This is a genomic window from Pseudochryseolinea flava (assembly GCF_003286915.1).
Lineage (GTDB): Bacteria > Bacteroidota > Bacteroidia > Cytophagales > Cyclobacteriaceae > Ohtaekwangia > Ohtaekwangia flava.
On the sequence record NZ_QMFY01000001.1, the window covers coordinates 1 to 115,343 of the forward strand.

At 44.0% G+C, this 115,343-nt stretch carries 106 protein-coding genes, 1 tRNA gene and 1 pseudogene (1 of these 108 running past the window's edge); 53 read left to right on the top strand and 55 right to left on the bottom strand.

Annotated features, from left to right (window positions below):
* From DQQ10_RS00005 to DQQ10_RS00015, 3 genes are all read left to right on the top strand, one after another.
* The coding region (locus DQQ10_RS00005) for an integrase core domain-containing protein (protein WP_133259489.1) at positions 1–226 on the top strand (226 nt) is incomplete at its 5' end.
* A gap of 37 nt (positions 227–263) precedes the next feature.
* Positions 264–452 carry a hypothetical protein gene (locus tag DQQ10_RS00010; RefSeq protein WP_112744757.1) on the top strand — a complete coding sequence of 63 codons (189 nt, stop codon included), beginning with the start codon at positions 264–266 and terminating at the stop codon, positions 450–452.
* A 1,009-nt stretch (positions 453–1,461) separates the two neighbouring features.
* Positions 1,462–2,481 carry a hypothetical protein gene (locus tag DQQ10_RS00015; RefSeq protein ID WP_112744758.1) on the top strand — a complete coding sequence of 340 codons (1,020 nt, stop codon included), beginning with the start codon at positions 1,462–1,464 and terminating at the stop codon, positions 2,479–2,481.
* A 75-nt stretch (positions 2,482–2,556) separates the two neighbouring features.
* Here the strand turns inward: DQQ10_RS00015 and DQQ10_RS00020 are convergent, their stop codons facing one another.
* The 3 genes from DQQ10_RS00020 to DQQ10_RS00030 all read right to left on the bottom strand — a co-directional run bounded on the left by DQQ10_RS00020 (position 2,557) and on the right by DQQ10_RS00030 (position 3,894).
* A complete protein-coding gene (locus tag DQQ10_RS00020) occupies positions 2,557–2,874 on the bottom strand; it encodes a hypothetical protein (protein ID WP_112744759.1) in 318 nt (105 codons plus the stop codon).
* A gap of 42 nt (positions 2,875–2,916) precedes the next feature.
* The gene (locus DQQ10_RS00025; RefSeq protein WP_112744760.1) at positions 2,917–3,267 is read right to left on the bottom strand and encodes a hypothetical protein; all 351 of its coding nucleotides are present in this window, start codon (positions 3,265–3,267) and stop codon (positions 2,917–2,919) included.
* Positions 3,268–3,330: 63 nt separating this feature from the next.
* On the bottom strand, positions 3,331–3,894 hold the full coding sequence (locus tag DQQ10_RS00030; protein ID WP_165823753.1) for a dihydrofolate reductase family protein: 564 nt from the start codon (positions 3,892–3,894) through the stop codon (positions 3,331–3,333).
* Between the two features lie 184 nt (positions 3,895–4,078).
* On the opposite strand from DQQ10_RS00030, the gene DQQ10_RS00035 reads away from it, so the two are divergent.
* The 8 genes from DQQ10_RS00035 to DQQ10_RS00070 all read left to right on the top strand — a co-directional run bounded on the left by DQQ10_RS00035 (position 4,079) and on the right by DQQ10_RS00070 (position 13,862).
* Positions 4,079–4,612 carry a helix-turn-helix domain-containing protein gene (locus DQQ10_RS00035; protein ID WP_112744762.1) on the top strand — a complete coding sequence of 178 codons (534 nt, stop codon included), beginning with the start codon at positions 4,079–4,081 and terminating at the stop codon, positions 4,610–4,612.
* Positions 4,613–4,629: 17 nt separating this feature from the next.
* Positions 4,630–6,267, top strand: coding sequence for a serine hydrolase domain-containing protein (locus tag DQQ10_RS00040; RefSeq protein ID WP_112744763.1), 1,638 nt, complete (start codon positions 4,630–4,632; stop codon positions 6,265–6,267).
* 173 nt (positions 6,268–6,440) lie between these two features.
* The gene (locus tag DQQ10_RS00045; RefSeq protein WP_133259490.1) at positions 6,441–6,821 is read left to right on the top strand and encodes a hypothetical protein; all 381 of its coding nucleotides are present in this window, start codon (positions 6,441–6,443) and stop codon (positions 6,819–6,821) included.
* A 79-nt stretch (positions 6,822–6,900) separates the two neighbouring features.
* Complete coding sequence (locus DQQ10_RS00050) at positions 6,901–9,282, top strand: TonB-dependent receptor (RefSeq protein WP_112744765.1); 2,382 nt, start codon at positions 6,901–6,903, stop codon at positions 9,280–9,282.
* Positions 9,279–10,481, top strand: a complete 1,203-nt coding sequence (locus DQQ10_RS00055; protein ID WP_112744766.1) for a sialidase family protein — start codon at positions 9,279–9,281, stop codon at positions 10,479–10,481. The genes DQQ10_RS00050 and DQQ10_RS00055 overlap by 4 nt, the downstream gene beginning before the upstream one ends.
* Positions 10,482–10,578: 97 nt before the next feature.
* Positions 10,579–11,322, top strand: a complete 744-nt coding sequence (ric, locus tag DQQ10_RS00060; RefSeq protein ID WP_112744767.1) for an iron-sulfur cluster repair di-iron protein — start codon at positions 10,579–10,581, stop codon at positions 11,320–11,322.
* 30 nt (positions 11,323–11,352) lie between these two features.
* Positions 11,353–13,203: a glycyl radical enzyme family protein gene (locus DQQ10_RS00065; RefSeq protein WP_112744768.1), complete on the top strand. Its 1,851-nt coding sequence runs from the start codon at positions 11,353–11,355 to the stop codon at positions 13,201–13,203.
* Positions 13,204–13,265: 62 nt separating this feature from the next.
* Positions 13,266–13,862 (top strand): Crp/Fnr family transcriptional regulator, encoded by a 597-nt coding sequence (locus tag DQQ10_RS00070; protein WP_112744769.1) that lies wholly within the window; start codon positions 13,266–13,268, stop codon positions 13,860–13,862.
* Here DQQ10_RS00070 and DQQ10_RS00075 read toward each other — a convergent pair.
* The 13 genes from DQQ10_RS00075 to DQQ10_RS00135 form a co-directional block, all read right to left on the bottom strand.
* Entirely contained in the window at positions 13,859–14,239 is a 381-nt protein-coding gene (locus DQQ10_RS00075; protein WP_112744770.1) for a hypothetical protein, read from the bottom strand. The genes DQQ10_RS00070 and DQQ10_RS00075 overlap by 4 nt on opposite strands.
* A gap of 72 nt (positions 14,240–14,311) precedes the next feature.
* Positions 14,312–16,183, bottom strand: coding sequence for a hypothetical protein (locus DQQ10_RS00080; protein ID WP_245970205.1), 1,872 nt, complete (start codon positions 16,181–16,183; stop codon positions 14,312–14,314).
* 45 nt (positions 16,184–16,228) lie between these two features.
* Complete coding sequence (locus DQQ10_RS00085; protein ID WP_245970206.1) at positions 16,229–16,615, bottom strand: group III truncated hemoglobin; 387 nt, start codon at positions 16,613–16,615, stop codon at positions 16,229–16,231.
* 129 nt (positions 16,616–16,744) lie between these two features.
* Positions 16,745–17,299: a fasciclin domain-containing protein gene (locus DQQ10_RS00090; protein WP_112744771.1), complete on the bottom strand. Its 555-nt coding sequence runs from the start codon at positions 17,297–17,299 to the stop codon at positions 16,745–16,747.
* Positions 17,300–17,372: 73 nt separating this feature from the next.
* Positions 17,373–18,140: an ABC transporter permease subunit gene (locus DQQ10_RS00095; protein WP_112744772.1), complete on the bottom strand. Its 768-nt coding sequence runs from the start codon at positions 18,138–18,140 to the stop codon at positions 17,373–17,375.
* Between the two features lie 3 nt (positions 18,141–18,143).
* Positions 18,144–18,872: an ABC transporter ATP-binding protein gene (locus DQQ10_RS00100; RefSeq protein ID WP_112744773.1), complete on the bottom strand. Its 729-nt coding sequence runs from the start codon at positions 18,870–18,872 to the stop codon at positions 18,144–18,146.
* On the bottom strand, positions 18,847–20,097 hold the full coding sequence (locus DQQ10_RS00105; protein WP_112744774.1) for a nitrous oxide reductase family maturation protein NosD: 1,251 nt from the start codon (positions 20,095–20,097) through the stop codon (positions 18,847–18,849). The genes DQQ10_RS00100 and DQQ10_RS00105 overlap by 26 nt, the downstream gene beginning before the upstream one ends.
* Before the next feature lie 48 nt (positions 20,098–20,145).
* Entirely contained in the window at positions 20,146–21,162 is a 1,017-nt protein-coding gene (locus DQQ10_RS00110; protein ID WP_112744775.1) for a nitrous oxide reductase accessory protein NosL, read from the bottom strand.
* A gap of 72 nt (positions 21,163–21,234) precedes the next feature.
* Complete coding sequence (gene nosZ, locus DQQ10_RS00115; protein WP_112744776.1) at positions 21,235–23,220, bottom strand: Sec-dependent nitrous-oxide reductase; 1,986 nt, start codon at positions 23,218–23,220, stop codon at positions 21,235–21,237.
* A gap of 30 nt (positions 23,221–23,250) precedes the next feature.
* Positions 23,251–23,724, bottom strand: coding sequence for a c-type cytochrome (locus tag DQQ10_RS00120; protein ID WP_112744777.1), 474 nt, complete (start codon positions 23,722–23,724; stop codon positions 23,251–23,253).
* A 277-nt stretch (positions 23,725–24,001) separates the two neighbouring features.
* Positions 24,002–25,207: a hypothetical protein gene (locus DQQ10_RS00125; RefSeq protein ID WP_112744778.1), complete on the bottom strand. Its 1,206-nt coding sequence runs from the start codon at positions 25,205–25,207 to the stop codon at positions 24,002–24,004.
* Positions 25,191–26,252, bottom strand: a complete 1,062-nt coding sequence (locus DQQ10_RS00130; protein WP_112744779.1) for a hypothetical protein — start codon at positions 26,250–26,252, stop codon at positions 25,191–25,193. The genes DQQ10_RS00125 and DQQ10_RS00130 overlap by 17 nt, the downstream gene beginning before the upstream one ends.
* 43 nt (positions 26,253–26,295) lie before the next feature.
* Entirely contained in the window at positions 26,296–27,588 is a 1,293-nt protein-coding gene (locus DQQ10_RS00135) for an acetyl-CoA hydrolase/transferase family protein (protein ID WP_112744780.1), read from the bottom strand.
* 253 nt (positions 27,589–27,841) lie between these two features.
* Here DQQ10_RS00135 and DQQ10_RS00140 point away from each other — a divergent pair, with 253 nt between their 5' ends.
* Both DQQ10_RS00140 and DQQ10_RS00145 read left to right on the top strand, forming a co-directional pair.
* Positions 27,842–28,492 carry a phosphoribosyltransferase family protein gene (locus tag DQQ10_RS00140; protein ID WP_112744781.1) on the top strand — a complete coding sequence of 217 codons (651 nt, stop codon included), beginning with the start codon at positions 27,842–27,844 and terminating at the stop codon, positions 28,490–28,492.
* Positions 28,493–28,506: 14 nt separating this feature from the next.
* Positions 28,507–28,977 carry a pyridoxamine 5'-phosphate oxidase family protein gene (locus DQQ10_RS00145; RefSeq protein WP_112744782.1) on the top strand — a complete coding sequence of 157 codons (471 nt, stop codon included), beginning with the start codon at positions 28,507–28,509 and terminating at the stop codon, positions 28,975–28,977.
* Between the two features lie 198 nt (positions 28,978–29,175).
* Here the strand turns inward: DQQ10_RS00145 and DQQ10_RS00150 are convergent, their stop codons facing one another.
* Both DQQ10_RS00150 and DQQ10_RS00155 read right to left on the bottom strand, forming a co-directional pair.
* Positions 29,176–30,090: a helix-turn-helix domain-containing protein gene (locus DQQ10_RS00150; RefSeq protein WP_112744783.1), complete on the bottom strand. Its 915-nt coding sequence runs from the start codon at positions 30,088–30,090 to the stop codon at positions 29,176–29,178.
* Positions 30,091–30,098: 8 nt separating this feature from the next.
* Complete coding sequence (locus DQQ10_RS00155; protein ID WP_112744784.1) at positions 30,099–30,974, bottom strand: SDR family oxidoreductase; 876 nt, start codon at positions 30,972–30,974, stop codon at positions 30,099–30,101.
* 222 nt (positions 30,975–31,196) lie between these two features.
* Here DQQ10_RS00155 and DQQ10_RS00160 point away from each other — a divergent pair, with 222 nt between their 5' ends.
* The 4 genes from DQQ10_RS00160 to DQQ10_RS00175 all read left to right on the top strand — a co-directional run bounded on the left by DQQ10_RS00160 (position 31,197) and on the right by DQQ10_RS00175 (position 34,358).
* The gene (locus DQQ10_RS00160) at positions 31,197–32,072 is read left to right on the top strand and encodes a radical SAM/SPASM domain-containing protein (RefSeq protein ID WP_112745700.1); all 876 of its coding nucleotides are present in this window, start codon (positions 31,197–31,199) and stop codon (positions 32,070–32,072) included.
* Positions 32,073–32,291: 219 nt separating this feature from the next.
* Positions 32,292–32,858 carry an SRPBCC family protein gene (locus DQQ10_RS00165; RefSeq protein WP_165823754.1) on the top strand — a complete coding sequence of 189 codons (567 nt, stop codon included), beginning with the start codon at positions 32,292–32,294 and terminating at the stop codon, positions 32,856–32,858.
* Between the two features lie 28 nt (positions 32,859–32,886).
* Entirely contained in the window at positions 32,887–33,375 is a 489-nt protein-coding gene (locus tag DQQ10_RS00170) for a hypothetical protein (RefSeq protein WP_112744786.1), read from the top strand.
* A gap of 122 nt (positions 33,376–33,497) precedes the next feature.
* A complete protein-coding gene (locus tag DQQ10_RS00175) occupies positions 33,498–34,358 on the top strand; it encodes a helix-turn-helix domain-containing protein (protein ID WP_165823755.1) in 861 nt (286 codons plus the stop codon).
* A gap of 22 nt (positions 34,359–34,380) precedes the next feature.
* On the opposite strand, the gene DQQ10_RS00180 is transcribed toward DQQ10_RS00175, so the two are convergent.
* On the bottom strand, positions 34,381–34,626 hold the full coding sequence (locus DQQ10_RS00180) for a hypothetical protein (protein ID WP_112744788.1): 246 nt from the start codon (positions 34,624–34,626) through the stop codon (positions 34,381–34,383).
* Between the two features lie 509 nt (positions 34,627–35,135).
* Between DQQ10_RS00180 and DQQ10_RS00185 the strand changes: the two genes are divergently transcribed.
* On the top strand, positions 35,136–36,041 hold the full coding sequence (locus tag DQQ10_RS00185; RefSeq protein WP_112745701.1) for an alpha/beta fold hydrolase: 906 nt from the start codon (positions 35,136–35,138) through the stop codon (positions 36,039–36,041).
* 80 nt (positions 36,042–36,121) lie between these two features.
* Positions 36,122–36,988, top strand: a complete 867-nt coding sequence (locus DQQ10_RS00190) for a helix-turn-helix domain-containing protein (protein ID WP_112744789.1) — start codon at positions 36,122–36,124, stop codon at positions 36,986–36,988.
* A gap of 42 nt (positions 36,989–37,030) precedes the next feature.
* On the opposite strand, the gene DQQ10_RS00195 is transcribed toward DQQ10_RS00190, so the two are convergent.
* Positions 37,031–38,476, bottom strand: a complete 1,446-nt coding sequence (locus DQQ10_RS00195; protein WP_112744790.1) for an SDR family oxidoreductase — start codon at positions 38,474–38,476, stop codon at positions 37,031–37,033.
* A gap of 408 nt (positions 38,477–38,884) precedes the next feature.
* Here DQQ10_RS00195 and DQQ10_RS00200 point away from each other — a divergent pair, with 408 nt between their 5' ends.
* Positions 38,885–42,991 carry a two-component regulator propeller domain-containing protein gene (locus DQQ10_RS00200; RefSeq protein ID WP_112745702.1) on the top strand — a complete coding sequence of 1,369 codons (4,107 nt, stop codon included), beginning with the start codon at positions 38,885–38,887 and terminating at the stop codon, positions 42,989–42,991.
* A gap of 210 nt (positions 42,992–43,201) precedes the next feature.
* Here DQQ10_RS00200 and DQQ10_RS00205 read toward each other — a convergent pair whose 3' ends face one another.
* The 17 genes from DQQ10_RS00205 to DQQ10_RS00285 all read right to left on the bottom strand — a co-directional run bounded on the left by DQQ10_RS00205 (position 43,202) and on the right by DQQ10_RS00285 (position 65,753).
* Positions 43,202–45,346, bottom strand: a complete 2,145-nt coding sequence (locus DQQ10_RS00205; RefSeq protein ID WP_112744791.1) for an endo-1,4-beta-xylanase — start codon at positions 45,344–45,346, stop codon at positions 43,202–43,204.
* 24 nt (positions 45,347–45,370) lie between these two features.
* Entirely contained in the window at positions 45,371–46,480 is a 1,110-nt protein-coding gene (locus DQQ10_RS00210; RefSeq protein ID WP_112744792.1) for a DUF5627 domain-containing protein, read from the bottom strand.
* A gap of 34 nt (positions 46,481–46,514) precedes the next feature.
* Positions 46,515–48,293, bottom strand: a complete 1,779-nt coding sequence (locus tag DQQ10_RS00215; RefSeq protein WP_112744793.1) for a RagB/SusD family nutrient uptake outer membrane protein — start codon at positions 48,291–48,293, stop codon at positions 46,515–46,517.
* A 27-nt stretch (positions 48,294–48,320) separates the two neighbouring features.
* Entirely contained in the window at positions 48,321–51,197 is a 2,877-nt protein-coding gene (locus DQQ10_RS00220; RefSeq protein ID WP_112744794.1) for a SusC/RagA family TonB-linked outer membrane protein, read from the bottom strand.
* A gap of 116 nt (positions 51,198–51,313) precedes the next feature.
* Positions 51,314–53,257, bottom strand: a complete 1,944-nt coding sequence (locus tag DQQ10_RS00225; protein WP_112744795.1) for a RagB/SusD family nutrient uptake outer membrane protein — start codon at positions 53,255–53,257, stop codon at positions 51,314–51,316.
* Positions 53,258–53,266: 9 nt separating this feature from the next.
* Complete coding sequence (locus tag DQQ10_RS00230; protein WP_112744796.1) at positions 53,267–56,464, bottom strand: SusC/RagA family TonB-linked outer membrane protein; 3,198 nt, start codon at positions 56,462–56,464, stop codon at positions 53,267–53,269.
* A 135-nt stretch (positions 56,465–56,599) separates the two neighbouring features.
* Complete coding sequence (locus DQQ10_RS00235) at positions 56,600–58,306, bottom strand: glycoside hydrolase family 43 protein (protein ID WP_112744797.1); 1,707 nt, start codon at positions 58,304–58,306, stop codon at positions 56,600–56,602.
* A 513-nt stretch (positions 58,307–58,819) separates the two neighbouring features.
* A complete protein-coding gene (locus tag DQQ10_RS00240; protein ID WP_112744798.1) occupies positions 58,820–60,457 on the bottom strand; it encodes an alpha-L-fucosidase in 1,638 nt (545 codons plus the stop codon).
* Positions 60,458–60,801: 344 nt separating this feature from the next.
* Entirely contained in the window at positions 60,802–61,302 is a 501-nt protein-coding gene (locus DQQ10_RS00245; RefSeq protein WP_133259491.1) for a hypothetical protein, read from the bottom strand.
* Positions 61,303–61,327: 25 nt separating this feature from the next.
* Positions 61,328–61,810: a hypothetical protein gene (locus DQQ10_RS00250; RefSeq protein ID WP_112744800.1), complete on the bottom strand. Its 483-nt coding sequence runs from the start codon at positions 61,808–61,810 to the stop codon at positions 61,328–61,330.
* Between the two features lie 2 nt (positions 61,811–61,812).
* Positions 61,813–61,980: a hypothetical protein gene (locus tag DQQ10_RS28060; protein ID WP_185147017.1), complete on the bottom strand. Its 168-nt coding sequence runs from the start codon at positions 61,978–61,980 to the stop codon at positions 61,813–61,815.
* Positions 61,981–62,090: 110 nt separating this feature from the next.
* On the bottom strand, positions 62,091–62,576 hold the full coding sequence (locus DQQ10_RS00260) for a hypothetical protein (protein ID WP_112744802.1): 486 nt from the start codon (positions 62,574–62,576) through the stop codon (positions 62,091–62,093).
* Positions 62,577–62,915: 339 nt separating this feature from the next.
* Positions 62,916–63,350 carry a hypothetical protein gene (locus DQQ10_RS00265; protein ID WP_112744803.1) on the bottom strand — a complete coding sequence of 145 codons (435 nt, stop codon included), beginning with the start codon at positions 63,348–63,350 and terminating at the stop codon, positions 62,916–62,918.
* 3 nt (positions 63,351–63,353) lie between these two features.
* Complete coding sequence (locus DQQ10_RS00270) at positions 63,354–63,578, bottom strand: hypothetical protein (RefSeq protein ID WP_133259492.1); 225 nt, start codon at positions 63,576–63,578, stop codon at positions 63,354–63,356.
* Positions 63,579–63,737: 159 nt separating this feature from the next.
* Complete coding sequence (locus DQQ10_RS27820) at positions 63,738–63,884, bottom strand: hypothetical protein (protein WP_165823756.1); 147 nt, start codon at positions 63,882–63,884, stop codon at positions 63,738–63,740.
* A gap of 283 nt (positions 63,885–64,167) precedes the next feature.
* Positions 64,168–64,407, bottom strand: a complete 240-nt coding sequence (locus DQQ10_RS00275) for a hypothetical protein (RefSeq protein ID WP_112744805.1) — start codon at positions 64,405–64,407, stop codon at positions 64,168–64,170.
* 878 nt (positions 64,408–65,285) lie between these two features.
* Complete coding sequence (locus DQQ10_RS00285; protein WP_112744807.1) at positions 65,286–65,753, bottom strand: JAB domain-containing protein; 468 nt, start codon at positions 65,751–65,753, stop codon at positions 65,286–65,288.
* A gap of 239 nt (positions 65,754–65,992) precedes the next feature.
* Between DQQ10_RS00285 and DQQ10_RS00290 the strand changes: the two genes are divergently transcribed.
* Complete coding sequence (locus DQQ10_RS00290) at positions 65,993–66,448, top strand: hypothetical protein (protein WP_112744808.1); 456 nt, start codon at positions 65,993–65,995, stop codon at positions 66,446–66,448.
* 101 nt (positions 66,449–66,549) lie between these two features.
* Complete coding sequence (locus DQQ10_RS00295; RefSeq protein ID WP_133259493.1) at positions 66,550–67,290, top strand: SIR2 family protein; 741 nt, start codon at positions 66,550–66,552, stop codon at positions 67,288–67,290.
* A gap of 79 nt (positions 67,291–67,369) precedes the next feature.
* Here DQQ10_RS00295 and DQQ10_RS00300 read toward each other — a convergent pair whose 3' ends face one another.
* Complete coding sequence (locus DQQ10_RS00300; protein ID WP_112744810.1) at positions 67,370–67,684, bottom strand: helix-turn-helix domain-containing protein; 315 nt, start codon at positions 67,682–67,684, stop codon at positions 67,370–67,372.
* 154 nt (positions 67,685–67,838) lie between these two features.
* On the opposite strand from DQQ10_RS00300, the gene DQQ10_RS00305 reads away from it, so the two are divergent.
* The 6 genes from DQQ10_RS00305 (at position 67,839) to DQQ10_RS00330 (ending at position 72,085) form a co-directional block, all read left to right on the top strand.
* Positions 67,839–68,420 (top strand): hypothetical protein, encoded by a 582-nt coding sequence (locus DQQ10_RS00305; RefSeq protein ID WP_112744811.1) that lies wholly within the window; start codon positions 67,839–67,841, stop codon positions 68,418–68,420.
* 306 nt (positions 68,421–68,726) lie between these two features.
* Complete coding sequence (locus DQQ10_RS28180; RefSeq protein WP_245970282.1) at positions 68,727–68,903, top strand: HipA N-terminal domain-containing protein; 177 nt, start codon at positions 68,727–68,729, stop codon at positions 68,901–68,903.
* Positions 68,904–69,009: 106 nt separating this feature from the next.
* Positions 69,010–69,774, top strand: a complete 765-nt coding sequence (locus tag DQQ10_RS00315; RefSeq protein WP_112744812.1) for a type IV toxin-antitoxin system AbiEi family antitoxin — start codon at positions 69,010–69,012, stop codon at positions 69,772–69,774.
* Entirely contained in the window at positions 69,771–70,691 is a 921-nt protein-coding gene (locus DQQ10_RS00320; protein ID WP_112744813.1) for a nucleotidyl transferase AbiEii/AbiGii toxin family protein, read from the top strand. Before DQQ10_RS00315 ends, DQQ10_RS00320 begins: the two co-directional genes overlap by 4 nt.
* A 135-nt stretch (positions 70,692–70,826) precedes the next feature.
* Positions 70,827–71,606, top strand: a complete 780-nt coding sequence (locus DQQ10_RS00325) for a hypothetical protein (protein ID WP_112744814.1) — start codon at positions 70,827–70,829, stop codon at positions 71,604–71,606.
* 104 nt (positions 71,607–71,710) lie between these two features.
* Complete coding sequence (locus DQQ10_RS00330) at positions 71,711–72,085, top strand: response regulator (RefSeq protein WP_112744815.1); 375 nt, start codon at positions 71,711–71,713, stop codon at positions 72,083–72,085.
* Here DQQ10_RS00330 and DQQ10_RS00335 read toward each other — a convergent pair.
* The 3 genes from DQQ10_RS00335 to DQQ10_RS00345 all read right to left on the bottom strand — a co-directional run bounded on the left by DQQ10_RS00335 (position 72,045) and on the right by DQQ10_RS00345 (position 74,484).
* The gene (locus DQQ10_RS00335) at positions 72,045–73,337 is read right to left on the bottom strand and encodes a cation:proton antiporter (RefSeq protein WP_133259494.1); all 1,293 of its coding nucleotides are present in this window, start codon (positions 73,335–73,337) and stop codon (positions 72,045–72,047) included. The two genes, DQQ10_RS00330 and DQQ10_RS00335, sit on opposite strands and share 41 nt — an antisense overlap.
* Before the next feature lie 36 nt (positions 73,338–73,373).
* Complete coding sequence (locus DQQ10_RS00340; protein ID WP_112744817.1) at positions 73,374–73,865, bottom strand: Hsp20/alpha crystallin family protein; 492 nt, start codon at positions 73,863–73,865, stop codon at positions 73,374–73,376.
* A gap of 163 nt (positions 73,866–74,028) precedes the next feature.
* The gene (locus DQQ10_RS00345; protein WP_112744818.1) at positions 74,029–74,484 is read right to left on the bottom strand and encodes an Hsp20/alpha crystallin family protein; all 456 of its coding nucleotides are present in this window, start codon (positions 74,482–74,484) and stop codon (positions 74,029–74,031) included.
* A gap of 337 nt (positions 74,485–74,821) precedes the next feature.
* On the opposite strand from DQQ10_RS00345, the gene DQQ10_RS00350 reads away from it, so the two are divergent.
* Positions 74,822–75,376 (top strand): hypothetical protein, encoded by a 555-nt coding sequence (locus tag DQQ10_RS00350; RefSeq protein WP_133259495.1) that lies wholly within the window; start codon positions 74,822–74,824, stop codon positions 75,374–75,376.
* 138 nt (positions 75,377–75,514) lie between these two features.
* Here the strand turns inward: DQQ10_RS00350 and DQQ10_RS00355 are convergent, their stop codons facing one another.
* Positions 75,515–76,114: a flavin reductase family protein gene (locus tag DQQ10_RS00355; RefSeq protein ID WP_245970207.1), complete on the bottom strand. Its 600-nt coding sequence runs from the start codon at positions 76,112–76,114 to the stop codon at positions 75,515–75,517.
* 221 nt (positions 76,115–76,335) lie between these two features.
* Between DQQ10_RS00355 and DQQ10_RS00360 the strand changes: the two genes are divergently transcribed.
* Complete coding sequence (locus DQQ10_RS00360; protein WP_112744821.1) at positions 76,336–77,253, top strand: sensor histidine kinase; 918 nt, start codon at positions 76,336–76,338, stop codon at positions 77,251–77,253.
* On the opposite strand, the gene DQQ10_RS00365 is transcribed toward DQQ10_RS00360, so the two are convergent.
* From DQQ10_RS00365 to DQQ10_RS00395, 7 genes and pseudogenes are all read right to left on the bottom strand, one after another.
* Positions 77,228–77,551 carry a hypothetical protein gene (locus tag DQQ10_RS00365; protein ID WP_112744822.1) on the bottom strand — a complete coding sequence of 108 codons (324 nt, stop codon included), beginning with the start codon at positions 77,549–77,551 and terminating at the stop codon, positions 77,228–77,230. The two genes, DQQ10_RS00360 and DQQ10_RS00365, sit on opposite strands and share 26 nt — an antisense overlap.
* A gap of 12 nt (positions 77,552–77,563) precedes the next feature.
* Entirely contained in the window at positions 77,564–77,986 is a 423-nt protein-coding gene (locus DQQ10_RS00370) for a BLUF domain-containing protein (protein ID WP_112744823.1), read from the bottom strand.
* Between the two features lie 43 nt (positions 77,987–78,029).
* Positions 78,030–78,455 carry a hypothetical protein gene (locus DQQ10_RS00375; RefSeq protein WP_112745703.1) on the bottom strand — a complete coding sequence of 142 codons (426 nt, stop codon included), beginning with the start codon at positions 78,453–78,455 and terminating at the stop codon, positions 78,030–78,032.
* A gap of 111 nt (positions 78,456–78,566) precedes the next feature.
* Positions 78,567–79,106: pseudogene (locus tag DQQ10_RS00380) on the bottom strand (class I SAM-dependent methyltransferase); the annotation flags it as partial.
* A 209-nt stretch (positions 79,107–79,315) separates the two neighbouring features.
* Positions 79,316–80,230, bottom strand: a complete 915-nt coding sequence (locus DQQ10_RS00385) for a patatin-like phospholipase family protein (protein WP_245970208.1) — start codon at positions 80,228–80,230, stop codon at positions 79,316–79,318.
* Positions 80,231–80,343: 113 nt separating this feature from the next.
* Positions 80,344–81,978, bottom strand: coding sequence for a chaperonin GroEL (groL, locus tag DQQ10_RS00390; protein WP_112744825.1), 1,635 nt, complete (start codon positions 81,976–81,978; stop codon positions 80,344–80,346).
* A 30-nt stretch (positions 81,979–82,008) separates the two neighbouring features.
* Positions 82,009–82,284: a co-chaperone GroES gene (locus DQQ10_RS00395; RefSeq protein ID WP_112745705.1), complete on the bottom strand. Its 276-nt coding sequence runs from the start codon at positions 82,282–82,284 to the stop codon at positions 82,009–82,011.
* Between the two features lie 275 nt (positions 82,285–82,559).
* On the opposite strand from DQQ10_RS00395, the gene DQQ10_RS00400 reads away from it, so the two are divergent.
* The 7 genes from DQQ10_RS00400 (at position 82,560) to DQQ10_RS00430 (ending at position 88,455) form a co-directional block, all read left to right on the top strand.
* Positions 82,560–83,717 carry a COG1470 family protein gene (locus DQQ10_RS00400; RefSeq protein ID WP_112744826.1) on the top strand — a complete coding sequence of 386 codons (1,158 nt, stop codon included), beginning with the start codon at positions 82,560–82,562 and terminating at the stop codon, positions 83,715–83,717.
* A 2-nt stretch (positions 83,718–83,719) separates the two neighbouring features.
* On the top strand, positions 83,720–84,682 hold the full coding sequence (locus tag DQQ10_RS00405; protein WP_112744827.1) for an ABC transporter ATP-binding protein: 963 nt from the start codon (positions 83,720–83,722) through the stop codon (positions 84,680–84,682).
* Complete coding sequence (locus DQQ10_RS00410) at positions 84,679–85,707, top strand: ABC transporter permease (protein ID WP_112744828.1); 1,029 nt, start codon at positions 84,679–84,681, stop codon at positions 85,705–85,707. Before DQQ10_RS00405 ends, DQQ10_RS00410 begins: the two co-directional genes overlap by 4 nt.
* 117 nt (positions 85,708–85,824) lie before the next feature.
* On the top strand, positions 85,825–86,394 hold the full coding sequence (locus tag DQQ10_RS00415) for a YciE/YciF ferroxidase family protein (protein WP_112744829.1): 570 nt from the start codon (positions 85,825–85,827) through the stop codon (positions 86,392–86,394).
* Positions 86,395–86,462: 68 nt separating this feature from the next.
* Positions 86,463–87,155 carry a DUF421 domain-containing protein gene (locus DQQ10_RS00420; RefSeq protein WP_112744830.1) on the top strand — a complete coding sequence of 231 codons (693 nt, stop codon included), beginning with the start codon at positions 86,463–86,465 and terminating at the stop codon, positions 87,153–87,155.
* 430 nt (positions 87,156–87,585) lie between these two features.
* Entirely contained in the window at positions 87,586–88,005 is a 420-nt protein-coding gene (locus tag DQQ10_RS00425) for a helix-turn-helix domain-containing protein (protein WP_317047912.1), read from the top strand.
* Positions 88,006–88,014: 9 nt separating this feature from the next.
* On the top strand, positions 88,015–88,455 hold the full coding sequence (locus DQQ10_RS00430) for a hypothetical protein (protein WP_133259496.1): 441 nt from the start codon (positions 88,015–88,017) through the stop codon (positions 88,453–88,455).
* A gap of 5 nt (positions 88,456–88,460) precedes the next feature.
* Here DQQ10_RS00430 and DQQ10_RS00435 read toward each other — a convergent pair whose 3' ends face one another.
* Positions 88,461–88,745, bottom strand: a complete 285-nt coding sequence (locus tag DQQ10_RS00435) for a hypothetical protein (protein ID WP_112744832.1) — start codon at positions 88,743–88,745, stop codon at positions 88,461–88,463.
* Positions 88,738–89,052, bottom strand: coding sequence for a helix-turn-helix domain-containing protein (locus DQQ10_RS00440; protein WP_112745707.1), 315 nt, complete (start codon positions 89,050–89,052; stop codon positions 88,738–88,740). Before DQQ10_RS00440 ends, DQQ10_RS00435 begins: the two co-directional genes overlap by 8 nt.
* Before the next feature lie 156 nt (positions 89,053–89,208).
* On the opposite strand from DQQ10_RS00440, the gene DQQ10_RS00445 reads away from it, so the two are divergent.
* Both DQQ10_RS00445 and DQQ10_RS00450 read left to right on the top strand, forming a co-directional pair.
* Positions 89,209–89,970: a metallophosphoesterase gene (locus DQQ10_RS00445; protein ID WP_112744833.1), complete on the top strand. Its 762-nt coding sequence runs from the start codon at positions 89,209–89,211 to the stop codon at positions 89,968–89,970.
* A 43-nt stretch (positions 89,971–90,013) separates the two neighbouring features.
* A complete protein-coding gene (locus DQQ10_RS00450; protein WP_133259497.1) occupies positions 90,014–90,340 on the top strand; it encodes a helix-turn-helix domain-containing protein in 327 nt (108 codons plus the stop codon).
* Positions 90,341–90,376: 36 nt separating this feature from the next.
* On the opposite strand, the gene DQQ10_RS00455 is transcribed toward DQQ10_RS00450, so the two are convergent.
* The 3 genes from DQQ10_RS00455 to DQQ10_RS00465 form a co-directional block, all read right to left on the bottom strand.
* Positions 90,377–91,384 (bottom strand): serine hydrolase domain-containing protein, encoded by a 1,008-nt coding sequence (locus DQQ10_RS00455; RefSeq protein ID WP_245970209.1) that lies wholly within the window; start codon positions 91,382–91,384, stop codon positions 90,377–90,379.
* A gap of 377 nt (positions 91,385–91,761) precedes the next feature.
* A complete protein-coding gene (locus tag DQQ10_RS00460; RefSeq protein WP_112744836.1) occupies positions 91,762–93,015 on the bottom strand; it encodes a site-specific integrase in 1,254 nt (417 codons plus the stop codon).
* A 249-nt stretch (positions 93,016–93,264) separates the two neighbouring features.
* Positions 93,265–93,337 (bottom strand) — tRNA-Lys (locus tag DQQ10_RS00465).
* 169 nt (positions 93,338–93,506) lie between these two features.
* Between DQQ10_RS00465 and DQQ10_RS00470 the strand changes: the two genes are divergently transcribed.
* A complete protein-coding gene (locus DQQ10_RS00470) occupies positions 93,507–94,238 on the top strand; it encodes a tetratricopeptide repeat protein (RefSeq protein WP_112744837.1) in 732 nt (243 codons plus the stop codon).
* A gap of 11 nt (positions 94,239–94,249) precedes the next feature.
* Here DQQ10_RS00470 and DQQ10_RS00475 read toward each other — a convergent pair whose 3' ends face one another.
* Entirely contained in the window at positions 94,250–96,934 is a 2,685-nt protein-coding gene (locus tag DQQ10_RS00475) for a T9SS type B sorting domain-containing protein (RefSeq protein ID WP_112744838.1), read from the bottom strand.
* A gap of 78 nt (positions 96,935–97,012) precedes the next feature.
* On the opposite strand from DQQ10_RS00475, the gene rlmD reads away from it, so the two are divergent.
* From rlmD to DQQ10_RS00540, 13 genes are all read left to right on the top strand, one after another.
* Positions 97,013–98,434, top strand: a complete 1,422-nt coding sequence (rlmD, locus tag DQQ10_RS00480; RefSeq protein ID WP_112744839.1) for a 23S rRNA (uracil(1939)-C(5))-methyltransferase RlmD — start codon at positions 97,013–97,015, stop codon at positions 98,432–98,434.
* A 296-nt stretch (positions 98,435–98,730) separates the two neighbouring features.
* Positions 98,731–100,035 carry a pyridoxal phosphate-dependent aminotransferase gene (locus DQQ10_RS00485; protein WP_112744840.1) on the top strand — a complete coding sequence of 435 codons (1,305 nt, stop codon included), beginning with the start codon at positions 98,731–98,733 and terminating at the stop codon, positions 100,033–100,035.
* Between the two features lie 325 nt (positions 100,036–100,360).
* A complete protein-coding gene (locus DQQ10_RS00490) occupies positions 100,361–102,820 on the top strand; it encodes an ABC transporter permease (protein WP_112744841.1) in 2,460 nt (819 codons plus the stop codon).
* Positions 102,821–103,164: 344 nt separating this feature from the next.
* Positions 103,165–104,124, top strand: coding sequence for a branched-chain amino acid transaminase (locus DQQ10_RS00495; RefSeq protein WP_245970210.1), 960 nt, complete (start codon positions 103,165–103,167; stop codon positions 104,122–104,124).
* 98 nt (positions 104,125–104,222) lie between these two features.
* Positions 104,223–105,908, top strand: coding sequence for a dihydroxy-acid dehydratase (gene ilvD / locus DQQ10_RS00500; RefSeq protein ID WP_185147018.1), 1,686 nt, complete (start codon positions 104,223–104,225; stop codon positions 105,906–105,908).
* Positions 105,883–107,640 carry a biosynthetic-type acetolactate synthase large subunit gene (ilvB, locus tag DQQ10_RS00505; RefSeq protein ID WP_112745709.1) on the top strand — a complete coding sequence of 586 codons (1,758 nt, stop codon included), beginning with the start codon at positions 105,883–105,885 and terminating at the stop codon, positions 107,638–107,640. Before ilvD ends, ilvB begins: the two co-directional genes overlap by 26 nt.
* Before the next feature lie 155 nt (positions 107,641–107,795).
* Positions 107,796–108,089, top strand: a complete 294-nt coding sequence (locus DQQ10_RS00510; protein WP_112744843.1) for an ACT domain-containing protein — start codon at positions 107,796–107,798, stop codon at positions 108,087–108,089.
* 67 nt (positions 108,090–108,156) lie between these two features.
* Positions 108,157–109,227, top strand: a complete 1,071-nt coding sequence (gene ilvC, locus DQQ10_RS00515) for a ketol-acid reductoisomerase (protein ID WP_112744844.1) — start codon at positions 108,157–108,159, stop codon at positions 109,225–109,227.
* 138 nt (positions 109,228–109,365) lie between these two features.
* On the top strand, positions 109,366–110,619 hold the full coding sequence (gene ilvA, locus DQQ10_RS00520; protein WP_112744845.1) for a threonine ammonia-lyase IlvA: 1,254 nt from the start codon (positions 109,366–109,368) through the stop codon (positions 110,617–110,619).
* 340 nt (positions 110,620–110,959) lie between these two features.
* Positions 110,960–112,366 carry a 3-isopropylmalate dehydratase large subunit gene (gene leuC / locus DQQ10_RS00525; RefSeq protein WP_112744846.1) on the top strand — a complete coding sequence of 469 codons (1,407 nt, stop codon included), beginning with the start codon at positions 110,960–110,962 and terminating at the stop codon, positions 112,364–112,366.
* Positions 112,367–112,390: 24 nt separating this feature from the next.
* A complete protein-coding gene (gene leuD / locus DQQ10_RS00530) occupies positions 112,391–112,975 on the top strand; it encodes a 3-isopropylmalate dehydratase small subunit (RefSeq protein WP_112744847.1) in 585 nt (194 codons plus the stop codon).
* Between the two features lie 118 nt (positions 112,976–113,093).
* The gene (gene leuB / locus DQQ10_RS00535) at positions 113,094–114,194 is read left to right on the top strand and encodes a 3-isopropylmalate dehydrogenase (RefSeq protein WP_112744848.1); all 1,101 of its coding nucleotides are present in this window, start codon (positions 113,094–113,096) and stop codon (positions 114,192–114,194) included.
* A 47-nt stretch (positions 114,195–114,241) separates the two neighbouring features.
* Positions 114,242–115,343, top strand: the 5' portion of a protein-coding gene (locus tag DQQ10_RS00540; RefSeq protein ID WP_112744849.1) for a 2-isopropylmalate synthase. It continues 65 nt past the right edge of the window; 1,102 of the gene's 1,167 nt are visible here — the first part of the coding sequence; it begins with the start codon at positions 114,242–114,244; the stop codon falls past the right edge of the window.

Below are 115,343 nucleotides of genomic sequence, written 5' to 3' on the forward strand. Positions count from 1 at the left end.
CCAAAAAAATGGCATTGAATGGAGCGCTATCCCCAAAGCATCACCACAACAGAACGCGATCATTGAACGATTCAATCGCACCTATCGCGAGGATGTTCTAGATGCTAACATTGTTTTTTCAATCGAACACGCGCAGCAACTAACCGATGCGTGGCTGATCGAATACAACACAGTGCGAGAGCATGAAGCGCTCGGATACAAAACACCAGCCTCTTATGCAGCATAAGGTTTTTTTAGGCATATGCCCTCCAGAATATTTGAAAATGAAAAAGGATGTTGACTCAACAACATCCCTTTCAATGATCGACATTCTGTCGGGAGAACCTATCCCTGGCAGGTTGCTCCTCAGCAGAGCCTTGCTTCTGTTTTGGTTCAACAACACAAAATTCAAATCAGCAAACTATATTTACAACCTGTTCAAATTCACAGCCACTTTCACGCTTCACCCCTAGCCCCTAAAGGGGGAAACTATTTCAATTAATATTCATGTGTGATGAGCTATTAGGGATAAAGGGTGCAAAGAAGTAACATCTACTGCGTTCAGAAACGTCATCCTGGCTTCATCCTCTAGAGAAGCTATAGACATCCTTTCATTTTCTCCAGATGTCCTCCATACGCGTCCAGTAGTTCTATCATTGTTCTATAGATGTTGGTTCATCACGCTATAGATGACGTATCATAAATTTCGGTGTTTGGTTCATTTTTCTCTCATCGCGCGTTCATTATTCTCTTATTAATTCGCAGTTTCTCCAGATGTCCTTTCATTGCGCTCTCATAATTCTGCATATCTCCCCTAGGAAGATGCGGTGTTTGTTTCATAGAATGGGTCGTTTATGAAGCAAATAGGGAAGCTACACGGGAAGATCTTTAAAGCTAAAAGCTTAAAGTCGAAGACGGCGCGTTTCGCGACGCAGAAAGTTTAAAGTTGAAAGTGGAAAGTTGAAAGTTGAAGACGGCGCGTCTAACCACAGGAAAGCTTCGAGTTGCGAGAAATGCGGTAGACGTCAGGAAGGCTGCGAGCTCCTTGGCTAGCATGCCTTAAGGTGAACGATTTTTTTACCGCAAAGTCGCGAAAGTGCGGAGGTGCGCGGAGGGACACGGTAAAAAGCATTCAACACCAACACGTCAACACGTTCCTAGAAAGCTGCGAGCTACGAGCTACGAGTTGCGAGAAATGCGCTTGTGAGAAAGCTGCGAACACCATGAACGATGCATTCAACACCAACACGTCAACACACCAACACTTCAACACGTTTCTAGAAAGCTGCGAGCTATGAGCTTCGAGTTGCGTGTAGCTACGTTGCCTCACCTCACTCTTGAACACCTGAACACTTGAACACTCGAACACTTTAACACCTTAAGCCTTGACAATGCTCAGACATTTCCATAAATTATTCTACGTTTCGTTTTCAATCATTGAAGCGAGCGGAACAGTTTTTTTTACCTAAATAAACCACAGAGATGAGAACAGTTACAAAACTCAGGTTACTGATGATCGCCATCGTGTTGGCATCAGGTACAGCATTAGCACAGAAAAAAAAGCAAGACGCAGCGCCACCAACAGACGCCAGCCGGTTCAATTGGGATAAATCTAAAATCATCCCTAAACTCGAACGGCTCGCTATCGTTGAGCTAACCGTCAATTATAAACTCACCACAACAGCAAAAACCATTACGCAAGAAGATCGCTCCGGCGGTAAAATCGCGGGTGCGCGCGTAACTGGATTTCTAGAATTTACCGACAGCGAACCAACTCAGGCCGATTACCAAGCCATCACCGATCACTTCTATCGTTACTTTCAAAAGAAACTTAAAGAAAACGGTATCGACACCGTTGGTTGGGATCAAGTGACAGCTTCCGAATTCTATCAAAAGAGTGGCGGCGAAGAAGGTGAAAAAGAAGATGCGCAGAAAGAAGGCGGTGGAAATAAATGGGTGACCAGCACGGCTAACAAAGGCAAAGTGATTCACAAAGGTCTCACTGGTTTTGCTGGCGGAAAAGGAAAACGCGCGATGGAGTTCGGCAAGGAATTCGGTACCGCTGCGACCTTCAAAGTAAATGTCGACTTCGCTGACGTCATGGTAAACCTGGATATCAAATCAACAGACCGAAGGGATGTCGGTGGTGGATGGTACTATCCTGCAACTACATCGAAGAAATATACGTGGGGCGTTCATGCACAGATGATGGTGGGCGACCAAGAAAATAAAGAGTACACCTACATCTGGGCAGGCAAAGGCTTTCCTGAATTTCTAATGCAATGGAGCGATATTCCCGTTGCTGGTGAATATGCAGAGTCGGTTACAGAAGATGTTTCCAAAGCTAGAAGTGGGCTCGCAAAAGGATTTGCATTCCGAAAAGAACTCGACCCTGTATTGATTCAAACATCTCGTGAAAAATATATTGCCGCGGCGAGAAATGCCGTCGAAAAATGGGTAGACGCTTTTGTTACACGCGCTGTTCAAATGCGAAAATCCTAAAGTCAATCGCCGACGATACATTTAACAAAAAAAGCGCAGTGAGTACCTGCGCTTTTTTTTATTGGTATCATGATGCTAGATCATCCACTCGTTAAACTTATGTCCGGTATAAAACCGGCGCTCAATGGCATCGAGAATCATCTCGCGCTTTGCTTTCAAAGCGTTCCGCTCCTGCGGTGTTCGTAAATTCAGAATATACTTTTCGTCCTTCTCCGGGATCGCAGCATCGGATTTATACAATGGCCAAAAACTATCTTCACGCACATAGTTCATCAGTTGTGTACTTGTGATGCCATTCTGCTTCATCGTCGAAACGAGATGCGCTGTTGATATCGATTCATCCATGATCGCGGTTTTAACAATCCACTCGATCAGTTGTATTCCTTGAAGCATATAGCGTAATGTAAACTTATTGTACTCAAAACGTCTCCATCGCTACTCTCGTCCGGCAAAATGACTTAACATCTCATCGCGCCTATCGGCGTCAATCGATTCAACCACAAACAACACATCGCCATTCACCGTCCACTTTGTGTTTGGCTTTTCATCAAAAGCATTTGCTTCCCCTATCTCGTTCGCATCATCATATGACGCTGCAAATATTACCGTAATCGCAATCATGTTGTCGGTACCCTTAAATTTAAATCCTTGCACAATTGCATCAGACCGCTTCAATTCGTTCGCACCAAACAACACCTGCTCAAGTTTTACATCGACGTTGTTCAGAAAAAATTCAACACGCCGTCGGTTAGGATGATCAAGATCCAAAGCAAAATTATTCTTCATGTGAATAGCAAGTTATGGATTTTGTGGGAATGATCATCAAAGCATAGTCGCTACCATGTTCTGTTATTGATCGCGTTTATATTGGTTTGCTACAACGCCATTAGAAAATGCCATGGACTTGATGAGCGTTAACTTATGCTGGCCATCAAAAATAATCTTGCCGGCGCCAATTGCTACAGGATTCACAAGCAAGTGAAATTCATCTACGAGGTTTTGCTTGATCAACGCCGACGCGAAGCTTGCACCACCATAGACAATGATATCTTTCCCGGGAAGATCTTTCAATTTTGTTACTACCGATGTTAGGTCACCCTGCTCAAGCGTTGTGTTCTCGCCTAGCGGTGAGCGAAACGTTTTACTGAAAATAATTTTGGGCGTCGACACAAACGTTTTTGCATACTCCCACTCCGCATCACCTTTTTTTATTTTTGTTACATGCTCCCAATGGGGAACCGCTTCTTCAGCCATTTTTCGCCCGAGCAGTATAGTATCCATCGACGTGGTGAGGTCTTTTAAATATTGAACTTGCCGTTCATCTGTCTCCGGTGTCATCCAATCAAGTTGCCCCTGCGATCCGGCTACGTATCCGTCAAGTGTAATTTGCATCTGAAGTTTTAGTTTTCTCATCGTAATACCATTAGATTCAACGATCAAATGATAAAATTCTGATGCCTTTGTGTCGACGGTCATCCTAATTACTACAGTACCGAAAGCGTGAATTCAGCTTGTTTCGCCACAATGTCGGGTGAATGTCGGGTATTTGTAGTTGTGTTGGCTTGCGCTCACTGCGGTTATTTGTCAAAAAACTTTTATGAAAACAGGTGAACTAATAAAACAGCTCAGGTTAAAAAAGGGTATCACCCAAGATGAACTTGCAGAACGAACCGACATCAGCGTCCGCACGATTCAGCGCATCGAAAGTTGCGAAGTCGATCCGCGCGCCTACACCCTTCAATCTATCGCCACAGCTTTAGAAGTAGATTTCGAAATGTTGGCCGGAACCGAAGACAAACCCGAAGCAGGCAATCCAAAAAATGAAGAAAGTAAATGGCTCCCATTGATACACTTGAGTGGCTTGCTACTGCTCATCATCCCGCCAATTATTCTCTGGATATGGAAACGCGATAAAGTCGAAGACATACAACGCCACGCATACGATGTCATCAATTTCCAACTCAGCATGACACTCTACCTTCTGCCGTGCGCGCTCTTTCACATCATACCTTTTCTCATCGTGCTTGGCATATATAGTCAAGTAGTCATTATCGTGAACACGATGAAAGTGACAAGCTCCCGTCCGTACAAATATCCGTTGACAATTAAGTTTTTAAAACAACAGGCGTAGCCATAAACATCAATCCCATGAAGCGTTGTATCTATTTCCTTTTTCTGATAGCTTATTGCGCAGCAGGAACAAGTTCATTGCATGCTTGCCAACCTGATTCATTAACGCAGATCATCGATTCGATCCTTTTCAATCACACTGGATCAGATCGGCCAGGTGCAACGATCGGCGTTATCAAAGATGGTGAACTCATTTTTCAAAAGGGATATGGTATGGCGAACATTGAATCGCACACGCCTAACCATCCCCAAGTTACTTACAACATCGCTTCCGGTAGTAAACAGTTCACGGCTGCCATCATCGTATCGCTTGCCAGAGAAAATAAGTTAAAGCTCACCGACGACGTACGAAAGTATATTACCGAACTTCCCGATTACGGTAAAACAATCACCCTAGAAAATCTTCTTTATCATACCAGCGGCTTACGCGATTACCTGGTACTGATGTGGCTCACTGGCAAAAGTTTCGAAGAAAAGTTCACCAATGCAGATGCGCTGAAAATAATTACAACACAAAAAAAGCTAAGTTTCACGCCAGGAGAGCGGTGCACTTACAGTAACACCAACTACCTTCTTTTGGCGGAAGTTGTTCAGCGCGTAACCAAGAAATCGCTGGCACAATATGCTGAACGACATTTATTCAACGTACTGGGTATGCGCAAATCCGGTTTTGGTCGGCAGATGAATGTTGAAGGTAACAGCGTGAGTTATTACAAATCCGAAAAAGGATACGCGCCATTCAAAAACAACAATATAACGGCCGGGGATGGCGGAATGATCACCACGCTGCCGGACTTGTTACAATGGGATCGCTCATTTTACGACAGCTCGTCATTAGCACACCACATCCTTACGCGCGGCAAATTGAATGGGGAAGAACTTCGCTTCGGAATGGGTATCATCGCATCGCGTTACCGCGGTGACGAGGTTCATACACATCCCGGTGCATTTCTGGGGTACCGCTCCGAGATTTTACGCTTCCCGCAAAGTCGCATCACCATTGTTTGTCTTGCAAACGCAACAGACATCAATCCCGAACATATCACACGTGCCATCGCAGACCGTTACATTTTCGGAGCACAAACTGTTGTACGTCATCCCAAAACTAACACGCTGAACGCAGCTCAGATCAGCGCTATGATTGGAACATACCGCGTGAATAATACTATCTGCGTCGACATCAGAAATGAGGATGGCATCCTGACAGGGCAGGGTACAGGACAACCAAAAGAAATTTTACACGCGGCATCACACGACACCCTACTGATTGGCGAAACTAGTGACCGTGTGGTTTTCGAAAGTTTCGAGCATAACAAATTCCAAAAAATAATCATACAACAAAAACATGGTAATACAACGGCCCAACGATTGGTTCCAGCAACTGCTGAAGAGCATTCGCAGTTCACCGGCGAATACTACTGCGAAGATCAAAACACGTCATATCATTTTTACAGTGAAAACGATGCGTTATGGTTTAAAGTTGGTACCAATCCGCCCGTAAGCGTAGAGGCATTTAAAAATCAGATGCGTATTACGTTCTCTTACTTTGATCTGGAACGTGCTTCGATCGATTTCAAGGTCAACATGGACGGTAGCATACGAGGATTCGTTTTAAACACTGGGCGTATACGTGATCTTGAGTTTGTAAAAAGGTAACTCACTCAATCCACAGTGGATACCAAATCACGAAACAAACTGACAAAAGTCTTACTTTCCAACAAGCACCATGGTAATACAATGAACATCAGCATTTAACGCCACGTAATATTTTTTTCACCTGCCTGATCTAAGTCATAACGGGGGCGGCACTTTCGATCTAGATTTGACATGTGAAGAAAGTCATCTCATTTGCGCTTATCGTATTAATGTCTATCCAGAGCATTTACCAGCTTGGCGTAATTGGGTACTTCCAAGTCAACAAGACATACATCGCAGAAGTGCTTTGCATCAACAAGGACAAGCCACTTTTGAGCTGCCACGGAAAATGTTTTCTGAAACGAAATTTAAACGAGCGCGACAAGACCGACACAGCGCGCGCACTAGGTAAAAACAAAGTTGAAATTCCGACTTTTATAGTAACAGAAGCGTGCACGTTGTTATTGCGCTGTGCGACCTCATACGTTACAAATTCAACGTATACAACGATCTACGCGTTCACCTACACACCATTCACTTTTCATCCACCATGCTGCCCGTTGAATAAAGTTTAATCGTCATTCAAACTATTCACGGCCATACGGCAAGTCTTCCGCGTGAAGACATGAACGCCCATGGCCAAAATTCAACACCATGAAAAGTATATTTCCATTCCTTCTGTTTCTTACCATTCTTTATAGCGCTGCACTTTGTCAGAACATCTGCAAAGGAAAAATATTTGACAGCGAGACCAACGAACCGCTCGTCGGTGCCGCTGTTATAATCGCCGGCACACCATTGGGCAACGTCACTGATCTTGATGGGGTGTTTCTAATTGATGCGCCTACGCCTTTCGATTCCATTGTCGTCTCCTACCTTGGCTATGAGCGAAAAACGATTTTCGTATCGGGAAGAGAAATCATAGTTGCCTTACAGTCATCCACCAACAACCTTCAGCAAATCGTTGTTACTGCAAATCGTGAGGCATCGCTGCGAACGGAATCGCCTGTAGCCATTAGCAAAATATCAGCTGCAACGATCAACGACACAAAACCTATTCTCCTTACGGAATTGCTCAACAAAGTTCCTGGCGTTGTGATGCTAAACTATAATAATGAACAGCATGCTATGTCTATTCGACAACCGATGGGCACCTCGTCTTACTTCCTTTATCTTGAAGACGGGCTACCGGTGCGCCCTATGGGCATCTTCAATCATAACGCGTTAATTGAGATGAACATCTTGGGTATTTCAAACATTGAGGTGGTGAAAGGCCCTGCCTCGTCGTTGTATGGTCCTGAGGCTGTGGGTGGCGCCATTAACTTCATTACAAGAAAACCGTCCGCAGTTCCTACTTTCCAAATCGGCGTTGCCGGCGATGCATGGGGATATAAAAGAATTCAATATGGTGCGGGTGGAGTGATTGGTAAAAAATTAGGCGTGCACATTAGTGGATTCGAAGCGAACCAACGCAACGCATGGCAAACTTATTCTGACTACAAAAAATCTTCCGTGAATTTACGCGTTGACTATTCCCTCTCAAAACGCACAAAGCTTAGCGGCGCATTTTCGGGAAACGAGTATTATTCAGATATGGCTGGCAGTGTCGATAGTTTAGCATTCTACAACCGTGAATATTCAAGCACGACTGACTTCACGTATCGCAACGTGCATTCGCAGCGAATACGTTTTTCCATCAACCATCAATGGAACGATGGTCAGGAAACATTGCTTACGGTTGCCTATCGTGATAATTACATAGAACAAAATCCAAACTATGCTATTCGCTGGACAAGTGGAAGTGAAACAGCTTCGGGAGAACGAAATCGGAATTCGTTCTACAGCCGCGTCGCGCTCGTGCAGCACAGTGTAAAGTTTAACTTTCTTGATTCAAAACTATTAGCGGGAGGAAGCTTCGACTACTCACCCACAACATATTGGGCATATAAAATCGATATGGCTGCGCAACTGCGCCCCGATGGAAAATCTGTTGAACGTTATCGCATCCTGCAAGAGCAACCAGACCAGTTCCTATCAAACTATCAAGCCGATCTCAGCAATTACGCCTTGTATTCACAATTCGAAGCAAGCCTTCATAGCAGAATACGTGTTACCCTTGGGGTTCGCTACGATAGGATGGCCTTCGATTATCTTAATCGGCTTGAAGCGAGTACGGGTAAAAAGTCATTTGAACAAGTTACACCCAAGATCGGTGCGACATTCGATTTACTACGCGACAAAGGTTTATACGTAAACTATAGCCAAGGTTTTTCACCACCGGGACTCACCTCTATCTTCAGAAAGAAACCGGGCATGTCTGGTGCGACTTCCGAGTTCTACTACAATCTTGAGCCGGCACGGTTCAACAACATTGAGATAGGCGGATGGGGCGCATTCTTAGATAGCAAAGTGTATGTAGATCTAGCGGTTTATCAAATGATAGGACACAAAGAGTTGCTTAATATTCGACAGACAGATAACACGACCGATTATCAAAGTGCCGGGAAGACATTGCACCGTGGCATTGAATATGGATTTACGTTTAAGCCTACACCGGAATTGTTTATCCGTTTCGGTGGCACCAATGCGATACACCGTTTCGAAGATTTTACGCTCAGTGCCAGAACTTCAGACCAAACAAAAAATGTAGACGGCAACGAAATGCCACAGTCGCCGCGATGGATCGCCAATAGCGAAGTCACCTACAAACCTAATTATGTCGACGGTTTTAGTGTTTCGATTGAATGGCAGCGTATCGGAAGTTGGTTTCAAGATCAAACCAACAACGTGAAATATGATGACAAAGGGCTGCTTGGATTTCGCGGCGTGAGCTATCTAAATCTTCGCATGGGATACGAAGTAAAGGGCTTCGAGTTTTTCACCAATGTGATAAACATTACGGATGAACTTTATGCAAATGCTGCCACAAGAGGAAATGGAGTACACGACAGAACAACTTTTACACCCGCCGCACCGCGAACATTTGTACTCGGACTTCAGTACACGTTTAAAGGGACACAAAAATCCGTACTATGAAAATGATTCGTCTTCTTGCATTGTCTGCTCTTTTTATCGCGATCTTTGTTCGGTGCGACAATACACAGCGTGAGATACAAATTTGTTCCGCAAATGCCGAATCTGTTTATCTGACACACGACAACCTCGACAATCCGGTTGTTGCATGGACGGAAAAAAATAATGGACAACTGCATTTCACTTTTTCTATTTCCCAGGATGATGGTAGTTCGTTCGTTCAAAAAGCATCGATATTGTTAGGTTCATCTGTGGCAACGCATGCAGAAGGAATGCCTAAAGTTGCGTTCAAAAGAGACGGCACCATCCTGGTAGCATATGAAAAGAAAATCCCCACAGCGACGAACAAATATGCCGGGTCAATTCACTACAGAACTTCGGAAGACGACGGCAGGACATGGTCTACAGAAAAGACGATCCATCGCGACACCACTTCAGGCAGAAGTAGATCGTACTTTGACATCGAAGTGCTTCCCGATGGAGAAATTGGTGCAGCATGGCTCGACATCAAACCACGGCACGGAAAAGGCGGGAGAATCGTACTGTTCTCAAAAACAGATGCAACCAATTCTTTTTCAAATGAAATCCTCATTGATTCATCAGCATGTCAATGTTGCAGGATTGATGTTTACACCGACGAGAACAAAAAAATCTACGTTGCTTATCGGGGATTGCGTAGCGGAAAAATGGATAAGCAAATTCGCGATATGATGGTGGCGACATCAGCGACAGATGGCACAAAATTCTCGCAGCCCATCAACATCAGCGCCGATCAATGGAACATCGATGGCTGTCCTCACACCGGACCAAGTTTGTGCAGCAACAAAGCGGGGCTGTTTACTATGTGGTATACTGAAGGTAACGGCAGCGGTTTGTATTATGCACATAAAGCTAGTGACGAAGACAATTTTTTTCCAAGGGAGCTTGTCTCGCGCGCTGGTCACCATCCTCAGGTAAGTTCGAACGGTGATGTGATCGCCATGCTTTGGGAGGAAAACATGACCACAGACGGAAGCACAGCTACAACGATTCATTGTCGATTGATCAAGGATGGAATAGACATCGAAAAGCGTGTATTAACGCCACGAAGTGCAAATTCCATCGCGCCGGTCGTCACCCATACGAAAGATGGTTTTCTCGTCGCTTGCCTGATGGAAAACGAGAATGGCGTAGCCGTGTATGCTATGAACCTTAAGCTGTAGTCCGTCGCGTACTACCTCAAAAAAAATTCTGTGGATATGATCGCGATCATACCACAACTTTCGTTGCGCACATAGCTTTGATAAAAATCAAAAAATTATGGGCACATATTTGAATAACACATTGGAGGGAAACCTACAGACGGTTGCCCAGCTTGCCATTTCACATCCTGGCGCGTTAGCTGTATTCACGAAATACAATATCGACTACTGCTGTGGTGGAAACCGAAGCTTGGAAGACGCTTGCAGAAGGATCGGCTTAGCGCCTGAAAAAATAAAAGCTGAGATCATTCAACAATCACAAGGGGAGATTAACGATGCGGTTCATCCGCAGCATTGGCGATCTTCATTCCTGGCAGACTATATCATTGAAAACCATCATCACTACGTAAAAAGAGCGATACCAGAAATTCAAGCATTCCTCGACAAAGTTTGTGATGCACATGGCAATGACTGCCTGGCGCTGTTACAGATACGCGAACATTTTCTTGATCTATCAGAAGATTTAACGAGCCACATGAAAAAGGAAGAGTTAGTGCTTTTTCCAGCAATCAAGAGACTCGAAGCACAACAGCACTTGGATCATCCGCTTGCAGATTCCATTCAGGCACCGATCGAAGCCATGGAGCATGACCATGTTGCCGCAGGAGAACTGATCAAGCAGATCAGAACATTGTCGAACAACTATACACCTCCTGACTTTGCTTGTCCAACATTTAAAATTACATATCAAAAGCTACATGAATTCGACAACGACTTGATGAAGCACGTGCATCTTGAAAACAATATTTTATTTGCGCGCTACAAAGAAAAGGCTACGCTTGGAGGAAGCTGTTCACTTTAAAATAATCCGACAACACCACTACAAGTCATTATGCAGATCAATCAACGAATTCTTAGTGATCTCATTATTTACATGAAGTATGCACGGTACGTTCCCGCGTATCAGCGTCGTGAATTGTGGCCAGAAATCTGCGAACGATACGCGCGCATGTTGATTGAACGATATCCCTTACTCGAAGCTGAGATTAGGGAGAATCTGCAATTTGTTCTGGACAAGAAGGTATTGCCGTCGATGCGTGCGATGCAATTTGCTGGCATCGCCATAGCGCGGAACAATAGTCGTATTTACAACTGTGCATACATGCCTGTCGATGATATCCGTGCTTTTTCTGAAGCGATGTTTTTATTGTTGGGAGGAACGGGGGTTGGCTTCTCCGTGCAAGTTGATCATGTAGAACTTCTCCCGCCCGTCAAAAGGGCACAGAAAAAAAGAAGGTTTTTAGTTGGTGATAGTTTGGAGGGATGGGCGGATTGCGTGAAGGTTTTGCTGAAGGGGTATTTCGGAAAAAGCGATTATGTTCCGGAATTTGATTACTCGGATATTCGACCGAAGGGAGCGCGATTGGTTACCGCTGGTGGAAAAGCCCCGGGGCCTGAGCCGCTCAAAATTTGCATTGCACACCTAACAGCTATACTCGATAGAAAAACAAATGGAGAAAAACTCAGTACACTTGATTGTCATGATATGATGTGCCATATCGCGAATGCGGTATTGGCGGGCGGGATCAGAAGGTCAGCCATGATCTCGCTCTTTTCCTATCACGATGAAGAAATGTTAACCTGTAAATTCGGCAATTGGTGGGAACTCAATGAACAACGCGGTCGTGCCAATAATTCTGTAGTGTTGCCAAGGAACAGCATAACGAAAGATGAATTTTTCGCGCTGTGGAAAAAAATAGAATTATCGGGATCGGGAGAACCAGGATTCTATTTCACAAACGATTTGAACTGGGGGACTAATCCGTGTTGTGAAATTGCATTGCGACCATTTCAATTTTGCAATCTCTGTGAGGTAAATGTATCGGATGTTCAAAGTCAGGAAGACTTAAATGAACGCGCTGCAGCAGCCTCGTTCTTCGGAACATTACAAGCAGGGTTCACAAATTTCCACTACCTGCGAGAGATATGGAAAATAACCACTGAACGTGAAGCACTAATTGGTGTTGGTATGACCGGTATTGCCAGTGGTAAAGTGGCTGCGCTAGACCTTAAGGAAGTAGCAGAGGTAGTAAAAAAAGTAAATCTCCAACTATCGAGTCGTATCAATATTCAATTTGCTGCGCGATGCACTACCATCAAACCTTCGGGAACTTCATCGATTGTACTCGGCACTTCCTCGGGAATCCATGCGTGGCATAATGATTATTACATTCGGCGCGTGCGTATCGGGAAGAATGAAGCGTTGTATGATTATTTGAAAGCCAATCATCCGGAGCTTTTGGAGGATGACCTACTGAATTCCAAGCAAGGTATTATCAGAATACCACAGTGTGCGCCAGAGGGATCAACACTACGAACTGAAAACGCTAGAGAGCTGCTGGATCGAATAAAAAAGTTCAACCTAGAATGGGTGCGCAACGGATACCGAAACGGAAGCAACGCCAATAACGTCTCAGCAACGGTGAGCATCAAAGACGAAGATTGGCAACACGTTGGCGAATGGATGTGGGAAAACAAGGCATCGTACAATGGTCTCAGTGTGCTGCCCTATGACAACGGTAACTACAAACAAGCGCCGTTCGAAGATATTGACCAAGCCACATTCACTTCCCTGGCCTGCAGCTTAACCGAACTTGACCTATCGAAAGTATTTGAACCCGATGACGAAACTGAACTTCAAACCGAAGCTGCTTGCGCGGGAGGATCTTGTATCATTACATAACCATGACAAAAATCATATTTTATTATCTACCCGCGCGCTAACTTTCTCTGAAAAACGGAGACATGTTTCCTGCAAAGACACTCGAAAAATATCATGCAAAGCTCGTACAGCTAGGCAAAGATCAAGTTCTATTTCATGAAGGAGATAAAGCCATAGACTATTTTCAAGTCGAGGAAGGTTCAGTCAAGATGTTTATATCTAGTAACGATGGACAGGAATTCATTCAAGGAATTTTTACTGCTGGCGAAAGTTTTGGCGAGCCAGCTTTGATTGGAAAATTCCCCTACCCCGGCAGCGTATCGGCTATTGAAAAAACCAAAGTATGGAAACTACCCGGCGATTACTTTCTTCAAATGCTTCGGGAGAATTTTGACCTGCATTTAAAAATGGATCAGGTCTTGTGTCAGCGATTAAAATATAAATCAATGGTGCTTTCGGAAATTTCTTCCTACGAGCCGGAACACCGCATTCGTACGCTACTCAAATACTATAAAAGTAAAAAAGCACTATCAGGCACCGGTGAAAAAATAATCGTTCCTTATACGCGTCAACAACTTGCCGACATGAGCGGGCTTCGGGTAGAGACAGTCATTCGAACAGTAAAGAAGATGGAAAAAGAAGGAAAGCTTTCGCTTGAGGGACACAAAATCATGTTTTAATTGCTGCGATTTAAGATGATGTCTTCTGCGACATCGATCCATTTTTCAGATAAAACGGGAAGCACTTCCGATGTGACATAGTGTTCCTCATCGAAATCCGGATGGTTAACATAAGGGGCCACGTCGAAAAAAATATACTGTTCCTCGTTGATTCCCTGAAGGAGAACGTGAAGACATTTAGACCGGCAGTTATTAATAAAAATCATTCGTCGTTGTGTGCCAGGAGATGTCGCATGCTGGCGTGAAAGATCTTGAAGACTTCCCAATTCCGCGATTCCTAAAGATTCTAATTGTGTCGCGATACGATACGACAGCTTCTTCTCGCCGGCATTCATTGCACCCGAACAAAGAAAAACTAGCACTTTATTTGACTCCATGACGAAACGTTTACACATAGGTAAAAAAACGTCACGTTATGAAACATGACAAAAGACAGGAAGTCTAATTTTTTACGCGCTGAGATTGATTTTGCTTTCCATTGCTTCGCGCAACACCGCCAACTCCCCTTCGCACATAAGAAGTTCTTCCGTAAATGTAGCCGACGAAATGTGATCAGACAATGAATGGTAATAGGCTATGCCGGCAGAAAGTTGAGCGACAAATGTTTGTATTTCCTTCCGCCACTTCGTGTCCTCCATATCATTTGAAAGTATTTGATCGCGGACGTAATCAAGGTTTAACTTCAACTCTTTGATAAACATGTGGGGTCGCGCCGGATCGGTGATATCCGTTCTGCCGTAGATATGATCAGTCATTTCCCGCAAGGAAACCACTTTGTTGAAATACGCGATATTGGGTCCAGGACAGATCGTGACTGCCTTCAGGTTCTTTATCGGCGGAAGATCATACGTTACAATCGCAGCATTGCTAAGTCCGATGCAAAGACATTCCTTACTCACAATTTCCGCATGCTGCTTGTCATAATCCGATGATGACAGGGAAAGGCTTTTTAACGCGGCAATTTTCTTCTGCTGATAAACCGTCGATGCTGTACAGATCGGATCCTTTGTAAATTCCGTATTCGACACAAGGTGTTTCTCGGTACAAGGACTGCCAGGCTTTCCCTTCTTAACTCTCGCCATTTTTTCACGCTCAGAGCTTGTTCCTTTAAGGTAGTTGAAACGAATACCCAGTGGTGAGTTTTTACTAAGTATAATATCGCTTTCGAGCGCACTGGATAATAAATTCAAAGTTTCTTCATCAACAGTTGTCGCTTCCGGACAAAGCAAAAAGGGTGTTCCCCATCCAGTACTTTGCACATCATAGCGCGAGGCGAGAAACATTGCTTCGTGGTAGGTTCCTATGCCACCCTGCACGGTAATGGCAAGAGGATGCGGCTTGTCAAAAACCTCGAGACCTTTTGTTTTTAGTGCAGCAACATACAACGCATGTAATGAGGTGATGAGTTCTTCACGCTTTAATTTGAACTCTTCCAGAATCGGACCAAGTAATGAACCGTCTGTGGCGAATGCGTGTCCTCCACAGTTAAGTCCCGATTCTATCCTGAATTCACTTACCCAGATACCTTTCTTCGCTAAATATTTTCCCTGAATAAAGGCAGAACGATAATCGCTCACTTTGATTACAATCTTCTTGTCGAATGTAGCCCATGATTTTGCATTGAACGCTGGTAATGTTTCGAGATAGTTAAACAAACGGGGATTCAATCCAGCAGAGAAAATTACGGATGAGTCAACGAGATCGCTATTGGCGTAACCCCGAAGTGCTGCAACGGCATCCGATCCATCGGTAAGTTGATGACCTGATCGATCATAATTGTTTTTGTCGACCTTCGTCATGATGTTGACGTCGATGCAACCTGGCTTGATCTGACTTGTCAGGAATTTTACCAGCGTATCGCGTTCGATTTTATCTTTTGCTTGCAACAGGCGTTCATACGAAAGTCTTAGGATGCTATCACCCGGGAGCATCTCAAAATATTTAGTGAGCTCGCTACCGACACAAAATGTCGAGTGTCGTAAGTCTTCGAACTGCTTTTTGACGATGCGATTGAGTAGATTCAAATAGTCGGTAATTCTTTTAGCGCGGTAGTCTTGCTCCTTTGGCGTAATGGGAACATATTGTTCGTCGTACTTCTCGCAGTAATATTTCCGCATCAACTCCACCAACTTATCTTCGATAATCGATACTACTGAATTAATACCATACCGTGCTACTTTAACAGGCGTATCGATGGTGTAAGCTAATCCCATAACAGGGATGTGGAATGTATGAATTGGAGTTGTCGTGTGCATAGTGCTGGGATTCAAAGCACCGGCAATTACGATGTTAATAACATCACCATCTATGATTAAAGTCATACTGGAGAGGATAACTTATAATCTTAACACTACATGATTAAGTATTTAATCACCGAGACGTTGCAACCCCATCTTACGTTGGAATATCTCCGCGATAGCTTGAGCTCGACTTTTTGCTTCATCAGCTCTCTCGCCAAAAAAATTGTCATTCACGGTTTCCTCAAATAATAAAAGCCAGCGATCAAAATGACGCCTGTCGATGGGTAAGTCCAAATGTCGTTGCAGCGGATTACCGCGATAAGTGCGATCGCCCAATAACATAGACGACCAAAAATCATACATCACAGGCAAATGTTTTATCCAATCGACGTGACTAAACGCAGGACCTAGTAGTGGATCTATTTTTACCTTATCATAAAAAAGATCGACCATCAGATGAACATCCTGGTGACAAACAATATCATGCAACAATGCGTCTGATGACATACTCATAAATCACTTTACATTATGTGTGAAAAAATTAACGAAGGGCTCACCAATTTAAGCGAGCCCTTCCTACTAACACATTCTACTCATGAAACTATTGATACTAACGATGCTTTTAGAGCTCATACGGCCCATCTATTCAGGCAACAAGACAGTATCGATTACATATACAATTCCGTTCGACGTCTGTATTGTGGCCAATACATTCGCACCATTTACTTTAAGTTTATCACTTTCTTTCGTAATGGAAACATTCTTACCATTCACTTGATTCAATTTCATTGGTCCTTGTACCATCGATTCACGGATCACGCCCACATAGACGTGATACTCAAGAATGTTCTGAAGTTTGAGTTTGTTTTCAGGCTTTGTTAAATCTTCTACCGTTCCTGCGGGCAACTTTGCAAAGGCTTCATCGGTGGGTGCGAAGACGGTAAACGGTCCCGCATTCGAAAGCGCGTCGACATAGGCGGCGGCCTTCAGTGCTGCGACGAGTGTAGTATGCTGCGGCGAACCGATAGCGGTTTGAACAATGTTCTTCTGCGACTCATCATCTTGCACGGCAGACTGACCTGCAGCTTGTTCAATATTAGATGCGCTAGCATCCACGACATCCTGTGATGGTTGTGAGCAAGAGGAACCGACCCAGGCGATCATCGCTAAGGCGAAAAGAATCCGATTTGTTTTCATAAGCGTTTATTTACTCATCAAAGATTCCACTTATGCGCCAGCCCTCCTATGACTACAATCATACGCGGGCGTCCTACAAATCTTTTTTACTGAATATTCTTAGCGCAATAAAAAACGGAATGATCACCCACAGAAAAAGAATCAACGTAGAGAAGATAATTCCAAATGAGCTTCCGAAAAATTGTCTGTAAAACGCGCCTGTGTATCCCATCAACGCAGATATATCCAGTTGAAGCAACATTATTACCCTTGCCAGATCGACAGGATTGAGCGATATCAAGCCCAACGTAATTTTCTCTAATGGGTAGTCGGCGAAGGCATATACAAACCACAAAAGGAATCCATCATAGATGAGCGAAAAGTAAAACCAGAACAGCAATGCGATTCCAATTGCTTTTGCTTTATCGCGCGTGAGTACAGCGGCTAAAAACGCCAAAGAGACAAACACCAGTGTGAGAATGATTCCGCAAAATAGAAGTGACATGCCCGTTGCGCTTACACCGTATATCCCCAGCGGAATGCCTACACCCACGGCGAATGCCATACAAAGAGACATGGCAACCGCCAAGTACTCTCCGATGAAAATTACTCGTCGATTGATAGGCTGTGCAAGCATGAGTTCGATAAACTCATAAGAATTGTAAAAGTGAATGGTGGTGAAGACAATGCTCACCAAAGGTACAACCATCAGCACCACGTTCAGCAAACTCATCACTACTTTGTTGGGATCGCTATCGAGCTGAAACATGGCGAATGTGCTGACCAGCAACAGCGCAGTATAGAATATGATGAACCGTGTGCGGAGTATATCGTAGAAGACATATTTGATTATCCTATTCATAAGCTATCGATTAACAGAGTCAATTAATTGCTTTTGTCCAATCATGGTGGCTATCGCCTTACCTAACTTCTTCTCTTGTGTTTCTTCCTTTAAGGTTTGAATTGTGTTGTTGTAGTGGACTTGGCCCTCGTAGATGTACACCATGTCGGAGGTAAGTTCGTCGAGATCACTCAGGATGTGGGAAGAAATGATCAACAGTTTACCGCGATGCTTTTCTTCGAGTATTTTTTCTTTCAATATCTCCACCGAAATCGGATCAAGACCTGCTGTAGGTTCATCAAGAATCAACACAGGCGGATTAAAAAGAAATGCAAGTGCGGCGCTCACTTTCTGCCGTGTGCCACCGGAAAGCGCGTGCATTCGCTTGTCAAACATTTTGTAAAGCTTGAAACCTTCAATAATACTATCGTCAAGGACTTCTGCGTTTTTTCGAATATTCTTCATCATATCTATCAATTGACCGATAGTCATGTTCTCGGGGTATCGTCCTATCTGGGGCATGTAGCCGATTTTCTCGCGATACATCCAGTCCTTGGCTATACTCTTACCTTCAAAAACAATTTCACCAGAGGATGGAACAACGAGCCCCAGTATACTTTTGATCAAGGTGGTTTTACCCGAACCATTCGGGCCCACCAATGCATACGATCGCCCCATGCTCAGATCAAGGTCTACTTGCTTAAGAACATGAAGCTTTCCAAAATTCTTATTGACTTTTTGTATTGAGATCATAGGGCTTCATTGCAGGTGATTCGTCTTTTAAATTTTGCGGCGTCATGACAGGAATGGCTTTCTCTGCTTTATCCATTAACAGCACAAGAAAACTTCGCCATAACAAGACCGCTGCAGGCATCTGCTCAACAACCATCGAATACATGCTCACAGGGTGATGAGGAATATCGCCGACGCTATCCTTGTTCAAATCATACCCTTCGTATTTATCCCAGTAGTTTCCGTTAACACTATTGAGCACTAAACTTCCGTTGGTTGCCAGATCAAAGGTATTTGATGAAAAATTATTGCGTTTGAAATTATTATCGTCGCAGCTGGCCTGAAGCTTGATCGCGTAACCATTTTCGGAGAAAGTGTTATTGTCAAATTGTATTCTACTCGAGCCTTCCATCAAAATACCAACAGAATTTTGCAAGAATCGATTTCCTGAAACAAAACTATCGCGAATGTCTTTAAGCAGTAAACCGTAGGCGGAAGATCCCCAATTGTGTTCAAAAGTATTGTTGATCATCTTCACACCAGTTGTGTACATCACCGCTACGCCCGCCCCGTTTTCTACAAAAGTGTTGTTTCGATATTCATTATTATGGGAAAACATAAAATGAAGCCCATAACGCATATTGCCTTTACTATAATTTCCAGTGATCAATGAATTGGTGACGAACTCGAAATAAATACCATCACGATGACCTTTCACGATGTTGTTATCGACTGTGATATGATCGCATTTCCATAGATGTATACCATTTCCAATTTGATGCTCGGCTTTTGCATCGGACTGCAGCTGATTACCTACAATCCAGGAATGCGAGGAGTTCGAAAAATGTATTGCGAAGAAAGTGTTTACGAAGCGGTTGTTTGTGATCCTTAGCCATTTTGAGTCAAGCACTTTTATGGCTGCAAGATCATTGATACTTGCAATACCGGTGTTGATAAATTTCAATCCCGATATCGTTACATAATGCGCATGAATCGTAAAAATCTCCACCTTATGATCACCATCAAGTACTGGAAAATTTTCACCAATAAGTGTAAGACTCTTTTCAATAATAATATTGCCCTCCTTATAAGTGCCAGAGGTGATGTACAGCGTATCTCCTGGTTTGGCCTGGGAGATCGCTTGTTTAATGCTTTTAATTTTCCCCTGTTTACTAACCGTTATCGTACTGCCGTAAGCAGTTATGGCCACGAAACAAGACAGGAAAATAATTTTTAGAGCTTTCATGCATTGATGACCAGACTTCATGTGAGCGATAGAACGCCATTGAAGTTGTCATTTATATTGTGTCTGTAATTCGCCCCAACTCATTTGAATACCTTTCCATTCGGCATTCATCTTTTGGAGCGCATCACTCGATTCAAAGGCGGCAACCTTACTCGCCATCGGACTTTTAATCGCTTCTGCCTTAATGTATAGCGCGTTTTTGGCGTCAATTAGTTTTTCCGGTTTAGCAAAATCGACAATCAATAAATTTTTTACATTTTCAATTGAGACCTCATTACTGTTGTAGAAACTTAGCATGCAATTCACGTCATCGAATTTGTAAATCTTGCCCTTCGTTGTTACCAACTCAGCGCCAAACTTATGATCCATTAAAGTCATCTTACATGTATGACATGCATCCTTTCCATAGACCAGTGGTTCAGGCTCAACGGAGCACGCCATCATGCACCATGCCATCATCACGATCATGGCTACTGTAGTTTTCTTTGTTTCCATTCTTGATTTCATTATTTCTGCAGCAAGGGTAATCATTGTTAGCAGTCCGGCAATCAAAAAAATCCACCCACCAACATCAGGACCAGAGTATGCTGTAAAGTTGAGAAGTTGTTTTGTGCCAATGAGTGGCGGCTGGTACGACATACCTGGCACGACAATAGGTGCTGTCGGATCGAGGTTGTGGCCATAATCATAGCCCCATCTATAAAAATCAACGAGTGCAACGATGCCACAGGCAACAATCAAGGTGGCGAATGCAATAAGCATATATCGGCGATTGACAATAACTGTTAAAATACCCATGGCGATTACACCACCCACAATGTATATCATATATTTAAACTCAGGAAACATGCTGACCTCGATATGCTTCATACCGATATAGTGATTGAGTGCACTAATAATTTTAACATCTCCCGTCAAATTGTCTATCCATATTTTCATATCCAAACCCTCCGGATACTGCGGCGCCCACATGAGAATTTGCCATAGCGGAACGTAGTAAGCCGACACCATTGATAACGCAGCTAACAGAATGACAACACGCGATATTGGTCTGAGCTTTTTCATTGTATTATTTTTTTAGAAGCCCTATCCCATCTCGGGGATAGGGCTATCAACCTGCAAACTATGAATTTGAATCTATTGACCAGCCCCGGTGATCTGATCTTCGATTTTACCGGTTGAGTATTTTATTTCAACATTATTGTTCGGTGCAGACACGCGTGCATATCCTTGCATCTCCTGATGTAGTGCTGAACAGAAGTCGGTACAGTAGAAAGGGAACACACCAACACGATCGGCTTTCCATTTCAATGTTTGTGTTTCTCCAGGCATGATTAAGATCTCGGCATTGTTAGCACCTTTGATAGCAAAGCCGTGCGGAACATCCCAATCTTGTTCTAGGTTCGTAACGTGGAAATATACATCGTCACCTTGCTTAATACCTTCTATGTTGTCGGGTGTTAAGTGCGACCGGATCGCTGTCATATATACGTGTACTTCGTTTCCTTTTCTTTCAACTTTAGTTTTGCCTTCGCCAAGCGCGGCATAAGGGTGCTTGTTGTCTTCGAGTCTGTATATTTTTTGTGACTTTGGCATGAGCAATTCTGCGGGTATTGCTTCAGCATAGTGAGGCTCACCGGTAGTCGGAAAGTCAAGAATCAATTTCATTTTTTCACCGCTGATATCGTACAATTGGGCCGACTGCGTAAGCTCGGGACCTGTAGGCAAGTAGCGATCTTTTGTAATCTTGTTATATGCGATTACATATTTGCCATGCGGCTTCTTTGTTGGTCCACCAGGCACGCAAAGGTGTCCGATGGAGTAATAAGTAGGTGCACGATCAAGTACTTTCAATTCTTTTACATTCCACTTTACGATTTCAGAAGAAACGAACATCGATGTGTATGCATTTCCGTTCGCATCGAATTCCGTATGCAATGGACCGAGCCCAGGTTTTTGAACCTCACCATAGAGGGCTGATTCATACTTTACAACAGGGATACCCGCGAAATCACCTTCGAAAGATTTGTCGGCAATAGCTTTCTGCAATTTTGAGAAGGAGAACACCGGGATAAGCGCTGCAAGCTTGCCACTGCCGACGATGTATTCACCTGACGGATCTACATCACAGCCGTGGGGTGACTTCGGACATGGGATAAAGTAAACGATATCTTTAAGTTCAGCCGGATCGAGTTGCATCACTTCTTCCAAAATCTCAGAAGACGACATATGCGTTGACTCATTTAACACATTGTGTGCATATTTCGACTTCACTGTCTTTCCTTTTCCTTGCTTCAGGTACTCTTCCGCCTTCTTCCAGTTAACAGCCATGATAAAATCTTTGTCTTTTTGTGACGCATTAACTTCGAGCAAAGTGTATGCTTGTTCGGTGTTGTAGGTTGAGAAGAAGAACCATCCATGAGAAGGACCTTTGCCTGCACGTGCAAGGTCGAAGCTTACACCAGGTGTTACAAGTTGGAAGGCGATATTCATATGTCCGGAAGTATCGACCTTTATAAAACTTACTGTTCCTTTGAAATTCTTTTTGAATGAGCTGATTGGAACATCGGTATTGTCGCCAATCGGAACACTGAAGCGTGTACTTGCCACAACGTACTCCGTATTTTCCGTAATGTATGGTGACGAGTGATTGCCTCCGCTATTGGGCAACTCAAGGATTTCGACAGTCTTAAAAGTTTTTAAGTCGATGCGCGCAACACGCGGTGTGTTGTTACCATTGGCAAATGCCCAACGTCCATCATGTTCGCCATTTGTTGTCGACAATGAAATATGGTGCAAGTCATCCCAGGGCACAAAGCCGTTGGCAGTATTTAACATGGGCTTGCTTTCTTCGCTATAGCCGTAACCGTTTTCAGGGAAAGTGGCGAAAACAGGAATGATCTTGAACAACCGCCCTGAAGGAATTCCGTACACGCCGATCTGACCATTAAATCCGCCAGACACAATGTTGTAAAATTCATCATATTTTCCGGGCGCAACATACGCTTTGCTAGCAGCGTCTCCAGTGATAGCTTCACTTGGACCAGATGGCTTACAACTGTATATGGTGAAGGCAGCGAGAATGCCAGCCATGCCCCATACAAATTTATTGAGCGTTTTCATTTTGTTTTTATTAATTGAAGAGATGTAAATCTATTTTTCGCCGTCATTCTGCCTCATGAACTCCAAGATGTCGCGAGAGTCACCGACACTCACATTCTGATTCGGCATCCGAGTCAAACAGAGTTCGAGAAGTTTTTGTGCTTCGGCATCTTGATCAAGCATCACATCGACGTTGGTGATCATATTCATAATCCATTCTGGCTTTCTTCGCTGTGTAACGCCTTTCCATCCGGGTCCTACTACCCGTTGATCATCTAGTTTATGACATGCAGCACATTTCATTTCGTAAATGGCCAGCCCTCTCCCAATTCGATCTTGCTCAAGCGGCGTATTCAACGTAACCTCCTTAATCTCCCCGATACCCTTACCCTCATCTACTTTCTTTGGTGTTTCAGCTACTTCATATTCATCGGAACCATTACTAGAATTTTGATCTTTTGGTTTTTCGTTACCACATGCTGCCAGCATCGCCAACAGCATGACTACAGGAAAAAGCTTTTTCATAGTTTTCAAGTTTTATTTGAATAATCAGATATGTTGTCCCTTTTTATTCAGTGCTAAAGTAGTCCGAGAACAAGCGACGCCTTTATGACTTTAGTCATATCCCGAACATAATTTTAATCAGGTGCAAACACGTGACTTCAAGATATCCAAAGTCAACTAAATAATAAAATGAAATTTCAATGTTAATAATTGTCATTAGATTCAAGCGAGCACACTTGAAGAGTAGTTGCAATCCAATGCGAATACTACGTGAATCGCTGAAAGGACATTATTACGATCACACTAAAAACGCTTTCGCCCGCTTCGAGAAACCCATCATCAACAACAAACAACTGATGGAAAGACCAATGGAAAAAAATAACAGAACGTCTGCGGCACTAATGAAATGAACGCCGAAAATAGCTCGCCACCAGGGTGACAACACCAAACAAATTTCCATCGCTATAAAACATATAAAAAAAAGTTTGATACCATTCCAAAACCAGATACTCACACGCTCTAGTTCACCATACCATGCCATCAAGAAAAAACTAATCACACCCACCAGCGCCAAATGCAAATACGCGATTACAACGGGGCGAAGTTCATAAGCCAATTGTGCTGCGATCGGAAATGCAGAGAGGAGTTGCAAAATCAACTTTATCAACAACGCCATGGTGACTACAATCAACAGCCATTGCACTTCCGGACGAAACTTCGTTCGCATATGTGCAAAAACTTTCCGAAGCAAGCCAAGCATAGCCATGAAAGCAACAAGTTGAATAATAGCAGCAATCGCGCTAACTACATTATAGCTGATACCTGGCTTAGCCCACAATACGCTGAGGAAGTACGCCGGTACGCATGCGAAAGCAAACATCTTACATATACGCTTTGCGCCGAAGACGTCAAACGGAATCTGCCTTCGCTCAAGAAGATTAAAGAATAAGCTAAGCACGCCAAAAAAGAAAAATCCATTGTACTGAAAATGGAGATAAAAATAGATAGAGAAAAAATACCATTGACTTTTGCCCAATCCAGAGGCCATCAAATAGCCAAGTGAAAATGGTCCAATCGATGAAATCATGAAAAACACAAGCGCCACGACCGCGCACCATGCCGAAATTGACGTCATCGATTTAACTTTCTTTATAAACTTCGCGATGAAGAAAAATGCAGCCAGTGTATGCATCGTCGAAAGTAAGATACTGAAGAAGCCGTAGCCCTGAATGGGAAACGACACAAGCATACCCAGCAATAGAAACTGTAATATGATAAAGAGTAGGCGAACACCGCGTTGGTCATCTTCACGAATGTGGTTCAACGTAAAACCAATCAGCAACACGTTAAATACCCATCCAAGGAACATCACGTGGGAGTGTCCATGTAAAAAATTCGAATAGTTTATACCCGGGGTTGGTGACACAAACTGCAACCGAAGGAATACGCCCAACAACGAACCAACAAAAAGAAATATGAATGGTATCTTAACGAACTTTTGCATGCTGCCTACTGCTGAACGTAAGTATTGCCATTGTTACAAAATATCCGACAATAGCGATTGCACTGAGCATTCCACAGACCCTGCGGATTTCCATCGCCATATAAATATCCGAGATAACGCGTAGCACCCACGACGATTGTAAAATCACGAGCCACACATATAACACTTTACTAAACGGTGTCCCATAGAGACCCATTATTCCAGGAAGTATCATCGGACCGTGCGCAAATATCATTGAAAAAACAAAACCCAAAAAGAACGCATGTACAATCGCGTCATAAGCGAGCCATTGATCTGAAAGCGACCAAAAAAATATCCCGGTTAACAATAGCGCAATGTATCCACACAATAAAGTGATCGCCGTAAACTGTGGCAGACGTTTACGCTTGAGATTGAGTGTAATTGTATCGTGCTTCATAAGCCATGCAGCTATCGCGATCAAGCTAACCGCACTCACCATGCGCCCCACACCATGGAAAGACAACACTACGCCGATACCAAAGATGAAAAGGAGCCCTATAAAAAATTGTTTCGCTGTGCTGCTCACAGGCAAAAATTTCATGATCTCCATTCTTTCCGCTGCAATAATATAGAGCGCAAACGCAACCCACCAAGGAAAAGCTAATGGATAAAAGAAACTTGACAACAACAACACGTTCCCTACTAGCCAGCAAACCGCACCGAGTGACATCAACACGTAGATAATTGAGCGCTGGCTACGAAAATAGTACAAGAACACAAGTACAAGCGATGCGCTAGATAAAATCAACAAATAAATCGACACCTTGATTTGGTCGGCAAAAAAAAATGCAACGCTCACTGCATTCAATACAGGTATTAAAAACAATATTCGTTTCCGCAGCGGAATGATTTTCTCCAATGCAATGAGCGTTCCTAAAAAGCCACCCACCATAATAGCGCCGTGATGCGCCACCATCGGCGACAATGCGATATTCCATCCAATACGTTGCAGCCCCGACCATAGTCCACATACAAGACAGAACATGGCAAAGAGAATAATCGGAAGTCGTTCAGTTTTTATCATGGGAACCAAAACACATCAATACGATGAAACATAAGCGTCAGGGCTAATACTCTGTTCTTTCAAACTCGTAAGTGTGGAAGCGTTCAAAGGCCGCACGTTCAAGTTCTTCGCGATGATTTGGGTGCGCTACTTTAATGAGTTCTTTCGCACGCTGACGCATGTTCTTGCCATACAAATATGCAATACCATACTCTGTTACGATATAGTGCGCATGTGCCCGCGTCGTTACCACACCAGCGCCTTCTTTTAAGAATGACGAAATGCGCGATACACCTTTCGCCGTAATCGAAGGAAGCGCAATGATTGGCTTTCCGCCCTCCGACAATGACGCACCGCGAACAAAATCCATCTGACCACCAACGCCTGAATAATGATACGTTCCGATAGAGTCAGAACATACCTGACCCGTAATATCAACTTCAATGGCGCTATTGATCGCCGTAACTTTCGGATTGGTTCTAATAACAGCTGTATCATTCACGTAGTCGATGTTCAACGCTACTACCGATGGATTGTCGTCTACAAAATCATAAAGCTTGCGACTTCCCAGCAAAAACGATGTAACTGTTTTTCCTCTATACTTACGCTTGTGCTGATTGGTGATCACACCTTTTTCGATCAACGGAATAATACCGTCGGAAAACATTTCGGTATGCACACCAAGTTCTTTGTGATTCGTTAATGAAGCAAGTACAGCATCGGGAATTGACCCGATTCCCATTTGTATTGTCGCGCCATCCTCCACTAGCTCGGCACAATGACTACCAATACGCATATTGATTTCATTTAAGTCACCGCTAACCACCTCAGGAAGTTCTTGCTCGTGATACACGACAGCATCAAAGTCGTCGATCTTTACAATTCCGTCGCCAATGGTGCGCGGCATGCGTGGATTGACTTGCGCGATGACATGCTTAGCCGTCTTCACGGCAGTCGCGGCGATATCAACAGAAACACCGAGTGAGCAAAAGCCATGTTTATCAGGCGGCGACACTTGCACCAACGCAACATCAATTGGCAAAATATTACGCCTAAACAAAATTGGGATCTCACTGAGAAAAATCGGCACATAGTCCGCACGCCCGTCATTAACCGCCGACCTGATATTTTGCGACACGAACAATGAGTTGATCCGAAAACTATCTTTATACTTTTTGTCCGCAACAATCGCATTGCCTTGCATACTGATGCTCACGATCTCAATATTCCAAAGTTCCGATTGTCGCTCCGCCAGCTTCTGTAATAAGTAATGAGGCGTTGCAGCACCACCGTGCACGAACACCCGTTGACCTGGCTTAATTACTTTTACAGCATCTTCACCTGTGATATAATTCATAGCTACTCTATTTATGGTTTGACAAAATTTACCACCTTCAAAAGACACATCTTCCGGGATAGTTTCATTTTCGTTTCAAAAGTATTTCTTTCACGTCCAGTGTAGGGTGACGTCGCTCAACCAAAAGCCTGATTTATGTCATGATTGCAAGTCGGTCGCATCCGTAACGCTGATACTGTTTAGTGACGCTTGTGACTGAAGTCATAATTTAGCGAAAGAAGGTCAAGTACCTTCGCATCATAACACACATTTTATGATACTCGATCACACGTTTGTTGCGCACGATCGGCGACACGCCGGAATGCAGTTGGCTGATAAACTTAGCGAATTCAAAAACAGTAATGCCATTGTTGTCGCCGTATCGCAAAGCGGTGCCGTAATCGGCTATTATATAGCCCAACAACTCGGGCTCCCATTCGAGGTTTGCCTTTGCAAAGCAATTGAACATCCCGCTAATCGACGACAGACACTCGGATCCATTAGCGCCGATGCCGTACTCATGCATAGTGACAGTTACGGTATACCGCGCGATTACATTCACCATCAGATTATCCTCAACCAAAGTATACTTAAATCACAACGGCAATTTTACCGCGTCGATCGAATGCTAGACGTACGCGAGAGAAAAGTCATCCTCGTCGGTGAAACTTTCCTTACCATGGATTCACTCGCCGCATCACTTCATGAAATCCGTCGACAACGTCCTGAGAAAGTTGTTGTTGCTGCAGCTGCATGCACACCGGAAGTGGCTTCGGAACTCGCACGTTGTACAAACGACGTCACGTTCCTCGTGGTAGAACACAATATTAAAACTGAAAAATTATATCACCAATATTCAACGATCGACGACAAGGCAGTAAAATATTTGTTGCGCATGGCCGCTGTTAAAATAAATTACAATTAAAAACGAACAACATTATGATTGGCGCATTAACAAATGAACAAATCGAACACGTACTTCGCAGTGGTTTGATTGGACGAATAGGCTGTTCCAATGGAGCAAATGTCTACGTTGTCCCAGTCACGTATGTCTTTCACGACAAATACATTTACATCCATTCGCGTGAGGGATTAAAAGTTCAAATCATGAGAACGCATCCTCAAGTCTGCTTTGAAGTCGACAGTATTGAAGGCATGACAAACTGGAGATGTGTGATTGCGCATGGCACCTTTCAAGAATTGAAGAACGAACCCGATCGCACAGAAGCGCTGAACATCCTGAAAAATCGACTCGTGCCGTACCTTCTCAGTGAAACAATGCGACCTCAAGGATTCGATCATGCACCGAAGTCTATTGAGAAAGAGCGCCAGCCTATTGTGTACAGAATTCAGGTTACCGAAATGACGGGGCGCTTCGAAAAAAATGTGTACTCAGAAAAGCTATTGTAAACGGGCGAGAATATATCACATCGCTAGCGGAATCTCGTCTTTGTACCATTGGGCGTTCCCCACTTTGCCATCGCGCACTTCCATCACACGCGGGTCAGGCTATCCGCTGCAACGGGCTCCCCACGCAACGCGCAGGGCTACACGCGCCATTTCGGTTTCCGCTCCTATCCTTAACGCGCGGCTTATTGTACTCGCTCTTCAATTAAACGATTGTCGGAATTCCAATGGGGATTGACTCGTCTTCGTCTTAAAAAATTTACTGAACGACTGCGGATGTTCAAAACCTAGCTGATACGCGATCTCACTCACCGAAAGATTTGTTGTCGACAGTTTTTCTTTAGCTTTTTCAATGAGCTTCTCGTGTATGTGCTGCTGCGTATTCAGGCCCGTCAACATCTTCAGCAAACTCCTCAAATAAACAGCTGACACATTGAGATTAGCCGAAATAAACTCAACCGTAGGTAATCCTTTGCTGAGCAATTCGTCATTGTTAAAGTACGATGTCAGCAGTGTTTCGAGCCGTTCAAGAATTTCATGACTCGATTTCTTTCTCGTGATAAATTGTCTATGATAAAATCGCTCCCCATAACTTAACAGCAATTCAATTTGAGCAACGATGATTTGCTCGCTAAAGCGATCGATGTTCGACTGATACTCCGTTTGAATTTTCCGGACGATCTCATTCATCGTCTGCTCTTCTTTTGTAGAAAGGAACAACGCTTCATTCACCGCATAGTCGAAGTATTCGTACTGCTTGATCGTTTTTGCGAGCGATGTGCGCCAAAGAAAATCAGGATGAATCAGCAACATCCAGCCCGTGCGTGTAGCGTTGGCGTTGGGCGCTCTTTGAATTTTCAGCAATTGTTTCGGCGCCATAAAAAACATTACGCCCTGATCAAAATCGTATGACTGTTGTCCGTACTGCATCTTCCCTCCGACACCTCTTTTAATAGAAATCAAATAGAAGTCGAACAACAAACCGCGTTCATCATCAGTATGTGAACTTTTCATCTTCGCGTAATCAATAACACTAATCAAAGGATGTTCCGGAGGCGGTAACCCCCGGAGCTTGTGATATTCACCAATCGTCTTAATGTGTATGGGTTCTTTCATCTTGCAATCTAAAAATAGTTCTTTCGCATGTCTTCCACCAGCCCCATGTGTTCCGGTTTCCAACCCAATACCTGTTGTGTTTTCAATGACGTAGCAGGACCATCGATATTGATAAACCTACTCATCCAATCAAAATGTTTTAGTGAGTCATCACCCGATACAGAACCAACGGAAACGCCTAACGAATCACCAATGATGTTGGCAATTTCTCGTAGTGTAATCCCATTGTCGCCGATAGCGTTGTACAAAGCACCCTTCGTCGGGTGTTCCAATGCCAATCGAAATAATTTTGCTGCGTCTAAACGATGTACAGCGCCCCAACGATTTTCACCTACGCCTGGATAAGCCGCGATGTTATACTTACGTGCTTGTCGAATCATAAACGGAATAAATCCGTTATCGCCCTTATCGTGCACCGACGGCGGTAAACGAACCACCGATACGTTGACACCTTCTTGTGCCCACTTCATGGCTGTACCCTCAGAAGAACGTGGTGCGTTAACAGCCTTACTGTCCTCCGTGATATTTCCATCCATCAGCGGCAATCCTAAAATCCCCGCGGTGACAATAAGCGGTTTATTCGTACCAACAAGAACCCCCGCCATCGCGTTGATCACTTCTTTCTCCACTTCATTAGCTTTCACGTATTGCGTGAAGTCGTGGATGAAAGCCGTGTGAATAATTCCATCCGCCAGCAATGCACCTTGCTTCAAAACATCCAAGTCCTCGAGGCCACCCATTAACACAGCGGCACCACTATCGGTAATCTTCTTCGCCGAAGCTTCCGTACGCGCCAGTCCTATTACCTCATGTTTTGCATCTCGTAGTTCCTTCACGACGGCCGACCCTATAAAGCCCGACGCGCCCGTTACAAATACTTTCATATTATTTTGTTTTGTGAAGTACAAAGGTCATCAATCACGCCCCGTAGCATGTATCCATTACGTTGTTCGTTGTAGTCAAAACGAATCCATTTATCATCATACATCTCCTTACCATTGCAGTAATCTGCGTATCTTTACACCGATTTGCGTCAATCAATACATTTACGCACGCATTAAAAGACGCTGGCAATGGTCGGCCAAATGATGATCTTTCAACAAAACATGTTCAAAAGAGTTTATCTCGAGATCTCCAACATCTGTAACGTACAGTGCTCGTTTTGTCCTGTTGTAGAAAAGGATAAGAAGATTATGGATTTGGCAGAATTTGAAACCGTACTAAAAGACGTTGCTCCCTTAACAGAAATTGTTTGTCTACACCTACTCGGTGAGCCGCTTGCGCATCCAAAGTTTTCAGAGATCTTGGACATCTGCGAACGATACAACACGCAGATCGATTTGACCACAAACGGCATCCTCATCAAACGATATCGTGAGCGCATCATTCAATCCGCTGCCGTGAGACAAGTCAATTTTTCTATTCAGGCATTTAAAGACAATTTTCCTGAGCGTGACCTCGATCCGTATCTGCTCCCTATATTTGAATTCACCAAATCAGCGCACGCATCGCGGCCAGAACTTTACATCAACTACAGATTGTGGAATCAGCAAAGCAACGACGCCGACAATGAAGACGTTTTTCAGAAAATAGAATCGAACTTCGATTTGCAGATCAACCGTAATGTCGAAACGGGTGCGATCAAGTCTAAAAGAATTTGGAATAAACTCTACCTTCATTTTGATTCACGTTTTGAATGGCCTTCTTTTTCATTGCCACATCAAGGTACTCACGGACGTTGCCATGGCACAGTCAACCATATCGGCATTCACGCGGACGGAACAGTGGTGCCTTGTTGCCTGGATAAGAATGGCGCAATCAATCTTGGCAATGCGAAACAACAATCATTGCAAGACATCCTCAACAGCGAAAGATTTGTGAAGATGCGCGATGGATTTTTAAATGGCGTGTTGGTTGAAGAATTTTGTCAGCATTGCTCGTTTATTACACGGTTCAATAAAACTGCGGCTGCGAAAAATTAAATCGCTTTACGATACGGCGACATACAAAAACCGCTGTAGGCGAAATTCCTAACAAAGCTTTTCATTGTTAGTTCGTACAATCGACAGGCTCGGCAAATCAATTTCATTTCCATCCTTTTCGTAACAGCCGCAAATATGGCGCAGCTGAATTCTGTCGATTTTTTCCAAGTTCTGAAACAATCACTTTTGCAACTTTACTGCATACAAACCATCCACGCTATGAAAACACTGTTTCTATTAAAGCTCACGATATTCATGTTACTAAATCACATCGCACCAGCACAAACAAAATCTCCAAACGTTATGAACAACTCAACCTACACAATGACGATAACACAAACCTTCAATGCCCCTCTTGAAAAAGTATGGACAGCATTTACCGATGCTGAATCCATAAAACGTTGGTGGGGACCAGTCGGATTCACAGCTCCGATTGCTAACATCAATTTCCGAGAGGGAAATGTTTCACTTGTCTGCATGCGTTCACCTGACGGGTTTGAAATTTTTAACACTTGGACATATCAGAAAATTTCGGCTATGAAAAGCATTGAGTTTATCCAGCACTTCACGGACAAGTCCGGTAAAAAAATTAAACCTTCCGATATCGGTATGCCTCCAGGAATACCAGACGAAGTGCCACATATTATTACGTTCAAAAAAATTGGCGATCAAAAAACGGAACTCACGATCGTCGAGCATGGATATACAAATCCACAGATTGTTGAAATCTCAAAGAATGGTACCGCTTCAATGCTGCAGAAATTCGCAACAGAAGTGGAACGGTAATCTTATATATACCGACGACGTAATCATCATGAATCAAAACAGTCAGACAATCGATCAAATTCCGCATATAGCCCTTAGCGAACTTACACGTAACATAGAACGTATTAATAAAATCCTTGATCGATTGTCTGACGCAACATTATCACGAAAAACACAGCTTCCTTACGACTGCGGACTTTACATACTTGGCCAATTGATATCACGACTTGATATCTTGCTCGAGAGCTTAGGCACAGCGAAGCAAAGGTTTCATGAACTTGAAGAAATATACATTTCTAGCTGTAGTTATAGGAACATAGATCAACTTAGCGCGCCGACACTACGCGCGTCGTGGAATATAATCAGTATCATTTCCATTGCTGAGCTTAGTCAGATATCGTTAGTCGATTGGTTTGCCTGTCCCCCTGACAATCCGCGAAACATACTTGAGTTACCGCGACGTTCGCGCATCAGCATATTACTTTTATTTTCTTATAATATCGGCTACAACACAGGTCGACTGAGTCGCATCGCATAATCTTAGGCCTTACCTTTTTTGTTACATACACCATAGCGAGTCAGAATATGCCTCATTAATGTCGCATTTACACCCGCCGCAAACAGGATATGTGTTGTTGTTTTACACAACAATCAAAGTGTATGAACGTCTCTCATATCCAATACAGAACATTCGATGTTCACGTAAAACTTCGCAGCATCGTAAAATGTATTTGGTCGTGTGATGCTACCCCCAACAACGGTGATCATTTCATTTTCAGAACATACGCTAGTCTTTATCCGACGATCATCTTTTGTAAACAAGGATGGGTAACGCCCGTTGATGATCGTACCCGGGGAGCGGTTTTATTGCTTGGTCAGGCTAATACTTGGTGTCGCTTCCGAACCAGCCAGGATTTTAAGTTACTAGGCGTAACACTAAATCCATCGGCACTACCACGTCTATTCCACATTGCCGCTCATGAAGTGACAAATAGGATCTACGATGACAAACGCGTGTTTCTAAATGATGCATTGGCTACGTTTTGCCGTGAAGTGATTGGACATTCATTCAATCCCAAACACATTATTAACTTGCTGACAGAAAAAAATCAAGAAGACGTAAACTATGACGATCCAATACTTCCCTTTATCATGTCGTGCTTTCAATGCGATATGCGATCGCCTGTCACTGATTTACCCAGACAAGTTTTCATGTCGCAGCGGAATTTTGAAAGGAAGTTTAAGTACTATACTGGATTTACACCGAAAGCGTTTACAAACTTAGCACGCCTTATCGGAACAATAAATTCGTTATCGGTTAAAACCAAAAAACTGTCGGATACAGCACTTGAGCACCATTACTTCGATCAATCACATTTCTCCAATGAATTCAAAAGGCATACTGGCTTTCAACCCAGCGTTTTTGCAAAGAGTGTTGATGACCAGCGCGCCGTCTGGGAGCACTTTTTAAAATTCTTCCACACGTTGTCAATCTGCCCTCCGATGTTGTGCAAATCATAAGGCACAACAAAGCGCGCTTAGATTAAAAGTGAAGGGAGCTCCTTCTGACACGTGCAGCTTTCGAATCTTTAAACTTTAATTTTCGGGCCTTTTGTGTGCGACCTTTCTTAGCTGACTTTTTGTTTTTCTTAATATTGAGTTCTGTGTTGATCTCCGGTAGCGAATAAGCTGCACGCGCGGAAGACGTATAGGCATCGCGTTGTGCAAAGGCTGGCGTTGCAAGGAAAGCAACAAGCGTCAGCAATATCAAAACTTGTAAATATTTCATAAAGGTAGTTTCATCTATGCTAGCAAAATCATGCCAGCAAGCGCAACGAAGGTTATATGGTCATTCATAATGCCCACCGGTTCCCTGGCGGCTATTCATTCCACCGTTCACCATGCACATTTACCCTATTTTACCTAAGTTCATGATGAGACCTGCACAAATAATTACGCATGAATTATTATACCGTCAAGCCGAGTACAAAACTTGCGAACATCGTTCGCTTTTACTGGGTATTTGAAGGGGCTGCCAGTCCAGATAATCTGTGGGAGGAAGAAAAATAATTCACTTGCATCATCGATTCATCACAACATCAATACTTCACAATCCACTTTAAAACGCTATCAGCGATGATGCTAGAGTCACTGCAAAATAGCCATTCGATGGTCTTGGCCACTGGAAATGAATAGGGAAAAATGTACAAGGATCGTGGACATTCGTCCATTCCGGGAGCTAATGATATGATGCACTTTTGTATCGTTCATTATCACAAACAAAACACAAAGTTCTTTATGAAAACCACGTTATTATCCCTCATCCTTCTACTGACCGCATTCAGTCACACCATCGTTGCTCAAGGGAAAAGAGTACCAGCTTCAGCCGGGAGAGCAGAATTCATTGAAGTAGAAAAAGGCGTTAAGCTTCACGTCACCGACCTTGGAGAAGGTCAACCGATCGTTCTCATACATGGATGGCCGCTAAGCGATGCGATGTACGAATACCAGTATCAAGCGCTTTCCCGCAGAGGTTTCCGCGTGATCGGAATTACGCTGCGAGGTTTCGGTGAGTCCAGTAAGCCCTACGGAAAATATGACTTTGACGTTTTCTCTGACGATATTAAAGTTGTCCTTGAAAAACTCAATATCCAAAATGCCGTGCTTGGTGGTTTTTCGATGGGCGGTGCCGTTGTAACTCATTACGTAACAAAATACAATGCAGCACATGTAAGCAAACTAGCACTATTTGCTGCAGCGGCGCCGTCATGGAAAAAACGCACTGACTTTCCTTATGGTGTATCGGACGCCGATGCTGAAGGATTGATAAAAGCTACCATGACAGCAAGACAAGACCTTATTCAAAGTTTTGGTGCAGGCTTTCCAGCGAAAGAAGGCGGTATCTCTAAAAATGTAGAGAAGTGGTTAGAGAACATCAATTTGCAAGCGTCGCCATATGCGATCACTGAATCGATCACTGCGTTGCGTGACCTGGATCTCAGGCCAGAACTTTCTAAGATCAAAATTCCAACGGCGATCTTCCATGGTACGCAAGACAAACTGTGTGATTTCACATTCGCAGAACAACTTAACAAAGGAATCAAGAACTCATACATTGTCAAGTTTGAGAACAGTGGTCACGCGCTGTTCGTGGAAGAAGCTGAAAAGTTCAACAGTGAGCTTGAAAAATTCGCAAAAAAATAAATCATCGCAGTTGACGTTTCGGAATACTTGCTATTCCGAAACGTTTATCTTCGTGCCATATCAAGTCATCATTAGGTCCAATGAAAAATCAGAACGTATTTGAAAGCAGTCTGAAAAAATTAGGTCTCGTCCATATCGGTAAAAGGGATATCCACACGATCAATGGCGACACCTATAAAGATTATATCAAAGCATTGTATTTACCAAAGGGACACACATTGAAGGTCGACTTCACCACATATGTAACGCGACAGCCCTCGTTATTTTTCATCGCGCCAAATCAATTCCTCACCATTGAAACATCCGGAGAAGAAGTTGGATTTATGGTGTACTACAATCGTGACTTCTATTGCATCCATATTCATGATCAGGAAGTCGCATGCGACGGGTTGTTGTTCAACAATATTCACAATATGCCTACTGTGCAGGTGCCTAAAGAAGATCAAGAATATGTAACTAATTTATTCCACCAGATGGAAATGGAATTCAAGCTCAACGACACATCGCTCGAAGAAATGAACAGAACCTACTTAAAGCAGTTGCTCATTAAAGCAACGCGTATGTGGAAGAAACAGCATTTGGAAAAAATCGTAACATCGCAAAATAACGATCTCGAGTTCTTCCGAAAATTTACGTTACTGGTAGACGAGCACTATAAACAAAAACACTCTGTTGCAGATTATGCAGACGTGCTGAATATGGCACCGAAAACAGTAACACATAAATTCAAGCGCCTCAAATTGCCACAGCCGAATGAGATCATCAAAAACAGAATAATCCTGGAAGCAAAAAGACTGTTGGTGCACACTGCATTGACGGCAAAAGAAATCGCGCATGAGCTAGGGTACGATGACCCAGCCTATTTCAGTCGTCAGTTTCAGATAAAAACCGGCGATTCTCCTTCTGGTTTCAGAACCAAATATCTTACCACCGTCATAGATCGATGATCCGTCATGATTGTTTTGATAACTGCCACTGGATGCAATGCATCATGACTGCACAATAGCTTTCGCCATGCGCGGAAAAATCAGCGCGTGAAATGGCAACACACTAAACCAATATAGCCGTCCCCATAGGCCCAACGGGCGGAACGTTGCCGTCTGCACAAGCTTATGTGTCTGGTCTTCTGATTTGATAGTAAACTCTAACCACGCTTCGCCAGGCAATTTCATTTCAGCATAGAGTATCAATCTTCCTTTAATTGGATCTGCCAAAATTACGCGCCAGAAGTCGAGTGCATCACCAGTCTTCAACGCGTTCTCGCTTCTTCTGCCACGACGAATCCCAACACCACCTACAATAGTATCAGCGAAGCCCCGTATTCGCCAGAGCCAGTTCCCCGCATACCATCCCTTCTTCCCGCCAATAGACCATAAGTTGGCAATCACTTCTTTGACAGGGCGCGTAAAAGAAATCTCACGTCTATCCGTGAGAACACCATGCGATGGCACTTCAATATTATTCATGACGTCACGTCGACCCGTTTGAAGGTAGAAAGAATCTTTCCAACTCGAGATGATATTCTTATGGCTAATCTTATCGAATGCAAGTTCCAGCGCCTGACGATAGCTAAATAATGTAATCGGAACAATCGATTGGATTTCATTGTCTTTGCATACCACCTCGTTCTTCATGCTATCAACGAGTGACTTTGCTAGCGCGTACGAAGTAGCTGTAACGAATACCAACCACATCGACGACAACCTGGGCGTAAGAACCGGAACTGTAATGATCATGCGCTTAAGCTTCCTGGCTTTTGCGTACGCGTAGAGCATTTCTTTGTAGGTAAGCACATCGGTGCCACCAATGTCGAACGTTTTTCCTAGCGCTTCGTCTTTGGCCATCACCCCGACTAGATATTCGAGAACATTTCGAATAGCAATGGGCTGACATCGTGTGTCAAGCCACCGCGGTGCGATCATCACGGGAAGTTTTTCTACGAGGTCACGAATGATTTCAAATGACGCGCTTCCAGAACCAATAATGATGGCTGCGCGAAGAACTGTGAGCGGAACGCTTGCCGAGCGAAGAATATCTTCGACAGCTGTTCGGGATGTTAGATGACTTGAAAGATTCGCACTGTTAGCGATGCCTGACACATAAATAATTTGTTGCGTTTTTGTTTGATTGATACGCGTTGTGAAATTCTTAGCAGATCGTTTTTCAAGTTCCTGAAAATCTTCATTGGCGGAACTCATTGAATGGAGAAGGTAATAAGCAATGTCTATCTCTTCCGGAATGATGTGCATCGACGACGCGTCCGAAAAATCGCATTCAAGCACTTCAAAGTTTTTATAGATCTCTCTCGGGAATGCATCCCAATCAAACTTTTGACGATGGCGAACCGCACAAAAGACGTGATGTCCTGCGTCAAGTAAAACTGGAAGGAGGCGTCTTCCGATATAGCCGGTAGAACCTGTGAGCAGAATATTCATAGATGCCTTCGCGCTTGGTCGTGTTAGTATTAAGAACAATTGTGCGCGGGAAGTGTTTAAAAAAAAAGGAATTGAATTGGTTGCCGTCGCAAAATACTCATTCCGCTGAGATGTGATTGTCGACGTCCGTGACGACGATTCCGAAATAAACTGAATGAGATGAGTACGATTTTAAAAGCCGGACCATGCGCTCAAGATGAAATAGCATCCTTAGTCTTCATAACGAAAGCATTGCGTCGCGCAAACGCCCATTGCTCAACTTACAAAAAACAATCGCTTCTCGCAGCGAAAAATCTTTATGTCGTACTCCAAAAAACTTAGTTCCCGAAATCTTTTTTTGTAGCTTGTAAAGCATACTCCGTGATAAGCAACAACGTGGGGAATTCGTTACAGCATAACGCAAAGATCGTGAAAACCGGACGCTACATTTTAATTATCCTACTTTTCGTATCCTGTACAGGCTATTCACAATCCGGCAAATTTTTCAGCGTTGACGCTGATCTTTCCAGCAGTCTGGTTCATGACATTTACCAGGACCATAACCAAGTTATCTGGATTGCCACCGATAACGGGTTAAACCGTTACGATGGGTCAAAATTTAAGGTTTACAAAAGCGATAAAAATGATAGCACGTCGTTGCTACATAATTACGTCCGCGTTCTTGCGGAAGATGGAAAAGGCAGATTGTTTGTTGGTCTGGTGAATGGCTTGCAGATATATGATGATGCATTCGATTCATTTCAGTCTGTGCCGTTGCTCATGATAGACGGTAATCCGTTTCCGGCGCACGTCACCACAATTTTACAACGAAAGAATGGTGACATTCTCATTGGTACAACAGGCCACGGCATATTCATTCTTAAGAACACGAACGGAAAAATCTTTGCACAACAGCTTTCGTCACCGATGCCGAGTTACCTGATCAAAACGCTCTTCGAGGACACGCATCAAAACTTATGGATATGTACGCAGGACAAAGGCCTCTTCCGGGTGGACGAACATCATCGACTTACGCAGCCAGATATTCATGGAGACAGTAAAAACATTTTTAGTTTGTGTGAGGACAGCGAAGGAAAATTATACGCAGGAAGCATTACTACAGGCCTCTATACATACAACGAAAAATCAGACGCTTTTTTTCCGACACTGGACACTGAGAATCGCTTGCCCATCACAAAACTTTTGGTGACGCGTTCGGGCCGAGTGCTCATCGGTACTGAGGGTCGCGGCTTAAAAAGTTATGATCCTAAAAAACGAGAATTTTCAAATGCTGATTTGACAACGAACACCGTTGATCTTTCACGCAACAAAATTCATGCGCTGCTTGAAGACAATGCCGGTAATCTGTGGATCGGAATATTTCAAAAAGGAATTATGTTGGTGCCTGCCAGAACAAATCGTTTTCAATACTATGGTCACCGCTCAGTATCGAATGACATCATCGGCTCTGCCAACGTTACGGCATTGCACAAAGATCGCTTTGGTATACTTTGGGTTGGTACAGATGGTGATGGTGTTTATGCCCTGGACGCTGCAGGAAATAGAAAAGCATATTTCAAACCCTCTGGCAAGTCCGGGAGTGCACCGGCAACCATCCTTGATATTTACGAAGATTCTAATGACAATCTATGGCTGGGATCTTACGATAATGGTATTTGTGTCCTGAATCGTGCGACGGGACAGTGCCAATACATGAACAACTTAATTTCACCTGATGGTGAAATACCAAAAGTATTTGAAATTACCGAGGACAAGGAGAAGCGCCTCTGGATTGGAACCATGGGATTGGGACTTTATTCGCTCGATTTGAAAACATCCGTTGTAGAACAATTTAGAGCAATCGGTCCTGATTATCGACCAGACATTGATGTGTTACATAATGACTGGATTAATGCCGTGTTGGTGAGCAAAAACAACAAGCTTTACATCGGCACCGCAGATGGGCTCGGATGTCTTGACTTAAATACCGGAAAGTTTAATACTGCATTCAACGGCACAAACCGCCTCTTAGCTGGACTCATTGTTCACACGCTGCATGAGGATAAAAATGGAACGATTTGGATAGGAACATCTGAGGGCGTCGTCTCATATCAACAGAATCAAAGCGGCACCCAAGATTCTTTGATGCAGTTGACGACAGACCACGGTCTGCCCAGCAATGTAATCTTTGGTATACTCAGTGATACATTAAATCATCTCTGGGTCAGCACAAATTATGGGCTGTCACGGATAGACAAGAAAACACATTCTATTGTCAACTTCTATCAGGATGATGGGTTACAGGGGAATGAATTTTCAGACGCTGCGTGTGTGGACGGCGCTGAAATGTTTTTTGGTGGAACCGATGGGATTACGTTTTTTGATCCGAGCCGTATAACGGAAGAAGTAAAAAAAATTGAAGTACGCGTCACAGGATTTTACATACACAATCAGCCGGTCAAAAAAGGAATGAAGTCGGGTATGTATAACATCGTTGACACTACCGTGATGAATGCTGCTGTGTTTGAGCTTTCACAAAAAGATAATTCATTCACCATCGAGTTTTCTGTGATGGAATTCAGTAATCCAAACCGGATTACGTACCTGTATTCGCTAAATGGTAATGGTTGGATAGAACTTGCGCCAGGAAAAAACACCGTAACCTTTAGCGATATTTCTCCGGGTGACTATGAGTTCCGAATACGCGCTAAGGATCATGGAACGTATTCCGAAGCGAAGATAATTACAATCACGGTTCATCCCTTGTGGTACTTTTCATTTTGGGCCAAGCTATGCTATGCACTTGTCGCATTCGTTACCATGACTGTTTTTATTCAGCAGGTAAGGCAACGACAAGAAGCGAAGCGAAAAATACAAGCGCACGTTCATGCCAAACAACTTAACGACGCGAAGCTGCAGTTTTTCATCAATATCGCGCACGAGATCCGCACACCTGTTACACTCATTCTTAGTCCACTGAAAAAATTGATTACAAAAGACAAAGATCGTGAACGACAGCGCTCCTATGCCGCGATGGACAGGAATTCAAATCGTATCCTGCACCTTGTCAATCAGCTGATGGATGTTCAACGTATTGATCGCGGCCAGATGATGTTAGCGTTTCAGGAAACAGAAATGGTTGCGTTCATTTCAGACTTATGTTCTGCGTTTGATGAGCAGACCCGCATGAAGGAAATTGATCTTACCTATAAACACGATATGAAGGCTCTTCACGCGTGGATAGATCCTTTCAATTTCGACAAAGTAATTTTGAATATTCTTGCCAATGCGCTCAAGTTTACACCTGTCGGCGGAAAAATCAATGTTGCTTTACGTACGGTCAAAGAAGACGCGGATCTTACTACAGGTCAAGAATATTTCCAGGTTGAAATTTCCGACACTGGGAGCGGAATCAGAGAAGGCGAATTGGAAAAGGTCTTCGAATGTTTTTACCAGGCTCGCGACAGCCATCATAATTTTAGCTCCGGCGCAGGCATTGGCCTTCATCTTACCCGCTCAATCGTGGAACTGCATCACGGCAGGATATGGTCGGAGAACAACAAAAATGGAAAGGGATGTAGCTTTATTTTCCGCCTTCCATTGGGGAACCAGCATCTGAATCCAGAACAGATGTTAATTGCAGAGGCTTCGCAAAAAACAGAACATGCATTTGAAATGCAGGCGATCCCAGTAGTGAGCACGCCGGAGGTGAAAGTCAAACCTAAAAGTACTTATCGAGTTCTGGTCGTAGACGATGATCCGGATATCCTCCAGTACATCAGAACAGAGATGGCTAGTGATTATCACATGATCACGTGTAAGGACGGAAAAGAAGCCTTGTCATATGTATTGCAACATACTCCGGATGTCGTCGTATCCGACATAAAAATGCCCACGATGGATGGCATTACGTTGTGTCAGAAAATAAAACAAAACGTAAACATCAACCACATTCCCGTCATACTACTCACGGCCAAAGTTGAGGAGGAATACAATCTCGAAGGGTTAGGAATTGGTGCAGACGGGTACCTACAGAAACCTTTCAATGTAGAAATACTCCGCAAAACGATTCAAAATGTGATACGCACACGGGAAATTCTTCGTAATAAATTTACAGGAAGTCAGCAGCAGAAAGACAAAGTGCAGGATGTTGTGTTGGCTTCGTCGAACGAGAAATTGCTGACGCGGATTATGGACGCAATCAACAAAAATATCGCTAATCCCGGATTGAATGTCGAGATGCTATCGCACGAGGTGGGCATCAGTCGCGTTCATCTGCATCGCAAGCTAAAGGAGTTAACGAGTCAGTCGACACGAGATCTAATTCGAAACATACGTCTTCAACAAGCTGCCAAATTAATTTCAGAAAAACAGATGAACATCACGGAAGTTGCTTTTGCAACTGGCTTCACTAACATTGGACATTTCTCCAGTGCTTTTAAAGATTTTTATGGGATCCCACCTTCTCAGTATATGGAAAATCACTTACACACAACCAAAATTAAAAAGTCAACGGAGCGCAAACGTTCAAACTAAATAATGAGTGGTGACACGTGAGACCGATACCTCATGGCTACTACACAATCAACGCGCGTCGTAAATCCCTTTATATCATTTGCAGCTCTTCAAATTCAATAGCGCTAGATCCTGTTGAACGTAAAAGAGGTTGCCAAACCAAAAGCAACCTCTTGACTACGTGTTCCAACCCAAAAATCCTAGTTTAATATCAGTGCCAAAAAATGTCGATTAGTTTTCTTTCAAAGCATCTGCCACTGCCCCATAAGCTCTCTTTCGATTAAATCCCAGCGTCCATACTCCAATTGGCTCGCCTGCGCGCCAGGAAGATCCTGTTGGACTATCTTTCGGACTCCATAATGTGATACCGTACTGTTGTTGTGCGGGAATGATCTCAAAATATTTTTGTACTACAAACTTGTACATTTCAGCTTGTGCTTTGTAATGTTCGTCTGTTGCATCGTTGGTCTGAACACCAACACCGATATCCAGTTCAGAGATCTTAATCAACTTGCCAGTCGCCGCCAGCAATTCAAGCATTTCTATAATTTTATTTTTATCTGAATCTGTACTGATGTGCATCTGTGTACCGATACCATCAACACGGCCGCCGTGACTATCGATATACTCGGCATATTCAATCAGACCTTTGCATTTATCAAGGTTATACTCAAGATTGTAATCGTTGATGAATAGTTTATCAGAAGTGTTGCCGTAGTGCGCCGCCATTTTAAAAGCTTCGACTGCGTAGTCCTTGCCCAGGTAGTCCTGCCAGTAAAACTCGTCTGCTGCGAGTTCCCTGCCAACTCCAGTTTTTAGTTCGTAAGGGTTGCCATCATCCATCGGTTCATTCACAACATCCCATGCTTTCACGTAATCTTTTGAAACCTCCATCATTCCGGCGATCCATCGGTCAAGTTCATTGTGAATAATTTCTCTTTTTTCTTCAGGTGTTTTCTCTATCACCTGCGCTCCGCCACCATCAGGATTTATTCTACTTAGCGTCACATCGTCGACGTACACCGTTCCAGCAAAGTCGCCAAAGCTGAAAATAAATCTGTTTCTATCTGCTTTGCTAGCTGTTGTCTGTAATGTGTATTCCTTCCATTCCGTAGAAATAGCAAAAGTACCGAAGCCATCACTTGAATAGTCAGCAGTGGATTGGATCTCGGCACGAATAGTACCAGCTACATTTGACTTCACTTTAAAATTCAAAACGTAAGTTGATCCCGTCTGCAATGCCGGTGACAGATCATAGGCAGTCTGTGCTTCCCAAAAATTTACAGCAGAAGGATTTGTGAACGTGTACGCGTAGCCAACATTGTTATGACCACTACCTTGTGTTGAAATTCCTCTGGTCGATCCGTTACCCCAGCCCATCCAACCAGCTCCGCCTCCGCTTTCAAAGTCTGAGTTGGATATAACGCTGGCCTCCAGTGACGGGCCGCCGCCACCCATCTCGTTGTATTTTTCCAGCTTTATCTGATCGAAATAGTAATTGGTCGCTTTACTTCCGAGATTAAAGGCAATCGTTTTAATCTGTTTTGTATCATCTGTGATCGTTGCCTCTGCAACATATTGCGTCCATGTTGTTGTCGCGCTAATGTCTCCGAAGGTTCCATGATGTTTAAAGGCGCCAGGTTCTCCATGACCTTGTGTAGGAAATGTGGCGGCGACATCTGCCCGCACATACATGGTTAATTTATACTTTTCACCTACCTGCGTTTCGTTAGGAAATGTAACAAACAACTGACTCTCCCAATTGTTGGTCCGAACCTCAGGATTGGTGACTTTCAAAGCGCGATCTGAGGCATCTGCACCCGGCGAAGAATAACTTAGTTGTGCGCCAGCGTTTGATGTGAAGTTAGATTGATCATCGGTTTCAAAATCTGCAGTGGTAACAGGATCCCAGGTTGGCTCACCTGTTATAATAGTAGGTGCAATAGTTTTGTTCAGGTACGTTGCATTTTGGTTTGCATGCCAACAGAGCGTGTGACCGTAAATACCAATGTTTGCAATACGAGCAGCCTCGACAAGACTTTTAACGGGCCCGAGATTTAGACTTCCGTCGCTCTGCACAACCGCGCCATGTTTCATTTCCCACCCTGCAACCACTTCATCAAAATTAGAAACTAACATGCTGTAGTCTGTTTCTTTTTTTAAGAAGTCGCTTACGGAAATACCGGCACCAAGTTTAAAATTTGGGTTGGCGTTTCGATTAACGTACGACTTTAATACATCATATTCCCGAAGGTACTCGAGCTCCGCCATACGCGCGGATTTTTCAACTTCGAAAAGCAGTTTGCTTTCATCGGCACAAGATGCTAAAGCCCATAGCGCAATAGCACTTATCCAAACTTTTTTAGAGCGTATCATATCTATCGCTGTTTATCTGGTCCATTAATTTTTATAGAAAGGGGTCAACACTTCCACCTTTACGCCGCGATCGCGAACCACCAAGGTATCGCTGGTAACATAGCTCACCTGGTCAGTTCTGTTGGGTAGCCCTGCATTAGGATATGTTGTCTCCACTTCGTAGCTCACGTTGTATTGAAGGTATAACACATCTCTGTCCTTGTTACCCCAACTCTTCTTTTCTCCCTTTTTAACAAATGCTCCGCTTCCTGTCGCTGAGATATTGTACACGCTTACAGAGTCATTCACGTCATAAGCAGTAACATGAGGTTCAACGGTACATGATTCATCTTCATTGAAGTTCAGTTTCAACGCCAAGTTCAAATTCAATCCGGAGTAACCTTTGTAATCTTGTGTATACTTCAGTTCATGCAGGGAGAGCGTACTCAGTGAACGAAGTTCGTCGGCCTCCACCGTGGGCTGATGACGCGTTATTGTGGAAGTAGCTCCGTTAACGGTGATTTGATCCTTACCACGTCTCAAGTAGTTTGCGTGCCAGGGATTGATGTATTTAATGAAATAAAGAACGTAATCTTTCGGTTGGATATCCCAGTGCGAGGCATTCACTTTGTCTGGCTCCTGAACTTTTGGTAACCCTGAAAGAATTGCATCGGCATTAGTAACATTGAGCATGCGTAACGGAATGACATAGGTATTTTGCAATGCGTTGGCGTCTGCAAAAAATGCATCCGTCAATTGCACACCTACGGCTCCCTGCAGTTTATGATCAAGAGATATCTGGTTACCGGAAAGTGTGTAGTAGTTCGCGGGCATCGGCTGTACCGGAACGGTGAACGCAGCGTCGAGATACAATTTGTTACATAGGGAATTATCCACCGCGATGTCAATATCTATTTTCTTTTTGTTTTCATAAACACCGCCCATCGTTGCATATATCTGACACTTATAATCGTTGTCAAGCGAAGTGTCGTAAATATCTTCTCCAAGCACGATTGTTCTTACCGGATATTGGTATGCGAAATACACCGTGCTCTTGTCGTAATCAGGGAAAGAGATTTCCTGATTTTCGCACGACATCGTCAGCGCTGAAAGACTTATACCGCACAATATTGATTGTAAATTATACCGTTTCATATTTTGCTATTTTTCATCATTAGTATTTCAATCATTACCAGCCTTCATTTTGTTGGAGCGCACTCCACTTGGTGATTTCACCATAGGGGATTGGCCCATAGAACATATGCTGCTGGTAATTTCTGCTTTCAACATTGATCGGCGTATAGATTACGGTATTGCCAGGTTTTGAAACCTGAATACCCCGCGCAGTTTCATTCAACTCATTCAAACTTACTTTCCAACGGCGGATATCTCTGAAGCGGTGGTTCTCAAAACAAAGTTCCAGGCGACGTTCGTTGCGTATCATTTGTCTCATGAGTATCTGATCACTTTTTATCGACTCGAGATAACCATCGCCGCCTGTGATACCAGCGCGTTGACGAATCGCGCGAATTACATCGTACGCCGAGTATGCGTTGCCGCCAGCGCCTGTAGGACCCCAAGCCTCATTCGCTGCTTCCGCGTACGCGAGAAAGATTTCTGTGTAACGAATGCGCGCAGTGTAATGCTTTTGCGTTGTGTTGAACTCCCCGTTTGGATTAACGTCAGACCTGAGCAACTTCCTCAAATAATAACCCGTGCGTGTAGAGAATCCTTTCTCCCGATTGATGACATCGTTTTTTGTGCCGTAGGTTCCGGTAATAATTACATCGGACCCTGGACCTTGCTGGCTTTCGTTGAGGACGATATATTTTGCCAGTCGTGGATCACGATTTGCGTATGGATTGTTGGGATCGTAATCGCTCGATGGGTTTGAGATGGGATAACCATTGATCATCGGGAATGCATCCACTAAATTTTGAGTCGGATTTACACGACCGTTTCCGAATAGAGACGGCGGAAAATTATCTCTTTCTAACTCCAGACTTTGTCCTATATCACTACGCCAAATTATTTCAGCCGGTGTTTGGCCTGAAGCTAGTTGCTCTATGCCTGAATCCTTGGTATACCACGTTCCGCCATTCGGTGCGAGACCACTGACGCCGCCAATGCGATTAAGAACCTGAGCAGCATAGCCTGCAGCTTCCTCCCAAGTCATGTTGGTACCTTCACTGTACGCCGGGCTTGCAGCGAGTAACGCTACCTGCGCACGAATCGCTTCCACAATTCTTCCAGAGATGCGACCGCGCATATGCTCTCCGTTTACGCGCTCATATTGTGTGGCGCCAAGTCCCTCTACATTCGCATATTTAGCAGGAACTTCAGCGTCCGTAAACTTTTTATAGTCAAGGGGCAAAAGTTCAAGTGCCCTATCAGCATCTGCTATAATCTGGTCTATACATTCCTGAAAAGTGTTTCTGGGTTTGTTGAAATCCGACGTTGGCGTTTCCGGATCATTCACAATAGACACACCCATCAATCGACCATCTTGCGTCCAGCCTCCGTGCGCTAATAAAAGATGATACATTTGCAATGCACGTAATCCGTAGGCTTCACCTTTCAATCGATCGTTAAAAAGCATTCTGATCACTTCATCATTTGCCCAGGCAACCTGATCCGCATTCGCCAGGAAAATATTTAAATATTGAATCGCATTCTTTCTTCCTTGCCACTGAGAAGTTGGATCATCAATAGCAGACCATGAACCCGTCGCCATTCGGAGAAAGTTGTTGTCAATGTTGTTTGAAACAGCATCATCTGTCGCCACATCAGTGTTGGGTGAGGCCGAGTAAGGAAGAAGTATGTAAGCATTACCGAGAATGCCCTGTGCAAAACCAGGTTCCTTATACATGGCATCAAGTCCCCGGATGTTTTCTGTAGCCGGTGACAAAACATCCTCGCAAGCTGTGAGCAAGAGGATGATTGCCGATAGTTGTATAAAATTTTTCATTGTATAATTCCTATTTCGTGAAGGATTTTAAAATGCTGCTCTCACGCCAAGATTATAAAATCTTGTTTGGGGAGCGCTTGTGAAATTTGTTTCCAGAATCTCCCGCTCTTTAGAAAGCGTTAGCAGGTTTGCACCGCTGATGTAAACTGAAACGTCTTGCAAGAAGGAGTTCTTTAAGATTTTATCTGGCAATGCATACGACACCTGAACCCGCGCAAGATCGAAGCGGTTGGTTTTGTATAGCCAGAAATCAGAGCTTCGGAAATTATTTGCGCTACTCTCCGTTGTCAATCTAGGATAGGTAGCACTTTCTTTTGTTTCTTCTGTCCAACGGCCGCGGACTACTTCAGAATATTTCCTGTTACCGTAAACCCAGAAATATGAATTACTCTTCATGGCGAAAGCACCAAAACTAGCTGTGCCAAGTGCGAAGAATGTAAAGCCCTTCCATCTAGCCGTTACATTCAAGCCGCCTGTAAATGGAGAACCATTTACTCCTGACTGCCCAAGAAAAACTTCATCCTTTTCATCGATTATGTTATCGTTGTTTTGATCCACATACTTAATATCTCCCGGACGTCGCTCTCCACCAAAGATTTGACGAGGGCTGTTATCAATCTCGGCCTGGCTGCCGAACAAGCCTGCACTCTGAAGGCCCCATATACCGTCTAAAGGTTTGCCTGTGCGATTTCTATACGTATCTACAAAGTTTTCGTCAAGACGGGTTGCTTCGGTTGTTAGATACAAACCCATCAATCCCAAAGAAAAATCGATTTGCCCTACTTGCTTGTTGATGTTTACATTAAAGTCGACTCCTCTACGTTGATGGTTATTGTAATTCACGAAAGGCATAAATGATGCCGGTGGAAAATCTGTTTCAAAATAACTTGGATACAACGTTGATGGCTGAATGATCAAGCCATGTATCGTGTTTAAGAAGAAAGACGCGTTGACTGTTACCAACCTATCCCACAAAGAAGTCCTCGCATTCAAGGAGATCTCCTTCCGCTTAACAAAATCCAATCCTTCCTTACTGCCGCGCAGCGAATTTGTTGAGCGCTCTGATGCACCATCAAACCACCCCCACCACGAACCCTGTGCTTGCGTATAGTTAGTTTCTGACATATAATATTCCGCGATATCTAAATCAGTTTCGAGAATACTTCCTGAAACACTTACTGATAGGTCATCTACTACATTCGAATTAACGAGAAAGCTCTCCTCGCTCAGCTTCCAGCCCAGCGTTAGGGAAGAGGATAATCCATTGCGGTAATCTTTAGCAAGTTTTGCGGAACGAAGTAATGCACCGCCCAGGCTTGCATAATACTTTTGACGGTAGTTGTAATTCGCTTCCAGCCCAAGATTAGCGTTGCCTATCCTGTGATAGACCTGCGAACGTGTCTGCTGAAATCCTGTCGCCAGAAGCTTCGCGGAGAAATTATGCCCTCGCTGTACCGGCGCAACATAATCGAAGTAGCTCGTGAACGCGATGGTTTGTCTGTTGCTGCTCCCGGTGATATTCTGAACGCCCGATTTTTTGTCGTTGTTGTATTTAGCAACAAAGCCTGATATCACATCGCTGCCATTGTAGTCAGACCATATCGGTTCATACACCGCATATGAGTTGTTATACGACGACGTGTATGATGTTGCGTAGTCGACCGCATAATGGGTATGAAATGTGAGGCCATTCAAAACACGCGAGAGATCGAAATTCAATCCCGCGTCAAATTGAAATTGACGACTCGTCCATTTACTGCTACCGCCAGCGTAGTAATCTGCGAACACGTTTTGACGATCGGTTTGAGAACCGCCTAAGAAGTATTTACCGTCGATGATGTTACTGCTACCGCCGACTGCATCAAGCGCGCTTAGGGCATTTGGATCAATGTAACTCAATGGAAGCAAGGGTGACACACGATTCGGGCGCATCGTGGCTGCATATGTCCAATAATTATCCACGTTGACCGGATCGTCGGGATTACTATCGGCGGCATTTCCACTGAGTGAATTGTAAAATGTTGCATTCGCATTTACAAAAGCGGTGATCTTTTTTGTGATGTTCAAATCGATATTGCCGCGTACGTTCAGGCGGTCAGTATAATTGTCTTTCACTTCGCCAAAAGTAAACACATCGCCTTGCCGCTGATAGCCGATGTTGGTATAGAAACGCGACAACTTGTTACCACCTGATAATTCAGCGGTCACGTCAGAACGGTTGTATGCCTTTTTCAGATAATCTGAAGAATAGAAATCAACATCGGGATAGCGATACGGATTTGAACCGGAAGCGTAGTGATAAATTTCATCGGCAGTAGATTGCGCTGGGTAACCATCGTTGATTCGCGCTTCGTTATACAACGTCATGTACTCTGCTGATCCAAGATACTTGGGGTAACGCTTCGACACATGGAAACCCGTATTCGCACGTACACTAACTTTCAAAGGTTCAGCTTTACCTCTTTTGGTCGTGATTTCAACCACACCTTTTGCCGCGCGGCTACCATAAAGCATGACAGACGCTGCACTTTTCAAAAAAGTTATTTGCTCAATCTCAGTAGGCATTACATTGTTTGCGTCGCGTGGAACGCCGTCAACCAACACCAAGTAATCATTCATGCCCCACATGGCATTGCCTGTCCATCCACTCACCAGGCCCTGGGCATTGTCGAGACTGTAAGTGGTGTAGTTCTTTTCGATGAGGCTGCTCATGTCGATGACAGATGTACCGTCGGGAATTCCATTGGGAGAGACGGTGCGAAATGGACGATTTAAAAAATTATCGGTCGAGGTATCAACCCCGGTGGAGTCCGTCGTATTCGCTTTAATGCTTTGCGCAGACACCATTGAGGGAATGCCTAGCGCAGCGCCTAAAATGAAACTTATTCGTATATAATATTTCATGTGGTATATTTTTTTGTCTAATAAGACATGTATCATCGTGAACATGTTGAATAATATTCAGCAGTAAGGTGATTCATATGTCTATTTTCTTGCTTGAAAATATTTATGTCAGAGCGTTACCATCCTGGATTCTGTGCGAATTCCGGATACATCGAAACATCCGCAACTTTGAGCGGGAACCAATAGTGACGCGTACCAAACTGCCGGGTCAAAATCGGTACTTCCCTGAAGTTTGCTACACGGGCGTCTTTTGGATCGTTCTCTTTGAAGAAGTCGACATTTTCAAGTCGATCAAATTCCTGTGATGTCTTAACATTGTAAGGCGGTTCCGTAAGCAACAGCCACCGTTGCAAATCATTGAAGCGATATCCTTCGAAAGACAATTCTACAGCACGTTCTCTACGTACCTCATCCAGAAACTTTTCACGATTTCCAGTATAGGAGGCGTGCACATGACCAGCACCTGCACGATCGCGGATAGTGTTGATTGCATCTTCTGCGGTTTTGGAAAAATTTGTTGCTCTGCCAGCTGCGCCATCGAAAGCTGCGCAAGCTTCGGCATACATCAGGTAAATGTCAGCGAGGCGCATGTAAGGAAGGTAGATGTGAAGATTACCGCTCCAGTTGTATGCACCATCGTACTTATTCGCCGTATGCGGCACCAGCTTTTGAATAAAGTAACCTGTGCGACTGCCGTTGGTCGCGCCTCTCATGGTGCCATTGCTGTGTAAGCCCGCATATCGCAGATACTCCATATCTGCCGGCATCGATGCATTAACATATTTAAAACCATCAAAAACGATATCGTGGTAAAACCGCGGATCGCGGTCTTTAAAAGGATAAGCCGGATCAAATCCTGAGGCTGGGTCGTTCAATGGCAAACCATTCGCCATACCATAGAACTTTACATAGTTCGCTGTGGGTTGGTGAATAATGTTATCGTGTTCGACAATGCCTTCTACTTTTGGACCGAATGTTTTTGTTGTATTCCAGTTACTTCCGTTGACGTCTGTAGAAGGGCCACGGAAAATTGCTTCGGTTGATCCAGGCATGAGCCAGTTCTGACCCATGGTATAAAATATATCGCTGAACTTTGACGTAACACCATCAGCCTCTTCGTGGTCATAAATGTTCTTGTAGTCAAATTGTACAAGTGCGTATTGCGTTTGACCACTCTCCACCAGGGCCAGTAATTGACCAAAGGCCTCTGCTGCTTTTCTACTGAATGTGTCGTCATAATTATAGGTATTTCCTCCGCCGAGTGATGCCCCATTCTTCATCAGTGGACTTGCGGCCCACAAATAGTTTTTTCCCAGGTAGCCAAGTGCCATGATTTTATTGGCGCGCAACTGATTTTTTCCTGCGGTTTTCGTGCCAACAGTAGTCTTATCCCAATCAATCGGCAAGAGTTCGGCTGCCCGCGCAAAATCTTCACCTGCTTTGTTAGCGCATTCCTGATAGCTGAGCCGTGGTAACATCGGCGCCTTGTCTGCCGGAAAAACTTGATCGACGTAAGGTAGGCCTCCGAAATATTCCATCATTTCAAAATGCCACCACGCCCTGAAAAAATACAGTTGACCTGCAATGAGATTCTTCTGCTCTTCCGTTCCTATGAGCTTATCGATATTAGCAAGGCCAAGATTTACCTTACGGATACTATACCATGCGTGTGGCCACAAAGCATGTTCAAATTTATTGGTTGATGTCGGACTAGTAGTCGGCTTGTCGAGCCATATACCAGGCTGACTGAGTCTTCCTGCTTGCCAAGCCCAAAAATTTCCAAGATCAACCTGGTTCGTCATGTGCCAGTTTCCTTCGATGTTGAATACTTCATCATCACCCCAGTTCCACGACGTTGTCCAGTAGTTTTTTTCCTTATCGGGGATACAGTTATAAATTTCTTCGATGTAACCCTGGAAATTAGTGAAGGTCTTAAATGCCTCCCCTTCCGCTACAATTGCGTCGGCCTCTTTATCTAAAAAATCTGAGCAGGAAAAAATTCCTGCTGCGGTTACCAATAGTAAGCCGCACCATAGCAGTGTCTTATAAATCTTCTTCATTGTCGTCAATTAAAGTGTGAGTCGGAGACCTAAATTGTAACGCTTCACTGTCGGATAAGCGCCTTGGGAACCTGCGCCAGCAAAATTGGATTCGCGGTCGTCAGGCATGCGCGACCATACCCACAGATTGTTTCCATTGAGGAATATGCGCAATGCTGTAAACCCAACTTTGCTAAGCTGTTTCGCACTTAACGTGTAAGCGATTTCAGCATTCTTCAAACGAACATAAGAGCCATCGTACAAAAATTGTGTACCGTTGTAATAGCTTGGTGTTGACATCCAGCGGGGCACAGGTACATCAGCGTTAGGGAGATCTCTCGACCACCAGGTGCCCATATCATAGACTGTATTCAGGCCGCTACCGAAACTTGTAAGCGGAACTTCACGCGTAACATTGTTCACGCCATAAAACTGCGCGAAGACACTAAAACCTTTCCAATCAAAACCGACGGTTGCACTGTAAGTGTTCTGCGGAACATCTGAGTACCCATACGCTACCCTGTCGAAATCATCTACAATACCATCGCCATTAAAATCGATGATGTAATAGTTCCCAGGCAATTTCTGAATATCATTTGTATTATGTTGAGGACTTCCGTAAATCTCATCGTATGTATTCACATAGCCAGCATCAATAAATGAACGATGTTGATTGATGGCGAAACCTGCCTGCTTCCGGTAGTCAGGATACAACGCCGGATCATCTCTGTTCAGAATTTTATTCTTTGCGTGCGTGAGATTGAGACTTGCCCACAAGCGAATTCCATTCGATAACGTTTTGTCTGCATTCAGCACAATTTCGAAACCCTGCGCTTCCACCGATCCGATATTTGCTGTCGGTGGTGTTCCACCGAAGTAAGAAGGAACAGCGCGATCGACACCATTGACAAGAATGTCAGTACGCTTGTCACGAAAGAAATCTACACTTCCGGAAAAAAGTCCATCAAAGAATGCGTAGTCTATTCCTATATTAAACTTCTTTACAGTTTCCCACCTGACATCAGGGTTTCCAATCGCGGCTTCCCTGTACCATGGATATGGACTTGTACCCTGCGTTACATCAAGCGATGTAGTGCCGCCATACGCCCATTGCGTTAGGTACAGCCAGCGGTCACGTATGTTATCATCACCAATTGCACCGAAAGATGATCTCACTTTAAGAAGATCCAGGAACGAAAGATCTTTCATAAAAGATTCTTCAGAAATCATCCATCCGATTGCGCCAGAGTTAAAGAATGCATATCGATAATCTTTGCTGAATTGTTCTGAACCGTTGTACGCGCCATTGTACTCCGCGAAATACTTGCCGTTGTAATCATACGTTCCACGGAAAACCCAGTCCTCCCGGTATCGCGGCATTTCACTTCCGGTTGCTCTCTGTTGACGCATAAACATGGCCATCGCGGCAACGTTGTGTTTATCAAAAGTCCTCGCCCAATTTGTTTGAAGCTGATAGTTCAGATTCCGCTGCGTATCATTGTTGCGCACTTCGCCACCCGACGTCGACCATAATACACCTTGCATGAAGTCGAAGTGATTATTCTGATCATAATCGTACTTGTAAGTGACACTACCCGTTAGCGGATTAATCCATTTTTGTTGAGCATTATTGAAAAGGTCATTCACACCGCGGTTCCATTCTATGAAAGCATTATCCCACGATATCGAGCCTCTGAAATTCAATCCCTTCATGACAAAGTTTAAATCCTGCTGAAGAATAAAATCTGTATTGATACGTGTGTTGGTAGTAGTCATTGCGCCGCCTAGCGCCAGGTTTGCCGCTGAATTACTGACGTTGGAGATATCAGGATAAAATCCCCAGGAACCATCCGAATATTTTGGCATGAATACATCGGGCGCAATGTTGTAAGCACCTGCCCACTGTTGTGCGACAGCCCAATCAGAAGAATTGGATTGATTCCACGGACTCTTCCGAACACCGTTTGAACCTGCAAGGTTTATTTTGAATACAGTGGTCTTCGTTAATTGAAAGTCAAGATTACTTCGAACGTTAAGACGATTATACCCATAACCGGCGTCATAATTACGGCCGTTGTCCCACATTCTGAAAAGGTCTCCCTCATGCTGAAAGTCGGCCGAGGTAAAGTATTTCACGAAGCTAGTACCGCCAGACACACTCAAGTTCGCGTTGTATGCCATCGCATAGTCTCTGAAAAGTTCTTCTTGCCAGTCGATATTGGGATAGCGTTCTGACTCTTCAAGACTTGCTGGATTACGATACTTATCGATAAACGATTGTGGCCTGATGTACGACCATGAACTCGGCGACACGCCAAGTTCGTGCTCGATGGCAATATTGCGTGCCATCAGTGCGTCATATGAATCTAATTTGTTCGGAAGTTTTGACGGAACTTTTAATGTCGTACTACCCGTGATCTCAATTTTTGCAGCGCCTTCTTTTCCACGCTTGGTGGTAATCAGAATAACACCGTTAGCACCTTTCACTCCAAACACTGCTGTGGCGGAAGCATCTTTCAATACTGAGATGGACTCGACAGCGTTTATATCGATCCCTTGCATGGGCCGTTCAACACCATCAACCAGGATGAGTGGCTGTCTGTTATTCCATGAACTTGCTGCGCGAATTAATATCATTGGGTCTTCTTCGCCTGGCATTCCACTACTCGACATCGTAACAACCCCTGGCAAATTTCCCGTCAGTGCCGCCCCAACATTCGAAACACCACCCGTGCGTTGCAATACTGTACCACTTGTTTGCGTAATCGCGCCTACAATGCTTTCCTTTTTTTGTTCGCCGTAACCTACGACAACAATTTCATTCAGTGTGCTGATGTCTGTGATCAACCGAATATTAAAAACCGATAACTGTGCGACGGGAACCTCCTGAGACGCATAGCCAATTGCGCTGAATAATAAGATGGCGTCATTAGATGGAACCTCGAGCGAAAACGCGCCTGCAACGTCTGTAATGGCCCCCGTATTCGTACCCTTGATTACAACGCTCACACCCGGTATTCCTTCGTTGGTTTCATTGTCCAACACAGTACCTGTAACCACCCTGCTCTGCAAAAGTGCTCCCGCAACGAACGAGTCGTTGTTTACAACCTCAATGGCGCTATGCTTACTTAAAGCATAACCGTCTGTTGAAAAAAAACAAAGGAAGCAGAAGCCAATGGCCAGACACTGTACAATGAAAGGAAGTGTTTCTGGTAGATTTTTTTTCATGCTAAATGCTCTTTTAGGTTTTAAGTTTTTGGTAAAATTTTATCGTGCTCATAGTGTTATGTATGCGTATTTCGTGTTGCCATATTGATCGTTGGTTAGGGTTGATCTGGTAGTAAGAAAATTTCATTTGAACTATTATGGATGTCGCGTTGCGTATAGCCCCACATTGGTTCCGGTAAATCCAAATGAATTCGCCGTCGATAAAAAATGCGCATCTATACCTTTCGCTACCGTTTTCCAATCGCCTGATTCTTCAGCGGCATAGAAGTTGAAACTGGTGCCGTCGGATTCTATTTTAAGTTGAATCGTACCCTTCGATAGCGACAGCGTCATCGTGTGCGTGACTTCAGTTCCCTGCGGAGTTGTTTTTTCTAACGTCACTTTCCGGGCGTTACCACTTTTGCGGATCGCGAGGAAGTAGTGATGTCCTTCATCTTTCAACAGTAGCATTCCTGCAGCATCATTGTCATCCTGTGGTTGAAAGTCTACTGTCGTTGATGCACGGAATTTGTGATGCTGAAGGCGTCGTGATACATAAGCAAGTTCTTTTCGTTCCGCAGCCGTTGCTGGGATGCATTGCAAGGAGAGATAGCCAGGCTTTTTACTGAGTGAATACAAATTCGAAGCGGCGCCACGCAATGTCATCCAGTCCATGCCGAGCACAGCTTTATCAAAATCATCTCGCTTCGAAAAATTACCAAACGTAGTGTTGGCTTGACGGTTTGCGCCCTTCATCTTTAGAATGCGCGGAACAACTTCATCGTCTTTCGTCAAATATGGGAACCCGTCTTCGCTCCATGTGACGGGCATCAGAAATGTTTCCCGCCCGAGATTCTCGAAGCGATTTTCAATGGGTCGGCATGCAAGGAAAACAGACCACCACGATCCATCCTTCGATTGAATCAAGTCTGCATGACCAGCGCAAGTAATCGGGTCTGGACGACTAGGATCAAGATGCTTCTGAGTCAGGATCGGATTTCTCTTCCACGGTGTAAATGTTCCCATCGGAGAATCACCGCTGAAAATCACTTCGCGGTGGTCTGGGCCTGTGCCACCTTCAGCAGCCATCAGGAGATATTTGCCCTTAATCTTGTAAATGTGAGGCCCTTCGATCCATACCGGTTTATCAGCGAGATTAACACCTCCGTTAACAAGCATTTTCCGAGGCCCAAAGGTCTTGTCTTTTAATACATCAAATTCCTGAATCCGAATCGCACGATGGCCATCATATCCTACAGTACCTTCAGGAGCATCGTTATTAACAATGTAAGCACGTCCATTGTCATCAAAGAAAAACGACGGATCAATACCGTGTACTTCAGGTAGCCAGATTGGATCGGACCATTCACCAAATGGGTCCTTCGTCTTGACGAAAAAGTTTCCACCGCCAATATTGGTGGTAATCATGTAATACGTTTTGTTCTGCGGATTGTAGCTTATCGCCGGCGCAAAAATTCCTTCACTCACTTTCTGGTTTGTAAGCTTAAGTTGAGAAGGGCGGGTCAGAACGTGTCCGACTTGTTTCCAGTTTATTAAGTCCTCACTGTGAAAAATCGGTACACCTGGAAAATAAGCAAATGTCGATGTCACCAGGAAATAGTCTTTTCCATTTGTGCAGATGCTTGGATCAGAGTACCAACCCGGCAAGATTGGATTGTAAAACTGATCGGCGGAAGTAAGCGGTAGCCTGGCATAAAAATCGTCTTCTCCGTTGTAAAAAAATAAATCGAAGTGCGCAAAGGATGCCGCCTCGGCTGACGGCTCAGGCGCAATGGATGGTTGAGCGTTTACCCCAAATAAAAGGGCAAATGTCAGGGAGCTGACGAGTAAAGTTCTTATCATAGGAGGTCAGGGAGCGCCACGGGCGCAAACGATTTCTGTAAATATGGAGGAGGATAGGCTGATTACGCTTACGCCAGTGTTACACCATTTTATGAGCATGTAACATCCAACTAACAAACTGACTATCTGCAGATTAAAAATGATCTTCAAGATCACGCGACCGACAGAAGAACAATAAGTGCTAGCATACCGACAATTACTGACAGTAAAGGGAGAAGAGGTCGGACTGGTTTGTGGATTCGCTACATCGGCGTAATGATAGACTTCCGAGATCGTGAAGGTATATGCTTGACGACTTGGCTAGAATCGAGTTGCTGTCCCGTAGTCAATTGGATCTGCAGTTGCGAAACCATTCCTGGCACTTGGTCGGTTTTACGCTAATACCGCTCTCGACAAATTGAAAGTGTCGTAAAGATTTAGTTGGCCGATTAGCCACGCAAGGAATGATAAAATCTCGGCAGCGTTGTTCCATCTTTTCCCAAGGGGTGGTTGTGTACTAGCCAAATTTAAAGTTTACTCATAGATTTTGTAAACGATAGCGATGTCATTGGGCACTGTCGCGGGCATTTCGATTTCCAATGAATCTTTGTTTTGGCTCCACTTTACTTTTTCTCTACTGCCAAGCAATTGTATTTTTTTGATCTTACGCGTTGCGCGAGCGGTGCCGAGGTTTCTGATGATTATTTTTTCATCGGGCTTACCGAGTATCGTGGCATATAAGATGTTCGCTTTTTTATTGAAGCGTATATCTTGAGAAGAGAACTTGACCCGTCCTTCATTGAATCCCTGAGCGTTTAAAGGATTAGCAGCATCAGCGGCCGGACCTTCACCGAATACTGTCCATGGGCGGGTATCGAATATGCTCTCCCTATTGATGTCCATCCAAGCTGTGATGCCTTGCAAAACCGCAACCTCCTTCTCATCGATAGTTCCGTCACCGCGTACGGGAATATTCAAAAGTAGATTACCATTTTTGCTCACCACGTCTACAAGTTGATGTATAACATCTTTAGCGGATTTATACTGATTGTTTTGATATACCGAATTGTTATAATGCCAGTCACCAATGCATGAACAGGTTTGCCATGGAATATCTTGAATTTGATCGGGAGCACCACGTTCAACATCCCATACTAAACATTGCTTTTGATCGTCAGTAAGAATTTTACCAAACAATACAGCTTCAAGTTTACCATCGTGCTTGGCAATGTTCGTGTTATAAAAGTGTGTGGCGATCTTTAAACCGGCGTCACTTACAGGGTAAAGCGGCAAGGCTGTGTCATCGAAATATAGAAGATCAGGTTTAAACTGATTGATCATGTCCAACGTGCGATTGTAAAATTTTTCACAGTATTCTTTCGATGGAATAGCCACACCGTTTCCCCAATTCCACTGACTATGGATTTTATTTATATCGCTGTAGCCCGCACTAAGTGAGTGATCCTGTGCATATAGTTCTTGTGGATCCAATCCTTCCCACCATGTCCCTTTTCCATCAGCAGAATTGAGCTTGCCATCATAAGGAATGCCAGCGTAGTTCCCAACAGTATCTGACTGTTGAGAAGTTTCGAGCCAAGACCATGCATGCGCTGCATGAACACTCAAGCCAAACATAAGATTGTTATTCTTTGCCGCTTTTGCCCATGCTGCAAGTATATCTTTACGTGGTCCGACTTTTACCGTGTTCCATTCCTGATATTTACTATTCCACAGATCAAGATTATCGTGATGATTGGCCATTGCAAAAAAATATTGAGCACCGGCTCTTTTATATAACGCAACCAGTTTCTCTGGATCCCAACGATCAGCTTTCCAACTGTTGATTACTTCTTTGAATCCGGCTTTAGAAGGATGCCCATAATTCTTAAGGTGCCACGTATATTGACTGCTACCTTCTTTGTACATAAATCGCGCATACCAGTCGCCCTGCCCGGGTTGACATTGTGGTCCCCAGTGTGCCCAGATTCCGAACTTGGCATTCCGGAACCATTCAGGAACTTCATATTGTGCTAACGATTGCCAAGTAGGTTCAAATTTCCCCGCTGCAACGGGTTCGTTTCCCGCACCGATCGGAACCTTGAAGTCCTCTTGAGCGAACGTTGAATATACTCCAAGTATTAATGCTAGTGCGGTGACCGTAAGGGTTTTCATTTTTATGTAATCTTAGCGTTACAGTCCTTCCTTATGCAAAGGCACTGCTTGTGTAATTTATTTCTAAATTAAATAGCACTTCCGAATGAAACAATTTTCGGTGAGATTGGCTAAGTCCATCGGACGTCAATTGATCACGTCCCAATAATATTAGGAATACACCTTTTTCGATGGCACAACAAGAGGACCCTAAGCATAATACCTTTATCGTTCACGACACGATAATGCTTCCCATGCATTGCTTATGGAATATTTCATGAAGCTTCGGTTATGATATGTTTGGTAGTACCTTACCTCAACACGAATTTGAAAGTCGCGCCAGTCGGCATCGCCCAACGATTATCTCAGAAACTATATGCATACGCAAATGTAGTCGTGACTGCGGTCGTTACGGGAACTTCTAAGCGCTCCCGGCGTTGCCATACTGCGTTTAAGGTGAGGTTATGTTTCTTCATGAATATATAGCCAACGTTACCTCTAAGGTTTAATACTTTGTTTTCTGCGGTACCATCATTGTAACTAACGTTGTATGAAGCAGACATTCCTGTTAACATTGTTTTCTTAAAAACTTTTGCGCGTACCCCTAGCGTTGGCCCCGTAATCCAATACGTTTTACCGCCGACGTGGTTGTATGTTGTATTGACAGAAGCCGTGAAATGAATGGCCTGCGGCACAAACAACAATCCATACACTGTACTCATGTTATAAAACTGCGAAACCGCGCCGGGCTTAATAATGTCTCCCTGTTTATCTGCAGCCTCTTGAAAACTGAGGTTAACATTAATATGCTGACGCTTATCTTCATTCTTGTAAAAGTTATAGAGCCCACTTAGGGAAAGATTCACATTTGGCTTTCGTATGCAGCTTTTTTTATGTATTCGTTGTATCAAGGGCTTCTTTTAAAAAAGCAACCTTGAAGTCCGAGTAAATGTCAAGCAGGTCTTTCACAATCATTTTCATCTCCACGTAATCGACGAAAATCGTGGACGGGTTCATTAGTCTATCCACATCGTTTAACAGGTATTTATAAGTAAACACCAGATTCGGATAAGGGAATTCAATTTTTTCATCGTTCAGAAAAACATAGACATACCCCAGCACGATACCACCATTCACATCGAGGACAAAGCGAAACTTGAATTCACCATGGACCTCTTCGGAGACATATTCTGGCCCTGGTGTGCGAACCTTGAAAGTATATCCCAATTCACTCAGGATGCTGATGACTTGCTTCTTATCCGTTTTGCGCAGACGATTGGCAAAATCTGTATGCACCAGTATGTTCTCAAAACGGCTGATGAAGTTTATTTTTTCATAAGCGCGGGTTATGGCATCGACGTACGCTTGACTCATTGCTACTCGGGTTTAAACACTATTGTTACTTTGTAATCCGTTGCAAGTTTCTTCAATTCTTCACTGGCTTCAAAGAAAGCTTTGTTGGTATCCAGAATCTCCAGGAAAAATTTTCCTGGCAAGGCTGTGTCATCGAAATATAGAAGATCAGGTTTAAACTGATTGATCATGTCCAACGTGCGATTGTAAAATTTTTCACAGTATTCTTTCGATGGAATAGCCACACCGTTTCCCCAATTCCACTGACTATTATCCGACGTTAATTTTCTTTTTCAAATCCCTAAACATATCCGGTATAGGAGAATTTAATCGACTTTCCGTCTTCGGTGGTACCTTCGAACGAGTAGTCGAGGCTTGCGCCGTTATCCACGGTAGATTTCAGAACACCGCTGGTGATTTTATAAACTGTTCCATCGCTGGTGCCAGGTTTAACACCTATTCTAACGGAGGCATCATGAAAGGTGAACACTGCAGCTTCGCCTTCAACCGCATCGGTTGCCACGTTACTAACAGCTTTGAACGTGATGAGATCACCAGCGCCTGATACTGTTGGCGGATTCGTTTCAATATCATATTGAAGACCTTCACCGTAGGACGTGATGTCCTGATCGTGTACAGTTGTTTCTCCTACTGCTCTTCCGAAATAGTCGTACATCGGCAGTGATCCTGTAAGCGTAATTTTTGATCCATTGAACTCCGCTTGATTGTTGAGTTTATTTCCATCGTCGTCATCATCTTTGCAAGCTGTAGTTAGTGCTACGATCACTGTGAGAGTATTAGTTTAAGAGGAAATTTTGGTTTCATAGTTTGTTGTTTAAATCGTTTTAAAAAATACATTTTCGTCTGCCTGCTATTCCTCAATCACAATCTCATAGGGTAATGGTTTGAATTCCAGTCCTTCAATATTTGCTGACTCAATGGAAAGCTTGAGTTTTTCTGATACTAATTCTCCGCTTTGGTTTATACCGAACATCGTAATAAAATCAACCGTATTTTTCAACACTATTCTCTGAGTGATCAGATCCTTCGATATCCCAACTTTTATTTTTTTTCGTTCCTTTTTATACTCTGCGAAATTCGAAACAACGAGAGGTTGATTTTTGTCTTAAAGGAAAATAGATCTATTAAAATCTATCATTGTGTTAGGATCGAAGGAATGCCCGAGGATTCCGTAGTGGAACATCCAATAAGCAAGTTTCTCATCTTTGAATTTCAGCTTGGTTGCATAAAAATGGAATGCTTTTGCAATGTTGTGACGTGTGATGAGTTCCTTAAATCTGTCAGACACATACCATGCAGATACAGCTGGATATTCGCCGGAAAATCCGTGTACGTCCTGCAGTCGCCACTCGGCATCTTCTTTCGGATCATAGGTTTGCAAATAAAAATAGTCGAACACAGGAGCATCGTAAATCACCTCACTGTTTGAGATTCTCGGAAAATACAATTCACGATTTTCCACCAACACGCCATTGGCATAGCCTAGAATTTTGTCGACTTCGGGGAAGCTGCTTTTGATCTTAGTTTGGTAGTATTTCATAAATTAAAAGTCAACAATTTCATTTACATTTTTACTACCCATGATTGCTTCATCCGTTAATGTTCCCTTCACCTGAGAAATCAAATCTCTAACGTTTTCAAACGCCTCGTCAAGATCGCCTCCCGCGTCGTTAATCACCTGAGTGATTTTATCATCGAGTGCTCTGGTGTACTGAGGGTGGCTGCCGTGACCTACCTGATCCATCTTCAAACTTTTCTTTTGGACCATTATCGATCCCATTGAAATCGAGATCCTTTCCTTTTTTATGCATTTCAAAAAGCTAGTGCTTGAGTCGTGCATTGCTTTCTAACGCTTCAATCGGTATGACGCGGTGCGCTTCAAAATTGAGCGTTCCTTTTCTGTGTAGTTATTGTTCTGATCGCGTTTCTAAAAAGAAACAATTGCAGCCTGCTGTTGTTCTACTGCAGTAGTAGTTGTGCTGGCACCGTCAGTCTGCGCGTGCGAGGTAGAAGCAGCGATTAACACAAACAGAAATGACAACATCACCACACGACTTGCCAATGAGCGCATCACGCCTATGAAAAAAATTTACAATCGTAATGATTACAATTATGGTGTGCAGCAACGGTGAAGGAGATCGTCGCGGTATAAGAATATCGAAACCGTGTAATGAACCGAATGAACTCGCGCGTAGGAGCGGCACGTTAATCAAAAAGATGGGATTGGGGTTGTCCAGGTGAATGGATCACATGTATAATCCTGAACAAAATTATGATGAATTGAAAATACAATTCAAATTCCCGACAACGCCTTACCAGGAGATGAAACAGTGGGGCCATCTGTTACATACGCGCGCCTACTCCACCATAAATTCATTACCAATAGCATGGTCATCTTTTGTTTTACCTTGCGAGATCGATATTGGCCCATGCAGGTTATACTTTCCTTTTTCTCTGGGAACAAAAATGAAGATGTAATGTAATCCTGTTTTTACGATGCGTGGTGAGATGCTATTTCCTGTTACACTATTCTTGCAGGCTACACGTTTGAAATCAATGTTCCATTTTTCAAGACCCCTTGCACCTTCAACAAACACGAATACCGTATCACCGAGCGCGACCGAACTATCCGATACAATCGTGGAAAATAAAGGCCAAAGGGATCTCCAACAATACCCAAGCGATAACGATAATCGGCAAGTACAACTTGCTCCGCATACAGCGTGTACCAGGTGAGATTTAAAATGCTTATTGAATCTCTGGCCTCAAGAACATTCCGCTTATAATAGTTGAGACCCTTCAGAATAAATGTCTCTTGACGATCAAGCAATTGATATCGGCTAAAAATTGAATCCGCATAAGCGACGAGACTTGGAATATCTTTTTGTTCATTGTAACGTGCCCGAAACGAGGACAATTTTTTATTTCCTGTAACAGTCGCATTACAGATTTCCTGGTACTTCTACTTCCATCCACTTCCAATTGGAGCGATGCCCGATCATTATCCAGCATTCGATCCGCGATTGCACGTCTTTTCATGTCGATGTCAGATTCATCAACCTTAGGTGCGCAACTTGTCAATGCAAGTGCAAAGACTAAAATGGTCAAAACACGCTTCATAGGATTTTCGGGGTAACGAATTGTCCGACATACTAAATGTCGGCACTGCACAAGGATTGTATGGTGATTGGCATTCCTGGGATGCCGTCGAAGGGTTAATGGGCACTAGGATGGCTGGGTAAGTAGAAAAGCCCGAGCTAGTATCTCAGGTTTTCCTTCGCGATCCCGCTGGGAGCAGTACAACTTAGTTTGATTGTAACTGCGTATTGTAAATCAATAACTTACAAGCGAATTTTCACAGAGTTAAAAACAGCGTACCTAAATCCTCAACCATCAAATCATTCATCCAGACGCAAACTCTATTAATGATTAAAAATAATGATTCTTCTCTATTTATTATAGAGAAAAAGGGCCCTTAAAGCACCCCTTCGTCAGCAAAAGAATAATAACCTTCGCTGGTGATGATGATGTGATCGAGCAGTTGAAGCTCTAGAAGTTTACCTCCTTCTCTTAGCTCTCTCGTTAAGTCAAGATCTGCCTGACTCGGTGTTAGATTTCCGGAAGGATGATTGTGCGATAGAATAAATCCAGACGCTGCACATTTGAGAGCAGCTACAAAGATCAACTTTGGATCTGCAACTGTTCCGGCAATTCCACCTGTTGAGAGTTCATAGATACCAAGTACTTTGTTTGCTCTGTTGGTAAACATCACCTTGAACTGTTCCTGAAGTTCTAGTTTGTTCTTGTCCCAAGTTTCGTAAAGCAAATGATGCACGTCTTTTGAACACGTGATCTTTGGACGTAAAGAAGGTTTCACGTTTGGCTTGTAGGAGAGCTCAATCTCGGCTACCTGATACTGTGTTGTTTCTTTTTTGTTTTCCATAATCGTTAGAATTAATTATGGTGCACACACAGGCTTATGACGGAAGGCGCGGCGGCAAAGAGAGAAGATCATGCACAAGGAGGAACGGAATAAATGGGGGTTCCTGTAAGCGATAGCTGAAAGGGGGAAACCGTTTATGCCGTAGTTCCTTGCAAGCATGTTCCGGCATAAGCCTAACTTTGTACAATGATTAATGAAAGAATAGAAGAATATGAATTCCAAAATTATAAGACAAAACAATGAGTAAACGAACAGTACTCCTTTTCGGAGCTGGTGCTGCAATTCCGTGGGGTGGGCCAACTACAGCCAGTCTTACTACTATCGTAAGAAATGCAGGTAAATCGTTTCGAGATAAAACGAATGTACCAATCACTGAACTCGTATTCGAAAACTTGAAGCAGGCACTGCCCGAACCTGAGATCAACTTTGAAACAATCATTAGCGTGATCGAGGACCTACTTGCATATTATGCATACTATAATGGAGAGGAACGACTGCCATCTATTACTAACGCTTTTTTTAAATCTGTTTTCGGAGAACACAACTGGGACTTCACGATCGCAGGTGCAAAAGAAGAACACGGTTATCGCTTAAATATTCCTTCCAATACTGAGTATGCTTTTGGTAAGATTTCCTTGAACTACGAAAATCCCACACAATTCTATTTTCAACACTTGTTTTTCAACACTTGTTAGCGGAAATTCTAACTGACATTTCAGCAAGAATTTCTAGTTATTCATTCAGAAGGAAGGGTGACGTAAAAGATGATTTGCGAAACGAATTAAATCAATTGTTTATGGCTTGGTATACAAAGCTCAGCAGTCTAGGGCTGGTGAGAATGTACACCCTGAATTATGACAGGAATTTCAAAATGCTAGCCAAGGCAACTGGTGTTGATGCTTTTGAGGGGTTCAAGGATCATAAGGATGAACTCGGTGACCGAAAACTTGATCTGCATAGGATTTTAACAGATATAGATTCACCGGTACATTACAATCTCCACGGGTCTACCCATTGGCAAGTTCATCCCCGCGATGAATATACCCAACTAATTAATCCGTGGATTTCACTGACACCATTCCACTCGTTTGAGATGAACTCTTCCGAGAGCACTGTGGCACAAGTAGATCGAGGACGAAGCTTTCAAGTGTCGAACATCATTTCCGGGTATCAGAAATCGCACAAATCATTAATAAGTCCGTTCAGGCAGATGCAAGCAGCATTTGATAGAGATTGTATGGTCGCAGATGAAATCATTGTTATCGGTTACTCGCTGGGTGATTATCACATCAACAGCAGTATTATCAATGCATTAAAAGCAAATCAGAAAGTCAAGATTCATTTAATTGATCCCATCTACAGCGGAAAGCAAGGTTACGACATATTAGTACAACGGAAGATTAAGATTCTATCTGATTTGTTTCATTTTAAGAGAACGGAGCTTGTTTATTCCGATGACAACCATACTTGCTCATATTTTGAAGACAGGCTGTGTGTCACAAGTACAGGTTTTGCAGAATTTCTTCGGTATGTGTAACATCTGATTTCTATAGTTCAAAGCAGCTATTCCGAATTAGTTTCTTAGTACTAAATTATTTACCGCGCGAAAATTCTTATCACTTTAGTTTTGGTGCTCGCTTTTTCACCGTCAATCCTAAGTCTTGAAGTTTCCGGCCCAGCTGATCATCGCTTGCAACCTTAAGCATATCCTTCTCCAGGCCGAGAACAAAAAGTACTTGGAGTATGGCTCCAATTGAAACGCCAGTAGAACCTGACTCAATCGCTAACAATGTAGGTCTACTAATGTTAGCGCGCTCCGCTACTATTGCCGAAGTGAATTTTCTCCGGAGTCTAGCCAACCGTATGTTCTCTCCAACTGTTACTAAGATCTTTTGGTTACGAGGTAAGAGCAAGACCCTATCGCGTCCCATAACATAAAATAGTTTTGACCAAGGTGAACACGGTGTAAAAAGTATTTGCCCTTATTATCCCCAAGTGGTTCAAGGCATGGACATCTTGAGTGAGGCTCATTGTCATAGTACATTTATTATACTAATCGCTTAGCATCATTTAAACTACCGGTCTATGAATAAAATAGTCACGTACCTGGAAAGTAAGGAGGTAGTATTTCATGCCGCGCTCGCACTGATCATCCTTTATATTCCACATGCCGGTCACCTGTTCAAACAGATTGAACATATTGACATGACCATCTATGGATTCACGGTCATGAACTGGATCTATGGTATTGCACTCGCCGCAGTGATCGAAATTTTGATTCTTGTATTCATCATCAATGGATATCAACGCGCGGGAAAGGCATATGCATTGGTAAGCTTCTTTATTAATGCACTCTATTATGATTACTGGTTCATCACACTTCAAGAACCGACAATCCTTAATATCAAGTGGACCGCTACAAGCTTACTGATATGCTTCATGCATTCACTCGCGATCTGGCAACTGAGTGATCTGTTCTTCAGACGTGTGAGAGCGGATAAGGAAAAAGTCGTTGAGCATTGGTGCACCGAATGTGATATGGGTCCATTTCCGAGCAAACGTTCTTTGGATGGCCATATAGCTAAAGCTCATAGGTATGTAAAAAAAGATTTTCGGCAAGCCGAGGCATCTGGTGACGTTGATCTTAAGCATAAGACTCAGGCTTGACCACCTTCGCGTTTCGCGAAATGCGAAAAGACAAATGACTGTAGGCTATTTGGGATAAATCCCGCCAATCAATATGGGTTTTTAATCTTTCATGGGCATATATCTAGCATATATGCTGGATATATAGAATCGTATAAACATGAAAGAAGCTGAGGTATATGTAAATAAAGAGCCTGCGGGGGTCTTGACAAAAATGAGTGATAAGACATTCCTCTTTCGTTACTATGACGACTATTTTGTCAACCCTAAAAAGAAGCAATCAGCCTTACCTTACCTAAAACGCAGCAGGAGTATCGAAGCAATTTCCTGTTCCCGTTCTTCTTTAACATGCTTTCAGAGGGATCGAATAAAGAATTACAATGTCGGTTATTACGAATCGATGAGACCGATCATTTTGCTCTGTTGCTGGCGATAGCGAATTTTGATACAATTGGAGCGGTGACAGTTAAGCCTTTACAGCCGCAAGAACAGCCACAAACCTGATTTATTTCATTAAAAATGTAATATTTTAGGTATTACTAATACCTTTATAACAACATTTTCAATGAATTTAGAACCATTTCATTAAAAATATTGTATTATTGGTACTATGAATACCCAAAATAGATCAAAATTAAAGAATCTATTAGCCCTCCATAAGCCCGGAACCGTCGTGTTACCAAAATGGCTGGAGGAAATTGGAATATCACGCGACCTTCAAAAGGTATATAAACGAAACGGATGGTTGGCTTCGCTAGGTACAGGTGCGTTCATAAAACCTGACGATGATGTATCCTGGCGCGGTGCATTATTTACAATCCAAAAACAGGCCGGGCTGTCCGTGCATGTTGGTGCGGTTTCGTCACTTTCCCTACAAGGCTTAAGCCACTATGTGCGTTTCTCTCAGGAACAAATACTGCTCTTCTCTCCGCGCGGCGTAAAACTTCCCAGATGGTTCGTCGAGTACTCATGGAGTCAATCATTACTTCATGTGAGAACAACGCTCTTCCCCGAGAACATGGCACTCACCGAATATCTAGACAAAGGTTTTTCGATAACGGTATCAACTCCTGAACGAGCAATCATGGAGTGCTTGTATCTTACACCGAAGAAGATGGATATCATAGAGTGTTATCATTTGATGGAAGGGCTTTCAAATCTTCGCCCAAAGGTAGTGCAGGAACTTCTTGAGAAATGTACATCGGTAAAAGTCAAGAGGCTATTCCTCTTCATGGCTACGAAGGCAAAGCACCAGTGGTTAAACTATGTCGACCACACCAAAATAGACTTGGGAAAAGGTGACCGCAGCATCCTGCCTGGAGGAGTATTCAACGCGACGTTTCATATCAGCGTACCAAAAGAACTGGCAGAATGATCGATGAAAAATACCGCTCTCAAGTAGATCTTCTGTTATCAATTCTTCCTGTAGTAGCTCAGGAAAAAATATTCGCGCTCAAAGGTGGGACTGCAATCAACTTGTTTGTGCACGACATGCCCAGGTTATCCGTTGATATTGATTTAACATATGTCACCGTGGACGATGATCGCGCAACTGCTCTCGCGAAAATTTCAGATGCGCTTGATAGAATTGAAACAGGTATCAAGAAGGCGGTGCCCGGTATTTCGATCACGCGTGTGCCTGAGGGCCAAGGCGAAGATGTAAAATTGAACTGCCAGACAAATTCCGCGCATATCAAAATTGAAGTCAACACAACAACGCGTGGTTTACTGCTTCCTGTTCGTGAACTGCCCGTAACTGATGCCGTTCAAACTGAGTTTAAGAAATTCGCTGCGATGAACGTTGCCTCGCATGCTGAACTTTATGGAGGTAAGATCTGTGCTGCGCTGGACCGGCAACATCCACGCGACATTTTTGATATGCATGTATTTTACTTGTCTGACTCCATATCGGAAGAAATCAAGCAAGGCTTTCTCATGTTCCTCTTAAGTCATGCGCGACCGATGCATGAACTTATTTCGCCTCACTTGTTGGATCAAAGAGAAACGTTTGAGAAACAATTCGCCGGGATGACAGCAATTCCATTTTCATATGAGATGTTCGAACAAACGAGACTTAAATTGGTCGACGACATTCAGAAAACTCTGACTCCACAAGACAGGGAATTCCTGATTTCTTTCATGACTGGTGAACCGGATTGGAGTTTGTTTCCATTACCCGTTCAGCACCTGCCTGCGATAAAATGGAAACTGCAGAACATTAACGCTCTTAAAGAAAAGAATCCGGACAAGCACAAAAAAATGTCGGATGCCTTGGCTTCTGCAATTGGTTAAATAAGTTGGTTTACATGCAATCGTCTATTGTACATATTCAGCGTTCGACCTATCAAACCTTGAAGTTGTCACTGTATGCACTCGCGGAAAATATAGATCAAATTTTTTCACATAAAGCGCCCTGCAAATAAAGACATGGAAATATTGGGATCTGCCTTGCAAGTTGGCTACGAACTAATGTACGGCCAAAAGTTTTCTGGTGATCGTAAAACTTTATTGCAAGGGCTTCCCAAGCGGAACCTAGTTTACGAATTAGCTGGCCTTAACAATATGCTCAAGAGTGCAATTGAAAAGGAGTTTAAGATAGATCCAGAAGAGCAGATGAAAATCCTGATGTATTTCTGCAACGGGAATTATAATGCTTCCTTACCCTATCGACAAAGACTGCAGTTAATTTATAATTACCTGCAGCAGAAACCTGGTGGTGGAATGCCTGTTCTTTTTAGTAGAGCGACGATTTTAGTCTGCTTGAATGAAATCTTGGCAGAAACAGAATTAGATGTTGATGATTCATACGGGTGGACAATTGAGGCAAGGAAGAAATTTCTGGACTATTTTCTATGCGTTACTGACTTGGTCTCGTCTTACCAAGTGCAGGATGATTCAGATAAGTTCCGACCGATCGAAAATCTTGCTGCAGGAAGCGGATTTTTAAACGAGCTTAATGTCGTTAACGACCCATTTTTTACTGTGTATCGTTTCGTGTGTTTGTCAGAATTCATGGAGAGTGATGATGCATTGTCATCGTCATTTGACCAGCATTTCAAGAACATGAATATTGAACACTTGAACTTTGCACGTCACGTTATGTCGATGTGCATGTTCTCAAAAACAACGGATCATGACAATAGATTGGCGGAAAGCAATGTTGTTTCCAACGCTGTCGGATTTTGTATTGAGATCAAACGATCCTGAGTGAGGTTATCGCCATATGCAGTGTCCGGAGGTTTTCTGCCGCAGGTTAAAACTCGAGTACGTTCATTTTTACTATTAACTAACTTTATAATAAAAGCTGTTACATGTTGGTGCTTGCAGTAGACGATGACGATGACGATCTCGACATGCTTAGGGAAACTTTGTCGCAGATTGATGAGTCCATTGTGTATATAACAGCGCGCAATGGACTGAACGCGATTGATTATCTAAAAAATGATGTGATCGCCATACCGGATGTTATTTTTCTGGATATCAATATGCCCTTGCTAAACGGCAGGGAAATGCTCCTTGCTATCCATGAACTCCCTGAAATGAGCGATACGAAGGTCGTGATGTTCTCGACAAATATCAGTCCTTCTGACAGGGCATTTTTCCAACAGCATAATGCAGCGTGTGAAATAAAACCAAGTTCGATGGCTAAATGGACGGATGTGATCCGGAATGTGATCGGGTGCTGACTTTCGAAGTGATCAGCCTCTTATCTTCATCGGTGACAATTCCTGTTTCAGGTTTTCGTGGTGCATAGACATTGCCTGGCCCCGTCGACTCCGGGGCACGAAACAAGGCATTCCTAATAATGGATATCCATCCCGATGATAATAGCATCGTCACGGAAATTACCGCTAGCGTCAACTGAAATGAAAAGTCGTCAACCAATCCTAAACTTTTGGCTACTGTGCAAAGAACCAGACTGAACTCTCCGATTTGCGAAAGCAAGGCGCCGGCGTAAACGCTGTTTTTCCACGTCTCCTTAAACAATCTGAACACACATGCATTGATGAGACTATTAATTCCAAAGATTAATATCACCAGGGTGGTGATAAGTGCGATGTGTTCCATCACAAAGCCCCAGTCCAACTGCAGGCCTATAGAAAAGAAGAATAACGACAGGAAAAATACACGAAAAGGAACGAGGGTGTGGTCCAGCCATTTCATTGACTGATTCTGCGAGATGATGACGCCAGCGAACATGGCTCCCATAGCGGCGGAAAGGTTCAGCAAACTGGTGATCCAGGCAAACCCGAAGCACATCAATAGTCCGATGAAGACCTGCATTTCGTGATCCGGTTGGAAATTGATAACGCCTGTTGGAAACAATTTTCTTTTAAGCACAAGCATCCGGAGCAACAATATAAAAACGACGGTTACCACCAGACCAAGCACGAGTTGTCCCGTGTTTACATCACCGTTTGTCAGGAAGTTCAATATCATGATCATCGGTACGATCAGGAAATCCTGCAGTATCAATATACCCGTAGTGAGATTGCCAAGCCGCGAATTGATCTGACCATTCTTATGCAGGTACTCCAGGATAATCGCAGAACTACTCAGGCTGATAATGAAACTGAATAAAACGATCTGCTCGGTGGACCAGTCCAATTGATGACCGATGACAGCGATGAAAATGAAGCTCAGAATCAATTGAACAAATACACCGATCGCTGACGTATTTAAATTTTTAACCAGCGCGGGTATCTCAATTTCTGCCCCGATGAAAAACATTTGTATGATCAGACCAAAAGACCCAATCTGGGCGATGGTCGTTACATCGGTAAAAAGTTTCAGACCATGGGGCCCGAGCAAGATTCCAGCGATAATATACGCGCTGAAATACGGTTGACGGAAACGCTTCAATAGCCAGCTCAGCAAGAGGATGCTGAGCAACATGCCTACAATACCTTTCAATAAATGTTCACCTGGTTCGAGCACAAATAAGACGCGTTAGAAGGGACCGTTTACTGGTTTTCAGAAGGATGCAAGAATGATACTGTTCATTCTTTCCTTTAAGTTCTTCCACCATCCATTAACCCCGCCAGTATTCTTGTCGGTATCGCCGCCGAGAACTTTGATGGAATGCTTTTTACCGTTCCTTATTTTTTCAACCGTAATGGTCAGCAATCCCTCACGGCATTTTGCCTCAACGCGTTCAGGGTCGGCACCTTCGGGCAGAAGACATCTGTATTGAAACCTTCCGGTACTGAAGCCTGAGGTTTGTCGAAACCATGCGGGCCGTGTCTTCTCTGATACAGAAAGCACTCGTCCCTCGATATTGAGATGCAGATCGTTTCTTGTCAATCCGGGCACGGCGAGGTAAAGCACAAATTTATTTTCTTCCTCATGCCATGGAGAATTTAACGAATTATAGGAAACGTTAAAAGCTCGGCGCGGTAACGTTGAAGATGGTGCAGCGTGCAGCGCGATTGAGAACGGATCGATAGCTTGAATGCGTGTTTTCATAAGAGGTCATGTTAGAATGAGTTTAAGAAAACATTAATCCTAAAAAACGATAGTGTGGCCGGACGAAAAGGAGATATAATTGGACCGTTGCAATTTGTCAGACCACCACTATCGATATGAATACTATCCCAGAGATATTTGATGAATTGGTTGATGCGACAGATTAACCGATAGTGATTTGCTTGATCGGTTTTACTTTCGCTTCATCCTTCTTGGGCACGGTGATATGAAGAATACCGTCGGCATAACGCGCAGCGATTTTTTCGCCTTCTACTTTATTCTCCGGCAGTGTAAAGCTACGCTGGAAAGACTGGTAGTTGAATTCGCGGCGTGTGTATGTTCCGTCCTCATCGTGTTGCTCCTGTTTTTCTTCGCGTTGTGAAGAAATGGTGAGCACGTTGTTGTCAAGTTCCACTTTGAATTCATCGCGCTTCATACCCGGAGCGGCAACCTCGATGATGTAGTCTTCATTGGTCTCCCTGACATTCACGGCAGGAAGTGTTGCTGAATAATTTCTGTTGGCCAATGTTGAATCCGCCCAGTCCCGGCTAAAGAAATCCTCGATCAGTGAAGGAAGGGATGGAAACAAAGTAGCATTTTGTCTTACTAAGGTTTTCATAACTTGATTCTCCTTTCAAGATTTAGTTAAACATGTTGATTTAAGAAACTGAATTTTGAAATCGCGACTTCGCTGATCCCTTTTCCAAAAGTTATGCCCTCTCTGTAATCACCTCTCAGTCGGACAAAAATCCTGTCAAAAATTCCGCGTTCCTTTTTTTGATACCTGGAGAGTGACGAAAATTCTTTTGATTCAGCGGACGCAAAAATGTCAGAAAGTCATCATGACATTTTCCTCAGGCACGCCGACTCCTTAATTTATTGCGTCACGCAAACGCACCCGGGTTGCACGGGAATTGCTGGCGGGGTTTACGTCAGAGAATGTAAAATGTAAGGCTATGAAATCACTTTTTAAAATGGGTGCGCTTTCTGCCAGGCGGGGAGCCATCAATCGTAACACTTCACAACTTTTTCGCGCGGGGGCATTGGCAATGATGATGACCCTATTAGCCCTTTTGGTTTCCTCTTGCGACAAGGATTCCCGTAGTCAAATCGCGCAGCTAAAAAAGAATTCGGCCGACAGTGTGATGAAACCCAAAATTGATATCAAGGTGAACAGGCGCTTTGATGAAAAAGGGAACATGATTGGCTTTGATTCAACCTATACTTCCTATTATTCCAATATGAGCGGGGACACCGCCGGAATGGATAGCCTGATGGGAAGTTTCGACCGGTACTTCAAAAAGGATCACCCTTTGTTCTTCAAGAACCAGTTCGATCCATTATTTTTCAATGATTCAACGCGATATCCTGATTTTTTTCATAACGATTATTTCATGAGGCGTTATGAGCTCAATGACCAGTATATGCGCGGCATGATGCAGCAAATGGATTCGATCAAGAATAAGTTTTATCGCGAACACCGGCGCGTTGACAACAAACCGAAAACATGATCGGATTGAATGCAGCCGGAGTAAATGTCATGAGACGGAAGGAGGTTCGCGCCTCCTTCTTTTTATTGACCCCTGAGCATTTTAACATCGGCGTTCCAGGCCATGCTTTTCAGTAATTAGTTCCAAATAATCTGCATCTCATATTTCCCTCGGCGGGAGATCTGGTTTTGCATACCGCAGCCGGGCAACTTCTTTTGTGATGTGATAACTATCCAAACCACTGCATGTCATGGTACCGGCATGCTGCAGGTTGATAAACCCATCGCCATTCAGGTATTCGTCAGGAAGAATTATCCGCATGATCCGTCCAATGATGATGAAGGTGCCATTCACGTCGATGTCGATTTTTCGCTCGAGCTTACAGGCGAATTTGATGTTGCTTTCTGCGACAAACGGCGCGGGGATCCCATCGAAGTATTCCGGGGTTAGTCCGACTTCTTTGAACTCGCTGCGACCGTGTTCGTAGCTCGCACTGCACTGGTGCGCCTGCCGATAGAATTCCGGGCGCACATGATTTAGCGTGTAGTACCGGGTATTGATGATGTTGCCAAGCGTATTTTCTTTTTCCTCATTGGGACGCACGACTATCCCGCACAAGGCTGGATTTGCGCCAAGGTGAAACAAGCTGTTGAACGTTGCAAGGTTCTCGTTGCCGTTGCAGCTTTTGGTGCCAATCAATACCAGACCCTTGAATCCTCCCAAAGAATTAATCAGGTTCGCCCGGTAGCGTGTCTCCATTTGGACGAGGTGATCGTTGCTTAAAACCATTGAAACAGTTGATGATAAAACACGATTTGTTAACAGGGTATCTTTCAAATTGTTATAAGTAAACCTTGTGACGAGCCTGCGCTAAAGCGATAAATCACTCTCCCGGAACGGTGCGCTTTGTTGCTCGTCAACGGGGTTGCTTCGGATAGTCTGTTTCCATTAATTTCGCTTCGTATACTGTTGGAATTGCAATGAAAAGTCCGGACGAGCATAACATGAATCAGCTTAACGGGAGTAGCAGAGAAGAGATTGCCGCCCTCCTTGCACAGTTAAATGATGAAACAACGAAACTCAGAGATCGTGAGCAGCAACTCGACGATCAGGCTGAGGAGTTGTCATCACAAAAGGAAGAACTTACCGCTGCCATTGAGGAATTAATGTCCAAGAACGCCTCCCTTGAGCGTACTCTTGTTCAACTGCGAGACCGCAGCTTCGAACTGGACCAGATACTTTACCGGACCTCGCATGATCTCCGCAGTCCGTTATCTTCCATCAAAGGAATTCTTTCTCTGCTTCAACTCGAGCCGCAGTCAGACATCATCAGGAGCTACGCAAGGCACATTGAGGATAAAGCCGTTCAGATGGATAATCTCCTGCGTTCGCTGGCATCGTTTTCCAAATCGGTGCTGGAGGAACCACGACTTGAAACGATTGATCTCAACAAAATTATCTGGCAGGTTGTTGGCGAGTTCCGGCATCTTCCCGGCTGGCATCTCGTCGACGTGACAGTAGAACTTGGCGAACCCAAGGTATACACCGATCCTGCATTGGTAGTGATCATTTTCCAATCGTTGTTTTCCAATGCTTTTGTCTTTCGCGACCCGTCGAAAAAGGGTACCCTCGTTATCCGTACACAACAACAGAACGGAAAATGGACGCTGGATGTGATCGACGATGGCGATGGTATCGATCCATCGATAAGCCAGCATATCTTCGGGATGTTCTATCGCGGCTCGGAACGTTCGATGGGCAATGGACTTGGACTTTATGTGTGCAGGAAAGCGGTTGAGCAACTGAAGGGCAGTATCTCGTTTCGGCTTGAACCCGCGGGCACACATTTCACTGTGACGCTGCCTTTACAGACTAATCCAGCGAACGGGTCGCGATGAGTTTCTCCTCCAGTCGTTTTATATACGCCAGGTTATCTTCCATCATGATCCGTTGGGCCACGTTGAGCTCTCTCAGATAGTCGATCTCGTTTTCGAGATCTGAAATCCGTGACTGGTATTGCGCGTTCACGGTCGTGAGAAGCTTATCGAAATTATCGGTGAGTGTTTTCAACTCGATGGTATTGTCCTCGCGAATCCGGTCGAGTTCGCTTCGGTGGCAGGAGGAGAGATTACGCACCTCTTCCTCGAGCTGAGCGATCAACTTCCCGATCTTGGCCTGAAGCGAGTGTTCTTCCACGGATCTACATCCTCATTTTTTAAAAAACTTCAATAACAAGTCCTGTACTTTTGCTCCATCGGCCTGATTGCCGTTGACTATCTTTTTAAAAATTTCCTTGTCACCCGGGGTGATATCGGTCACAAAGTCGATATCGTTGGAGGCTAGTTTGCGACTGCCCATTTGCCAGCTCGGGAATATTCTGGACTGAATTGGATTGTAGGAGATCATCACTGCTTTTTCATGACGAGCGTCCTTCTTGATCTTGTCGTAAAGGGCCATCAGGGATGTCGACTCTCCCTCGACGTACTGTATAAACTTGGTTTCTGAATAAAGAAGGACCCCTGTAATATCGAGCGGGGCATTATTGATCTTGCAGGCCGCAAGGATTTTTTCAATCTCTTCTTCGGTACAATTTTTTTTTCTTACGCTTACGTAAGCCAGATGTGCTAGCATTATAATTATGGTTTACTATTAGAGTGATAATTCAAATGATGCTTCAGAGTGCGACAGCTTCCTCCAGCGTCTCGGCATATAAAATCTCCATCGTGTGAAATTTGCCGTTGGGATAAGCTTCATTGATCTTGTTACGCCCGATCCTCACGCTCTGGCGAAAGACTTCGTCCTGCGGCAGGATCTTCACATGCCTGGTCAGCCCGGCAGCGTACATTCTTTCTTTCCAGTCAACAAAATACCACTCCATGGAAGGCTGGTGGAATACTGTAAGTTGGCGTTTATCAAAAATGAGTTTTTGAATACTGTACTTTTCCACCCAATGCGCGATCTCGTTGAAAATCGATTTGAACTGATCAATGGGAATGTACGTAGCGGTGGCAGTCACCAGCAGGGTGCCCTGATGTGCATCCGCCAGCGCTATGGACGCGTGTTTGAAATCTTTTCTTCGTTCTTGGTAATCCTTTACCATGTTGTCAATCGTTATATATGTTATAACATGGATCAGGAATGAATGTTTAATCTTTTCGACATTTTTATCCACAAATTCACAAAAACGACGCTAATGCACTGTTTCAGAGGGTTATAGACGGGCTTCCGGCTTCTGTAGCACGTACCGGTGGTAGACGCCCGAGCCATCTCTCAGGCTTTGGTGCACCCTTGATCCAACAACGGCGGCCACCTCGAAAAACACTTTTTGATAGCTCTTAGGGACGAGTGATTCGATTGTTTTTCTTTTAGCAGCATCGTCGGATTCGATGGCTGAGAGCACGTTGACTGTGATGTCTTCGTGGTTGATCATGAGCAGCCCTGAAGCCATTAATTCTTCCCGGAAGGATTCCATCTCTTCCAGCGAGTCCCTTAAATCAGTCAGCAGAAGGTGCCCGCCGGGTTTGAGTACACGGAGAACTTCGCTCAGGAATTTTTTCACATTTCCGAGCGCATGGGAAGACTCCACGGCGAGGACCACGTCAATCGAGTTATCGAGTACCATAAGGGATTCGGCCGTGCCATGAACAAATGAAAGGTTTGGGAGGTCATACTCTTTGCGCGACAGGTGAACTGCGTGTTCTGCTACATCTACGCCTGTGCACCAGACGCGATGGAAGTTGCGCGCGATGTAAGCCGCTCCGCAAAGTAATTTTCAAACCAATGTGAGGATGTTGACCGCGATAATCCGGCGTGACGAAGGGGTTAATGTTCGTCAATGATAATAACTCATCTATTTCTTGGTGGCTTGATTAACAGAGGAGTAACGAGACAGCAAAGCGTATAAAAACCTAATCGCTGTATATCGTACCAACAATATCACCAAGCGCCTTATTCACGCTGCTAGGAAGCTCTTTGAACTGTTTCTTTCCGGCTTCCGACTATCGCGCTGTCCAGCGCTCTCCTTCCACATTCGATAATTTCAACGGCCCGATAAAATTCGAACACGCCGCATGCATCGCGTGATACATTGACCACGATGTCGGGCTGATGAATCTGAATCATCAACTCGGTGAGTCGATCTTGTGTGAGTTCGTATGATTTTGTTAGAAGATCAAACCACCCGAGGCGTTCGATGTTATCTTCTGCGGCACTGTCGATTCGAAGGATCTGTGATCGAAACGTATTGAGCATTCGCAGATATGCTGCTTTTTCCTTGTTCTCTTCAAGACGCGGGCTCGGCCCAGAAGCGATATTGCTGTTCAAGTTCACTGCTACAATGAGTTCATCGTCCTTTTTTGACACCGCGTTTAACGGCAATGGATTGAGCACGCCCCCATCAACGATTTGTGACTGACCGATATTCACGGGCTTGAATACCGTGGGGATTGCCATTGACGATCGCAGTGCTTTGAATAAGCTGCCGCTTTTATAATGCATTTCTTTTCTCTGCGTGATATCGGAAGCGACGGCGGTAAACGGTATGGTGAAGTTTTCGATCGCACTGTCTCCGACGAAAGCCTCCATGGCTCTAAAGACACGTTCTCCCTTGACGAACCCTTGAGATGACAATGTAAAATCAAGGAGACGAAACACGTCCAACTTGCTAAGCGTTTGAAGCCAATGCTTATACTCTGTCATATAGCCAGCACAGAAGATACCACCAACGACGGCACCCATCGAGCTACCTGCAACTTCTTTGATGGTGTAACCCCGCGCAATCAGTTCTTCGATAACGCCAATATGGGCCATTCCCCGCGCGCCACCGCTGCCCAGCACCAGCCTTACGTTTTTCACAGTGTATTGTCCTTTATCCATTAACCCGCAATTTAGTTTCAAAAGAACTAACTGAAACGTTAACAACATTAAACGTAAAAGAAAAGCCGTCCCATGTTTGAGACGGCTTAGTTAGCACGCTATGGCGTTATGAATTACATCATATCGTCCATGCCGTGTGGCACACCCGCTGCTTTCTGTTTCTCCTCTTTTACCTCGGATACGAGAGCGTCGGTAGTCAGCAGCAGACTTGCGATCGATGCTGCATTCTCCAGTGCAAGTCGTGTGACTTTTGTAGGATCGATAATTCCGGCTTCCACCAGGTTTTCAAATTTATTTTCACGCGCATTGTATCCCCAGTCCTTTTTACCCTCGCGGACTTTATTGACGATCACGGAGCCTTCTTGTCCAGCGTTCTCGGAAATGGTGCGCAACGGTGCTTCAAGAGCTAGTCGGACGAGGTTCACACCCGTTTCCTGGTCATCGTTATAAAGGCCAAGGGCCTCGGTGTTTTTGATTGCCTCGATCGAGCGTATATAGGCTACACCACCGCCTGGAACGATTCCCTCTTGCACCGCCGCGCGCGTTGCGTGCAATGCGTCGTCGACGCGGTCTTTTTTCTCCTTCATCTCTACTTCTGTAGCCGCGCCGACATAGAGGATGGCAACACCACCAGCGAGTTTAGCCAGACGTTCCTGTAATTTTTCTTTATCGTAATCAGACGTGGTTGATTCGATTTGTGCCTTGATCTGATTGACGCGGGCGTCGATCTCGGTTTTTTTTCCCGCACCATTGACGATGGTCGTGTTGTCCTTGTCGATGTTGATCTTTTCAGCGCGTCCGAGCATCTCTAGGGTTGCGTTCTCCAGTTTGAACCCGAGTTCTTCGGAAATCACCTTTCCACCTGTGAGAATCGCGATATCTTCGAGCATCGCTTTCCTTCTGTCACCAAAACCCGGAGCCTTCACTGCCGCCACTCGGAGGGCACCGCGGATCTTATTTACTACCAATGTGGCCAATGCCTCGCCATCTACTTCTTCGGCAATAATGACCAATGGTCTGCTGGTCTGGGCTGCTTGCTCAAGTATTGGAAGCAAGTCTTTCATCGCGCTGATCTTTTTATCATAGATCAGGATGTAAGGATTATCCAGTTCCGCCTGCATTTTTTCCGTGTTGGTAACAAAGTAGGGAGAAAGGTATCCACGGTCAAATTGCATCCCTTCGACAATCTTCACTTCGGTCTCCGTCCCTTTCGCTTCTTCAACCGTGATGACACCGTCCTTGCCTACTTTATCCATAGCATCAGCGATCATTTTGCCTATGGTCTCATCGTTGTTAGCAGAGATCGTTGCTACCTGCGCGATTTCAGCAGAGCTCTTTATTTTTTTGCTTTGTTGGCGAAGGTTGTCGATAACGGTGGTGACGGCTTTATCGATACCTCTTTTCAGGTCCATGGGATTGGCGCCGGAAGCGACGTTCTTGATACCATGTGTGTAGATCGCTTGTGCTAATACCGTTGCCGTTGTGGTGCCGTCTCCGGCAGCATCGGCGGTCTTGGAGGCCACTTCCTTTACAAGTTGTGCGCCCATGTTTTCAATTGGGTCGCTCAGTTCGATTTCCTTCGCTACCGAAACACCGTCCTTGGTGACGGTAGGCGCTCCAAACTTTTTGCCCAGAATGACATTTCTTCCTTTTGGACCGAGTGTGACTTTTACAGCATTGGCGAGTTTGTCAACACCTTTGCGGACCTTATCGCGCGCATTCGCATTGAATAAAATATCTTTAGCCATAGTTGTGAATGTTAATTGTTAAACGATTAGTTAGATGATACCCAGCACATCGGAGTTGCGCATGATGAGATATTCTTTACCGTCAATGGTGATCTCTGTCCCTGCATATTTTCCGTAACATATCTGATCACCTTTTTTCACCGTGACGGGTTTATCTTTCAACCCTTCCCCCACAGCAACAACTTTTCCGGATTGAGGTTTTTCTTTGGCAGTATCCGGAATGTAAATACCGGAAGCCGTTTTGCTTTCAGCCGCTATTGGCTCGACTAGAATCCTGTCTTCGTTTGGTTTAAAATTAATGTTCATAGATTTTAAATTTAAAGACGACATGTTTTTTCGGCTAGCGACTTTTGTGCCATTCAAACTTTCAGGGCACGGCACTTTAAAAATGTCACACAAAAAGTCAAAATGTCATTTGTAAAAATGTCACTCTCCGTCTATTGAGTGCGAGCACGCGTAACGATTAGCATAGTTCGATCGGCAGGGAACCATCCGTGGGCGCTAAAATATTTTAAAAACCATTTTTGATTTTTTATCTCGTTTTTATTTTTGCCGCATGTACAAAAAGTCATTAAAAATTTATGAAACAGTTTTTACTGCCAAGGCGTACATTGTTCATCGTTCTGTTGTTCACCTCGTGGATGACAACATTCAGTTACGTTGCAGTCGCCGAAACTGCCGTGACACTCTACACGCCTTTCACCAAGATTTCGGTACCACCAGGACAGTCAATTGATTATACCATTGACGTCATTAACAATTCCGTAAGCGTAAAGAATGCTACTATTCAAGTCGTTGGACTTCCCGGCGAATGGTCTTACAGTTTGAAATCCGGTGGATGGACCATCGGGGAACTTTCGGTCTTACCCAAGGAGCGAAAGAATCTGACCTTGCACATTGACGTGCCTCAAAAAGTAAACAAGGGTAGCTATAGTTTTCGTGTTGTAGCTCCGGGTATGGGCGACCTTCGGCTCATCATTGTGGTATCAGAGCAGGGAACATTCAAGACAGAGCTCTCTACTCGCCAGCCGAACATGGAGGGGAATGCCACGGCATTGTTTACCTACAACGCAGAATTGAGAAACCGTACCGGTGACAAGCAACTCTATGGACTAAGGGCGCAGGCACTTCCTGGATGGAACGTAGCTTTTAAATGGTCAGGGAAACAGGTCACGGCTGTACCCGTTGAGGCAAATCAGGCTGAAAATATTACGGTTGAGATTGATCCTCCTGACGGAATTGAAGCGGGAACTTATCGCATACCAGTGGAGGGAGTAACCAGCGCATCCTCCGCCCGAATGGAATTGGAAGTAGTCATTACTGGTTCTTATCAATTAGAACTAACGACACCGAGCGGATTATTAAGTGCCAGTATAACGGCTGGGGATGAAAAACGCATAGAGCTCGAAGTTCGAAATACCGGATCAACCGAACTCAGAAATATCAAATTTTCGCACGCTGCACCTGCTAATTGGGAGGTCACCTTTCAACCCACCAGCATCGACAAATTGGAGGCTGGTAGATCAAGCGTTGTTTATGCGACCATCAAGGCAGATCGGAATGCGATCCCTGGTGATTATGTAACCACACTTGAAGGTAAATGTCCGGAGGCCTCGTCGAAAAGTTCATTCCGGATTTCAGTAAAGACATCTATGCTATACGGGTGGATTGGCGTATTGATTATTGCAGCGGTCGCCGGAGGCATCTATTACCTGTTTAAGAAATATGGAAGGAGGTGATCATGGACCAGCGCATTATCGAACTGACTGGCTTAACCAAAAAGTATGGGCAGTTTACTGCGGTCGATCATTTAACGCTCTCCATCAGCAAAGGTGAAATATTTGGATTGCTTGGTCCAAATGGCGCGGGCAAATCAACCACTATCCTGATGATGCTGGGTTTAACCGAACCTACTTCAGGTGTTGTAAAAGTTTGCGGCAAGGACCCGGTTCGCCAACCCGTCGAAGTTAAGCGCAAGGTAGGCTACCTTCCGGACAGCGTAGGATTTTATGATGACTACAGCGGCCTTGAAAATCTTATCTATACAGCGCAACTCAATGGAATCAACAGGACCCGAGCCGCCGATCTTGCCGAATCATTATTGAAACGCGTGGGGCTTTCTCATGACGCGCATAAAAAAGCAGGCACATACTCAAGGGGTATGCGTCAGCGGTTGGGACTTGCCGATGTGTTGATCAAGCGCCCTGAGGTGATCATCCTGGATGAGCCAACGCTTGGAATCGATCCGGAAGGTATCGTCGAGTTGCTCACCCTGATACGAGAACTGAGTAAGGAGCAAGGCATCACCATTCTGCTGTCCTCCCATCACCTCCACCAGGTACAGGAAGTATGCGACCGCATCGGACTATTTGTAAAAGGAAAACTACTCGCGGAAGGAAATATCACGGCGCTGGCGCAACAACTGTTTTCACACCAGCCGTATAGCATCGAAGCCAGTGTTGTATTCCCGGACTCCAATGGTATGGCCAAGCAAAAATTAACGGACACCATCTCACGGATCGAAGGGGTATTGAGCGTTGAACTAGACGATAATAAATATCGTATCGGTTGCTCTAGAAATGTGGCGCCTGCCATCGCCAGATCCATTACTGCGCAAGGTGCCGATCTGATGCATCTACATAACGTAGAGTACGGTCTATCCGACATCTACCATCATTACTTCAAAGAAACCGCAACACCATGAACAAGATAAACAGCATGATCTTGCCCTTGTTGAACCAGGTGAAATATTCGCTTACCAATCCGGGACGTGATCACTCCTCGAGAAGCAATCATCCCTTCTGGCTCATTGTCCGCAAAGAAGTATCGGATCATATTCGCAGCTGGAGATTTATTATTCTGCTCATCCTCATTGTACTGACATGCATCGGATCGCTTTACACTGCGCTAAAAAATTTGCCTGACGCTATGGCGGGTGCGCAGGATGATACGTTTCTATTTCTAAAATTATTTACGGTCACCGATGGTTCACTTCCATCGTTTGTTGTGTTCGTGGGTTTCCTTGGGCCTCTTCTTGGCATCAGCCTGGGATTCGACGCAATCAATTCCGAGCAGAACAACAATACATTGGTACGACTCATGGCCCAACCGATCCATCGCGATTACGTGATCAATGCCAAATTCACGGCCGCGCTGACCGTGATCAGCATTATGCTTTTTTCGCTCTGTATTTTAATGACAGGTTTAGGTTTGATTCGAATCGGAATTCCGCCCAGCGCTGAAGAATTCTGGAGAATAATTTTCTTTGGCTTCATTACAATCTGCTATGTCGCCTTCTGGCTAAATCTTTCTATCCTTTTTTCGATACGGTTTAAACAGCCCTCTACTTCAGCCTTGTCTGCGATCGCTGTATGGATTTTCTTCAGTGTATTTTATCCCTTGATCGTGAAGGTGATCGCAAAAGCGATGGAGCCGTCTGCTTTGGCATCCCCTGATCAGATTATTAACTATCAGGGATTCGTTAACAATTTACTGAGATTAATTCCCAGCCAATTATTCAGCGATGCGACGACAACGCTGATGATGCCTTCCGTAAGAACCCTGGGTCTGTTGAGAATGGAACAGTTAGTGGGTACCGTGCCTGGCTCGCTGCCTCTCGGACAGAGCCTGCTTCTGGCGTGGCCGCAACTGACAGGACTCATTGGAACAACGATGCTTTGTTTTGGTTTGTCATACTATTCGTTCATGCGCCGCGAGATCAGATCATAATGTCAAGCAGACTTTCACTGCCAAAACGCCCGGACAAAACCAGGGCCTCAACTTCTTAGTCCATAGATGTCCATGGCATAACTATTTAAGCATAGTGCTTAAATTAAACTTACTGGTATGGCAACAAAAGCACCCGCGAAGAAAGGCACGAAGAAGGCTTCTGCTCCTAAGCAATCCACCGAAGAAATTCAGTCCGCTCTGTTAGAACTCTTCGTTGATGAAATCAAGGACATCTATTGGGCGGAAAAACATCTTACAAAGGCACTTCCCAAAATGCACAAGGCTGCATCGTCGCAGGAATTAAAGGATGCATTTGCAACCCATCTGGAACAAACGCAGGTGCATGTGGAAAGGCTTGAACAGGTTTTTGAGCTTTTAGACAAAAAGGCACAGGGCAAAAAGTGTGATGCAATGGAGGGTTTGGTCCAAGAAGGGGAGGGAATCATTGAAGACACCGATGCGGGTACGGCGACGCGCGATGTTGGATTGATCCTGGCGGCACAGAAAGTAGAACATTATGAGATCGCCACTTATGGTGGTCTTGCGCAACTCGCCAAGACCTTGGGACGTGAGGATATCGCGGATATTCTGGCAGAAACATTGGCCGAAGAAAAGGAGACGGATGAATTATTGACCGAAATCGCGGAGAGCGATATTAACTATGAAGCAAGCGAAGAAGAGGCTTAAGCTTCTTCTTCCATTCGGCAGTTAACCTCGTATCTGAATTAAGAAATCAATGGAGCACATTTCGATAGATGATTCCAATGTTTGACTGGAACCGAATATTATTTAATGATGCACCCGGCAGCTTTCTACTCGAAGTTGCTGTCAGATCGACGATCATGTTCCTGGGCCTGCTACTGGTGTTAAAGATTGCCGGTAAAAGAGGTATTAAGCAGTTGTCTATTTTTGAAATGGTCATCATCATCTCGTTGGGTTCAGCAGCAGGCGATCCAATGTTTTACGACGACGTTGGTATCTTTCATGCCTTTATTGTTTTCGTTGTTGTGATGCTTCTCTATCGTCTCATCACATGGCTTACAGGTAAGAGCCCGTTTGTGGAAAAGCTGTTTGAGGGTAAAACAGAGTGTTTAATAGACGAGGGGAAATTTTCCATGAAAAAGTTCAGACGCGAAAGCCTGGCGCAGGATGAATTCTTCGCCGAACTCAGGCTACGGAATGTCGAACACCTCGGACAAGTGAGGAAAGCTTATCTGGAGACATCCGGCGACATCAGTGTATTTTTCTATCCCGATGACGCGGTAAAAGAGGGGCTGTCTATATTACCTGAATTATTTCAAAAACAAGTTTCCTATATTTCCGCCTCCGGCACCTATTGCTGCTGTAGGTGTGGTGAGGTGAAACAACTCACTACAGGCGCGCATTCTTGTTTCATCTGCCAGGGAACCAATTGGGTTGTACCGATTTATACAAAACGGACAACGTAAATCTCAGGTTAATTTCTTGCAGCCTCACAAGCAAACTGCATACGCACTATCAATCATGAGATCAACCTTTCTTTTGACATTATCATTGGCATCTTAACTGTTTTGAAAAGGTATGAAGACCGACCCTCCGTTTACCGAAGAGCCGAGTTGGCCGGGTTGCGTGGTTTTTACAATATTCGAATTGGATACATTTTCTCCGTTTGGGCTGTGAGTTTTGACTCCACTGCGTCATTATATATTGCGAGCAATTTTTATCGTAACAAAGCCGGCTCGTAAACCTAGTTTGTTCGACCTTCAATTGAATCTCTTAGAAAAGATTTTATCTGATGACCGCATCGGTCCTTCACATGTAAGCATGTATATCGCACTAGTTCTGGCTAAGCGATGTAATCCGTCCGTTGCAAAATTTCGGGTGACCCGCCGAAGGATCATGGATCATTCACGTATCAGTTCAATTGCGACGTACCATAAAAAAATAAAAGAGCTCAAGGCGTGGGGATACATCGAATACATTCCATCCTTTCATCCAACCAGAGGAATTACAATTATGCTATTATCCAAAACACCGACGAATATGCCTGCTTCAATCATTACTCCTGACGATCTTCAAACATTCAAGCGTGAACTCCTTGAGGACATCAGGAAAATGCTGACACAACAAAATCCCTCAGCCGATCGCAAGTGGTTGAAATCGCATGAGGTTAGAAAGTTACTTTCATTATCACACGGCACACTCCAGAACCTGCGAACCAAAGGTGTCATTCCATCCACAAAGGTAGGCGGTGTATTTTACTATAATCATGATGATATAAAAAAGGTTCTCGAAAACCACCAGCCAAATCTGAAGTGATCTAATGCTATGGAATTTCACAAGCGCTATAATCATCTCGGCTATTCATTTCCATCCGTGCCCGAAGGTTGGATGCCGATCGTTACGAAAGCGGTCGCCGACATTGAAAAACACATGTGGCCTCAATGGCTTCCTTGGTATGTGTGCAACCTCATTCACTGGCTTGCAACGGGGAATTCAGTCGTAAGGATCAAATACCGGTGGGCCTTTAACCTTCGGCAGCGACTGACAAAGGGACAAATGATCACCGATATCAAAGAGAAGTATGCTACGCTTCGGATATATGGTTCTTTCTGTAGTGAAATCGATGAGATTATAAAACAGGCGGTAAGGGCATGTAACGAAACGTGCCAGGAGTGTGGTTGTAAGGGAGCAGTTGATCGAGTCTATGCCGGGTGGGTCTACAATCTTTGCGCACGATGTTCCAGGAAAATCTCGGATGACGAATAAGACACTCAAAGATTCAAAGCGATGGTGCTTCCTTTTTTCGGATGATAGGACGGTTTGTAGGTGATATAACCAAGGGAGGTCAATTCCGAAATGATCTTGTGATAGGTAGCCTTCGAACGTATGCGTGACGCTTTCATTAACACTCTTCTGGACACTCGATACGGATTATCAAATTGATTTACAATCCACAGATGACACAACGCCGTGGCCAGCGCAATGTGGACCGGTTTGATCCTATCGTCGACCAATATCCTATCCACGTATGAACTAAGTTGATCGAGCCTATCCATGCCTTAAGGAGTTTGATATCTCGTTTTCCTCAAGCACTCTGATGATGTCATCGCGCTTATAAAGAATGATTCCGCCAACCTTGGTATACGACAGGGTTCCATTGATGCGTAGATTCTGCAACGTGCCAGCGGAGACGCTGAGCATTTTGCGAACTTCATTTGAACGCACCCATTGTTTTGGTTGAAGCTTCCCGCTGTCGTTCAGCAACGATTTTATTTCAGAAAGCAATTCGATTTTAAATCGCTGTAAGTCGCCGACGGTTAATAACTGGTCGCGATTGATTCCGGCTGAACTGTCCAAGCTCATAAAATTGTCCTCTTCAGCAACTTGGGAAACATTCACTAACTTATTTCACAAGATGGTACCAACTTGGTATAGAAATCTGATACAAACCAGTATAAAAAATAAACATCTTGAAGTGAAGCAATCATTTGTAAATCTTTGGCCCAAACAAAAATTACCATGACCTTTCAAATCTGCTCCGATCTTCATCTCGAATTTGACCTTAACAATAGATTCATTCACAGAAATCCGATAATACCAAAGGGTGATGTACTCTTATTGGCAGGAGATATTATGCCATTTACAGCCATGAACCGGCATGAGGATTTTTTTGATTTCGTTTCAAATAATTTTGAGGTGACATACTGGATTCCAGGTAATCATGAATATTATCACTCTGACATAGCAGAAAGGTTTGACCCATTAAATGAGAAAATACGAAGCAACGTAGTGTTGGTCAACAACCAGTCAGTAATTCACGGGAACACCAAGTTGATCCTATCGACCCTGTGGTCATCGATAAGTATTGACAATGCGCCAGAGATTGCACGAAGGATGAATGACTTCCACGTCATACGAAACAATGGGAAAATCTTTACACCAGCGGATGCGACTCGATTGCATGAAACTTGCAAAGCATTTATCACCAGCGCCCTCGCTGAGAAAGAATCTGAAAGAACTGTTATTGTCACTCATCATTTACCGACATTTCTCAATTACCCTGAGCGGTATATAGGTGATATACTAAACGAGGGATTCGCTACAGAGCTTCGCGATTTTATCGAGCGTTCGCATGTCGACTATTGGATCTTTGGCCATCATCACCACAATTCGCGTGAGTTTAAAATTGGTGCAACAAGACTGACCACAAATCAGCTAGGCTATGTTCACCGCAACGAGCATTTGGAATTTCGTTCTGACTATGTGATTGAAATTCATTGAATCAACGAACTCCTACATTGTTTATAAAAAATGCTTTCTTGGTATGGAACCAAAACTGGTCGTCACAATGACCGTGACAGAACTTAAGAGCCTGATTAACGAAACCATCAGCACGCTTCTTGATGAGAGGGGCCTAAATAAAAATGGTAGCGAGACATTGCTGAATGTTCAGGAGGCAGCTGCTCTGCTAAGTTTAGCTGTGCCGACGCTCTACGAAAAGACTTCGACGCGAATTATTCCACATTATAAGCATGGCAAGAAATTACTTTTTAAAAAATCAGAACTGTTGGCGTGGGTCGAGTCGACAAAAAGAAAAACGGTTCACGAATTAAAGCAGGAGGCACTCAGACGCACATTAAAACAAACGTAGACTTCTGCTGATGCAGATCGCTGCAACTAATGCTTATCATGATTTTGTCTTCAGTATCTTTACGACACGTTTATAAATAATGTCCGATTTTCCCCAATTGTTTCCCCCACTTGTGTTCACGAACTGGACAACTACCGCATCAATGTCTTTATGATAGCGTGCAATGCTCATGTACCCAGGTAGCAAACCAGTATGGCCATACTCGTAAACAGCTGAATAAATTTTCTGCTCTTCATCATTGAGCAATGAGCCATCGTTCAATGCGCGTAAAAATATTCCAACATCTTCAGCGGTCGCAACCATCGCTCCACTTGGCGATACAAAATCGAGCATCTTAACATCTCCTTGGTAATGTGAGTCATATCCACACATAACCTGTTTGGGATCAACCTCGCTCAGTGATCCAAACGTATGTACTAATCCAAGGGGAGCCAAAATTTCCTTTTTTATATACTGCTGATGGCTGTAACCAAGTGTTTTGTCTAAAATATTTCCTATTAAGAGGTAGTTGGTGTTGGAGTATTGATAGCGTGTGTTCGGTTTGAAGTTTGCATCATCATCCAACACCAAGCTCAGAACTTTGTTAACATCCGTTGGTGGACTGCCCCAGGGAAACGCTTTGTCATTAATCCAATCCGGGATACCACTTCGATGTGTTAGCAGCATCCTCAACGTAATTTGATCAGCATTTTCAATTCTACCTGCGATCTCTGGCAAGAGTTTCGACAAGGTGTCGTCAAGAGCCAAACTTTTGTTGTTGACTAATTTAACAGTAGCAACAGCGAGGTACAACTTACTTATACTTGCGATTTTGAATAACGCATCCGGTTCGGTCTTAACGTTGTTCTCCTTGTTCATCAATCCACTTGCATAAGACGCAGGTGGTTTGCCGCGTTGATTCACATACACAATAATTCCATCGAATCCCAGACCAGTTGCGTCGTTGACTTGTTCTTGTATGGATTCAGGAAGGGGTGTTATCCATATCCATAGAGTTTGCCAGGGAGTAAAAATGAAAGTACAAACTAGCGCTAATGCAGCCATGATAAGTTTTATAAGTTTTTTTATACGTTGCATTTTAACATGACTGTCTCCTTCAAACGTTGACCGGATCTGTTTTCCAAATATATTAAAGTGATCTGATCAGTAAACAACTTATGTCAGAAAACGGTATTATCACAATGATTCCCGCAGTAGTAGTCTTCGCAGGTTATTTCCTGCCAAAGAAAAGGCGGCAACTTTGATGTTGATTGCGCTTGTCGTGAAGATGCTACAATTTCCACAAGGAGTCGTAAAGCAGACGAGACTTGGTAGCCTTTTATAACGCGAAGTTGGAAGCAGCAAGAAGAAAAGATGATCCACGAACGATTCAAGATGCATTTCGATGTCTCTTGACGCATCGCGGACCATGCTTTATAAATTTAGCTTTCCTTCGCTTTTTCTGAATTTGAAGGCAGCTGAAATTTCGACCTCAGTTTCAACATATCGTCACTAACCTTGCGGTCCAGAATTTTTGCATACTGCTGTGTTGTTCTCAAACTTTTGTGACCTAACATTTTTCCGACAGTTTCAATTGGTACACCATTAGTTAGAGTAACAGTTGTGGCAAAGGTATGTCTGGCACAGTGGAACGTGAGTAGTTTTTGAATTCCACATTGGTCAGCAAGTTCCTTGAGGTAGCCGTTCATTCTTTGATTACTGACTACAGGTAAAAGTCTTCCTGAATAAAGAAGATCTGGTCGTCCTTCGTACTTGGCCAGGATCGCAAGCGAAGGCGGAAGCAAAGGAACTCGTGTTGCTGTATCCGTTTTTGTTCGGGTTGTCATTATCCATTTCTCTCCATCAATGCCCGTGCTTATCTCAGCTGCTGTTAGTTTCTCAACGTCGCTGTACGCAAGTCCTGTGTAGCAACTGAATAAGAAGATATCGCGGATCTGGTCCATCCGTCCGATCAGTGTCTTCTCACTCATGATCTTCAGCTCTTCTTCATTGAGAACCGTTCGATGTGTCTCGCGAAGGGTAACTTTGTAAGCCATGAAGGGATCTTTGTCAAGCCAGTCTTTGGCAACACACTGACGGACGATTTTCTTGAGTTTCTTGACATAACCCATGACCGTGTTGTGGCTGCAATTGCGAACTGACTTCAAATAAAATTCAAAGTCATTGATGAATTCGAAGTTGAGCTTCTTTATGCTGATGTCTGTTATTTGGAATTTCCATTGAAGAAATTCTTCCAATGCTTTTACCACAACCTTAAAGCGTTTCAAGCTTCCTTTAGAAAAGTCTTTTCCGACCAACTCACCGAACTGTTTGTTGTGCTCTTCGAAGATCTCCAATAGCATCCGCGGCTTATCGATATCAACTCCATGAAATTTTGCTTTGATAATGTCGCCGGTAATTTGCTCACCATTTGCGACTAGCTCTTTATAGATTTCATAGATTCTGAATTCAACGGCATCGAGATATGAGTTGAACTCTTTCGCCTTTGGAGTTTTTCCATTCATGCGACGAGATTGATCATTCCAGTCTTTCAATTCAATTTCACGATTGATAGTGAACTCCGAACGCTCACCATTTACAGTGAGACGTAGATACATGAGAGCGTAACTCAGCGTGGCTTTTGATTTCTTCGGATAGAAAATCTGATTGAATGTTCTTCTTGTGTTTGTGGTCATAACGTACCGGGTTTAATTGTTGTAAAACTTCGGTTTGCGTCAGACAAAATCAAGATGTTCATTATCTGAACTACTTGACTTACTGTCAGTTATAGCTTATTAGGAGCGTTCTGTTTTGAATAATTTGGTAACGCACCTAAACACTCACCTGACAATTGAACTTTATGAATGAAATGAGGTGGTGTAAAAAGAAAAAACCCTCAAAACAATTTGCTTTGAGGGTTCTTAAGTTTTGTGTTTTAAACACTGTGATCCCGCTGGGATTCGAACCCAGGACCCATACATTAAAAGTGTATTGCTCTACCAGCTGAGCTACGGAATCTTATGTCCCCGATTTTGTTTTGCTTATGCTCCTAGCTATCGGGAAGCTACGGAATCTTCAATTTTTTCACCACTTCTATCGACCGTTGCCGTACTTCGGTGGCGTTTCCTTGTCAATTTTCGGGTTATTCCCGTAATTGAGGGCACAAAGGTAATAGGATAAAAAACATATGCAAAGGGTGATTCTAAAAATTCTTTATACATTTTTCTTTTCAGCAATTATTTTTTCCTCGGCCCTAAATGCCCAGGACTCTTCCTTCCGTCTCCAACAAGCTGATTCGCTTTTCAAAACCAAACAATACACGCAAGCATTGGATCTCTATAAAACAATGTTTGAGCAAAATAAATATACACCAGCCATGCTACTCAAGATGGCCTATATCGAAGAAGGTCTTGCTGAGACTGGTCAAGCACTATATCACCTCAACCTCTATTATAATGTGTCGCACGATCCAAGTGCGCTCGATAAAATGCAAGAACTCGCCAGCAAATATGGTCTGCAAGGATATGATGTTGAACAAAGCATCCTCCTCTCCTATTTCCATGAGTATCATCGCTATGTATCACTCGCACTCGCTGCGCTTGTATTTCTTTTGTTTGCTATCGCGGTGTTCTTGAAAATCAGGAAGTCGAATCCAATCGGTCCGGTAATCGCTGCGATCATTTTTATGATTCCACTCGCGCTTAACGTAAACGTTTCCGAACAAATCTCGACGGGCATTATCACCGAATCAAAAACATATTTGATGGAAGGACCTTCTGCAGGTGCACCTGTTGCCGGCATCATCGGCGGTGGACATCGTGTGATCATCGTAAAACAAACCGATGTATGGCTGCAGGTTTATCTCAACCAAAAATATTACTACATCAAACAAGGAAGTATACTACCGATCACGATTTGAGTTGGTGACCATCAAAAGGTTAGCACAATCGTTCCTTTGTAGTCGAACGTCGAATACTTGAGCGTATAGAAGTAAACACCACCGTGATCATCTTCCGGCGACCATTTGAAATCTCTATCGTTCGTTTCAAAAACTTTCGTTCCCCATCGGTTATAGATGATGAACTTCACGAAAGTGCCCGTGCAATTATCATTTGGCAAAATGCTAATGAGGTTGCCGCTGTCATCGCGTCGCGCCATAGCAAAGAAATCATTCTTACCATCATTATTGGGTGAAATCACATTGGGTGGTAAAAAGCTAACCGTCTCGCGTTCAACATCCTTAATGGAAAATGTAACATCGAGCGCAGTATCTTTTTCATTGTAGCATCGGTCGTCGAGTACGCGAAAAGTAAAAGTATAGTCGTTGGTGTAGACATCGTTAGCGAAGATTTCGCATCCAGGGGTCCACGAGAACTTTGCATTGGGGCCAAAAGGCGCATCGGCCTCGAGCGTGTAGCCCTGGGGTGGTGTCGTACCATCTGCGTTAGCCAATTCTATTTTTAGTTTATCCGTAGGCGAAACGTCGACATCAGATCCTACTAGTTCAAAAGAAATTGTTTCACCCAAAGTATAAGCGTCTTTGTTTCCGGTGACTACCAATTCCGGATTTTTATTACTAGGCTTCGATACCTTCACCTTTACATTGATCGAATCGGCGAGATAATAGTGACAGCGATTTTCTTCATCGACTACAATAAACTGCATGCGGAATTCTTGCTGATCATCCAACGGGATGTTATCACAATTTAGCATCCACACTGCAGGTGATACGACGTTTCCCAATGCACTACGCTCAGTGAAGGAAATACCACTGGTAGCAAAATCAAAATCAAGACCACGGGCAATTAATTTCACTTTGTCGTTGTCTTGATCTTTCCCGATCACATCGAAGTCAATCGTTTCGAAAAGCTTCGCGTTGATGATACTATCCGGTGAAATTTCTGTTGAGATTGTTGGGGAATGGAAGTCGTACAAGTCGATTGCCAAATCAAACTTCATGGTATCCGCTGGCGTGTAATCACAGAAGTCGTTGTCATTTGCTAAGAAGTAAAAATCAAAATTCGTCCGATCACTAAAGTCAACAACATCGCAGCGCGTATCCCAGCGAAGAAGACCTTCTACTAACCCGAGCTGGTCTTTGGTTTGTTCAAATGTAAATCCGTAATCGAAAATATCGTAAGGGTCTGTTGCAGGTGTTCTTAATCGAATGCTGTCGAGGTTTGCATCCGTAGCTTTCACCAACCAAGTCGGCGTTGCTTGCCCTTCAAGGTACGTTGCGGTAACTTGATCGTTTTGAAAGATCGCTGGATTGTTATTTGGAATATTGATATCCACATCAACAAAAATCGTATCCAGTCGCGGCAATGGACACGCATTATCTTGAGCAATGATACCAAGCTTAAACGGTCCACCGAGGTATGGACATTCCGGAAAACAGATTTCGAAGATGGCGGTGCTGCCATCTTTTAAAACGGCAGTCGTATCTATTGGGAGAACTTCTTTCACGGCTGGATCTTTGAAGCCGATCGGTATTACGCGAATGGATATATTTTCTTCTTTATTGTCATTAGGGTTTTGTGAATCTGCATCGGACACACGCACTTGAATACACCGATTTTCATCTGATACATCGTGCGCATAGTTTACTTGAATATTGTTTGCTACGAAAGCATTGTCGGGCGCGTCTTTCGGTTTTGCTTCAATAACAGGAGGCTTTGGCGTTGGGCATTCGAGTCCATCGAGTACAAACATCTGAAAGTCGCGACGTACTTCTCCAATCTTCACACCGTCTCTATACTCGACGCAGCGTACACCAAATACAAATAATCCTGACCGTGTTGGTGTAACGGTCAGTAGACCATCTTGTGTAATGCGTAAATCAGGATTGCCCATCATTACATTCGTTCTGCTGAAGCCAGGTTTCCATCGCACGGAATCAAATGGCGCAGGACCACTTTGCGGAAATGCGACGGTTTGATGTGTATTCATCGGCGTCACGATAGAGTATGCTAACGAATCGCCATCATCATCTTTGCCTGCAAAGTCAATGTAGTAGTATTGATTAGGGCAACCATAGTCGCTCAAAGGAGGAAACAAACGAGGTGACGAATTGATGAAGGGCTTGCCATCTTTCACTACCGGCGGAAACTCGAGGTAAAATGATTGTCCAGCAGCTTCGGGATCTTTGTCTGATCCATCTTCAGGTTGTTGGCTGTAGATGTTGGTGATTTGATAATTACGGCAGCAACGTTCCCATACAATGTAATAGCCTTCGGGATGATTATACGTTGCGCTACTCATTACCTTCGACGATGGAACACCACCTGATAATGGCAAGGTGTAAATAAGTTTTAGCGTGACAACGGAACCATTGCTACAGTCTTTTTGAAAATACTCCACGTTGACGGTGTCATACAGATGCAACTGAACATTTTCCATCAGTTGGTTATCGTGCTTTCTGAAAATTCGCGCGTTGATGATCTGGTCCATTGCATTGGGTTCGCCAAAAAGCCCGTCGAAATAGAGGATCAGCCGCACGTCATAACGAAAGTTCGATCCAGGAATGTACCGGATCTCGAATTCGCCACCAACAATGTGGGAGGCGCTGACTTCGAAAGCAATCACACAAAACAACAAGAGAATCAGTTTTTTCATACGTCTAGGCGGCGAATACTAAATATAGAGAATCGCGTGGAGGAGAGAAACCCTGAAATGTGTATTTTTGCGCGCTTTATGCGTAAAGGAGATATCATCGAAAACATTGTGGTGGAAACCATGGCAGCCGAGGGCAAATGCGTTTCCCGTATTGATGGAAAAGTAATTTTTCTTGAGGGTGGTGCACCTGGCGATACCGTCGATGCGCAACTCACGAAAATTAAAAGCAGCTTTCTTGAAGCCCGCGTTACAGCCATCAAAAAATTCTCACCCGATCGCGCAACGCCTTTCTGCACACACTTTGGTACGTGTGGTGGTTGCTCATGGCAACACATCCAATATGAAACACAACTTCTTTACAAACACAAACAAGTTGTAGACAACCTCGAACGTATCGGCGGCTTAGTACTTCCCACGATCAAACCTATTGTTGCCTCTGAGAAAACGAGATTCTATCGCAACAAACTTGATTATACTTTTTCGGCACAACGCTGGTTAACGAAAGCAGAGTTGCACGATGAAAATAAACCTGGTCAAGGTGAAGTTGCTTTGGGATATCACATCCCTAGGAAATACGATCTCGTATTTGATGTGAAGGAATGTCATTTGCAACCTGATCCCTCAAATGCAATTCGCCTGGCTGTTCGCGATGAAGCTGTTAAAGAAGCAATTCCTTTTTTCGACCTCAGAAAACAAGTTGGTTTCTTACGAACGATTACGATCCGTACTGCCATTACAGGAGAAACGATGGTGATCCTGCAGGTGACGTACGACAAGATGGAGTGGATTGAAAAAATTCTTCTTCGTCTTGAACGCGACTTCCCACAGATCACTTCTTTTCAATTTGTGATTAACGGAAAGAAGAACGATACTTTCGCCGACTTGAATATTCAAACATGGAAGGGCAACCCATACATTACGGAGACAATGCAGAAGCCCGATGGAAGTGGTGTGCTGAGCTTCCGTGTCGGACCTAAGTCTTTTTATCAAACCAATTCACAGCAGGCATACGAACTCTATCGCATTACGTGGGAGATGGCTGGTTTGAAAGGCGACGAGCTTGTGTACGATTTATACACTGGAACAGGAACGATCGCGAACTTTGTTGCAGGGCAAGCCAAGAAAGTAGTTGGCCTCGAGTACGTGGGCGCTGCTATCGATGATGCAAAGGTGAACTCACAGATTAACGGTATTACCAACACCGACTTTTATGCTGGCGATATCAAGAATCTACTCGACGATAATTTCTTAAACGTTCATGGGCGTCCGGATGTGGTGATCACCGATCCTCCACGCGCCGGTATGCACGAAGATGTTTGCCGTATGCTGCTTAAAGCCGAACCGAAAAAGATTGTGTATGTAAGCTGCAATCCAGCAACGCAAGCGCGCGACCTGAGTATTCTTTCCGAAAAATACGACATCATCGCCGTTCAACCTGTCGATATGTTCCCGCATACGATGCACGTTGAGAATGTAGCTTTGTTAAAGCTTAAAGCGTAAAGCAGAAAGCGCAAAGCTTAAATGCAGAAAGGGAAACTGCACCGCATTCTTTGCTAACTGATCCGATCGTTAAAATAAAAAGTGATCTGCATCGCTTCGTCGAGAAGGTTTTCAGGTTGATGGTGGTGCGCAGATAAGTCGTGCTGCATTCCTTCTCAAAATAACTTTCAGCTTTAAGCTTTCTGCTTTCTGCTTTTCAAGAACTAACAGTTGTTCACGAAAAATATTTTCGCGCTTCTACTTGAATCCTTCCTACAAAACTCTCAACATCGCTTTTTGAAATTTTTTATAAGACCATGCGACAGAGATTACTCAGTGAAGGCGCTAAAGAATTAAGCTACGAGATCCGCGAAATTGTAAAGAAAGCAGATCAACTCAAGAAGCTTGGCCTCGCCATATCCTGGGAAAACATTGGTGATCCAATACAGAAGCATCACAAGATGCCAAGCTGGATCAAAGACATCATCAGCGACCTGATGAAGATCGACGATACGTACAGCTATTGTCCTTCGAAAGGAATGCTGGAAACAAGAGAGTTCCTCGCGAAGCAAACCAATGCCATGGGCGGCGTTCAAATTACTGCCGACGACATTTGTTTTTTCAACGGACTGGGAGACGCCATTTCTAAAGCCTACCAGTTTATTTCACGTACATCTCGCGTAATCGGTCCATCGCCTGCATACTCAACACACAGTAGCGCCGAGGCGGCACACGCTGCTCACGAACCGCTCACCTATAAACTCGATCCGAATAACAAATGGTATCCGGATCTCGATGATTTATACAATAAGGTAAAATACAATCCCAACGTAGTGGGTATCCTCATTATCAATCCCGATAACCCAACGGGAATGGTATACCCACTCGAAACACTCAAGCGCATTGTACAAATCGCGAAAGAGTTTGATCTCTTCTTGATTGCCGATGAAATCTATTTGAACATCACCTACAACGGCGCACGCGCATATTCATTAGCAGAGATTATTGAAGATGTTCCGGGCATTTCTATGAAAGGTATTTCAAAAGAACTGCCTTGGCCAGGTTCTCGCTGTGGCTGGATGGAATATTACAACCGCGATAAAGATGTTGAGTTCGGCAGACTCTGCGCAGCACTCGACAACGCTAAGATGATTGAAGTTTGTTCGACAAAGCTTCCGCAAGTTGCTATTCCGAAAATTCTCGGTGATCCACGATTCAAAACCTATCGCGATCAAACCAATACCAATATCGGAAGACGAAGCAAAATCATCTCCGACATCCTGGGTACCGTTCCCCAACTCACGTTCAATCCAACATACGGTGCGTTCTACAACACCATCATCTTCCGCGATGGTACCTTGAAGCCTCACCAAAAAATGAACATCAAGGACACCAAAATCAAAGACCTTGTTGAAGGATGGGTGAATGGTCAAGACATTCAACTTGATAAACGTTTTGTATACTATCTACTTGGCGCCAAAGGAATTTGCGTCGTGCCGATTTCTTCGTTCTGCTCCGAACTGCAAGGCTTCCGCGTAACACTGCTCGAAGAAGATGAAGAAACGCTCGTGAAGACGTTCACAGCTATCAGAGATGGCATTGTAGAGTATTTGGAAAGCTGATTGGAAAGCTGCAAGCCTCAGGTTACAAGCCACAAGCTACAGGTCTCAACGCTACAATTTGTTTATTGGTTAGCGTTAGTGGCCAGTAGCCAGCTGCACCTTTGTAGAACAATCTATGAACCAATAGAGCACCATACGTTTTATACTGTTTCTGCACTCTTCGTGCACTCCCAGGGTGTAGCTCACGCGTTTTAAATTCGGTCGATTTCGGACATCATGTTCTATATACGAACGAATTCTATTTCAAAAATCCCTCATTCTACGTCAAAAAACGCGATCTTGTGCTGGTACGCCGTTTGTCATAACGCCCTCAAACAACATCACTATGTTCCGGTACTTTGCTGTTCTTTTCTTCAGAAACCTCCGCCGTCAGAAGTTATTTTCGACCATCAACATCCTTGGACTTACGGCCGGGATTGTGAGCACGATCATGATCTATCTTTATGTGCAGTTCGAAAAAAGCTACGACCGGTTTCACACCCATGCTGACAACATCTATCGTGTAAACCAGACTTTCATCTGGGGCGAGAACGACGACAATCAATTTGCATCACTTGGCCCCGGTGTGGCCACGGCGCTGAAGATCGAACTTCCGGAAGCGAAAGAAGTAACACGTCTGCACCCTCCCGGAAATTTTCTGGTGAGCAACGCTGAAAACAAAAATGACATCCGCACTTTCGATGAAGACAAAATTCTCTGTGCCGATTCAAACTTCTTCAGCGTATTCGCATTTCCCTTGCTAAAAGGAAATGCTAAAACAGCACTGAAGCATCCGAATACGGTAGTGTTAACGGCTTCCGCAGCGAAAAAATATTTCGACGATAACAATCCCATCGGAAAACTTTTGATCTTCGAAGCAAAGGGTCAGAAAACTACTGTAGAAGTTACGGGTGTGGTCGCCGATGGACCCGCGAATTCATACATCGAATTCGACATGCTCTTCTCGATGATGAGCTTGCCACGCATCCAGTTCTCAAACGATCATTGGCTCTGGACAACTTTCGAAACATTTGTATTACTCGACGAAAAAGCAAACATCGCCAGCATCGAAGAACGCCTGCTGAAAATGCCGCGCAAATATGCCGAAGCAACCTTGAAGAACGGCATGCACCAAACCTTCGATGAGTATGAACAAAGCGGCAAGAAGTGGGAGCTATTCCTCCAGCCTTTCACTGCCATCCATTTGTATTCCAATAATGTTTACAACAGGCTTAACGAAGTAGGCAACATCACGACAGTAAATGTGCTCAACGGTGTGGAGATCTTTATCATCCTTTTGTCATGCATTAACTTCATGAACCTCTCGACGGCGCAATACACCAAGCGCATCAAAGAGTCGAGCATTCGTAAAGTATTGGGCTCCGACAAATTTCAGTTGTCGTTACATTTCTTTGCAGAAGCACTGATGTACTGTCTGATCTCTGCACTGATTGCCATGTGCGTGGTGCAGCTTTTACTACCCATCTTCAACTTCATGAGTGGTGTTCAATTGTCATTTGATGTATTTGAAAATCCGCAGATGCTATTGCTCGTCGCAGTTTTAGTAGTGATCATGAGCTTATTGTCCGGAAGCTATCCTGCAATATTCCTGAGTAAATTCTCTGCAGTTGAAACGATGAAAGGAAAACTACGCACCGGTAAAGGAGGGCAGAGCATCCGTAATGGACTGGTGATTCTTCAGTTTGTGATTTCTATGGTGATGATTGTTTTCACCGTCGTTGTTTTTGATCAGATCAAATTCCTCGGCCAAAAAGATATCGGTTTCAAACGCGAAAACCTGATGGTGATCAACAACGCAGAATGGGCTACCAACAATGAAAGTTTCGTGAATGAGTTAGCAAACATCCCGGGTGTTGTTGATGTATCGTATAACACATCGGTTCCGCCTAACTTGTATGATGGCGATCAGTTCGGTGCCGTGGGAAGTGATAAATACATTCCTATCAATTACACAAAAGCCGATGAAGACTATGTGCCTACGCTGGGATTGAAAATGTTATACGGTCGTAATTTCTCCAAAGACATGCCTGCGGATTCGAGCCGCGTGATCCTCAATGAAAATGCCATCAGTGCCCTAGGATGGGCATTGGATGAAAGTGTTCTCGGGAAGAAGATCGACTACGTGGGAAAACATTTTGAAGTCGTTGGCATCATCAAAGATTTCAACTACTGGTCATTGGAAGTTCCGATTCAACCGATGGCGATTTTCCACAGCAAATCTTCATTGTATGCAACACACAAACGCTTTATTGCCATCAGAACAAAATCGGCACAGGAAGTAAACCTTCAAGAAATCGTCGCGGCAACACAAACGAAGTGGGAGAAATTTTCAGGAACAAATCCCTTCCGTTACAGCTTCGTAGACGACGATTTTGCGGCGGATTATCTTTCGCAAAAAAGATTCGGTGGTGTGCTGAGCATCTTCGCGGGCCTTGCTATTCTGATTGCCAGTTTAGGATTGTTAGGAATGATCATTTACAACTTGGAACAACGTACCAAAGAGATTGGTATTCGTAAAGTGGTAGGCGCATCAACCATTAACATCTGGGCGCTGATGATCAAAAACTATTTATACTTGATGCTCGCTGCTTTCGCGTTGAGTGTTCCATTCTGCGTATGGTTGCTGAACAAATGGCTGTCGAACTTCTATCATCGTATTGATATCACCGCGTGGCCGTTCATTGTCGCGATGGGAAGTATCCTGATCACGGCACTAGTGATTACATCATATCATGTTGCCAAAGCAGCACAGATGAATCCGGTGAATGTGTTGAAAGACGAGTAATGCAGGAGTGTTCAAGTGCGCAAGTGTTCACGTGTTCAAGTGATTTTCATCGGTTTAACCACCACAACCTGAACACTTGAACACACGAACACTTGAACACTTTCTCCGTCCTAACATTCGTTTTTAGCGAAATTTCGAAATATTTTCTCCAAATCACTTGAACGGTAAACGATAATTTGTGACAATTGTATTCGCACAGAATAAAATGATTAACAAATTGAAAATCACCGAACGCTTGTTCAACCTCAACCGGTTGCAGAACGTTACTGTGCTCGTCATTATCGTCATTCTACTCGTCAAACCCGCGGGAGCGATAGTGATTTAAATTTTAAAAAGAAATGATCATGAACCGCCCCGACAAACTTCGGGGCGGTTTTGTTTTATACAGATCAGAACAAACTAACAGTTGTAAAATGTACTACACGAAAGACACGATCTTGTTTTTGAATGGTAAGTTCATCAAGGCAGTCGACGCGCACACTGACCTCTACAGCCAAACGCTGCACTATGGTTTCGGTGCGTTCGAAGGTATCCGCGCTTACCAGACGATGAATGGCGTGAAGATCTTCAAGGCGTACGAACACTTCGAACGTCTAAAGAAAAGCTGCGCACTTGTAGGCATTCCTTTCAACTACGAAACTGAAGAGCTTGTACAAATCGCGTATCAACTTCTTGAGAAAAATGAATTAAGCGACGCATACATTCGCCCGCTTGTGTATTGTGCGCCAAACATGCAGCTTACACAACCAAGCGAAGTGTACTTGATGATGTGTACATGGGAATGGGAAAAGTATCATGGTGCCGATCGTCAATTGAAAATGTGCATCTCATCTTACCAGCGACCGAATCCAAATTCACTGAAGATGGAAGCCAAAGTAACCGGTCACTACGTGAACTCAATTCTCGCGACAAGCGAAGCCAAAGTTCGCGGCTATGATGAAGCCCTCATGCTCGACATGAACAGTAACATCGCAGAAGCTCCGGGTGCAAATTTCTTCCTCGAAAAAGACGGTGTGCTTCATACGCCTTCTCTCGGACACATCTTACCAGGCATAACACGTCAAACCGTGCTCAACATCTGCCGCGAGCTTGACATTCCTGTAACAGAAAGACAAATCAAACCTGAAGAATTAGAATCAGCTGATAGCGCTTTCCTCTGCGGAACAGCAGCGGAGATCGTCGGTATTGAATCCATCGATGCTAAACCTTTTCGTAAACCTTGGTTCGATTCACTTGGCGCTTCTATCCAAGAAGCATACAAGTGCCAAGTTCTCGAAAAGTCTTTCAGCTACGTCATCATCTAACAACCAGATGTTCGGGGACGTGAAGTATCCAAGTGATACTTCACTCCGTCCTCGTTATCAAAATAGATTTTTTAAACTACCATCAGAATAACTCAAACGTGAACAAAGAATTAAACAAATACAGCAAGACGCTTACGCAGGATCCTACACTTCCGGCAGCGCAAGCGATGCTTTACGGAATAGGTCTGACAGAAGCTGATATGGCAAAAGCGCAAATCGGCATCGCGAGCACAGGCTATGACGGGAACACTTGTAACATGCACCTTAACAAACTCGCACAAGATGTAAAAACGTCTGTGTGGGGGAATGATCTCGTAGGACTCATCTTCAACACGATCGGCGTGAGCGATGGTATGAGCAACGGGACAGAAGGCATGCGTTATTCATTGGTGAGTCGCGAGATTATTGCCGACTCAATCGAAGCTGTATGTGGCGCACAATATTACGACGGTCTCATCGCTGTGGTAGGTTGTGATAAAAATATGCCTGGCGCACTCATCGCGATGGGACGTCTCAACCGCCCGTCAATCATGGTGTATGGTGGTTCTATCGCCGGTGGTCACTACAAAGGAAAAGAACTAAACATCATTTCTTCTTTTGAAGCACTTGGCGAAAAAATCGCCGGTAAACTTTCGCCAGAAGATTTCAAAGGTATCATTCAGAATTCCTGTCCAGGTGCAGGTGCTTGTGGTGGCATGTATACAGCCAACACCATGTCATCGGCAATCGAAGCGCTTGGTATGTCGTTGCCTTATTCTTCTTCTAACCCAGCGTTGAGTGCTGAGAAAGTTGCAGAATGTAAAGCAGCTGGCGAAGCGATCAAAAATCTGCTCGCACTCGATCTCAAGCCTCGCGACATCATGACTTTCAAAGCATTTGAAAATGCTATTACTGTGGTGATCGCTTTGGGAGGATCAACAAACGCCGTGCTTCACTTAATCGCAATGGCTAAAGCTGCTGGCGTAAAAGTGACGCAAGAAGACTTCCAACGCATCTCTGATAAAACACCGTTGATTGCCGACCTTAAGCCTAGTGGAAAATATTTGATGGAAGAATTACACCGTCAAGGTGGTGTTCCTGCCGTAATGAAATATCTCCTTGCAAAAGGATTCCTCCACGGTGACTGCATTACTGTAACAGGTAAAACGATCGCAGAAAACGTGAAAGATGCGAAGACGCTCGACTTCACACAACAAGATGTAATTGTTCCGATTGAAAAGCCGATCAAGATTACTGGTCACTTACAAATCATTTACGGAAATCTTGCAGAGAAAGGATCTGTCGCGAAGATCACTGGCAAAGAAGGTGAGATGTTCAAAGGTCCGGCACGCGTCTTCAATGGTGAATTCGAAGTAGTACAAGGTGTACAATCAGGCAGAATCAAAGCTGGTGATGTGGTGGTGATCCGCTACGTTGGACCGAAAGGCGCACCGGGTATGCCTGAGATGTTAAAGCCTACAAGTCTTATCATGGGCGCTGGTCTTGGTAAGAGCGTAGCGTTGGTAACAGACGGAAGATTCTCCGGAGGCTCTCACGGATTTGTAATTGGTCACATTGCACCTGAAGCTTTCGAGGGTGGTATGATCGCCCTCGTAGAAGACGATGATCTTATCGAGATTGACATCAGAAATCACACCATCAATTTGATGGTTGATGCACAGACAATAGCGAAGCGCAAAGCAGCGTGGAAAGCTCCAAAGCTGAAAGCGACGAATGGAATTTTATTGAAGTATGCAAAACAAGTAAAAACTGCCGCCGATGGATGCGTTACTGACGAAGACTAAACCTGCTGATGACAAGAAGGAAGAGCCTAAGAAGATGATTACAGGTTCGGAAGTGTTGCTCAATTCTCTTGTTGCAGAAGGTGTTGACATTATTTTTGGATACCCTGGCGGTGCGATCATGCCTGTATATGATGCACTGTATTCTTACGCTGACAGACTCAATCACATTCTTGTTCGTCATGAGCAAGGTGCGATACATGCAGCACAAGGATTTGCACGTGTATCTGGAAGAACAGGCGTTGTGTTTGCAACGTCTGGGCCAGGCGCCACCAACCTTGTAACGGGTCTTGCCGATGCATTGATCGACTCTACTCCCTTGGTTTGTATCACAGGACAAGTATTCGCGCACCTCTTAGGAACAGACGCGTTCCAGGAATGTGATGTCATCAATACAACAATCCCGGTTACAAAATGGAATGTTCAAGTAGCCGAAGCGAAAGACATCGCCCCTGCTGTCGCCAAAGCATTCTACATCGCCTCTACAGGAAGACAAGGTCCTGTGTTGATTGATATCACGAAAAATGCACAGAATGAACTGATCGAAATGGTGGAGCACAAAAAATGCTCAGAGATCAGAACGTATAAACCAAAGCCGGTACTCCAGCCAACACAAATTGAAAAAGCTGCCGAGCTGATCAATTCAGCAAAACGTCCTTACATCCTCGCGGGTCAAGGCATTTTGCTTGGCGACGCCACACAGGAACTGATTGCGTTCTCTGAAAAAAGTGGAATTCCAGTAGCCAGTACGTTACTTGGTTTGGGCGCGTTCCCAACAAACCATCCAAACTATGTCGGCTACTTGGGGATGCACGGGAACTATGGCCCAAATGTAAACACCAACGAATGTGATGTATTGATCGCCGTGGGCATGCGTTTCGACGATCGTGTTACGGGGAATGTGAACAAGTATGCAAAGCAAGCGAAAGTAGTTCATATCGACATCGATAAAGCCGAGATCAACAAGATCATTAAGGCAGATGCTGCGGTTCATGCCGACGCCAAAGAAGCACTTGTGGCCCTAACCGATAAAGTTAAAGCAGGGGCGTTTACCGAGTGGGTAGCCAGCTTCCACAAGTTGAACAACATCGAGTTCGAGAAGATTATCAAGCGTGAGCACAACCCATCGGAGATGATCACTATGGGCGAAGTAATCAATCACTTGTCGAATCAATCAAAAGGTGAAGCTGTCGTTGTTACTGACGTTGGTCAACATCAGATGGTAACATCGCGATACTACAAATACAGAAACCCACGCACGAACGTAACTTCAGGTGGTGCAGGCACAATGGGTTTTGCATTACCAGCAGCGATGGGTGCTAAACTTGGTGTTCCGCAGAAACAAGTCGTCGCTGTTATCGGCGATGGTGGTTACCAAATGACGGTGCAAGAACTAGGAACGATCATGCAATACAAAATACCTGTAAAGATTCTTGTGTTGAATAACAACTTCCTTGGCATGGTGCGCCAGTGGCAACAGCTTTTCCATGGAAAGCGCTATTCATTCACTGAAATGACGAATCCAAATTTTTGCAAGATTGCCGAAGCGTACAGCATTCCATCACGCAAAGTTGAAGACCGCAAAGATCTTCAAGCTGCGCTGCAAGAAATGCTAGACTCACCAACATCATTCTTCTTGGAAGTTATCGTTGGAAAAGAAGACAACGTATTTCCAATGGTACCAGCGGGTGCAGGTGTTGCAGAGGTGATGCTCGAACCGCCAGCGGGACTTTAGGGATTGGGGAATTGGGCATTTGGAATTGGTGAATGTGCAAATGTCGAAGATTTGAACAACGAATATTGAACAACGAAGTAACGGCTAAGAGCCGACAGCTAACGGCCATTTCTCGCGGCTCGAAGCTCGAACTCGAAGCTTAAAAGAATAGAACGATGAAAGAAGATTTCACACTAGAGATACATTCAGATAACAACTTTTCGGTTTTAAATCGGATCGTTAACATTCTGAACAGAAGAAGGGTACGCATCAAGAAATTGGTGGCACATGAAAATGAAGATGACTTCAAGAGAGGTATTGCTGTACTGCTTCTTCATACAACAGAAGATATGATGGAAAAAGTAAAGCATCAATTGGAAAAACTTATTGAAGTCGAACAAGCACTATACTACAAGGGAACTGAATTGTATTGTGAGCTTAGTGTTCGCGCTACCGTCGTAACAGAATAAATGAAAACCGGACACATTTGTGTCACTGCATAAACAAACCAAAAACAAAAATTAAACAGTAAATAAAATGGCAAAGATCAATTTCGGAGGTACCATTGAAGAAGTAGTAACTCGTGAAGAATTCCCGATGGAGAAAGCCCTCGAGGTTCTTAAAAACGATACCATCGCGATTATCGGATATGGTGTACAAGGTCCTGCTCAGGCTTTGAACCTTCGCGATAACGGATTTAAAGTAATCGTAGGTCAACGTAAAGGTTCTAAGACTTGGGATAAAGCTGTAGAACACGGATGGGTTCCTGGCGAAACTTTATTTGAAATTGAAGAAGCTGCAAAACGCGGAACAGTAGTTCAATTCTTATTGTCTGATGCAGGTCAGATCGCACTGTGGCCAACATTGAAACCATACCTCACAAAAGGTAAAACGTTATATTTCTCTCACGGCTTCGGCATCACGTTCAAAGAACAAACTGGCATCATTCCGCCAGCAGACATAGATGTAGTATTGGCTGCACCTAAAGGTTCTGGTACATCTGTTCGCAGATTGTTCCTCCAAGGTAAAGGTATCAACTCCAGCTACGCTGTATTCCAGGATGCAACAGGCAAAGCAAAAAATACTGCCATCGCCCTTGGTATCGGTGTAGGTTCAGGATATCTCTTCGAAACAGATTTCAAAAAAGAAGTATACTCTGACCTTAGCGGTGAGCGTGGTACTTTGATGGGTGCTATCGCCGGTATCTTCGAAGCACAATATCAGGTACTCCGTGAAAACGGTCACTCACCTTCTGAAGCATTCAATGAAACCGTTGAAGAACTTACACAAAGCCTCATGCCACTCGTTGCTGAGAACGGTATGGACTGGATGTATGCTAACTGCTCTACAACAGCACAACGCGGTGCACTCGACTGGAAAAAGAAATTCAAAGAAGCTACACTTCCGGTGTTCAAAGATCTTTACAAGTCTGTAGCAACAGGTGAGGAAGCAAGACGTACAATTGAAACTTGCTCTAAGCCTGATTACCGTGAGAAACTTGCAGAAGAGTTGAAAGAACTCCGCGAAAGCGAACTCTGGCAAGCTGGCGCTGCAGTACGCTCTCTCAGACCTGAGAAGCAAACTGTTGAAGCGAGCATGATCAACTAAAAAAGTTACAAGCTTCAAGCCACAAGCTTTAAGTTAAAACTTTCGTTAGAATTTATAGTGTTAATAATGATCCCTCTTCGTTACTGGAGAGGGATTTTGTTTAAAAAGCTTGTGGCAACAAGCCAATAGCCAATAAATATGAGTCAAGTCGGGAAAGAATTTAATATAGATATCAATGCGGCGGCCGATGCATTGAAGTCGGTGGTGTTGAAGACTCCATTGCAGTATCATCGGAAGCTTTCTGAAAAATTTAAGGCAGAGATTTATTTGAAGCGCGAAGATTTACAAGTTGTACGCTCCTACAAACTTCGTGGTGCTTATAATTTGATTAACAGTCTTACGGAAGCGCAACGCAAAGTTGGCGTTGTTTGTGCAAGCGCTGGAAACCACGCGCAAGGTGTAGCGTTCGCGTGCAAATACCTCGACATCAAAGGCGTGATCTACATGCCGGCAATCACACCGAAACAAAAGATCAATCAAGTTAAAATGTTCGGCGGCGAAAACATCGAAATCGTTTTGACTGGCGACACATTCGATGATTGCCAAGCGCATGCTTTAGCGTTCACCAAGCAAAAACAAATGACATTCATCCCTCCTTTCGATCATCCGAAAGTAATTGAAGGACAAGGAACTGTTGGAAAAGAAATTCTTGATGAGGTGGCGGACCTAAACTACATCTTCATTCCAATTGGCGGAGGAGGATTGTGCGCAGGTATCGGCGAATATTTTAAGACCTACGCCCCTACAACAAAAATTATTGGCGTTGAACCTGCCGGTGCACCTTCCATGAAAGAAGCACTTGCTGCGGGTAAGCCTGTAAAACTTGATAAGATTCAACGCTTTGTCGATGGTGCTTCTGTACAGAAAGTTGGCGAAGTAACTTTTGAAATTTGTAAAGATGTTCTATCGGATATGCTTCTCGTTCCCGAAGGAAAAGTAAGCTCAACGATTCTTCAGCTGTACAACGAAGATGCGATTGTTGCCGAACCGGCTGGAGCACTTTCGATTGCGGCACTCGATCAATACGCCGACCAAATTAAAGGTAAGAAAGTTGTCTGCATTGTAAGTGGTGGAAATAACGACATTGATCGCATGCAAGAGATCAAAGAGCGTTCACTCCTCTTCGAAGGGTTGAAGCACTACTTCATCGTACGTTTCGCGCAACGTCCTGGAGCATTAAAAGAATTTGTAAATGAAATACTTGGACCGACAGACGATATCGTTCGTTTCGAGTTCATTCAAAAACATAACAAAGAAACAGGGCCGGCGCTGATCGGTATTGAAGTAAAATCAAAAGAAGATTTTAACACGCTGATAGCAAGGATGAATAATCACAAATTGAATTTCACATTGGTAAATCAGCAGGAGAATCTATTCGAATATCTTGTTTAACAAATTCGTTAATGCAAGCATTACACAGAGATACACAAAGATTAGGAGTCACACAGAGAATGCAAACGGCAACGCATCAACACACTATCACTCGTTAGCGATTGCAAAAATTTATTAACAATTCGTTGATGTAGGGCTTAACTTTTGTGATCTTCGTGGTTGAACTCTCTCTGAAAAAGACGTCGAATAAAGAAGTCAAAAGTCATCTCATGAGATGATAAAAATATAACGAAAACAAACGTTGCCGTCCCGCCAAAAAGCGGGACGGTTTCATTTTTTAAGGGTTTGAACAAACTAACAGTTGTTCAATTTTACACAGAAGCAATAACAAAAAAGGACAATGAGTCAACCGAAAACACTGTTCGACAAAATCTGGGACGCGCACATCGTGAAGCAAAAAGAAGGTCACCCAGATGTATTTTACATCGACAGACACTTCATTCACGAAGTAACAAGCCCTCAGGCATTTGAAGGTCTCCGTAAACGCGGTGTTAAAGTTTTTAACCCAGCACGTACTACGGCTGTTCCTGATCACAACGTACCGACGATCGATCAGCATCTTCCTATCAAAGAAGCTTTGTCACGTCATCAAGTTGAAACGCTTCGTAAAAACACAGAAGAATTCGGCGTTACGCTTTACGATCTCGGTCATCCTTATCAAGGTATCGTACACATCGTTGGTCCTGAGTTGGGTTTAACACTCCCGGGAATGACTATCGTTTGTGGCGACAGCCATACATCGACACACGGCGCATTCGGAACCATCGCCTTCGGTATCGGAACAAGTGAAGTAGAACAAGTGCTTTCTACTCAGTGTATCCTCCAGTACCGCCCGAAAACAATGAAGATTGAAATCAACGGCAAACTCGGAAAGGGCGTCGTTGCAAAAGATATTATCCTTTACGTGATCAGCAAGATCTCGGCAAGTGGTGCTACAGGATACTTCGTTGAGTATGCCGGTGATGCCATCCGCAATCTTTCGATGGAAGCACGCATGACCATCTGTAACATGAGCATCGAAATGGGTGCGCGTGGCGGATTGATTGCGCCTGATCAAATCACATTCGATTACATCAAAGGTAGAAAGTTTGCGCCTCAAGGTGCCGACTACGATAAAAAAGTTGCCGAGTGGAAACAACTCAAGACTGATGAAGGTGCAAAGTACGACGAAGTACTTACGTTCGACGCCGCCGACATCGCGCCGATGATCACCTACGGAACAAATCCAGGTATGGGCATCAAGGTTACGGATCGCATTCCCACAGCAGCAGAATTAAAAGATATCAGCGAGCAAACTTCTTTCAACAAATCACTTGAATACATGGGACTTGAAGAAGGAACACAATTGCTAGGCAAGCCTGTAGATTATGTATTCATCGGAAGCTGTACCAATGCGCGCATTGAGGATCTCCGATTGGTAGCCGAAATCGTAAAAGGCAAAAAGAAAGCTGAGAATGTAGAAGTTTGGGTGGTACCAGGATCCAAGCAAGTAGAAGAACAAGCACGTAAAGAAGGTCTCGATAAGATTTTTGAAGAAGCTGGATTCCAACTTCGTCAGCCAGGATGTTCAGCATGCCTAGCTATGAATGAAGACAAAATTCCTGCTGGCAAATATTGCATCAGTACATCAAACAGAAACTTCGAAGGACGTCAAGGACCAAAGTCAAGAACATTCTTGGCAAGTCCACTCAGTGCCGCTGCTGCAGCGATCACTGGAAAAGTAACAGACGTAAGAAGTATCGTTTAATCACGGCCCTTATTTTAAAGTATCATGGCAAAAGAAAAATTCACAACGTTAAAAAGTCAGGCAGTACCGCTGCCGATTGAAAATATTGACACAGACCAAATTATTCCAGCGCGTTTCTTGAAGGCAACAACACGCGACGGATTCGGAGAGAATCTCTTCCGGGACTGGCGCTTTAACAACGACGATACACCAAAAGACTTTGTGTTAAATGACAAAAAGTATACTGGTAAGATTCTTGTAGCGGGCAAAAACTTCGGATGTGGTAGTAGCCGCGAGCACGCCGCATGGGCAATCCACGATTACGGATTCCGTGTGGTGATCTCTAGCTTCTTCGCCGATATTTTCAAGAACAACGCATTGAACAACGCTACCCTCCCAGTAACAGTATCCGAAGATTTCTTGAAGAAGACCTTTGCTGCGATCGAGAAGAATCCTGCTACAGTGATCACCGTCGATCTCGAAAATCAAAAGGTGTCACTCGAAGACGGAACTTCTGAATCATTCGACATCAATGCCTACAAGAAAACTTGTCTTGCAAATGGTTATGACGATATCGATTACTTGCTGAGTCTCCGCGAAGAGATCAAGCAGTTTGAAATAGCGCGATAAAAAGCTACAAGCCTCAAGCTACAAGCTATTGGCTTTAAACAGACCAAAACAAATTCCCATACTAAACCAAAAGCTAGAAGCCAGAGGCCATTAGCCAGCAGCTTTTAGAAGACTCAAGATGAAAAAGAAGATCGTTATTCTCCCAGGCGATGGAATCGGCAAAGAAGTTACTGCCTGCGGAAAAAAAATTCTCGAACAAGTAGCTGAATGTTTCGGACATCAGTTCTCATTCGACTATGCTACCATTGGTCACGAGGCTATCGAAGCTACTGGTAATCCATTGCCAGATGAGTCGCTTGCTAAAATGAAGAATTCGGATGCTGTGCTCTTTGGCGCAGTAGGTCATCCAAAATATGATAACGATCCCACGGCGAAAGTTCGTCCAGAGCAGGGGCTATTGAAAATGCGCAAGGAACTTGGTCTGTATGCAAACCTTCGTCCGATCAAGTTATTCGATGAGCTTCTTGGTGCATCGAGCATTAAGCCAGAAATCTTGAAAGGTGCTGATATTCTTTTCTTCCGTGAGCTTACAGGCGACGTTTACTTCGGCGAACGCGGTCGTAAAGACGCAGGAAGCACCGCATTCGATACGATGATTTACTCACGCTACGAAGTTGAGCGAATTGCTCACAAAGCATTTAAAGCCGCATTAACGCGTAGCAAGCGTGTAACTTCTGTTGACAAAGCTAACGTACTCGAGAGCTCACGTCTTTGGAGAGAAGTTGTTCAGGAAGTTGCTAAGCAGTATCCTGATGTAACGGTTGATCATATGTTCGTGGATGCTGCAGCGATGAAGCTTATTCAAAATCCAAAAGCATTTGATGTAGTGGTAACTGGAAATCTTTTTGGTGACATTCTCACAGATGAAGCATCTCAGATCGCAGGATCTATGGGTATGCTTGCGTCTGCGTCTATCGGTGACACGGTTGGGCTATACGAACCAATCCACGGTAGTGCACACGACATCACTGGAAAAGGAATTGCAAATCCACTTGCATCAATCTTGTCAGCAGCATTGCTTCTTGATATTTCATTCGGACTGAAAGAAGAATCAGAAACGGTGATCAAAGCCGTTGAGCAAACATTGAAAGACGGCTACCGCACACGCGACATCGCAGATGCATCGACGCCACATGAAAAAATCCTCGGCACTGAAGTAATGGGCAACGTAGTATGTAACAACGCCAGAATGCTCGCCAATTGCTCAGTGGCAGTCTAATCGAATTTGATTTTTTTAAACTAGAGACAAAATTTATAAAACAACTTATGAGCCAGAAAATAGAGATCTTCGACACCACGTTACGCGATGGTGAACAAGTACCAGGCTGTCAGCTTTCAACCGATGAAAAGATTATCGTTGCACGCGAGCTGGAAGCACTCGGTGTAGATGTTATTGAGGCTGGCTTTCCAATCTCCAGCCCTGGAGATTTCCTTTCTGTAATTGAAATTTCAAAAGCGGTTAAGGATCCAGTTGTTTGCGCTTTGACGCGCGCGAAAAAAGATGACATAGATGTTGCTGCAGAAGCCCTACGTTACGCAAAACGTGGACGCATTCACACCGGTATCGGATCATCTGATGTTCACATTAAACACAAGTTCAACAGCACACGTGAAAAAATTCTTGAACAAGGTGTGTGGGCCGTTGAATACGCAAAGTCAAAAGGTGTACAAGTAGAATTCTTCGCAGAAGACTCTGGACGCGCTGACCTCGCATTTCTCGCGCAGATGGTTGAAGCCGTGATTGCCGCGGGTGCAGATGTCGTGAACATTCCTGATACTACTGGCTACTGCCTTCCACACCTGTATGGAAAACGCATTGCTTATTTGTACGAGAACGTAAAGAATATTCACAAAGCGACGATCTCAGTTCACTGCCACAACGATCTAGGATTAGCAACGGCGAATACAATTTCCGGATTGATGAACGGCGCACGTCAAGCAGAAGTAACCATTAACGGCATTGGAGAACGCGCTGGCAATACTTCATTAGAAGAAGTAGCGATGATTGTTCAAGTACACAAAGACTTGAATCTTCACACCAACATCAAGTCGGAAAAACTTTATGGTATCAGCACATTGATCTCTGATCTGATGCGCATGCCGGTTCAGCCGAACAAAGCAATTGTCGGTGCGAATGCTTTTGCTCACTCTTCTGGAATCCATCAGGATGGTTTCTTGAAGAATGCTGAGAACTATGAAATCATCAATCCTTCTGATGTTGGCGTTCCGTCATCGTCAATTGTATTGACTGCAAGAAGCGGCCGCGCTGCTCTCAAACACAGACTCGAGTTGCTTGGGTACCAACCTAGCAAAACGGATCTAGACGTGCTTTATGACAACTTCCTCGTTGTTGCTGATGAGAAGAAAA

What these genes read in the sequence shown, in the direction of transcription:
- DQQ10_RS00205 (WP_112744791.1), bottom strand. Translation starts at nt 45,346, where the DNA reads ATGATACGCTCTAAAAAAGTTTGGATAAGTGCTATTGCGCTATGGGCT.
- DQQ10_RS00015 (WP_112744758.1), top strand. Translation starts at nt 1,462, where the DNA reads ATGAGAACAGTTACAAAACTCAGGTTACTGATGATCGCCATCGTGTTG.
- DQQ10_RS00355 (WP_245970207.1), bottom strand. Translation starts at nt 76,114, where the DNA reads ATGGAGACACGCTACCGGGCGAACCTGATTAATTCTTTGGGAGGATTC.
- DQQ10_RS00080 (WP_245970205.1), bottom strand. Translation starts at nt 16,183, where the DNA reads ATGACTTTAATCATAGATGGTGATGTTATTAACATCGTAATTGCCGGT.
- DQQ10_RS00215 (WP_112744793.1), bottom strand. Translation starts at nt 48,293, where the DNA reads ATGAAAAATTTTATACAACTATCGGCAATCATCCTCTTGCTCACAGCT.
- leuC (WP_112744846.1), top strand. Translation starts at nt 110,960, where the DNA reads ATGAGTCAACCGAAAACACTGTTCGACAAAATCTGGGACGCGCACATC.
- DQQ10_RS00300 (WP_112744810.1), bottom strand. Translation starts at nt 67,684, where the DNA reads ATGGGACGCGATAGGGTCTTGCTCTTACCTCGTAACCAAAAGATCTTA.
- ilvB (WP_112745709.1), top strand. Translation starts at nt 105,883, where the DNA reads ATGGATGCGTTACTGACGAAGACTAAACCTGCTGATGACAAGAAGGAA.
- DQQ10_RS00235 (WP_112744797.1), bottom strand. Translation starts at nt 58,306, where the DNA reads ATGATAAGAACTTTACTCGTCAGCTCCCTGACATTTGCCCTTTTATTT.
- DQQ10_RS00265 (WP_112744803.1), bottom strand. Translation starts at nt 63,350, where the DNA reads ATGAAATACTACCAAACTAAGATCAAAAGCAGCTTCCCCGAAGTCGAC.
- DQQ10_RS00065 (WP_112744768.1), top strand. Translation starts at nt 11,353, where the DNA reads ATGCAGATCAATCAACGAATTCTTAGTGATCTCATTATTTACATGAAG.
- DQQ10_RS00165 (WP_165823754.1), top strand. Translation starts at nt 32,292, where the DNA reads ATGAAAACACTGTTTCTATTAAAGCTCACGATATTCATGTTACTAAAT.
- DQQ10_RS00400 (WP_112744826.1), top strand. Translation starts at nt 82,560, where the DNA reads ATGAAACAGTTTTTACTGCCAAGGCGTACATTGTTCATCGTTCTGTTG.
- DQQ10_RS00375 (WP_112745703.1), bottom strand. Translation starts at nt 78,455, where the DNA reads ATGGTAAAGGATTACCAAGAACGAAGAAAAGATTTCAAACACGCGTCC.
- DQQ10_RS00340 (WP_112744817.1), bottom strand. Translation starts at nt 73,865, where the DNA reads ATGAAAACACGCATTCAAGCTATCGATCCGTTCTCAATCGCGCTGCAC.
- rlmD (WP_112744839.1), top strand. Translation starts at nt 97,013, where the DNA reads ATGCGTAAAGGAGATATCATCGAAAACATTGTGGTGGAAACCATGGCA.
- DQQ10_RS00110 (WP_112744775.1), bottom strand. Translation starts at nt 21,162, where the DNA reads ATGAAAAAGCTCAGACCAATATCGCGTGTTGTCATTCTGTTAGCTGCG.
- DQQ10_RS00415 (WP_112744829.1), top strand. Translation starts at nt 85,825, where the DNA reads ATGGCAACAAAAGCACCCGCGAAGAAAGGCACGAAGAAGGCTTCTGCT.
- DQQ10_RS00490 (WP_112744841.1), top strand. Translation starts at nt 100,361, where the DNA reads ATGTTCCGGTACTTTGCTGTTCTTTTCTTCAGAAACCTCCGCCGTCAG.
- DQQ10_RS00125 (WP_112744778.1), bottom strand. Translation starts at nt 25,207, where the DNA reads ATGCAAAAGTTCGTTAAGATACCATTCATATTTCTTTTTGTTGGTTCG.
- DQQ10_RS00190 (WP_112744789.1), top strand. Translation starts at nt 36,122, where the DNA reads ATGAAAAATCAGAACGTATTTGAAAGCAGTCTGAAAAAATTAGGTCTC.
- DQQ10_RS00270 (WP_133259492.1), bottom strand. Translation starts at nt 63,578, where the DNA reads ATGGTCCAAAAGAAAAGTTTGAAGATGGATCAGGTAGGTCACGGCAGC.
- DQQ10_RS00175 (WP_165823755.1), top strand. Translation starts at nt 33,498, where the DNA reads ATGAACGTCTCTCATATCCAATACAGAACATTCGATGTTCACGTAAAA.
- DQQ10_RS00405 (WP_112744827.1), top strand. Translation starts at nt 83,720, where the DNA reads ATGGACCAGCGCATTATCGAACTGACTGGCTTAACCAAAAAGTATGGG.
- DQQ10_RS00435 (WP_112744832.1), bottom strand. Translation starts at nt 88,745, where the DNA reads ATGGATAGGCTCGATCAACTTAGTTCATACGTGGATAGGATATTGGTC.
- DQQ10_RS00150 (WP_112744783.1), bottom strand. Translation starts at nt 30,090, where the DNA reads ATGAAAGAACCCATACACATTAAGACGATTGGTGAATATCACAAGCTC.
- DQQ10_RS00395 (WP_112745705.1), bottom strand. Translation starts at nt 82,284, where the DNA reads ATGAACATTAATTTTAAACCAAACGAAGACAGGATTCTAGTCGAGCCA.
- DQQ10_RS00305 (WP_112744811.1), top strand. Translation starts at nt 67,839, where the DNA reads ATGAATAAAATAGTCACGTACCTGGAAAGTAAGGAGGTAGTATTTCAT.
- DQQ10_RS00090 (WP_112744771.1), bottom strand. Translation starts at nt 17,299, where the DNA reads ATGAAAACAAATCGGATTCTTTTCGCCTTAGCGATGATCGCCTGGGTC.
- DQQ10_RS00420 (WP_112744830.1), top strand. Translation starts at nt 86,463, where the DNA reads ATGATTCCAATGTTTGACTGGAACCGAATATTATTTAATGATGCACCC.
- DQQ10_RS00075 (WP_112744770.1), bottom strand. Translation starts at nt 14,239, where the DNA reads ATGGAGTCAAATAAAGTGCTAGTTTTTCTTTGTTCGGGTGCAATGAAT.
- DQQ10_RS00470 (WP_112744837.1), top strand. Translation starts at nt 93,507, where the DNA reads ATGCAAAGGGTGATTCTAAAAATTCTTTATACATTTTTCTTTTCAGCA.
- DQQ10_RS00475 (WP_112744838.1), bottom strand. Translation starts at nt 96,934, where the DNA reads ATGAAAAAACTGATTCTCTTGTTGTTTTGTGTGATTGCTTTCGAAGTC.
- DQQ10_RS00290 (WP_112744808.1), top strand. Translation starts at nt 65,993, where the DNA reads ATGAGTAAACGAACAGTACTCCTTTTCGGAGCTGGTGCTGCAATTCCG.
- ilvA (WP_112744845.1), top strand. Translation starts at nt 109,366, where the DNA reads ATGAGTCAAGTCGGGAAAGAATTTAATATAGATATCAATGCGGCGGCC.
- DQQ10_RS00430 (WP_133259496.1), top strand. Translation starts at nt 88,015, where the DNA reads ATGGAATTTCACAAGCGCTATAATCATCTCGGCTATTCATTTCCATCC.
- DQQ10_RS00295 (WP_133259493.1), top strand. Translation starts at nt 66,550, where the DNA reads ATGGCTTGGTATACAAAGCTCAGCAGTCTAGGGCTGGTGAGAATGTAC.
- DQQ10_RS00360 (WP_112744821.1), top strand. Translation starts at nt 76,336, where the DNA reads ATGAAAAGTCCGGACGAGCATAACATGAATCAGCTTAACGGGAGTAGC.
- DQQ10_RS00220 (WP_112744794.1), bottom strand. Translation starts at nt 51,197, where the DNA reads ATGAAATATTATATACGAATAAGTTTCATTTTAGGCGCTGCGCTAGGC.
- leuB (WP_112744848.1), top strand. Translation starts at nt 113,094, where the DNA reads ATGAAAAAGAAGATCGTTATTCTCCCAGGCGATGGAATCGGCAAAGAA.
- DQQ10_RS00070 (WP_112744769.1), top strand. Translation starts at nt 13,266, where the DNA reads ATGTTTCCTGCAAAGACACTCGAAAAATATCATGCAAAGCTCGTACAG.
- DQQ10_RS00095 (WP_112744772.1), bottom strand. Translation starts at nt 18,140, where the DNA reads ATGAATAGGATAATCAAATATGTCTTCTACGATATACTCCGCACACGG.
- DQQ10_RS00140 (WP_112744781.1), top strand. Translation starts at nt 27,842, where the DNA reads ATGATACTCGATCACACGTTTGTTGCGCACGATCGGCGACACGCCGGA.
- DQQ10_RS00130 (WP_112744779.1), bottom strand. Translation starts at nt 26,252, where the DNA reads ATGATAAAAACTGAACGACTTCCGATTATTCTCTTTGCCATGTTCTGT.
- DQQ10_RS00180 (WP_112744788.1), bottom strand. Translation starts at nt 34,626, where the DNA reads ATGAAATATTTACAAGTTTTGATATTGCTGACGCTTGTTGCTTTCCTT.
- DQQ10_RS00025 (WP_112744760.1), bottom strand. Translation starts at nt 3,267, where the DNA reads ATGAAGAATAATTTTGCTTTGGATCTTGATCATCCTAACCGACGGCGT.
- DQQ10_RS00325 (WP_112744814.1), top strand. Translation starts at nt 70,827, where the DNA reads ATGGAAATATTGGGATCTGCCTTGCAAGTTGGCTACGAACTAATGTAC.
- DQQ10_RS28060 (WP_185147017.1), bottom strand. Translation starts at nt 61,980, where the DNA reads ATGATCAATCAGTTTAAACCTGATCTTCTATATTTCGATGACACAGCC.
- DQQ10_RS00160 (WP_112745700.1), top strand. Translation starts at nt 31,197, where the DNA reads ATGTTCAAAAGAGTTTATCTCGAGATCTCCAACATCTGTAACGTACAG.
- ilvC (WP_112744844.1), top strand. Translation starts at nt 108,157, where the DNA reads ATGGCAAAGATCAATTTCGGAGGTACCATTGAAGAAGTAGTAACTCGT.
- DQQ10_RS00135 (WP_112744780.1), bottom strand. Translation starts at nt 27,588, where the DNA reads ATGAATTATATCACAGGTGAAGATGCTGTAAAAGTAATTAAGCCAGGT.
- DQQ10_RS00495 (WP_245970210.1), top strand. Translation starts at nt 103,165, where the DNA reads ATGAACCGCCCCGACAAACTTCGGGGCGGTTTTGTTTTATACAGATCA.
- DQQ10_RS00050 (WP_112744765.1), top strand. Translation starts at nt 6,901, where the DNA reads ATGAAAAGTATATTTCCATTCCTTCTGTTTCTTACCATTCTTTATAGC.
- DQQ10_RS00120 (WP_112744777.1), bottom strand. Translation starts at nt 23,724, where the DNA reads ATGAAAAAGCTTTTTCCTGTAGTCATGCTGTTGGCGATGCTGGCAGCA.
- DQQ10_RS00210 (WP_112744792.1), bottom strand. Translation starts at nt 46,480, where the DNA reads ATGAAACGGTATAATTTACAATCAATATTGTGCGGTATAAGTCTTTCA.
- nosZ (WP_112744776.1), bottom strand. Translation starts at nt 23,220, where the DNA reads ATGAAAACGCTCAATAAATTTGTATGGGGCATGGCTGGCATTCTCGCT.
- DQQ10_RS00010 (WP_112744757.1), top strand. Translation starts at nt 264, where the DNA reads ATGAAAAAGGATGTTGACTCAACAACATCCCTTTCAATGATCGACATT.
- DQQ10_RS00145 (WP_112744782.1), top strand. Translation starts at nt 28,507, where the DNA reads ATGATTGGCGCATTAACAAATGAACAAATCGAACACGTACTTCGCAGT.
- DQQ10_RS00035 (WP_112744762.1), top strand. Translation starts at nt 4,079, where the DNA reads ATGAAAACAGGTGAACTAATAAAACAGCTCAGGTTAAAAAAGGGTATC.
- DQQ10_RS00450 (WP_133259497.1), top strand. Translation starts at nt 90,014, where the DNA reads ATGGAACCAAAACTGGTCGTCACAATGACCGTGACAGAACTTAAGAGC.
- DQQ10_RS00055 (WP_112744766.1), top strand. Translation starts at nt 9,279, where the DNA reads ATGAAAATGATTCGTCTTCTTGCATTGTCTGCTCTTTTTATCGCGATC.
- DQQ10_RS00385 (WP_245970208.1), bottom strand. Translation starts at nt 80,230, where the DNA reads ATGGATAAAGGACAATACACTGTGAAAAACGTAAGGCTGGTGCTGGGC.
- ric (WP_112744767.1), top strand. Translation starts at nt 10,579, where the DNA reads ATGGGCACATATTTGAATAACACATTGGAGGGAAACCTACAGACGGTT.
- DQQ10_RS00185 (WP_112745701.1), top strand. Translation starts at nt 35,136, where the DNA reads ATGAAAACCACGTTATTATCCCTCATCCTTCTACTGACCGCATTCAGT.
- DQQ10_RS00085 (WP_245970206.1), bottom strand. Translation starts at nt 16,615, where the DNA reads ATGAGTATGTCATCAGACGCATTGTTGCATGATATTGTTTGTCACCAG.
- DQQ10_RS00040 (WP_112744763.1), top strand. Translation starts at nt 4,630, where the DNA reads ATGAAGCGTTGTATCTATTTCCTTTTTCTGATAGCTTATTGCGCAGCA.
- DQQ10_RS00320 (WP_112744813.1), top strand. Translation starts at nt 69,771, where the DNA reads ATGATCGATGAAAAATACCGCTCTCAAGTAGATCTTCTGTTATCAATT.
- DQQ10_RS00350 (WP_133259495.1), top strand. Translation starts at nt 74,822, where the DNA reads ATGAAATCACTTTTTAAAATGGGTGCGCTTTCTGCCAGGCGGGGAGCC.
- DQQ10_RS00445 (WP_112744833.1), top strand. Translation starts at nt 89,209, where the DNA reads ATGACCTTTCAAATCTGCTCCGATCTTCATCTCGAATTTGACCTTAAC.
- DQQ10_RS00330 (WP_112744815.1), top strand. Translation starts at nt 71,711, where the DNA reads ATGTTGGTGCTTGCAGTAGACGATGACGATGACGATCTCGACATGCTT.
- DQQ10_RS00455 (WP_245970209.1), bottom strand. Translation starts at nt 91,384, where the DNA reads ATGGCTGCATTAGCGCTAGTTTGTACTTTCATTTTTACTCCCTGGCAA.
- DQQ10_RS00230 (WP_112744796.1), bottom strand. Translation starts at nt 56,464, where the DNA reads ATGAAAAAAAATCTACCAGAAACACTTCCTTTCATTGTACAGTGTCTG.
- DQQ10_RS00250 (WP_112744800.1), bottom strand. Translation starts at nt 61,810, where the DNA reads ATGAGTCAAGCGTACGTCGATGCCATAACCCGCGCTTATGAAAAAATA.
- DQQ10_RS00345 (WP_112744818.1), bottom strand. Translation starts at nt 74,484, where the DNA reads ATGAAAACCTTAGTAAGACAAAATGCTACTTTGTTTCCATCCCTTCCT.
- DQQ10_RS00155 (WP_112744784.1), bottom strand. Translation starts at nt 30,974, where the DNA reads ATGAAAGTATTTGTAACGGGCGCGTCGGGCTTTATAGGGTCGGCCGTC.
- DQQ10_RS00315 (WP_112744812.1), top strand. Translation starts at nt 69,010, where the DNA reads ATGAATACCCAAAATAGATCAAAATTAAAGAATCTATTAGCCCTCCAT.
- groL (WP_112744825.1), bottom strand. Translation starts at nt 81,978, where the DNA reads ATGGCTAAAGATATTTTATTCAATGCGAATGCGCGCGATAAGGTCCGC.
- DQQ10_RS00285 (WP_112744807.1), bottom strand. Translation starts at nt 65,753, where the DNA reads ATGGAAAACAAAAAAGAAACAACACAGTATCAGGTAGCCGAGATTGAG.
- DQQ10_RS00105 (WP_112744774.1), bottom strand. Translation starts at nt 20,097, where the DNA reads ATGAAAGCTCTAAAAATTATTTTCCTGTCTTGTTTCGTGGCCATAACT.
- DQQ10_RS00410 (WP_112744828.1), top strand. Translation starts at nt 84,679, where the DNA reads ATGAACAAGATAAACAGCATGATCTTGCCCTTGTTGAACCAGGTGAAA.
- DQQ10_RS00240 (WP_112744798.1), bottom strand. Translation starts at nt 60,457, where the DNA reads ATGAAAACCCTTACGGTCACCGCACTAGCATTAATACTTGGAGTATAT.
- DQQ10_RS00020 (WP_112744759.1), bottom strand. Translation starts at nt 2,874, where the DNA reads ATGCTTCAAGGAATACAACTGATCGAGTGGATTGTTAAAACCGCGATC.
- DQQ10_RS00510 (WP_112744843.1), top strand. Translation starts at nt 107,796, where the DNA reads ATGAAAGAAGATTTCACACTAGAGATACATTCAGATAACAACTTTTCG.
- DQQ10_RS00225 (WP_112744795.1), bottom strand. Translation starts at nt 53,257, where the DNA reads ATGAAGAAGATTTATAAGACACTGCTATGGTGCGGCTTACTATTGGTA.
- DQQ10_RS00030 (WP_165823753.1), bottom strand. Translation starts at nt 3,894, where the DNA reads ATGAGAAAACTAAAACTTCAGATGCAAATTACACTTGACGGATACGTA.
- DQQ10_RS00440 (WP_112745707.1), bottom strand. Translation starts at nt 89,052, where the DNA reads ATGAGCTTGGACAGTTCAGCCGGAATCAATCGCGACCAGTTATTAACC.
- DQQ10_RS00425 (WP_317047912.1), top strand. Translation starts at nt 87,586, where the DNA reads ATGGATCATTCACGTATCAGTTCAATTGCGACGTACCATAAAAAAATA.
- DQQ10_RS00170 (WP_112744786.1), top strand. Translation starts at nt 32,887, where the DNA reads ATGAATCAAAACAGTCAGACAATCGATCAAATTCCGCATATAGCCCTT.
- DQQ10_RS00100 (WP_112744773.1), bottom strand. Translation starts at nt 18,872, where the DNA reads ATGATCTCAATACAAAAAGTCAATAAGAATTTTGGAAAGCTTCATGTT.
- leuD (WP_112744847.1), top strand. Translation starts at nt 112,391, where the DNA reads ATGGCAAAAGAAAAATTCACAACGTTAAAAAGTCAGGCAGTACCGCTG.
- DQQ10_RS00460 (WP_112744836.1), bottom strand. Translation starts at nt 93,015, where the DNA reads ATGACCACAAACACAAGAAGAACATTCAATCAGATTTTCTATCCGAAG.
- DQQ10_RS00485 (WP_112744840.1), top strand. Translation starts at nt 98,731, where the DNA reads ATGCGACAGAGATTACTCAGTGAAGGCGCTAAAGAATTAAGCTACGAG.
- DQQ10_RS00195 (WP_112744790.1), bottom strand. Translation starts at nt 38,476, where the DNA reads ATGAATATTCTGCTCACAGGTTCTACCGGCTATATCGGAAGACGCCTC.
- DQQ10_RS00370 (WP_112744823.1), bottom strand. Translation starts at nt 77,986, where the DNA reads ATGCTAGCACATCTGGCTTACGTAAGCGTAAGAAAAAAAAATTGTACC.